This is a genomic window from Mariniluteicoccus flavus, assembly GCF_054776655.1.
Genome location: NZ_BAAHBN010000004.1, coordinates 170,928 through 284,243, shown reverse-complemented (window position 1 = coordinate 284,243; position 113,316 = coordinate 170,928). Strand labels below are relative to the sequence as shown.

Here is a 113,316-nt window from a genome sequence, read left to right as displayed (position 1 = left end):
CGAGGGCGTCGAGCGGCGAGGGGGTGCCGCTGGCCCAGCCCATGCGGAGCAGGGCGCCTGCGAGGAGCTCGGAGACGCCGATCGTCACTGCGCCGGCGGCGAGGCCGAGGCGCGCCGGAGTGGCTGTGGGGGTTGTGGTCCGGCGCGGGGCGTCCATGGGGAAACGGTACGCGGGGGCCCCTATTCGGTGTCGGGTTCGGTGAGGGCGCGGGCGTACGCGGCGACCGAGTGCTGGTAGCGGGGGAGGTGGGGGACGAGCGCCTCGATGCAGAGGCGGAGGGCCTCGTCGGGGCGACCTGCGTCACGCAGCGCGAGGGCGAGGAAGACGGCACGGGCGTCGCCGATCGAGGGGTCGGGCTCGGTCGCCTCGAGCATCGCGATGGCCTCGTCGAGGCGGCCGAGGTTGCGCAGGGTCGAGCCCTGCTGGATGTTCAGCTGGGCCAGGCGGGCGCCGGTCAGGCCGAGGGCGCGCGCGGCCGCGTACTCGGTCTGGGCATCGGTCTCGAACCCTGCGGAGTCGTACGCGCCGCCCAGCTCGAACCGCGCGTCGGCGTCGTGGGGGCCGCGCTCGGCGGCGAGGTCGCGCATGCGGGCGACGGCGCCCTCGCGGTCGTCGAAGTCGGCGGTGGCCCAGAAGTCGGCGACGCGGGACTCCCAGTCGGGATCGGGGGCGGTCATGGGCCCAGTATTCCGAGGGCTCGAAGTGACCGCCACAGAATTGTCGGAGGCCTCTGGCAGCCTTGGCGCATGACCGGTTCCCACCCCTTCTTTTCCGGCTCCCCCGACGACTTCTCCTATCGCCCCGACGAGGTCGCGCGCGTGGAAGAACAGTTGCGCCAACAGCAACTGGAGCGACTGAACAGGATCAAGGAGATCAACGCCCTCTATGCCGAAGCTGATCGCCGCACCGATCTGCCGCCCGGCTGGTTCATCCCGGCCCACAACCTGTCCCTGCGGCTTCCGGAGTGGGGACGCGCCGACGAGACCCTGGCCGGATTGTCGCGGCCCCTCCTGTCCTGGCCGCGGGAGATGCACGCGACCGTGCGATTCCCCGTCGAAGGGGTGACCGTGTGGTTCGACCATCCGGGCTACGGCGGCACCGTCCGGTGCTCGTGCGACCAGCCCGATTGTGCCCACGGGGCCGCCGCGCTGCGGGCGATCCTCACCGAGCAGTCCGCGCGCGACTGGCGCCCTGCGATGGACAGCCTCATGACCACCGGCAACGACCACATCGCCCCGCTCGGGCTGGTCTTCTCGGTCCACGTGCACGCGATGGGTGCGAGCGTGGTGCTCCGCCCCGGCCTGCGCACCAAGAAGGGTGGCTGGAACAAGACGGTCGCGTGGCGCGATGTCATGTCCGGTCATCGCGGCACCCGGTTCGATCCCGATCAGGTGAACCTCGTCCTGTCCCATCTGCCCCGGCTCCCGTTGTATGACCGGGTGCCCATCGACGCGCTGAACCCGCGCCTGTGGGACCTGATCCGGGCGGCCGGCGAGGCCGGCGTCGTCGTCGACACCGAGGACGAACGGGGCCGCATGGGTGTGGTCTCGATCCGTCCCGACGCAGGCCTCGCGATCGTCCCCACGTTGGTGCGCGACGGCGGTCTGGAGCTCCGCCCGGAGGTCGTCGCCCCCTGGCAACCCGACGACTATGCGTTCTTCGGCCAACCCCCTCACTCGGTCCTGGCCCAGGTCGAGGGCGGGCTCGTCCTCGCGCCGGTCGACTGCGACCCGGTCGCGGCGCGGCTGGTGGAGGACGGCCCCCTCGAGATTCCCGACAGCGAGGCCGACGTCTTCGTGCGCGACTTCCTGCCGGGCCTGCGGGAGCGGACGCGGATCGTCGTCCAGACCGCCGACGAGAGCGGCCCGGTGGTGCTGGTGGCGGTCTATGCCGGCCGGGGCGCCGAGGGTGCGGCCCTCACCTGGTGGTGGGACCGTGACGGCGAACGCCGCCCGTTCGGCGATGCCGCGCCGGGCCGCGACCCCCTGCGCGAGGAACTCCGCGCTCGGCTGCTCGACGACCACCCCGCGCTGGGCGGGTGGATCGCCCCCGGTGAGCGGGTGCTCGACCCGGTCGAGAGCTGCGTGTTCGGGCTCGAGGTCGCGCCGCTGCTCGAGGCCGACCCCGAGACCGTGCTCGAGGTCGTCGGGGACGCGCTGGCGTATGCACCGGCCGACGACACCCAGATCGTCTGGGACGTCGACGACACCGACGACCGCGACTGGTTCGACCTCGCCGTCGAGTTGAGCGTCGACGGCACCCCGGTGCCCATGGCCGTGCTGATCCGATCCCTCGCCACCGGCCAGGACCTGCTCGTGCTCGACGACGGGCGCTACGTCGACCTGCGCACCGACGAGATGGATCGCCTGCGCGACCTGCTGCGCGAGGCCGCGGCGTTCGAGGTCGACGAACGCGTACGCGTGGCCCGCCAGCGGCTCGACCTGTGGGAGCGGCTGCAGGAGCTGGGTGAATCGCGCCAGCAGGCGCCGGGGTGGACCGAGCGGGTGGGCGCGCTCACCGGCTCCGACCGGCGCGAACTGGAGGCGCCGGAGCCGATCCAGGCGATTCTGCGCGACTATCAGTTGGAGGGGTTCCGGTGGCTGACCGCGCGCTGGGACGCCGGCATGGGCGGCATCCTCGCCGACGACATGGGACTCGGGAAGACCCTCCAGGTGCTGAGCGCGATCGCGCGCCGTCGCGCCCACGGTGAGCCGCCGGTGCTGATCGTCGCGCCGCGCTCGGTGCTGCGCACGTGGGTCGACCAGGCGCGGGCGTTCGCGCCTTCCCTCACGGTGCACATGATCACCTCCAAGCTGGGCGACGCCAACCCGGTGGCCGGCGACCCCGACGTGGTGGTGACCTCCCATCACCTCCTGCGCCTCGACGCCGAGGCGTACGCGGCCCACCTCTGGTCGGGCGTCGTGATCGACGAGGCCCAGGCCGTGAAGAACCCCGCGACGCGGCTCCATCGCGCCATCCGTCGGCTGGACCGCTCGTTCACCGTGGCCGTCACCGGCACGCCGGTCGAGAACTCGCTGGTCGACGTGTGGTCGCTCATGGAACTCGTGGCGCCCGGCGCGCTCCCGCCGCTGAAGGAGTTCAACCAGACGATCCGCCGGCCGATCGAGACCGATCGTGACAGCGGTGCGCTGCAGGCCCTGCGCCGGCGATTGTCACCGTTCATCCTGCGGCGGACGAAGGATCAGGTGGCGACCGAGCTGCCGCCGAAGATCGAGCAGGTCGTGGCGATCGAGCTGGGCCGCGATGACGCGCTGCGTTATCGCAAGCTGCTCGACCGCGAGCGTCAGGTCGTGCTGGGGCTCCTCGCCGACGACGAGGGGCGCAACAAGGTGGAGATCCTCGCGAGCCTGATGCGGCTGCGGAAGCTGGCCGGCAACCTGGGCGAGCCCGACCGGCCGAGTGAGAAGGCGTCCTATCTGCTCGAACAACTCGGCGAACTGCGCGAGGAGGGCCACCGCGTGCTGGTCTTCAGCCAGTTCACCAGTCATCTCGCGGTGCTGCGGGAACAGCTGACCGCCGCAGGGTTGACCCACGACTACCTCGACGGCTCGACGCTGGGGCGTGACCAGGTGATCGACCGGTTCCGCGCGGGTGGATCCGACGTCTTCCTGATCAGCCTGAAGGCGGGTGGCGTCGGCATCACCCTGACCGAGGCCGACTATGTCTTCCTGCTCGACCCCTGGTGGAACCCTGCGGTCGAGAGCCAGGCGGTCGACCGCACCCATCGCATCGGCCAGACCAAGCCCGTCAACGTCTATCGCCTCGTCTCGGCCGACACGATCGAGGAGAAGGTCGTGCGGCTGCAGGACGGCAAGAAGGCGTTGGCCGACAACCTGCTCAGTGGCGAGGGAACGGCGATGCTCGACCCCGACGAGATCAGGAGACTGCTGGCGGAGGGGTGAGGCTCAGCCTGCGGCCTCGACCACCGCGTCGTCGTCAGCCAGTTCGATGTCGTGCTTCTTCGCCGCGGCGACGATCGCCTTCGCGGCCTTCTTCTTCGCGTCGGCCGACTCGAACTTCGTCTGGTTGAAGCGGGCGGCGGCGTTGCGCACGTGGGATTCGTCGTGGATCGGCAGGTGCTCCCCACCGTCGGAGTCGACGTAGGCGAAGTCGGACTTCTTCAGCTCGTCACGCTTCTTGTTGGACAGCTCGGCCACGGTGATCTCCTGTTCAGAGTGCTCGTCGCACGTCGGTGTGGATGAAGTCATTTCCTTTGTACAGCAGGGGTTCCTCGGTGGCGCGAGCCGCCGCGTACGCCAGGCAGTCTCCGAAGTTCAGCCGTGCGGGTGAGCCCGAACCGCGTCCGAAGTGGTGATGGGCGTGGCGGGCCCACCTGAGGTGCTCCGCGTCCACGGCGACGACCCGGACGCCCATCGCATGGAGGAAGTCATCGACCAGCGCAGGTCCGCTCGAGGTGGTGACGATCGCCAACTCGAGCACGGAGGCGGCAGACATCCGCACCACCGGGCTCGATTCGATGGCCGCGAGAAAGTCCGCGCTCTCCGGCTCGTCGCGGAGCATGGCCACCGCTGCGGATGTGTCGATGATCATCGTGGAAGTCCGTCGGTGTCGTAGAGGTCATCGTCGGTCAGCCACTGGTCGCTCGTGGATCGGGCGGAGTCCTGCAGCGCGCGGAGGGCCGAGGGACGGTCGATGTGACGGTGGCGCTCGTGGTCGAGAGCCTCCTCGAGCGCCGCGCGGACGGCAGCGGTGGCGCTGGAGCCGCGCAGGGTCGCGAGCTCATGGGCGAGCTCGTGGACCAGGGGATCCTTGATGTTCATGGTGGCCATGCAGCGATTCTACCTTGACGGTAGAACATCCCCTCGCCCGTCGGACTCCGCATCGTGGCGGGCGCGCATGCAGATCGCTGGGTGAGTATGACCGGCGATCCTCATGTTCGGCGGACGGGCGGCTGACACAGATGGCGATCGTCGGGTGAGTAGGCCCGGTGATCTGCACCCTTGAATCCGGAACAGAGAACCGCGGCCGACCTCGGGATTCCGAGATCGGCCGCAGTGTCGTTCATTGCGTCAGCGGGCGCAGGGCTCGGGGACGCGGTCGAGGATCTTCACGAACTTGGCGGAGACCCATCGGTCCTGGCCGTCGAACGGGACCAGCTTGAACCAGGTGGTCTCGCCCAGGACGTCAGTGCCCTCGCTCGAGCAGTCCAGGGACATCCGGACACCTTCGGGATAGTTGTCCACGGTCGCGCTCGTGCTGGCCGGGGTGGACCGGACGTTGAGCCCGTCCGAGCCTGTGCCGACCACGACGCCGGTCTCCGGGGTGACGGACGCCTGGGCGGTGCCCACGGCAGTGCCCGTCAGGGCGATGGCACCAGCGGCGGCCAGAGCGATCTTCGCGTGCGACTTCATCGTTCTCTCCTTCGTTTGTGGGTGCTTGTACAGGGTCAGATGCACCGGAGCGCCAGATGTTCCCGCTGATTGTGCATCGATGGCGGCGTCTGAGATCAGAGCGGGACGCCTATCGTGGCTCCATGGCTGACATTCCCGGGCTCGATGCCCTCCTCGATGCCCTGAACGCAGGCGAGACGATCCCCGGTGGATCGCCCCACCACGAGGCCATGCACGCGGCCAGCCAGGAGTCGATCCGGATCACCGCCGACCTCAACGGTCGCTATCTCTCACCCGACGAGGTGCGGGCGTTGATGAGCGAGCTGACCGGGCGCGAGGTGCCCGAATCCTTTCGGCTGTTCCCGCCGTTCACGGCCGACTTCGGCAAGAACATCACGTTCGGCGAGGACGTCTTCGTCAACAGCGGCTGCAGGTTCCAGGACCAGGGCGGCATCGAGATCGGCGACGGCTGCCTGATCGGCCACAACGCCGTGATCACGACGCTGAACCACGAGATGGCGCCCAGTCGCCGGGCCGACATGCACCCCGCTCGGGTCGTGATCGGGAAGGGCGTCTGGTTCGGCGCCAATGTCACCGTGATGCCGGGCGTGACGGTCGGGGACGGTGCGGTGGTCGGGGCCGGGGCGGTCGTCACGAAGGACGTTCCGGCGAGGACGATCGTGGTCGGCGTGCCGGCGAAGCAGGTGGGGAGGGTGCCCGAGGAGTGAGGGCGCATGCGCATCGTGGTTCAGTCAGGCGAGGCTGCGAGCGCCTGGATCCCTCACGCCTCCCGCTGCAGCGCCCGCAGCGTGTCGAGTTCGCGGTCGAGGTCGCGCCGCTTCGCCTCCAGCCGCTCGACCTCCTGCGCCAGCAGGCGTTCCATCACACCGGTCCGTTCCTCGGGCGGAGCCTCGAGGCACGGGAGTAGCTCCCCGATCGTCACGCCGCACAGGCCCGCGGCCAGCAGGTGCTGGATCATGATCACGCGCTCGACCGACGCCTCGTCGAAGTCGCGCCAGCCGCCGGCCGTGCGCGCTGCCCGGATCAGGCCCAGTTCCTCGTAGTAGCGCAGCGATCGCGCGCTCACGCCGCTCTCCTCCGCCAGTTCACCGATGCGCATGGCTCCATGCTTGCACTTCACACCGGTGTGAAGTTCCACCATGGTCGGGCCGCGCCCGTGGGGGGTGCCGGCTGAAAGGAATCACCATGAGTTGGCTCTTCCTCGGCATCGCCGTGATCTTCGAGATCGCGGTCGCCATCGCCGCCGGCAAGGCGCAGGGCTTCGCCCACCGCGGCTGGACCGCAGCCACGCTGGTGTCCGGCGCCATCGGCACCTATTTCCTCAGCCTGGCGCTGCTCACGTTCGACGTGGGCGTGGGCTATGCGATCTGGACGTCGGTCTCCGGCGTCGGGATCGTCGTGCTGGGCGCGCTGCTGTTCGGCCAGCGCATCGACTGGCGCAAGGCCGTCGGGATCGCGCTCGTCATCGGCGGCGTGGTCGGCCTGCAGTTGAGCGGTTCCGCATGAGCACGCGCCCGGAAAACCCTGTCTTGGAAGGAACTTCGATGTCCCCGTCTGTTCAGCCCGCCCCGTCCGCCGCGCGTTCGTGGACCGTGCTGCTGCTCGCCGGAGTCTTCGAGGTCGGCTATGCCCTGTCGGTCGGCGGAAGTCGCGGCTTTACCGTGCTCACCTGGTCGCTCGTGGCGATCGTGTTCTTCCTGTTGACGCTCTATTGCCTGAGTGTGGCCCTGAAGGGCATCGATGTCGGCATCGGCTATGCGGTGTGGGCCGGCATCGGCGCGGTCGGCGCGGCCGCACTGGGGCCGGTGTTCTTCGCGGAGACGATGACGCCGGCGAAGGGCCTGTGGCTCGCGGTGATCATCGGCGGTGTGGTGTGGCTGAAGTTGGCGGACCGGTCGGCGGAGTAGGACACGAACTACGATGACGCCCATGACCATCCCACTCGCTTCGCTCCGAGTGCGCGGATTCAGATCGATCCGCGACCTCGAGCTCCCCCTGACCAGCGAAGTGACCCTACTGGTGGGAGCAAACGGGTCGGGGAAGAGCAACCTCATCGCCGCGCTCGAAATTCTCGGGCGGATCGTAGACGGGACGCTCCAGGCGGAGATACTGAGGGGCGGCGGGTTGGCGGCGCAGTTGCACCGAGGGGTGCGTGGCGAGGATGCCGACACGATCATCCTGGACGTCTGGGGGGAGACGCAGGAGACGTTTACAGGACCAATCCGCAATGGGTATCGAGTAGCGCTGACGTCGGCCTCCGACGACACGGCCCTGCTTGACGAGACGACGCTCATGCATCAACTCGACAAGTATCCCCACCCCTATGATCGACCCCTCGGTCTGGGTCGGGAATCACGCCTCAAGGCGGCGGCTGGGGAGCATCCGGCCAATCAGTACGTGCTTGACGTGCTCTCAGACTGTCGGGTGTTCCACTTCGACGACACGAGTGCCGATGCCCCGCCTCTGCGCCGCGCCGCGCTTGCTGACGATGTGACTCTGCACGGGGATGCACGGAATCTTGCCGCGGTCCTGCTGTCCATGCGTACGCAACAGCCAGTGCGATACCAGCGCGTTGTGCGGTCTATCAGGGCTGTCGCGCCATTCTTTGACGATTTCGTCCTGGAGCCCCACGGGGAAAGCGTGTTACTGCGCTGGCGCGAGAAGGGTATGGACGTCACGTTCCCTGGATCGGCTCTGAGCTCGGGGAGCTTGCGCTTCATCTGCCTGGCCACGCTCCTCCAGCAGCCGAACGCCCCGGCCACTATTGTCCTCGACGAACCCGAACTGGGGCTCCATCCCTTCGCGATCCACCAACTCGCAGACCTCCTGCACGAGGCCGCACAGGGGCGCCGGATCGTGGCAGCAACCCAATCAGTCACCTTGCTGGGACAGTTCAGTGTCGACGAGGTGGCCATCGTGGCGCGGGATCTGGGGGCGACGACGGTTCGGCGTCCGGAGAGTGCCGAACTGGGGGCGTGGCTGGAGGACTACTCCCTCGGCGAGTTGTGGGAGATGAACCTGTTGGGCGGACGTCCGCAACCCCCGGGGTCGCCGGCGGTGCGGCGGTGACCCGCCACGTGGCCATCCTCGTGGAGGGCCAGACAGAGGAAGCATTTATCAGCCGGGTGCTTGCGCCCCATCTGGGGCAGGCAGTCTGGCTCACGCCGATCATCGTTCATACCAAGCGCACCGCGGGCGGTGCACATCGCGGTGGCGGCACATGGAGGGGGTACCGGGAGAAGCTGCAGAGGCTGTCCGCCGAGTCACATTGGGACATGGTCACCACCATGATCGACTTTTATGCGTATCCGTCTGACGCTCCGGCAGCGAAGTGCCATCCGCAGGGTGGTCACAGGGCCGCCAGTTGTGCCGACCTGCGTGAGCAGGGGATTCGAAGAGAGGTGTCGACCAAGGTCACCCCCTTCGTGATGGTGCACGAGTTTGAGACCCTCGTCATAGCGGCCGCGAGTCGTCAGGCTGACGTGTGGGGAGACTCTCGAGCTCCCGAAAGGTTCGCGCGCATATTCAGGAGGCCGGAAGCGCCGAAGCCGTGAATGACGGTCCGGAGTCCGCGCCCTCCAAGCGGGTGGCACAGGTGCTCCGGGGGTATCGCAAAGCGCAGGACGGTATTGACATCCTCGTCGGCCATGACCTCGACGATGTCCTCGAGATGTGTCCGCGCTTCCAGACCTGGTTCGCGATGTTATCGGGCGGCTGAACTGTCAGCCGGAGGTGAGATTGCTCAGCAGTGCGCTGTGAGCGCCCCGCAGATCGAGTCGTTCCTGCTCAAGCCGCAGGTCATGCTCGCGCAACAGCGACAGCGTGGCCGCTTCCTCGGCGGTCAGGCCCGCCACGGAGGCGCGATACGGGCTGGGCTCCGGGACGGTCAGGTCCGCGTGCTCGCGGAGCGTGGACCGATCCATCAACACCGACCGGGTCTGGGGAAGGACGTCACGACATCGTCCGAGGATGGCGAATCCGTGACTGTCGAGATCGCCCCAATAGGTGACGGGATTCTTTGCCACCCAGGAAATCCGGGCGAGCTGCGTCACCGCATATCCTCGTCCATGCACGGCGATGGTCCCGGCCATGGGTGGGAGGGACGCAAGGGACGCGAGGTTCTCGACGATCAACACACGGCGCGGACTGACGCCCCACCGGTCGAGCTCCTCAACCGTCGCCGTGAGGTCACGAAGCCCCCCGACTTCCGCGAGCGCATCGTCCAGCACACGGACGCGGAAGCGCTGTGCCTCCGAGATCAGGTCAGCTCCCGCGCTGCCGGAGATCGCCGCGACGAGCGAGTCCACCAGACGCCTATGGCGTTCCAACCACTTGGTGTCGACACCGGGGATGGGGAGCTCACGTGGGCGCAGGTGTGCGTGGGGATTGGACAGCAACCACCCGGTCACCGTGGTGAGTCGTTCGAGTTCCTTCGGTGACAGTTTCGCCAGTCTGCCCGCTGAGGCCCCGAGCCCGTCCGACAGGTACGCCGCGCCCGGCCAGTCCGCCCGCAGCGACCCCGCGTACGCCGTGAGGCGCGCCCACTCGTCGGCGCGGCCGGCGAGCGTGGCGACCGGGGGCACGCCGGCGACGCTCAGGCGGACGGGCACCGACTGGGGTCCGAGCGTCGCCCACCGCCGCCGTTCCCAGGTGACTGTCAGCCCCGATCGGCGTTCGACGCTCCGCCACGACGCCAGCCATCGCGATGCCCCGTCAGGATCGACGATGACCTCATGCTCGGTCGGGGGGTGCAGGGGGAGCGTCCACTCCTCGGAAGCGGGGTCGTCACTGGCCAGCCACTCCCCCTTCCGGCTGCGATAGCGCGAGGCCGCAAGCGCGCGTACGTCGTCGACCGTCCTCACAGCAGAGCGTCCTGGGCGCTGGACGGAGGAGGTGGCGGGAGTTCCTCCCCATCGCCGTCGTCGAAGGTCAGCACCGACAGCCGCGAGTGGTGGTCGGCGTCCATCGAGACGACCGCCGCCCCGCCGACGTGGTCCTCCAGCGTCTGCAGCATCTTCATTGGGGTGGCGAGCAGCAGTTGGAATCCGAACTCGCGGAAGACCTCCAGCCCGGCGCGCGTGAAGCTCGGGTCGGTCTTGTCGAAGGCCTCGTCGAGCACGACCAACGCGTACTCCGGCCACGGCGCGCCGTTTCGCGCGAGCTGGTAGCGCAGCGCAGCGACCAGGCAGAAGGTCACCAGCTTCTGACGCTCTCCTCCCGACAGACCGCCGGAATCGGTGAACACGTCCGTCTCCACGCCGTCGGCGTCCACGACCCGCGCCACGAACTCGACGTGTTGACGGGTGTCGAGAACCTGCCGTCGCCACACGACATCGGCGGATTCCTGGGAGGCCAGACGATCGAGGAGGGCCTTCATGCGATCGAAGCGCACCTCTGCGGCGCGCCGGCCCTCGGCCTCGTCGGGCAAGGACTGGACGTCCTCGAGGGAGTCGGTGGTGATGGCTGTGAGTTCGGCCAGGAAGTCAGCGACGGCCGGCAGGATGCGATCCACCACCTTCACCTGGAGGAAGCGGCCGGGAGCGAACTGACTGCGCAGCAGCGATTCGTTGATGGGATCGATGCGGGTGCGAATCTCGCGCCGCGCCGTACGCAGTTGACGGGCCAGCTGGCCGACGTTGTTGCGGGACTGCGACTGGAGCATGTCGAAGAAGCGTTCCTCGAACGCAGGGAGGCCGTCCTCCTCGAGTTCGCGCAGGCGGGCGAGGAACTCGTCGGCGTACGCCATCTCGGGCGCCAGGTCTGCTGAACGCTCGGCCCAGCCGAAACGATAGGCCTGCATGACGCGGCCGGCGCGGTTCTCGGCGCCGGACCTGCGGTTCTGCTCCGCGAGTCGTCGCTCGCCGATGCCTCGTCCCGCTCGCGCGACGGCGTCGTCGAACTCCGACGCTGATTCCGTGAGTCCCCAGTCGGCGGCCAGCGTCTCAGCCACGGCATCGGGCACGGGCTCTCGGTGGCCGAGGTCGTCACGCCACCCCGCGAGTTGCTTCTCACCCTCGGCGACCCGCTGCTCCGCATTGGTCTGTTCGGTGTGACAGCGACGGGTCGCCGCCTGGGCCGAAGCGAGCAGCGCGACGGCGCGTTCGAGCTCGGCGGTCGCGTGGGACAGTTCGGTGCTGGCACGACGCCGATCGGCGACGACTGCCCGAGCCTGGTCGAGCGCTGCCTCTGCACTCGTCAGATCCACAGACGGCCATGACACCTCAAGGAGCTCGTCGATGATGCCGGCCAGATCGCGCTGGTGATCGCGTGCGTTCTGGGCCCGGGCGAGCTCAGCGTCGGCAGCGGTCAGATCGGCCTGGGTGTCGGCGAGAGCTGCCTCGAGGGCCTCCCTCTTCGCGGTCGTGGTCGACCCGAGGATCCAACGCGTGCGGTCGTCGATGCGATGACGGTCATCCTTCTCGTAGCGATTGGTTGCATGCTTGACCTGCCCGGCCGCGGTGACCGCCTTCGTGGAATAGGCGAAGGCGTCGACCGTGTCGACACAGTCATAGTCGTACGCCTCGCACAGCCGGTGCCACAGCCACGCGTGTTGCTCGCCCTCCGCCACGCTGATGCGATTCAGCAGCGAGGCGTCCGAGCGCTCCGGGCGCCCCCGGTCGTCGCCACGGGGCTCGATCAGCCTCGCGTACACGAGGCGGGTCTTCAGCCAGGTCGCATCGACTTCCGCGGCGAGCCCGCGATAGAGGTCGTCGGGGACAAGGAGGGTCTGGGCCAGCGGGCGCAGAACCCGTTCGATGGCGCCCTGCCAGCCGGCGTACTCTTCGGCGACGTCGATGAGTTCGCCGGCGAACCGGAGCCGCCCGGTGTCCACGCCGAGGGCCCGGCAGAGGTGGCTGCGGACGTCGAGCAGGCTCGATCCGAGGTTCGACTGCTGCTGGCCAAGGACACGCAGCTCGCGCTGCAGCTCCCGCTCCCGCGTGGCGAGATCGTTGCGGCGGGAGACGACGAGGCCCAGCTCGCGGTTCGCCTCGGCGACGTCGATTCCGCTGCGGAGGGTGATGAGTTCGTCCTGCCACTGGGCGAACGAGCTCGCGGAGTCGGGCAGGGTGAGTCGCGCCCGGGACGCCGTACGCCCCACCCGGTCTCGCTCACGAGTCACCGCGTCCACCGCCGCTGCCCTCGCATGGACGACCTGCTCCAGTGCGGGCAGGTCGCCGGCGATCCCCGCAACCGTGGTCGCGCAGGTGTCACGGAACTCCTGGGCGAGGCTGGCCTTGTTGTTCGCCTGCGCGGTTTCCTGTGCGGCCGCGCGGGCGCGGGCGCGGCGCGTTTCGAGGTCGCGGACGAGCAGGCGGGTACGTACTTGGAGGACGTGGGTGTCCAGGTGGAGGGCCTGCCGATCCAGCCGGTCCAACGCTTCCAGAGCCGCCGCATGGGTCGCCACGTGGTCGCGCAGGGGAAGCAGACAGGCCACCTGGTCCCGCGCGTCGATGACCGAAGCGTGGGCCTGGGACAGCTCGACGAACTGGTCCACAGCGTCGGCGGCCTGCTTGAACGTGGCCGGCTCGTCGAGCATGAAGTCGCGCAACAGCTGGTTGAGGTTGTCGAGGTTCTTGGCCGACTGGGTCTTGTGCAGCAGGCGGAGGGCCTGTTCGCCGCCAAGCCCGAGCCGGCGCTGCATGCGACTGGAGAAGACCGAGTAGGTGGCGGTGTGATGCCAGTCGGGATGGGCGGCGGAGACGCGGCGGGGCGCGAGGCCGTTCTCGGCGTACGCGCGCAGCTGGTCGAGGTCGACCGATTCCTCGCACAGGAGCAGCAGCCGACTGACATCGGTCGCCTGATTCTTGTGGCGCGCCAGGTGGAACAGCTGGACCAGGGTGGTCACGCGGCCATCGGTGTGGGTGTAGGTGAGGGCGACCCCGCTCCACGTGGCCTCGGTGGCACGCAGGTGGTTGACCGTGACCTGACCGGTGGCCTCGTCCATGCCACGCCCATGCGCCCCGCGGACGTAGGTCGCCAGGGTGCGCGACCGGTCGCCCGAGCCTCCCTGGTTGGCGGCCGCGTTGAAGGCGCTCCAGCGGGGCGGCACGAGGAGCGTGGCCATGGCGTCCAGGAGCGTCGACTTGCCGGTGCCGGAGTCTCCTGTGATCAGTAGGCCGCGGGCGGGGACGGGCAGGTCGTGGTAGCCGTGGAACGTGCCCCAGTTGGCGAGCTGGATGCGGCTCAAGCGGTGTTGGGGAGGCTGCATCAGACGTCCTCGGTGTCATCGGCGGCCCGACGCGCCCCGGTGGTGGTGGACTCGTCGGGGTCGACCTCGTCGTCGAGCATGTCCTCATCGGGCGCGGCGCGCAGCGCCCGGGTCGTGGCCTGGACGAGGGAGTGGATCTCCTCGGTGACGGCCTGAACCTGCTCGGCGTCGAAGACCAGGGCGAGGACCGGTGAGATCTCGAACCGCTCGTCCTCAGCGGTGCCCAGCAGCACCGAGGCCTTCTTCATCTTCTCCACCGAGGCGTTGATGCGTTTGGCGAACGTGCTCGCATCGGTGTTGGTCGCAGGCCGATAGGGCGACAGTTCGTCATCGATCTCGTCGCGACCGATGAAGACGCGGCCCGTCGGGCCGGCGTCGCGGAGGAGGCGTACGCGGAGCAGCAGCACCAGGGCGGTGTCGATGAGGGTCAGCGGGGTTCTGCGGACGACCTTGGGGGTGGACAACTCCGCGAGCTCGGCGTTCGCGACGAAGGCGAGACCGCGCTCGCGGTCGAGGCTGAGCTGGAGATAGAGGTTGCCGAGCAGTTCGCGGATCGCCTGTTCGTCGCGGACGATCGCCCGCCACAGGCTCGCGTGGCGCTCGTGGTGCACATAGGGGCCGCGGAGCAACTGGACCAGCGCGCGACGGCTGTCGTCGGGCAGCCGTCCATGGTCGTCCCGCGTCAACTGGTGGGGCGCCAGCGCCTCGGTCGAATCCGGCGTCTCCCCGGCCGTGTGTTCGGTCATCGATCCCATTCTGCTGGCGGTGTGGTGAAGAGGTGCCGCGGGGCCCGGGCCGTGCGGTCGGCGCCACCTGCGCTGCGCCAGCTCACAGGCTCGTCGCCGCCGGTGGACAGGCCGTGGCGCTCGGCCAGCGACAGGAGACCGATCACCGAGGCCAGTCCCTGGGTGGCCGGGTGCTCGGTGAGGACGTCCCCCACGGTCGCCGTTGGCCGAGATTCCAGGGTCGCGCCCACGTGGTCGATCAGTTCGGCGAAGTCGATCTCGCTCTCGCGTACGCGGTGTCGCAACTCCGCAAGGTCGACGGTTCCTGCGGGAACCGTGACCAGAGGTGCGGTGGAGCGTACGTCCCCCGGGTTGTGCAGCGCCCACGAGCCGATCGAGGCGAGCGGGATGGAGGTGGTGGTGAGCTCGTGGCGGGCGCTGGTCAGGGGACTGAGAGCCAACAGGGCGTCGAGGACGGCGCGTTGGGCTGCAGTGATCGTGTCCTCGAGTCGACGATGCTCCTGCCAGGCACGCGTCTGGACGAACTGACGCAGGCTCCGCGACAGCCCGGTCATCGTTGAGCGGACCGTTCCCGCGTCCTGCTGCAGGTTGGTGAGCAGCTCGCGGAGCACGAAGCGTTGCTGTGGAGCGACGTCGTGGGTGAAGGGCCGGTCGAGGATGTCGGCGACCGCCGCGTCGAACGTCTCGGCGCGCTCGGGATCGACGACGACGGCGTGGAAGGCGCGGAACGTGCGTCCGGCGGGTGATTCCTCGATGAGGTCGACCCCGGCGAAGACGCCCTCCAGCACCTCGGCCCGGCTGGCGGTCGACCGGATGATGCGGTCCTTCAGATCCCGATTGAGGGACTCCAGGTCGGCGCTGACCCGGGAGAAATCCGTGGAGATCTCATTCGCGAGCGCCAGGATGTCGGTCAGTCGCTCGTGGGCCGCGGCCGGAGGGAGCGGCTCCGACTCGCCGCGTTCCACGCGAGCGATCTCGGCGTCCAGCCGCTCACGTTCGGCCTGCAGCGCGGCCAGTCGGGTGGTCGCGTCGGGATCGGTGTCGCGGGCGAGCTTCGACAGCAGGTCGGCGACGTTGGCGAAGCGCGACGACGTCACCGCTGCCCGGGGTGCCTCGAGCGACTCGAGGAAGGACAGGGCCGCCGCCGCGCCCGCAGACAGTTCGACGGTCTCCTCCCGCCCCTCGCCGGGGCGGCGGATGAGGTGGCCACGGCGTACCCACTCGTTGACGTAGTCCTGGGCGGTCTGCGGCAGGGGGAACCCGCTGTCGCGCAGGAGCGACAGGTCGGCGTCGACGCCGGCGACGAAATCGGCCGCGGGCAACACGCGGTGGGGCCCGCCGAAGTGGGACGCGAGGATCGCCGCGGCCGGGGCGAGGTTGTCGGAGTTGAGCAGATTGAGCGCAGACCCGTCGCGCAGGCGGGCGTACGCGTGGGCGGTCGCGGGGACGGAGGTGGTCATGGGCGTCATGATGGCGGCGGCGAGACGTGAGCCCGTGACGTCGCGCGGAGTTCCGTGGGCGAGCCCCAGATGGTCGGCCCGGTCAGCTGCACTGGCGGATCCGGAGGACCGGATGCTCGTATGGCTGACCGTCGGATCGACGTGCTCCGACAGCGGTCCCCGCGTCATCGACTCCGATCACCAGGTGGAGGGGCTCCCCCTGTTCCAACAACGTGGCGAGACTCATGTCGCCCATGTTTGCATAAGGCGCTTCCTCGACCGGGAGGGGGTGACGAGCCTTCCCGCGGTCCTCGACCAGCTTGGCGGCACGCCCTCGTGACGGCACGTCATCCACGGCTCGCCTTCCAGCGACTGAGTCAGGCTGCACCCGACGGTTCCGCGTGCGCGTTCACCGATCGCAGCACCTCCACGAGACCATTGAACTCGTCGGGGAAGATCACGTCCACATGCCCGTGGTCGACGTAGGGGGCCTCGTACAGCCTGGTGGGATCCATGACGCCGTTGGTGGTCAACTCATCGACGATCATGGAGACGAACCGGATCTGCGTGGCCGAGAACCGCGACTCGTCGAGGTAGTCGCTGAACGCCTCGCGCACGGCGTCACGGTCGAGCCCCACCAGTGAGCGCACGAACGGCCCCAGTGAACCTGCACGCTCGGTCACCCACGACAGATCAATGCGGTCGTCCTGCCCGGAGCGCACGAGCATGTCGCCCAGCGCGGTGAGGTCGTCGTCGGTGAGCTGCTTGTTGCGACGCAGCCGCTGCAGGGCGATGTGCTCCTCGTGCTCACGCAGGTAGGCCTCGGCCTTGGCGCGGAAGCGTTCCCAGTTCAACCCCGGCGTCACCCGGGCGAGCTCGACCGACTGCGGGGCTTCGAGCGTGTCGGCGAAGTCGGTGTAGACCGGGTTGTGACGGGTCTGGTCGATGAAACGGACCAGTCCGCGGACGCGGCGACGCATCACGTCCAGCATGGGCAGCGTCACGTCGACCCACCATGCGTCACCGGCCACGTCCTCCAGCAGGGCCATCTGCTCGGCGACGGTGGGGATGGCGGCCTTGGACAGCAGAGCTGTGGCGATCGCTTGGACGGTTTCTCGAATTCGCTCGGCAGTGACGAAGTCGCCATCGAGTTGGGCGAGCTGGCGGCGCAGCACGAGCAGGTCGAAGCGCTTGGCCTGTTCATCGGCGTCCAGGAGGGTCGAAGGCAGGCCGGCGAGGTGCTCGAGCACCGAGTTGGCGTCGTCGATGGAGAGCTCGTCCCACCGCGTACGCGTGCCCCACGTCTCCACCTGTCGACGATGGGCGCGGACGAGCACATTGTCGAGGTTCATTCCCGCGACGACCTCGTGCAGCCAGTCGGCGGCGGAGCTGCGCAGGTCGGGATCCTCGCCGGTTCGGTCGAGGGCCGTCACCAGCCCCAGCCTGGACTCGAACAGCCGTTGGGTGAGCGACTTCTGCTGTGAGCCCTCCGAGCCGGGGAGGTTCTGGCCGAAATATTCGAGGTTGCCGCAGAAGTCGAAGACGAAGAAGTTCTTCTTGTCGTTTCCCGGGCCGAACAGGTCGGGGCACAGCCGGGTGCCGCGGCCGATCATCTGCCAGAACTTCGACTTCGACCGCACGACTTTGAAGAAGACGAGGTTGACGACCTCGGGCACGTCGATGCCGGTGTCGAGCATGTCGACGCTGATCGCGATGTGCGGGGCACGGTCGGGCTCGACGAACGATTCCAACACCGACTGGGCGTAGGGGTTGCGGTGGGTGATGACGCGGGCGAACTCGCCTCCGAACTCGGGGTAGGCAGCGTTGAAGCGCCGCTCGATGAACTCGGCGTGGTCCTGGTTGTTGGCGAAGATGATGGCCTTGCCGAGGCGATCGCCGCCGGCAACCCTGTGCCCCTTGGTCATCAGAGTGGCCAGCACCTTGTCGACGGTGTCGGCGTTGAACAGGAAGCGGTTGATCTCGTCGGCGTCGACGGAATCGGGCGGCCCGTCCTCGCCCCAGTCGAGGGCGTCCCATGCGTCCTTCTCGTCCTCGGTGAGGTCGTCGTAGCGGATGCCGCCGCGCAGGAAGCCTGTCCCGACGGCGACACCGGCGGGGGGCACCAGATAGCCGTCGTTGACGGCTTCGTCGAGCCCGTACGCGTCGGTGGGCACGCCGTCCTCGAGGTTGAACAGCCGGTAGGTGTTGTGGTCGACGTCGTCCTTGGGGGTGGCGGTGAGGCCGACGAGAAGCGAGTCGAACCACGCGAAGATGGCGCCGTACTTCTGGTAGACCGACCGGTGTGCCTCGTCGATGATGACGAGGTCGAAGAAGCCGGGCCCGAAGCGGCGGCCCGTGGCGTCGACCTCGTTGATGAGGTTCAACATGGTCGGGTAGGTCGACACATAGACTCGGCCGTCGGCGGAGCGGTCCTGAAGCAGGTTCACCGTTGTGCAGTCGGGCAGGTGGGCCTGGAACGCCCGGGCGGCCTGGTTGACGAGGGCCTGCCGGTCGGCGAGGAAGAGCACCCGCTTGACCCAGTTCGCCTTCATGAGCTGGTCGACCAGAGCGATGGCCGTGCGCGTCTTTCCCGAGCCGGTGGCCATGACGAGCAGCGCTTCGCGACCACGGCGTTCGAAGGTCTTGCCGATCTCACGGATGGCGCGGGCCTGATAGTAGCGGCCGGCGATGCCGGTGTTGATGGCGCACTCGGCCAGCGGCCGTCGGGCAGTGCGGCGCTGGATGAGGCGCTCGAGCTCGTCGCGGGTGTAGAACCCTTGGATCTCGCGCGGCGCGTATCCGCTGTCGGCGTACGCGGCGTCGTCCCAGATCCAATGCTCGTAGCCGTTGGTGCAGAAGATGAGCGGACGCCGCCCGAACTGTTGTCCGAGACAGTCGGCGTACAGCTTGGCCTGCTGCTGGCCGCGCTGCGCGCTGGCTGTGGTGCGCTTGGCCTCGACGACGGCGAGCGGGAGCCCGTCGGCGCCCCATAGGACGTAGTCGACGTAGCCGTCGCCGCTCGTGTTCGGCATGCCAGTGACGGGATATTCCCGGTCCCGGTCCTGGTCGAGGGACCATCCCGCTTCGGCGAGCAAGGTGTCGATGAGGAGGACGCGCGTGTCCGCCTCGGAGTAGTCGTGGTCGTCGGGCCGGGTGTGGGCGGCCTGGGCGGCGGCGATCTGGGCGCGGAGCTCTGCGATCTCGGCGTCCTTGGCAGCGGCCATGTCGTCGCGTTCGGCGAGGGCTTCGGCGTACGCGGCGTCCTGGGCTCGGAGCCTGTCCGCCTGCTGGGTGAGTTCGGCGCGGGGCAGGGGAGCTAGGCGCGCGGCGAGGGCGGGGTCGAACTGAGTACCGGTGGGCACGCCGGCAGGGTCAGGGGAGTGGTGGTAAGCGGCGTACACGACGACGTGGAACAACTCGCGCAGGACGTGCAGGGCCGTGTGGTGCTGGAGGGGGCGGCTGTCGTGGGCCGCGGTGTTGCCGATCTTGCGGATGAGGTTGAGCTTGGCGGTGATGCCGGTGCCGACGGCGGCCTTGAACGCGGTGTCGTTGATGCGGGCGGAGAGGTCGTCCTTGTAGGGCCGGCGCAGGCCGAGGACGTCGTAGAGGTGGCCGACGAGCCGCTCGATCGCGCGCCGGCTGTAGAAGCAGGCGGCGGCCGGATCGCTGGACACGTAGGACTCCGCACGGACGCAGTCGGGATGTACGCCGGGGAGCGCGGTCCGGGCGAAGTCGAAGTTGCTCATGGGGCTCCTCGTGTGTGGCGCGATCTCACGCCCTTGTTTCGGGCGTAATCATCCACTGCTTTGCGCGAACTGCGCCAGACCCCGTCGGCACCCTGCACCGCGTCGAGCCTGCCGCGCTGTGCTGCCTGTCGGAGGGCGGATTGGCTGAACCGCTCGTCGGCCAGCGCCACGAGCGGCACGAGGCGCGCGGGCCCGGCCACACCCGGCACGATGAAGCGGTTGAGGTTGTCGTACATGGCCCGGGCGAGGATCTCGCCCAGAGGTCCCTGGTCACCGTCATCGCTTTTCTGAAGCGCCGCCAGGTAGGCGGGGCGTTGGGCCTTGAGCACGACGACGGGCGGTAGTCCCAGACGGACCAGGATCAGGTTCAGCACGAGTCGACCAGTGCGCCCATTTCCATCGATGAAGGGGTGTACCTGCTCGAATCCACCGTGCAGTTGCGCCAGTTGTTCGGTGAGTGGGGTGTCGGACGTTCTTGGTGCCTTCAACGTGGGCGCCAGATGGGCGACGTGATCCGCCCAGTCGCGAAGCCGAGCGGGCACGAGGGCCCAGCTCGGGGGTGTCATTCCTCCGGGGAACGGCCTGATGTCATGTTCCCTGAACTGTCCGGGCGCCTCGCGTTCGGTGGCTTCGGGATGGGGCGCCACCTGCCAGACGGGGGCCATGGCGCGCTCGTGGATCCGGCGAATCTCCGTCACAGAGATGAGCTCGGTCGACTCCCACTCGGGTTCGAGAGCGTGGGCATACACCCAGCGGGCGGCGTCGGCATATCCCTGGACCTCCATGTATTCCTTCAGCGGCTTCGCGCCGACCGCACGCCCCTTGTCGAGGAGTGCCTCCACTTCGCGCAACACGAGGGTGTTTCCCTCGAGTGCCGTGGAATGGTGGGCTTCCAGGTGCCAGATGTCGGCCCAGATGAACTCTGACTCCTTCGGGGAAGGCAGCCCACCCAAGCGGCTCTCGAGTTCGTTGATCGCCGCATCGAGGCGTGCGTATACGGTGGCCCGGCTCGGTCGTCCACGCGGCATGTCTCCCCCGTCGTTGGTGCACCCAGGTGATGTGAGTGGATCAGGTCAAAGGCACATGTTGATAACCCAAACTGCTACGCAAATGATCTTATCAACTTCTCATCGCACAGTCGGGCGGGTTCGACCCGCCTACTCGAAGAAGTCCTCGTCGACCTCTACGACGTGGAATGTGTGCCTGAGCTGCACGCCGACCCCGTAGCGGATCATCAGTCTGGCGAGCCGCTGGCCGTCGATGAGCACGATCCGCGTGGGGACGGAATCGGCGAAGGTGCGGGCCTCGTGGCTGAACCGACTCGTGGTGATGAACACGCCCTGGTTGGCCTGGTTGCCGGCGAGTGCGCCCACGAACCCCTGGATCGCGGGTCGGCCGACGATGTTGTCGGGGGCGTATCGCTTGGCCTGGACGTAGATGCGCGACAACCCGAGCGCGTCCTGGTCGACGATGCCGTCGATGCCGCCGTCGGCAGACAATCGGGTACGCGTTGCCGAGCCCTCAGCGCCGCCGTAGCCCATCGCCATCAGCAGATCCAGCACGGCCTGCTCGAAGAAGACCGGCTCCTGAGCGTGGATGCGGGTGAGGAGTTCGGCGGCGACGTCGGCGTGGATGCGCTCGACGCCGGCCTCGATCTGCTCCTGCGGGTCGAGGGAGGTCTCGGACTCGGGAGTTTGCTCGATCGGCGTCGCGGACGTCGTGGGGGTCTTCCCCGTATAGGGGGACGTATAGCCGGGCACCGCGCGAAGATCCTTCTCGGTGATCTCCTCGGGGTGGTCGTCGAGGAGCTTCCGGCCGGTGTCGGTGATCCGGTAGTGCGCACGGGCGGGGCGTTCGATTGCGCCGGCCCGGGTCAGGTAGGACAGCGCCCAGTTGCCGCGGTTCGTCCACTGGGCCTGTCCCGAGGGGATCATGATCAGGCGCTGTTCGGCGGTGAGTCCGAGGAGGTCACCGGCGGCTGCCACGACGTCACGGCCGCGCCGGGTCTGGCCATCAAGGAGTACGCGGAGCGTTGGCGCCATGTAGTGCTCCCACGTCGGGGCGGGCATCAGAGTTCTCCTTGGAAGGCGCGGGACTGGAGGGAGGCGAAGAGATGGGCATCTATCTCAGCCGCCTGCTCGTGCTGGCCGCGAGCTCGTTGGACGGCTTCGGCGCGTCGGGAGAACTGCCGCTGTTCTGACAAGGGGACCCGGGGGATGAGGAGTTGCTCCAGTTTGGCCTTGGGGATGTTCTTCATCGAGCCGCCGGTGCCGCTTGCTAGGCGGCCGATGCGACGCCGCATGGTGGGGGTGTTCAGCAGGGCGTGGAAGAAGCGCGAGTCGGCCTCCTGCTTCCATGAGAAACGCCAGATCTTGTCGGGTAGCGCCAGGTTGGCTGGTGGCTCCTGCACGACGTGGGCAACGGCCCCCACGAGTTCAGAAGTGTTAGCTCGGCTCATGAGTAGGTCACCTCGACGAACGAGGTGGTGTTCAGGTGGCGCGTAATCGGAGGGAAGGGGCTTCGACTCAGTCGCCTTGAACACACCAGTGGTTACGGCGCTGATCCTCAGTACGCGGTACGGAACATGTTGCGTCAGGTCTGTGGCCACGAGGTTCCGGCCGCCGACGAGACCTGTCACCTCACCCAGAGGTTGCACGGCGAAGGCGTCGTCGGGGCTGCCGAACATCTCTTGGAAGATCGATTGGGTCAGGGCGTCGAGGCGGGCGAGCACCTGGCGACGCTTGGTGCGGAGGGCATCGGCATGGTCGAGGATCGCAGCGATGCGGCGCTGCTCGGGGAGTGGAGGGAGAGGGACTTCCAAGGCCTGGAAGAAGCTGCCGGGAACGCGGCGTTGGCCTCCACTGCCGGTCATGCGGAGCGCTCCTGTTGCTCGAACATGGTCTTGACGAAGGAAGTGGATCAGGTAGCGGTCGTGAACGACATCCTTGGGTCGGATGACATGGAACTCCGTCGAGCCAACGCCGAGCCTGTGCCCGAGCTTGGCTTGACCCACTTTGCCGTTCTCCCAGCAAGGAGTGATTTTCGCGGCAAGAATGTCGCCGTCATGGAAGATGGTATATCCCGTCGAAACCTCGCCGAAGGACCGTGACGTACCCCTCGACGTGCGCGCTGTGGCGGCATCCAAATCAGCCATGCCCACAAAGGAGATGGTTTCGCCGGACCGGATATTCTCTCCCCGAGGATTGATCATCGCGATCTCGGAGAGCGGCACCAGCTTCATTGCAGCATCGCCCTCAGCTCAGCCAGCCCCTGAGCGATCTCGCCCTCCAATTGCTCGATGTCGGCGATGATCTCCAGCGGCGGGCGGTGCTCGGCCTCCGCGTACTCGATCTCCTTGTAGCGGTTCAACGACAGGTCATAGCCCTGCTCGACGATCTCGGACTTCGGCACCAGGAATGACGTGTCGGTGCGGGCGCGGTCCTTCTCGGATTGCCGATTCTGCCAGCGTTCCAGCACGTCAGGCAGGTCATTCGCCTCGATCGGGTTGCGCTTGTCGTCCAGCGAGAACCCGTCCGCGCGGACGTCATAGAACCACACGTCCTCGGTGCCGCCCGAGTCGGTCTTCGTGAACAGCAGGATCGCAGTCGAGACCCCGGCGTACGGCTTGAAGACACCCGACGGGAGCTTCACGACGGCATCGAGACGCTGCTCCTCGATGAGGATGCGACGCAGCTCCTTGTGGGCCCGCGACGAACCGAACAGGACTCCGTCGGGGACGATCACCGCAGCCCGGCCGCCCGACTTCAACAGCTTCAGGAACAACGCCAGGAACAACAGCTCGGTCTTCTTCGTCTTGACCACCCGCTGCAGCGCCGTCGACGTCGACTCCGCATCGAGCGACCCCGCGAACGGCGGGTTGGCCAGGATCAGCGTGTATCGCTCCGTGTCATGGCTCGCCCCCGCCGACAGGGAATCGCGATAGCGGATGTCCGGCGCCTCGATGCCGTGCAGCAGCATGTTCATCGACCCGATCCGCAGCATCACACTGTCGAAGTCATAGCCATGGAACATCGACCGGTGGAAGTGACGGCGCTGGGCCGGATCGGTCAGCGCCGACGGATGGTGGCGGCGTACGTGTTCGCTCGCGGCGACCAGGAAGCCCGCCGTGCCACACGCCGGATCGCAGATCTCATCAGTCGGCGTCGGCGCCATCATGGCGACCATCAACTCGATGATGTGCCGCGGCGTACGGAACTGGCCGTTCGTACCTGCCGACGCGATCTTCGACAACATGTACTCATACAGGTCGCCGTTGGTGTCGCGGTCCTGCATGGGGATTGCGTCGAGGAGGTCGACGACGCGCGACAACAGGGCGGGGGCCGGGATCGTGAACCTGGCGTCGCGCATGTGGTCGGAATAGGTCGAATCGTCGCCGCCGACCTGCTGGCCATAGCCGCGGAGGAACGGGAACACCTCGCCGGACATCGTCGCGAACATCGTTGTCGCGTCGAGGTCGCGCAGCCGGCTCCACCGCAGGTGCTCCTGTCCGGGCAGGAACATGGGGTCCTGGACGGGGCCACCGGTCAGGCGAGCCTTCTTCTCCGCGAGCGTCTGCAGATCGTCCAGGCGACGCAGGAACAGCAGATAGGTGATCTGCTCGATCACCTCGAGTGGGTTGGAGATGCCACCCGACCAGAAGGCGTCCCAGACGCGGTCGATTCTGCTGCGGAGGTCTCCGGTGATCACGCGGCGATCTTATAGCGCTGGCGGGAAGCCATTCCCGTCGCAGGGGACCGTCAGGATGCGCTGAAGTCGCACCGACCAGACTCTTGGCCGCAGCTTTGCAGACCGCCATCGAAGCTCAGCCCAGATGCCCACTCACGCTGGCGTGGCCCTTGAGCAGGTTGCGCGAGATCGTGCGGCGCTGGATCTCGTCGGTGCCCGTTCGAGGACCCGATCGAATGCTTGAGCGAACGTGCTGGCGAGGTCGTCGTTGATCTGGGAGTAGCGGTCATGCGCACTCCGAAGGTCGGAAACCGCTTCGGGTGAAAGGAAAACCTCTACCGGCCGCCCCACAGCTCCGCTCGCACCTCGCTCCACGGGCGGGCGGCGTGTACGCGCGCCGCGTCCCCGTCGACGGCTGTCTGGAGAAGGCGCCGTTCCTCTTCCGAGGGGCGATAGGTGGCCTCACCGAAGTGAGTCCGGATTGCCTCCTGGATCATCTCCGAGCGCGACCGGTGTTCAACCTTGCGGGCCCGCTCGACCATGTCGTAGAGCTCCTCGGGCAGAGTCACTGCCACTTTGCGTACAGCCATGGGTGCACCTCCTTGGTATGACTTCAGCATACCGGGGCTCCGCGGTGGCACTCCCAGGGCTACCCATGCCGGGGCTCTGGCTCCCGTGTCCGCCACGCCGCAGGCTCGTCCTGTGTCCAAGACCTCGAGCCCAGCCCCCGTCGTGGCCCCGTCGGCCAGTCGAGCACCCTGCCCAACCTACCTCCAGGACCAGGAGCCGGCTGCGCCGGCCGTGCCGCTGGCGGCGGACGATCTGGGCGGGCTGCCTGCGACGTTCATCGCCACGGCGGAGTACGACGTTCTCCGCGACGAGGCGGCGGAGTTCGCCCGGCGGCTGGAGGCCTCGGGCGTACGGGTCACCCTGCGCGACTATGAGGGGATGATCCATGGCTTCTGTTGGATGGATGGGGTGCTCGACGCCGCCGGGGATCTGCAGCGTGATGGGCGGCGTGGTTGCGGGAGGTTCCGGAGTGAGGCCGAGAGAGCTTAGCGCTGCGCACCGCTCACGCGGATTCAGTCCGTGGCACTGGCCTGACGGGAATCCACAGCCTGTCGATGGGCATGACGTGGAGGCGGTCGTCGTAAGTGTATGAACGCATCCCCGTGGTGAGAATGATCCCGGCCCGGAATCGTGGGCCAAGAACGTCGCGGAGCTGTGCCAGACCGCGGAAGTCGGAGCCGCGGGCTCGTTCGCTTGCCTTGGCCTCGAAGGCGAGGACGGTGCCGTCGTCGTGCTCGATAACCAGATCGACTTCGGCGCCGTCACTTGTGCGCCAGTGGCCCAGATTGACCGGTTCGTCGAGCCACGATGCCTGCTTGCGAATCTCTCCGACGACGAAGGTCTCCAGCAGGTGACCGAAGTCGGTCAGGGCCGCCGGGTCGAACCCGGCGAGCTTGTCTGGTGTGAGGCGTAGCAGCCGGGCGGCCAGCCCGGAGTCGACGACGTGCACCTTGGGCTTGGCGCTGACCCGGGAGCGCAGCGTCTTGCCCCACGCCGGGAGGCGTACCACGAGGAAGAGGTCCTCGAGTAGTCGCAGGTGGCTTTCTGCGGTGGCACGGCTCACGCCGAGCTTTTCCGCTGTCGAGGTGATGTTCATCAGCTGGCCGGTCTGGGCAGCGACCAGACCCAGGAGGTCGGTCATGGCCTGCCGTTCCCGTATCCGGCTGAGCTCCAGAGCGTCTCGTTCGACCGAGGCCCGGACGAAGTCGTCGAACCAGCGAGCTCGGGCTGGGCCGGTACGTCGCAGAGCCATGGGTAGGCCGCCGGCACAGACCCGGTCTGCATAGTCTTGGCGCGAGGTCGTGGAAGTCGGAAGCTGGCTGGCCACGCCATGGGGGTCAGCATGAAGCCCCTCCAGCAACGTCCTCCCGGACCCCGGCGATCTCCCCCTGGGACAACGGCCAGATGGTCAGCGCGTGCAGCCTTCCCGTCAGCGCTTGGGCAGACTTGGGCAAGGCATCCTGCCGCGTTGAACCCGTGATGATGGCAGTCCCGGGGCGGCTGCCTTCGCGGTTCAATCGAGCCTTCAGGGCGTCCAGGATTTCGGGGACCCGCTGATACTCGTCGACGCATAGCGGTGCCGGGCCGCCAGCGAGCGACGCGAGGTTCCCGGTGACGGCTTCACGCACTTCCACGTCGTCGAGGTCAAGGACCGAACCACCAGCGTCGACGGCGAACCTGCGCAGGACAGTCGACTTCCCCACCGACCTTGGCCCGTGCAGGGCGATCACAGGTTCCACCAAGACGAGATCCGTGAGTAGCTCACTGACCCGGCGTGGCACCAACGAGTCAAGGACCATGACCTCAACCTAGCAGACGTGAGCCCGGGGAATGTGCAAACGTGAGCGCACCAATTGTGCAAACGTGAAGGGAGGCTCAGTGCTGCATGTCCACGAACCGCGAGTAGTGGCCTTGAAAAGCCGTCACGACCGTACGCGTGGGCCCGTTGCGGTTCTTCGCCACGATGAAGTCGGCCTCGCCCAATCGCGGGGATTCCTTGTCATACACGTCTTCGCGGTGGAGGAGCAAGACGATATCCGCATCTTGTTCAAGTGACCCACTTTCGCGAAGGTCAGAAACCATCGGCTTCTTGTCCGTGCGCTGCTCCGGGCCACGGTTGAGCTGCGACATCGCGACGACCGGCACGCTGAGTTCCTTGGCCAGCAGCTTGATCTGACGCGAGAACTCCGAGACCTCGAGCTGGCGCGACTCGACCTTCTTGCCGGACGACATGAGCTGGAGATAGTCGATCACGATCAGCTTCAGGTCGTGACGCTGCTTCAGCCGCCGGGCCTTGGCCCGGATCTCCATCATCGTCAGGTTCGGCGAGTCGTCGATGAACAGGGGGGCGGAGCTGATGTCGGCCATCTTGTTGGCCAGGCGCTGCCAGTCGTCCTCGCCCATCGTGCCCTTGCGGATGTGGTTGAGCGGGATCTGGGCCTCGGCCGAGAGGAGGCGCATCACGATCTCGACCTTGCTCATCTCGAGGCTGAAGATGGCGGAACACATGCCGTGCTTGATGGAGCAGGAGCGGGCGAAGTCGAGGCCCAGCGTCGAGTTGTGGGTCGGGATCATCGAACGGCTCGCAAGGTAGAGGTGATCTGCGTTGTCCACCTCGACGCATCTGACGGGCACAGGTGCGACGGGACGAATCGACCGGATATAGCGATGGTCGAGGGTCTTTCGTGATCGACGTCGTGCAACGTGTGCCACGCTCTTGCGATCGAGACCGAAGACCTCGATGTCGGTGGAGAAGTTCAGCACGAAGCAGATGGAACTCTCGGGGGTGCGGCCGCGTACGGCCTTCTCCGCAACCTGGCAGCGAATCCCGAGACTCGTCACCAGTTCGCGCGCATCCGTGGCCAACCTGCGGTTCGTCAGGGCCAACTGCACACTGCCGGCATTCGTCACCGTGCCGTCGGTATCCAAGAGGCCACGAAGAAGGGCCAGTCTCTGCGACCGTGAGGCACGGAGATACTCGATGGGGATGTGCTTGTTGCCCAGGAGGCCGATCTGTCGGAGCGTGGACTGAAAGTTGCGGCCCTCGGCCTGACCCAACCCGTAGTTGAGAGATGACTGGACTTTGACTGTGACACCGCTCTCTTCCACGAGTTCGGCTACCTGCGGGTCAGCAGACGTGAAACGCGCCCCGGCAGAATGCCCATCTCCCAGCCACACGCCGAGTGCATAGGGGGGAAGCGGCAACTCAGCTGTGGGTAGGTCGAGCGCGGCCGCCACGGGGACAGCCCAGTTGGCGCGACCGTCGGCCAGGACGACGCTCGTTGACATCTCTTGCGTTGTCACTACCCGCTCATGAATGGCGGCGTGGGCTGCGCCACGAGGTCGCGACACTCGATCGGCAAGAGCAGTCGCAAGGCCGCGTCGTTCGTACACGGGCGCCTGCCACACGTAGCTGCGTTTGGCTCCGTGCGTGACGCGTGGGGCTCGTCCAGCTGTCCCTACCTCGTGAGCGATCGTATGAAGGACGCTGGTGAACTCTTCCCCGACCTCAACGGCGAACTCGGGAAGCGTGACCAACCGCGAGTCGGGTTCGGCCGTCACCGTTGCCAACGACCTCACACGATCCACGCTCGCCTCGGGATAGTGATAGGTCGGTACACATCTTTCGGCACGCGCGCGTCGACCAGCTCGGCTCGTGGCCACCCACTGGTGTTCCGCGTCCGCCACGATCGTCGTCCCGTCTGAGAATGTGATCTCGAAACAGGGGCGGTCTTCCATCACGTCGGTCGCCGCGACCACGCGCGTCGGGCGGCCCTCGGCGTCCAGCAGCTCGTCGCCGACCTGCACCTCGGCCATCGTGGTCCAGCCCGTCGGCGTCGGCAGGGGAGTGTCGAGCGCGAGCGCTTTGCCCATCGCCGGTCGCGCAGCCAGGATCACCATCTGGCCGCCGTGCAGACCGTTCGTCAGCTCGTCCAGCTCGATGAACCCCGTCGGCACGCCCGCCATCTCGCCCGACCGCGACCCGATCGCCTCGATCTCGTCGAGCGTCTCCTCCATGATGTCGGCCAGCGGCGCGTAGTCCTCGGACGCCTTGCCGTCGGTCACGCCATAGACCTCGGCCTGGGCCGCGTCGACGATCTGGGTCACGTCGCCCTCGCCCGCGTACCCCATCTGGGCGATCTTGATCGACGCCTCGACCAGGCGTCGCAGGATCGCCTTCTCCTTCACGATCTGGGCGTAGTAGCCCGCGTTCGCCGCGATCGACACCGACGCGATCAGGTCGTGGAGATAGGGGTGACCGCCGACCCTGGGCAGTTGGCCGCTGCGGGACAGTTCGCCCGCGACCGTGATGGCGTCGGCGGGCTCGCCCCGGCCATAGAGGTCGAGGATCGCGTCGAAGATGAACTCGTGGGCCGGCTTGTAGAAGTCGATGCCCTTGATCTGCTCGAGGACGTCGGCGATCGCGTCCTTCGACAGCAGCATGGCGCCCAGCACCGACTGTTCGGCGTTGATGTCCTGCGGGGGCGTACGGTCTCCGCCGGAAGGCCGCTGGTTGCCGCCCCCGTGGCGCTGCTCGTCATCGCGTGGCTGCTCGCTCACGGCCCCTCCTCAGATCGCTCGTCCCCCACGCTAGGCGCCACCTCCGACAATTTCGTCGAGAGCCGCCGGGACCTCGGGACCCCGTCACCGTACGCGGGTTTGAGCCCCCTGAAAAGCGGAGTTGTCCACAGCCCCTGTGGATGGACGGTGGATATCCCCGGTGGACGTGTGGGCAACCTGGGGACGGAGCTGGGGATAACTCATGAGTCACATGAGTAACAGCCTTCTGACAAGCAGAAACGCCGAAATCGAGCGGTGGACAAGTGGGGTTGGAAAGAACGATTTCACGCCTCGGGGACGCCTTGGCGCCGCCTTGACATGGGTGCTTCGCGTGTGTGATGGAGCCCACCTGTGGACAACTTGACCACGTCTGTGGAAACCGTTGTGTCGACTTCGATCATGGCGATTCCGGGATCAGCGGACTTGCATCTACTACCCCCGGGGGGTATGTTGAAGGCATGGATCAGACGCACGGCTACACCGCCACCAAGGACGCCCACCTCAAGCGCCTGCGGCGCATCGAGGGGCAGGTGCGCGGACTCCAGCGCATGGTCGAGGAAGACAAATACTGCATCGACATCCTCACCCAGGTCGCCGCCGCGACCAGCGCGCTCGAGTCCGTCGCCCTGGGGCTGCTCGACGAGCACCTGCACCACTGCGTCGCCCACGCCGTCGAGAACGGCGGCGAGGAGGGGCAGGCGAAGCTCACCGAGGCCAGTCAGGCCATCGCCCGCCTCGTCCGCTCCTGATCAAGAACCTGCGCACGCCAACCCGAGAGGAATCACCATGACGACCACCGACTACACGATCCAGGGCATGACCTGCGAGCACTGCGCCAAGGCCATCACCAGCGAGGTCTCCGACATCGACGGCGTCAACGACGTCGACGTGCGCCTCGAGGGCGGCCGCATGACGGTCACCTCCGACGGCCCCGTGTCGCTCGACAAGATCACCGAGGCCGTCGAAGAGGCCGGCGACTACATCGTGGCGCTGGGCTGAACCAGGCCTCGTCGCCATCACCGATCGCGCGTCGGCTCCTCGTCTCGCTGGCGCTCGCTCGGAGAACGTAAGAACACAGAAGGGCTGAACCATGATCACGCAGCAGACCATCGAGCTCGACATCCAGGGGATGACGTGCGCGTCGTGTGCTGCGCGCATCGAGAAAAAGCTCAACAAGGTCGACGGCGTGCGGGCCACGGTGAACTACGCGACCGAGAAGGCGCGCGTGGAGTCGACCGGGCCCGACGCCGAGACCCTGATCGAGGTCGTCCGGAAGACGGGCTATGGCGCCACGCTGCCGGCTCCCGTCCAGGAAGATCGCCCCGATCCCGCCGATGAGCTCCGCCAGACCTTGATCATCTGCGCGGTCCTGTCGATCCCCGTGATCGCGATGGCCATGATCCCGGCCCTGCAGGTCAACGGCTGGCAGTGGATGAGCCTCGGCCTGGCCACCCCCGTCGTCCTCTACGGCGGCTGGCGGTTCCACCGCTCGGCGCTGGTCAACCTGCGTCACGGCGCCACGACCATGGACACGCTGATCTCGGTCGGGTCACTGGCCGCGTACGCCTGGTCGCTCTATGCCCTCTTCCTCGGCACCGCCGGCCACGAGCACATGACCCACGAGTTCGAGTGGCGACTCACGCGCTCCGACGGCGCCGGCAACATCTATCTCGAGGCCGCCTGCGGCATCATCACCTTCATCCTTGCCGGCCGCTGGTTCGAGGCCCGGTCGCGCCGCCGTGCGGGGGCGGCGATGCAGGCGCTGCTGACGTTGGGAGCCTCCGAGGTCGCGATCCTGCGCGACGGTGAGGAGGTGCGCGAGCCCGTGGACCGCTTGGCTGTCGGCGACCTGTTCGTCGTCCGCCCCGGCGAGAAGGTCGCCACCGACGGCGAGGTCGTCGAGGGCGCCTCGGCGCTGGATGCGGCCATGGTCACCGGCGAGTCCGTGCCCGTCGAGGTCGGGCCCGGCGACTCCGTGGTTGGCGGCACCCTGAACACCGACGGCCGCCTGGTCGTCCGCGCCACGCGCGTGGGCGCCGACACCCAGCTCGCCCGCATCGCCCGCATGGTCGAGGACGCCCAGACCGGCAAGGCCCAGGCCCAGCGACTCGCCGACAAGATCTCCGGCGTCTTCGTCCCGATCGTGATCACGCTGTCGCTGGTCACGCTGGGGGTGTGGCTCGCCCTGGGGGCCGGGGCATCCTTCGCCTTCACGGCCGCCGTCGCGGTGTTGATCATCGCCTGCCCCTGCGCGTTGGGCCTCGCGACCCCGACCGCGCTCATGGTCGGCACCGGCCGCGGCGCCCAGCTCGGCATCGTGATCAAGGGCCCCGAGGCCCTCGAGCGCACCCATGACATCGACACCGCCGTGATCGACAAGACCGGCACGATCACCTCGGGCCGGATGGAGGTGGTCGGCGCGACCGACGACGAGATCCTGGCGTACGCGGCCGCGGCCGAACGCGGGTCGGAGCACCCGATCGGGCGGGCGATCGCCTCCTCGCCTCGGACGCGGGAGGCCTCGCTCGGAGAACGTGAGCGGGCCCTGGTCGCGAGCGACTTCCGCAACCTGCCCGGCCTCGGCGTCGAGGCCACCGTCGACGGCCGTCTCGTGCTCGTCGGCCGCCCCTCCCTGCTCGCCGAGCGCGGCATCGCGCTTCCGGCCGAGCTGGCCGACGCCGTCACGCGAGGGCAGGAGGCCGGGCGTACGCCGGTTGCGGTCGCAGTCGACGGCGTCGCCCGCGGCGTGGTCGAGGTGGCCGACGCGATCAAGGAGACATCGACCGACGCGGTCGCCCGGCTTCGGGAACTGGGCCTGCGGCCGGTGCTGCTCACCGGCGACAACGCGCGTACGGCTCGCGCCGTCGCCGCCGAGGTCGGCATCGACGAGGTCATCGCCGACGTGCTGCCGGACGACAAGGTCGACGTCGTACGCCGGCTCCAGTCCGAGGGCCGCCGTGTCGCGATGATCGGCGACGGGGTGAACGACGCCGCGGCGCTGGCCGCCAGCGACCTCGGCATCGCGCTCGGCACCGGCACCGACGCCGCGATGGAGGCGGCCGACCTCACCCTGGTGCGCGGGGACCTGCGGCTGGCGGCCGACGCCGTACGCCTGTCCCGAGCCACGTTGCGGACGATCAAGGTCAACCTGTTCTGGGCGTTCGCCTACAACGTGGCGGCGATCCCCTTGGCGGCGCTCGGCTTCCTCAACCCGATGCTGGCGGGCGCGGCGATGGCGCTGAGCTCGGTGTTCGTGGTGTCGAACAGCCTGCGGTTGCGGGGATTCCGGGCTGGGTGAGTTGTGAAAAGTGCGCAGGTGTGCGCAAAGGGTCGCTTGGAGGGGGTTTCGGGCCGTGATTTGGGCGCAGGTGTGCTCAAAGCGCAGCGGTGAGGTCGCCCTGGGGGCCGGAAAGTGCGCGGGTGTGCGCAAAACGTCGTCTGGAGGAGGCTCCGGGCCGCGATCTGCGCGCGGGTGTGCGCAAAGCGTCGCCTGGAGGAGGCTCTGGGCCGCGGTTTGGGCGCGGGTGTGCGCAAAGCGTCGTCTGGAGGAGGCTCCGGGCCGCGATCTGCGCGCGGGTGTGCGCAAAGCGTCGCCTGGAGGAGGCCCCGGGCCGCGATCTGCGCGCAGGTGTGCGCAAAGCACCGCGCACCGGCCGCCTCAGGCCGCAACCTCAGCGCACCTGTGCACTTTTCACACCCCAGCCGACCACACCACCCCCGGGCACACCCTTCTCAGGAATTTTTTGGGAAGACACGCCGCCGGGGTTACCATTCCGTGACGAATGTCGCTGATTGGAGTCGTTTTGCGCAAGGCAGTCCCCCTCGCCGTCGCCGGTGGTGTCCTCATCGCCTCGGGCGGTGTCTTCGGCACCGCGAGCGCCCTCGCCAAGGACATCCAACTCACCGTCGACAGCCAGCCTGTGGACGTCCGCACCTGGTCCGGCACTGTCGACGAGGTCCTCCAGGCCCACGGCATCCAGGTCGGCGAGCGCGACATGGTCGCCCCCGCCCGCACTGAGGCGATCAAGAAGGGCGACATCATCAGCGTGCGGTACGCGCGCCCGCTCAACCTCACCATCGACGGCCGCGCCGAGAAGCTCTGGACCCAGGCGCTCACGGTCAACGAGGCCGTCGGTGCCCTCGGCCTCCGCGACGAGAGCGCCCTGTCGGTGCCCCGTGACACCGCGATCCCGCGCTCCGGGCTGGACCTGGCCATCGATGTCGCCCGCGAGGTCACCATCGTCCAGGGCGGCCAGTCCCGCACGCTCGTGACGACCCGGGACACAGTCAAGGACGCGCTCGCCGAGGCCGGCGTGACCCCCGATCCCAAGGACGTCATCACCCCGGCGGCCGACACCCCGCTGACCGACGGCCTGGAGATCTCGGTCTCCAACCAGGACGTGAAGCTCACGACCAAGACGATCGACGTCCCCTTCAAGGAAGTACGCAAGGACGACAACACCCTCCCCAAGGGCACCGAGAAGGTCGACATCGAGGGCGTCACCGGCAAGGTCGTCGAGACGTGGGAGGAGAAGTTCGTCAACGGCCAGTCGGTCGAGAAGCGCATGACCTCGACCCGCGAGCAGATCAAGCCCGTCGACAAGGTCATCCTCGTCGGCACCAACGAGAAGGCCACCGCCTCGGCCACGCCGTCCGCCAGCGCCTCCGCCACGCCGTCGGCCAAGCCCGGCGAGAAGCCCTCCCCGTCCGCCTCGCCCTCGAAGGGCGTCAAGCTGGACACCTCGCCCGCGAAGGGCCAGACCTGCACCGCGTCGATGTATGACGAGCCCCAGATGACCGCCACCGGCGAGCGCTTCAACCCGCAGGCGATGACCGCGGCCCACAAGACCGCCCCCCTGAACTCCTTCATGAAGGTCACCAACCCGAAGAACGGCAAGACCATCACGGTGCGCATCAACGACCGCGGCCCCTACATCGGCGGCCGCTGCATCGACCTGTCCGCCGCCTCGTTCGCTGCGATCGGCAACCCGGGTGACGGCCTGATGTCGGTGACGATCCAGCAGCTGTGACTCCTCGTCTCGCTGGCGCTCGCTCGGAGAACGTAACAACAGCCGCTGGCGCTCGCTCGGAGAACGTAACAACAGCCGCTGGCGCTCGCTCGGAGGACGTAACAACAGCCAGCGTCAGTCCCTGACCATCCGGAACATCGGCCGGTTGAACCACAGGTCGCCGCAGTCGACCACATAGCCGTCCGCCGCGAACCCGTTGCGCTCATAGAAGCGTTGCGCGCGCGGGTTGTCCGCCAGGATCCAGAGGTACGCGGCCTCGCCCGCCGGCATCGCCGCGTCGAACAGCGCCTGGCCGATCCCGTGCCCGTGGGCGCGGGGGAGCGCGTACAGCTTCTCCAGGTTGTACGCCACCGGCGCAGGCTCGTAGTCCGCCTCCCAGTCGCACGGGCCGAACCCCGCCGCGGCGACCGCAAGCACCTCGCCGTCGGTCGCCTCCGCCAGCCACCACCGCCGGAACGGTTCGCCGCCGGCGGCCTCGACCTCGGTGTCGCGCGCCAACTGCTCGCGCCGCCGACGCGCCACCGCGCCGATCTCCACGATCCGGTCGATCGCGAACTGCACCGGCATGATCGCCGCATAGGTGTAGGCCTGCGCCACGTGCAGCGTGCGGACCATCGCCTCTGCGTCGTCAGCAGTGCCCCGGCGTACGCGGAACGTCGTCACCGGCGGTCGAGGGCCTCTTCGAGGCGCTCCAGCTTGCCGGTCAACTCCCCGGTGTGACCCGGCCTGATGTCGGCCTTGAGCACCAGCGAGACCCGCGAGCCGAACGCGCCGCAGGCCTCGGTGGCGCGCTTGACCACGTCCATGCACTCGTCCCACTCACCCTCGATGGTGGTGAACATGGCGTCGGTGCGGTTGGGCAGGCCGGAGGCGCGCACCACCTCGACGGCGGCGGCGACGGCATCGTGGACTGATTCGGAGCCCGCGGGGGCGACGGAGAAGGCGACGAGCATGAGGTGAGCGTACGCCCCGCCCCCGGCGGGTCAGCCGCGGCCCGCGAGATCCTTCGCCCGCTCGAGCGCCACGCGCTCGGCCCGGGACATCTCGTGGGCGCGCTGCTGCTGGAGCTTCTTCGTGGCCTCGGCCAGCTCGGCGACCTCCGACTCGCGGACGCCGGCCCGCTGGGCGGCCGCCTTCGCCTCGCGGCTCTGGAGGTCGGGGATGCGGGGCGTCCCGCGCCTGGTGTCCGACGACGTCGTTCCGCCGGTGCGGACGGTGGTCGCGCTGCGGTACGCGTACCCGCTGTCCAGGCGCGAGCCGATCGCCGTCGCGTACGCCCGGTGGCCGTCGGCCTTCGGGTGGAACGAGTCCTGCAGCCGCATCGAGGCGTTGTGGATCCACTCGGGGTTGTCGCACACGGCGTGGCCGATGAACGGCTGGGTCACGTCGACGAACTGGAAACCGGCGGCGGTGGCCTCGCGCCGGATGGTGGCGTTCAGCAGGTCGGCCGCAGCGTTCATGCGCGTCATCTCGTCGCCGGAGAAGAAGGTGGCAATGGAGCAGTCGCGGCCGTTGAACATGCGCGGATAGCCCGTGACGACGACCTTGGCGTTGGGCGCCTTGGCCTTGAGCTGGCCATAGACCGTACGCAACCGCCCGGGCAGCACGTCGGTCGTCGTGGCGCGGGCGCGATCGACCGCCGCGTTGCAGTTGCCCCACCACGACGGCTTCGCGCACTCGGTGACCACCGGCGCGAAGCCGATGTCGTTGCCACCGACGCTGAGGGTGACGCGCCGCGTCGACGAGCTCACGGCGGCGAGCTGGCCGGGGACGTCGGCGGTCACGGCGCCCGAGCAGGCCTGCAGGTTCAGCGCATAGCCGCGCGAGTTGGCCAGCACGCCGGCGTACGATCCCAGCGAACGGCTGCAGTCGGTGCCGTCGTTCAGGTAATTGCCGGCGCCGACGCCGGCGGCGTACGAGTCACCGAGGGCGACGTAGTCCTCGCCGGCGGCGAAGGCGGGCAGGGTGACGGTGACAGCGACGGCGGCGAGTGCGCCGGCCACCGCGGTGCTGCGGATGATGCGTGTCCTGGTGGTGGCCATGGGACGACCTCTCGTGGGGCGGGTGGTGCTCGTGGCCTCACCCTCGCACGCTCGTCGGCCCGCGGGGAGGGGTCGCCCGCAGGAAGGTTCCTCCCCTCAGAGGAGCCGCAGCACCCGCGCCCGCTCGATGGCGTCGGCACGCGACGACACCGACAGCTTCTTGTAGATCCGCCTCAGATGGGTCTTCACCGTGTTCGGGGAGACGAACAGGCGCTCGGCCAGCTCGCCGATGCTCTCGGCCGCCCGCAGGTTGCGGAGGAGGTGCATCTCCGCCTCGGTGAACTGGACCCGGGCGCGTCGCTCGACCGTCCCCAGGTTCTGGCGGGCACGGGGGTCGTCCATGCCGAGGCGGGACGCGAGCTCGTCGGCTGCGGCGAAGGTCGCGACGGCCGTGCCGGGTCGTCCGGAGCGGTCGGCGGCGAGGGCGTACGCCATGAGCATCTGCAGCCACTCCTTCTCGATGACGACCTCGCCCGCCCGGACGAGGGGGTCGAGCAGGGCGAACGCCTCGTCGAACTGGTCGAGTCTCATGAGGTGATGGGCGTGGAAGTGTTCGACGCCGCCGAACTCGGGGCGGGCGATGTCGTCGATGTGGTCCAGCTCGACCGCGGCGGCGTCGCGGTCGTCGGCGATCAGGTGTGCGCCGAGCACCGTCCCGGTCAGGATGAAGTCCTCGGCCGGCAGAAGGTCGGCGATCGTCGTCCGGGCGCGGCGGATGATGCGTTCGGTCGCCCTCACGTCGTTCTTCATCAGGTGCAACAGGGCCTCGAGGTGGGCCGCCAGCACGGCGGTCTCGCGGCGGGGGCTGAGGCTGCAGCGGCGATAGCCGTCGAGGTGGTGTTCCGCCCGTTCGAAGTCGGCGAGGTCGATGTCGACGCAGGCGTGGGCGAGCCAGGCGAGCTCGGCGAGCGCGCAGGGTGCGCCCAGGCGCAGGCTCGAGACCTCCATGATCGCCTCGTCGGCGAGACGGCGCGTGGCGGTGACGCCTCCCCGGCGCGCGGCGATCCAGGCGCGTCCGGCGAGTGCCTGGATGGCCACGGGCTGCAGGTCGCTCAGGCGGGCGGTGGTGAGGCCCTCGACGAGCCACTGGTGGGCGGCCGTGAGGTCGCCCGTGTGGAGCAGGTGGAGTCCCCGCTCGACCTGCCAGAACGCGAGGTGCCCGAGTCCTTCGCGCGGCAGGGACGCGGCGTCGGCCGGGTCGATCGCCGCGATGGCCGCGGCCGCGTCGAAGCCGGCGTACGCCCGCTGGCGGGCGACGAACAGCTGAAAACTGGCCAGGCGCAGGCGGTCGAGCGGGGTGAGCCCGTCCGGAACCAGCGCCTCGACCGTGGCGAGTGCCAGGTGGCTCGCCACGGTTCCGCTCGCCGCCAGCAGGCACGCCTGCATCATGGCGGTCTCCCAGGGGGCGAGCTGGCCGGTCGCCCCGCAGGCGTCCACCAGGGGACGCAGGCGGTCGGCATCGGTGAACATGTGGTGGACGAAGTGGCGCCGCAGGAGGTCGCCGACGTCGTCGTTCTGGCCCGAGTCGAGTGCGAGCTGGACGGCGGCGAGGGGTTCGCCGCTGGCGACGAGCCAGTCGATGCCGCGGGCCGACAGCTGCGCGTGGTGGTCGGGGTCCGAGGCGACCAACTCCTCGAGGAGTTGCCGCCGGACAAGGGGGTGGAGCGTGAGGGTCGTGCCGTTGCGGGCCATGGGGAAGCCGCGCGCCACCAGCGATGTCAGCGTCTGGTGGGCCTCCCGATCCCCGGTGAAGGCGTGGGTGACCGTGGGGGTGACCGACGGCAGGATCGCCACCGCGCGCACCAGCGCGAGCTCGGCGGGGCTGAGGAGCGGGTGGACCTCCTCGGCGAAGAAGGCATAGAGGCGCTCGAGCTGGCTGGTCTCCCGATCCCACGACAGCTCCTGTTCCGCCAGGATGCGCACGGCCGCGGGCCAGCCCAACGAGGTGGACATGACCACGTCGAGGGCGTGGTCGGGCAGGGGCGCGGCGGTCTCCAGCAGCGCGCGGGCCTCGTCGCGGGTGAAGGCGATGTCCGGGGCGGTGAACTCCGTCACCTGGCCGCGCGCGGCCAGCCCGCCGACGGCGAGGTGGGGACGTGCGATCCCGCTCAGCACGAGCCTCACGTCGTGGTCCAGCAGGTCGAGCAGGGCGTCGAGGGTCTCGCTGCTCGCGAGGTGGGCGTCGTCGACGACGATCAGGGGTGCCAGCGCGTCCTTGCGTACGCCGACCGCGGCGCGCGCCTCCTGGGGCGTGAGCGCGGCGCCGTTGACCCGACGCACGCGCTCGCGGCGGCTGGCGGCCCACTGGTCGAGCAGGGTCCGCTTCCCGTAGCCGATGGGGGCGACGAGCAGGGTGACGGGTCGCTGGGTCGCCTCGTCGAGGCGCTTGAGCAGGCGGGGTCGCTGGACCATCCAGAGGCCGTTCGGGTCCTGCACGACGGGCGCGGAAGGGGTGGACGTGGCGTGCATGGTCCGATCTAACCAGTCAGGAGGTCATGTCACCCGAGCAATCACCCGACGGAGGAGACTGATCACCCGATCCCCGGTCGGAACCGGGGGCGAGATGTGAAACGCTGTTCTTGCGGCATTCTCCACCGCTCGGGGGGTGGATGAATCTCGTCTTGGCTGCGGCGCGATCGGGGGATTCGCGCCGCAGCCTTCAATTCTGCTGATGAATGGCGAGGTCGATCACCCGGTCACACCGGACCATCACCCGCGGGTCGTGGGTGATGACGAGCAGGGGGCTGTCGGCCGCTGCGGCGAACACGTCATCCATCAGGCGGCGGGCGGTCTCGTCATCGAGGTGTTCGGTCGGCTCGTCCAGGATCCAACTCTGGCGGCGCCCCACGAGCAGTCGAGCCAGAGCCACCCTCCTCGCCTCGCCCCCCGACACCCGCGACCCCTCCTCGCCGACGATGCGCTGTGGGTCGAGCGCGAGTCCGGCGCGGGCGAGCGCATCGTCGACCTCGGCGTCGGTCGCGTCCCTGGCCCCGATCCGGACGTTCTCGGCGACCGAGGTGTTGAACACGTGCGCATCCTGGGCGAGATAGCCGACGGTGCCGGTGCGCTCGACGGTCCCGGCCCCGGGCGGGATCAGGCCCATGAGGGTGGCGGCGATGGTGGTCTTGCCGATGCCGCTGCGGCCCACGAGGGCCACGCGGTCGCCCGGCTCCACGACCAGGTCGAGGCCGGTGACGACCGGGCGGTGACCGGGCCAGCCGCAGTCGACGCCGGTCAGGGCGAGGCGGGGACGGGCGGCCACCTCGGCGGCGGTCAGGTCGCCCGCGCCGACGGGCGGTTCGTCCATGATCGCCGTCACGCGGGCGAGCGAGGCGCCGGCGCGCGTCTGCGTCTGGGCGGCCTGCACGAGCGGCGCCAGCAGGTCGTGGAGCGCGAGCGGGGTGAGCACGAGGACCGCGAGCCAGACGCGGCCGAGCGTCCCGGCCTGGACGGCGTACGCTCCCGCGGCCAGCGCGACGACGACCGCGAGCCCGGCGGCCAGGACCTGGACGCCGGACGCGGCGCCGCGGACCAGGGCCGCCCGCTCCTCGGCGCGCCGCAGGCGGTCGTCGACCGCCAGTGCGCGGTCGATCAGGCGGGTGTCGCCGTAGGCCGCGAGGTCGGTCGCCGCGCGCCCGATCTGGCGTACGCCGTCGGCGAGCTCCCCGCGCGCGGGGGCGATCTCGCGGTCGGCCGCCCTCGACGCGCGGGCCGCCCACCACGGGACGAGCGCGCCCGCGACCACGGCCGAGGCCAGCAGGGCGAGTCCGGCGAGCGGGTGCAGCACGGTCATGGCGACCGACGTGGCGGCGGCGAGGATGCCGGCCGAGGCGAACGGCAGCACGACGCGCACGACGAGGTCCTGGATGGCGTCGACGTCGGAGACGATGCGGACGAGCAGGTCGCCACGGCGCCGCCCGAGCAGGGTGGTCGAGGCGAGCGCGCGGTAGGTGTGCAGCCGCAGGACGCCCTGCAGGCGCAGCGCGAGGTCGTGGCTGACGAGCCGCTCCGCATAGCGGAACGCGCCGCGGCCGAGGCCGCACGCGCGCACGATGACGATCGCGACCTGCAGGTGGAGCACGGGCGGCAGTTCGGCCGCGCGCGAGAGCAGCCAGCCCGACGAGCCCATCAGTGCGATGCCGCACAGGCCGGCCAGGAGGCTCAGGAGCAGGCTGCCGGCCAGGCGTACGCGGGCACCCGACACCTCGCCCAGCAGGCGGCGCAGAAGGGTGCTCACCGGGTGGCCTCGGGGGTCGGTGCCGGCGCGACCTCGACCACGTCGTCGGCGGCGGCGATGACCGCGGGCCGGTGGGTCACGACGAGCGCCGAGGCGCCGGTCGCCCGCACGGCCTCCAGCACGCGCGTCTCGGTGTCGGCGTCCAGCCCGGCGGTCGGCTCGTCGAGCACGAGGAGTCGTGCCCCGGCCTCGATGCGGAGAAGTGCCCGGGCTATCGCGACGCGCCGCCGCTCGCCGGCCGACAGCCCCTCGCCCTCGTCGCCGACCTCGCGGTCGGGGGCCAGGTCGGCGGCGCCGGCGCGCAGGAGGGCGGAGGCGACAGCGGCGTCATTCGCCCCCGGCGCGCCCAGGCGTACGTTGTCGGCGATCGTGCCCGTGACGATCCCCGGATCCTGCGCCACCCACGCCAGCTGCGTACGCCACCGGGCGAGGTCGCACGTGGTCAGGTCGACCCCGCCCACGGTGACCCGACCGGCGGTGGGCCGCAGGAATCCCATGACGAGCCCGAGCGCGGTCGACTTGCCGCCGCCCGAGGGGCCGACGAGGGCGACCACGCGGCCGGGGGCGACGGTGAGGTCGAACGGGTGGAGCGACGGGCGGTCGGCGCTGGCGTGGGTGAAGGTGGCGGCCTCGAGGCGCAGGGGATGGGCGGCGAGGTCGGGGGCCACCGCCGTGCCCTCCGCCCGGTCGGCCGCCTCGATGAGTGCGAAGGCCTCGTCGGCGGCGGCGATCCCGTCCACCGAGTCGTGGTAGTGGGTGCCGACCTGGCGCACGGGCAGATAGGCCTCCGGCACGAGGATCAGCACGAACAGCCCGGTCTCGAGCGAGAAGCCCCCCTCGACGAGCCGCAGGCCGATCGGCACGGCGACGAGGGCCACGGAATAGGTCGCCAGGAGCTCGAGCACGAAGCTCGACAGGAACGTCACCCGCAGGGTGGACATCGTCTCGACCCGGTGCTGGTCCTCGGTGGCGACCAGGCCGCGCTCCTGCGCGCGGGCGCGGCCGAACACCTGGAGCGTGGGGAGGCCGGCGACCAGGTCGCCGAAGTGGCCGGCGAGCCGCGAGTGCGTACGCCAGGACCGGTCGAGCTTCGCCTGGGTCGCCAGCCCGATCAGGATCATGAAGACGGGGATCAGGGGCAGCGTCAGCGCCACGATCACGGCGGAGGTGACGTCGGCGGTCAGGATGGTCACCCCGACGATCAGCGGGACCGTGAGCGCGAGGACGAGCTGGGGGAGATAGCGCGCGACATAGCCGTCGAGCGCGTCCAGTCCGCGCGTGACGAGCGTGATCAGCTGGCCGGTCGTCAGGGTCGACGACCCGGGCTCGCGCAGCCGCGCGGCGAGGATGTCGCGGCGCAGCTGGGACTTCACCGCCGCCGCCGAGCGGTGGGCCAGCCAGGTGTTGAGCCACGCCAGCAGGGCCCGTCCGGTGATCACCAGCGCAAGGAGGCCGAGCGCCGGGGCCAGGCCCCCGAACGGCGCCGCGTCGACGTTCCGCGCGTGGAACACCCGGGCCACCGTGGCCGCGAGCAGCCACGCCTGGGCGACCACGAGGAGGGCGGTGGCCGACCCGACGGCCACGCCGGCGACGAGATAGACCCGCGTCGCCCTCGCGCGCCGCAGCAGCCGCGGATCGACGGGGCCCCCGCGCCTCCCCTGGCGGGAGGGAGCGGGGGCCCCGAGGTGATCCGGCGTACCTGTCGGTCCGGTCGTCGTGCTGGAGGGGCTCATCGGCCCACAGCGTAGGCGATGGTCACGCGGTCGCGGGTTCGGTCGACCCCACCTCGGCGGGCAGGTTCTTCGTCGAGATCCGCTTGCGGAAGACCCAGAACGTCCACGACTGGTAGGCCAGCACGATCGGCACGCCGATCGCCGCGGCGATCGTCATGATCTTCAGCGTGTAGGGCGACGATGTCGCACCGGTCAGCGGCATGTCGTTGCCGGGGATCGACGACGTGATCGCGTTGGGGAACATCGAGATGAACATGCCGGCGATCAGCGCGAGGATCGCGATGCAGTTGAGCAGGAACGCCCAGCCCTCACGCGTCCGGCCGTTCATGAACCAGGCGCCGGCGACGGCGCCGATCGCCACGACCGTCGTGAGCCAGTTGATCGGCTTGCCGTACGCGACGGCCTGCCACACGGTGAACACGGCCATCAGGCCGGCGGCCGCGAGGCCCACCTTCGCGGCGAAGTCGCGGGCGCGTACGCGGATGTCGCCCTTGGTCTTGAGCGAGATGTAGACCGCGCCGTGGAACAGGAACAGCGCGACGAACAGCAGTCCGCCGATGAGGGCGAACGGCATGAACAGGCCGAAGAAGTTGCCGACCGAGGTCTCCATCACCCAGCGGCGACCAGGCAGGGCCTTGATCGGCAGGCCGCTGACGAAGTTCGCGAAGCCGACGCCGAAGACCAGCGCGGGGACGAACGAGCCGATGAAGATGCACCAGTCCCAGCCGTTGCGCCACTTCGCGCCCTCGCGCTTGTGGCGATATTCGAAGGCCACGCCGCGGATGATCAGTGCGATCAGGATGAGGAACAGGGGGAGGTAGAGACCGGAGAACAAGGTGGCGTACCACTCGGGGAACGCGGCGAACGTCGCGCCGCCGGCGGTCAGCAGCCAGACCTCGTTGCCGTCCCAGACCGGGCCGATGGTGTTGATCATCACGCGGCGGTCCTCCTCCTTCTTGCCGAGGATGCGATTGAGCATCCCGACGCCGAAGTCGAAGCCCTCCAGGACGAAGAAGCCGATCCACAGGACCGCGATGAGCAGGAACCAGATGTTGGTGAGCATGTCTGTCTTCCTTTACTCAGTACGCGAAGGAGAGGGGGGCGTCCTCGTGTTCGAGGATCCTGGGTTCGGTGACCTCGGGGAGGTCGGCCTTGATGTATTTCAGGAACAGGCCCACCTCGACGACCGCGAGCGCGCCGTAGACGAGGGTGAACATGACCAGCGAGAACAGGACCATTCCGGGCGAGACGCCGGGGGAGACGCCGGCCGAGGTCGGCATCACGCCGAAGACGACCCAGGGCTGGCGGCCCATCTCGGTGAAGATCCAGCCGAACGAGTTCGCGAACAGCGGGAAGAACGGGAACGTGATCATCGCCCACTTCCACAGCCCGCTGCGGGGGAGTCGGTCGCCGCGGGTGGCGAACAGCGCCCAGGCGGCGATGGCCATGGCCACGAAGCCGAGGCCCATCATCAACCGGAACGTCCAGTAGGTGACGGGGATGTTCGGCGCGTACGTCGTCATGCGCGTCGAGATCTCCTTGCCGTACAGCTGTTCCAGCTTCGGCTGGAACTGGGCCTGGTAGCGCTGGTTGAGCGGGTTGATGCCCTCGACCTCGCCGGTGAAGTTCGAGTGGGCGAGGAACGACAGGAGCGCCGGGACCTTGACGGAGAAGACCTCCTCCTTGCCGTCGAGCGTGCCGATGGTGAACAGCGAGAAGTCGGCCGGCTGCTCGGTCTCATAGAGGGCCTCGGCGGCGGCCATCTTCATGGGCTGCACGTCGGTCATGATCTTGCCCTGGATGTCACCGGACACGAGGATGCCGAGCGATCCGACCAGCATCGTGATGGCGCCGAGCTTCAGCGCGAAGCGGTGGGCGCCCTCGTTGCGGTGGTTGCGCTCCTCGCCCGCGCGGTCCTTCTTGGCCAGCCGGTGCAGGTGCCACCCGGCGATGCCGGCCATCAGCGCGCCGGCGGTCATCCACGCGGCGGTGATCTGGTGGGGGAACGTCACGAGGAACACCGGGTTGAACAGCACGGCCCCGAAGTCGGTGAGCTCGGCGCGGTTGGTGGCGGCGTTGTAGGTCCAGCCCACGGGGTTCTGCATCCACGAGTTCGCCGCGAGGATGAAGATCGCGGAGATGTTGGTGCCGATCGCGGCGAGCCAGATCGTGGCGAGGTGGACCTTCTTGTTCAGGCGGTCCCAGCCGAAGATCCACAGGCCGAGGAAGGTGGACTCGAGGAAGAACGCCAGCAGGGCCTCGAGCGCGAGGGGCGCGCCGAAGATGTCGCCGACGAAGCGGGAATAGTCCGACCAGTTCATGCCGAACTGGAACTCCTGGACGATGCCCGTCACGACGCCCATGGCGAAGTTGATCAGGAACAGCTTTCCGTAGAACTTGGTCAGGCGCAGGAACTTCTCGTCCCCCGTACGCACCCACATGGTCTGCAGGATGGCGACGAGGAACGACATCGCGAGCGTGATCGGCACGAACAGGAAGTGATAGACCGTCGTGATGCCGAATTGCCAGCGGGCAAGGGTCTCCGAACTCATGGCAGCAAGTTACTACGGAGTGTCGTAGAACGCGGGGTCCAAACGGGCCGATGTGACCACTCCCACATCTACGCAACGCGTAGTAGGAGCGCTAGTCTGCTCCCATGGCCATCTTGGGCGAACTGGAGCAGAAGGTGATGGACGTGCTCTGGCACGCCGCCGGCGCCCAGTCCGTACGCGAGGTCCACGGCGTGCTGACCGGCACGCGCGACCTGGCGTACACGACGGTGATGACGGTGCTGGACCGCCTTGCCCGCAAGGGATTGGTCGAACGCGAGCGCGACGGTCGCCAGTGGATCTATGTCCCCGCCCAGTCGCGCGAGACGCTCGTGGCCGACGAGGTGCTGGAACTGCTCGGCGACGACACCGACGAGCGACGCGCGGTGCTGGCCGAGCTCGTCCGGCGACTCGATCCCGCCGACCGCCAGTGGCTGCGGGAGACGCCCCGCGTACGCTGAGGCGATGGACCCGCAGCGCAGCCCCCGGCCCACCGATTCCCCCGTTCGCCCGAAGGATCCCGGCGACATCGACGCCCTGCTGGGTGAGCTGAGCCTGGAGGAGAAGGCCGCGCTGACGTGCGGCTCCGACATGTGGCACACCGCCCCGGTCGCGCGGCTCGACATCCCCGCCGTCCTGGTCTCGGACGGGCCGCACGGCCTGCGTACGCAGCTGGGCGAGGTGCACGACCTCGGCGGCGCCGAGCCCGCGACGTGCTTCCCGACCGCGGTCACGCTCGCCGCTTCGTGGGACCCCGACCTCGTGCGCGAGGTGGGCGCGGCGATCGGCGACGAGGCGCGCGACCTGGGCGTCGGCGTCGTGCTTGGGCCGGGCGTGAACATCAAGCGGTCGCCCCTGTGCGGGCGCAACTTCGAATATTTCTCCGAGGACCCGCTGGTCGCGGGCGAGCTCGGCCTGGCGCTCGTGGACGGCATTCAGTCGCGCGGCGTCGGCACCTCGCTCAAGCACTTCGCGGCCAACAACCAGGAGACCGACCGGGCCCGCGTCTCGGCCGACGTGAGCGAGCGCGCGCTGCGCGAGATCTATCTCCCGGCGTTCGAGCGCATCGTGACCGGCGGCCAGCCGTGGACCGTGATGTGCGCCTACAACCAGGTCAACGGGGTGCCGGCGTCGCGCAACCGCTGGCTCCTCACCGAGGTGCTGCGCGACGAGTGGGGCTTCGAGGGCCTCGTGGTGTCCGACTGGGGCGCGGTGGACGGACGCGTCCCGGCGCTGGCGGCCGGGCTCGACCTGGAGATGCCGCCGGACCTCGAGCGCTCGCCGGCCGCGGTCGTCGCGGCCGTCCGCGCGGGCGAGCTGGACGAGGCGGTGCTGGACACGGCCGTACGCCGGGTGCTGGAGCTGGTGCTGAAAGCGACCGGCGCTGAACGTTCTCCGAGCGAGCGCCAGCGAGTCGAGGAGCCGGGTGGCGCAGAACGTTCTCCGAGCGAGCGCCAGAGAGACGAGGAGCCCCTCCTCGCCCACCGACCCCTCGCCCGCCGCGCCGCCGCCGAATCGCTGGTCCTATTGGAGAACGACGGGCTCCTCCCCATCGACCCGGGTCAGAGCGTCGCCGTCGTCGGGCGCTTCGCCGAGCACCCCCGCTTCCAGGGCGACGGCAGCTCGCGCGTCAACCCCGCCCACCAGACCTCCCTGCTGGAGGCCTTCGCCGAGGCGCGGCTCGACATCACGTACGCGCCGGGGTTCGGCCGCGGTGATGAGGACCTCGGCGACGCCGACGCCGAGCGCGTACGCCTCCGCGACGAAGCCGCCTCGGTCGCCTGCGGGGCCGACGTGGTCGTGATGATGTTGGGGCTCACCGAGGCCGAGGAGTCGGAGGGCTTCGACCGCACCCACCTCGACCTGCCGCCCGAGCAGCTCGCGTGCCTGCAGGCGGTGGTGGAGGCCAACGCCAACGTCGTGGTGGTGCTGAGCCACGGCGGCGTGGTGCGCATGCCGTGGCGCCGCTCGGTCAAGGCGATCCTCGACTGCGGGCTGGCCGGGCAGGAGTCGGGCGGTGCGGTTGCCGATGTCCTGACCGGCGCGGTGAACCCGTCGGGCCGGCTCGCCGAGACCGTGCCGGTCGAGCTCGAACACGTGCCCTCGTTCCTCCACTTCCCGGGGCAGGCGGGCCACGTGGCGTACGCCGAGGACGTGTTCGTGGGCTATCGCGGCTATGAGGCGACCGGACGCGAGGTCGCGTACCCGTTCGGGCACGGGCTGTCCTACACGCAGTTCGCGAACGGTGACCCGCGGCTGACGGTCACCGGGTCGGTGGAGGGCGGCGACCTGCGCGTCGACGTCGAGGTCGAGGTCACGAACACCGGCCACCGCGCGGGGCGCCACGTCGTCCAGCTCTTCGTCGCGCCCCCGGCGTCGCGCGAGGTGAAGCGCCCGAAGCGGGAGCTGCGGGCCTTCGCGAAGGTGTCACTCGAGCCGGGGGAGACGGTCACGGCGCGGCTGGCCCTGGACGCGCGCGCGTTCGCGTACTGGTCGGAGGTGCACGGGCGGTTCGCCGTCGAGTCGGGCACCTACGCGATCAAGGTGGGCGTGCGCACGACGCGCTTCGACCTCGACGCGCCGTCTCCCGTGGCGGAGCTGCACGCCGACTCCTCGGTGAAGGAATGGATGGCCCACCCCGAGGGCAGCGCGGCTCTGCGGCGCGAGATCGGCATCGGCGACGACGACCCGTGGCCCGGGATGCTCGGCAGCGCGGAGATGATCATGCTGATGGGCGACTTCCCCCTGCGGCGCATCGCGACCCAGCCGTACGCGCCCATCGGCCCCGAGGGGGTCGAGCGGACGCTGAGGTCACTGGGTCGCGGCTGAGCCCCCCGCGACGACGGCCGCGGGGTCGGACTCCGCCGGCCCCGCAAACTGCGACTGGTGGAGCCGCCAGAAGGCTCCCTTCGCCTCGAGGAGTTCCTCGTGGGATCCCTGCTCGACGATGCTTCCGGCCTCCATCACGAGGATGACGTCGGCGTCGCGGATCGTCGACAGGCGGTGGGCGATGACGAAGCTGGTGCGCTCATGGCGCAGCGCGACCATCGCCTGCTGCACGAGGGCCTCGGTGCGGGTGTCGACCGAGCTCGTCGCCTCGTCGAGGATCAGCAGTGCGGGATCGGACACGAACGCGCGCGCGATCGTGATGAGCTGCTTCTCGCCCGCCGAGACGTTGGTCCCCTCCTCGTCGATGACCGTGTCATAGCCGTCGGGAAGCGTGTGCACGAAGCGATCCACGAAGGCCGCGCGGGCCGCGTCGAGCACCTCGGCCTCGCCGGCATCGGGGCGCCCGTACGCGATGTTGTCGCGGATCGTGCCGTGGAACAGCCAGGTGTCCTGCAACACCATGCCGATGCGCGAGCGCAGCTCGGCCCGGGGCACGTCGGCGATGTCGACGCCGTCGAGGGTGATGCGGCCGGAATCGACGTCATAGAAGCGCATCAGGAGGTTCACCAGCGTCGTTTTGCCCGCACCCGTCGGCCCGACGATGGCCACGGTCTGGCCCGGGCGCACCTCGAGGTCGAGGCCGGTGATCAGCGGAATCTCCTTGCGATAGGAGAAATCCACGTCCTCGAACCGTACGCCGCCCCGTGTGGCCGGGAGGCTCGCGGTGCCGTCAGGGGTCTCGTCGGGCTCGTCGAGCACGGCGAACACGCGCTCGGCCGACGCGACGCCCGACTGCAGCAGGTTCGCCATCGAGGCGACCTGGGTCAGGGGCTGGGTGAACTGCCGCGAATACTGGATGAAGGCCTGCACGTCACCGACGCTCATCGCGCCGCTGGCCACCCGCAGCCCGCCGACGACCGCGATGACCACGTAGTTGAGGTTCCCGATGAACATCATGGCCGGCATGATGATCCCGGAGATGAACTGCGAGCCGTAGGAGGCCCGGAACAGCTCGTCGTTGCGATCGGCGAACACCTTCTCGACCTCGGGCTGGCGGCCGAAGACCTTGACCAGGCCGTGGCCGGAATAGGCCTCCTCGATGTGGGCGTTCAGCTCGCCGGTCGACTTCCAGGTCTGCACGAACAGCGCCTGCGAGCGCTTCCCGATGGCCACCGTCACGAGCATCGACACCGGGATCGTCACCAGGGCGATGATCGCGAGCAGGGGCGACACCCAGAACATCATCACCAGGACGCCGATGACGGTGAGCACGGCGTTGAGCAGCTGGCTCATGGTCTGCTGCATCGTCTGGGCGATGTTGTCGATGTCGTTGGTCACGCGGGACAACAGTTCGCCGCGCGGCTGGGCGTCGACGCGCCGCAGCGGCAGGCGGTTGAGCTTGTCCTCGACCTGGGCGCGGAGGCGCTGGATCGTCCGTTGGACGACGCCGTTGAGCAGGTATCCCTGCAGCCACAGCAGGATGGCCGACACGACATAGAACGCCAGGGCCATCAGGAGGACGCGGCCGAGGTCGTCGAACTGGATGCCGCGGCCCGGCACGACGTCCATCGCCTGCACCATGTCGGCGAACGTGCCCTGGCCCTGGGCGCGGAGCAGCTCGACGACCTGCTCCTTGCTCGTGCCGGGCGGCACGCGGCCGCCGAGCGAGGCGCCGATGACGCCGGTGAAGATGATGTCGGTCGCCCAGCCGAGGATCCGGGGCCCGACGACGCTCAGGGCCACGCCGACGACGGCGAGGGCGAGGACCGTCATGGTGACGACCCGCTCCGGGCGCAGGTGCCCGATGAGACGCCTCAGTGAGGGGCCGAACGCGAGGGCCTTCTCGACCGGGCGCGGGCCGTGGGGGCCGCCGGTGCCGGGTTCCGGGGCGTGCTTGGGGCGCTCGGGGGCCTGGACCTCCCCGGGCGCGGTGTCCACAGAAGCGTTGCCGGCCACGGGACCCGGCGTACCGGTGGTGGTGTTCTCGCTCATGCGGCGGCCTCCTCGGCGCTGATCTGGGAATCGACGATCTCGCGATAGGTCGGACACTCCGCGAGGAGCGCCTCGTGGGTGCCGCGCCCGACGACCACACCGTCGTCGAGCACGATGATCTGGTCGGCGCCGCGGATGGTCGAGACGCGCTGCGCGACGACGATGAGGGTGGCGTCACCGACCTCGCGCAGGAGCGACTGCCGCAGCCTTGCGTCGGTCGCGACGTCGAGCGCCGAGAACGAGTCGTCGAACAGATAGATCTCGGGCTTCGCCACGAGGGCGCGCGCGATCGACAGGCGCTGGCGCTGGCCGCCCGACACGTTGGCGCCGCCCTGCGTGATGGCGCCGGCGAGGCCGCCCTCCATCTCGGCGACGAAGTCGTCGGCCTGCGCGATGCGGAGCGCCGCCCAGAGGTCGTCGTCGGTGGCGTCGGGGTTGCCGTAGCGAAGGTTCGACGCCACGGTTCCCGAGAACAGGAAGGGCTTCTGGGGCACCACGGCGATGCGCGACCACAGTGCCTGGGGGTCGAGCTCCCGCACGTCGACGCCATCGACCATGACCGCACCACCGGTGGCGTCGAACAGGCGCGGCACCAGGTTGACCAGGGTCGACTTGCCGGAGCCGGTCGACCCGATGATGGCGGTCATCGTGCCCGGCCCGGCGACGAGGTCAATGTCGTGCAACACCGGGGATTCCGCCCCGGGGTAGGAGAACTCGACGCCGCGCAGCTCGACGAGACCGCGGGACGGGAGCTCGCGTACGCCGTCGGTCGGCGGCACCACCGACGACGACGTGTCGAGGACTTCGACGATGCGCTCGGCGCAGACGGCGGCGCGCGGGAGGAAGACCATGATGAAGCTCGCCATCATCACGGCCATCAGGATCTGCATCAGGTAGGTGAGGAACGCCGTCAGCTGGCCGACCTGCAGCTGGCCCGACGCGATGCGCTGGGCGCCGAACCAGAGCACGGCGACCGACGACGCGTTGAGGATGAACATGACCAGCGGGAACATCGTCGCCATCAGGCGACCGACCGACGTCGCGGTCGCGGTCAGGTCGGCGTTGGCGTGGGCGAACCGGCGTACCTCCTCGGGCTCGCGGACGAACGCGCGCACCACGCGGATGCCGGTGATCTGCTCGCGCAGGATGCGGTTCACCGCGTCGATGCGGGTCTGCATGGCACGGAACAGTGGGCCCATGCGGCTCAGCAACAGGCCCATCGCGAGACCCAGCACGGGCACCACGACCACGAGGAGCAGCGAGAGGCCGGGATCCTCGCGGACGGCCATGATCACGCCGCCGACCATGGTGATGGGGGCGGTGACGATCATGGTGCAGGTCACGACGACGAGCATCTGGACCTGCTGGACGTCGTTGGTGTTGCGCGTGATCAGCGACGGGGCGCCGAACTGGTTGACCTCGCGTGCCGAGAACGACAGCACGCGGGCGAACAGGGCCTGACGCACGTCGCGGCCGAACGACATGGCGGCCCTGGCGCCGAAGCGCACGGCGAGGATCGCGCAGGCGCCCTGCACGAGGCTGACGGCGAGCATGATCGCGCCGGTGCGCCAGATGAAGCCGGTGTCGCCCCGCGCGACGCCGCGGTCGATGATCGCGGCGTTCAGGGACGGCAGCCACAGCGAGGCGAGGGTGCCGACGAGCTGGAGGGCGACGACCGCGGCCAGGAGGCCGCGATAGGGAGACAGGTGCGTACGCAGGAGTCGGTTCAGCATGGGCGGTCTCCGTCGGTGGTGACGCCGTGGAGGAGGAGGTCCACGAGGGCGTCGGTGGGCAGCGGGTCGGCGTCGCCCATCATGGGGTGGCGGGCTGCGAAGATCGCCGACCGGATGAAGCTGGCGGCCGCCGCGGGCGAGACGCGCAGCGCGTCCGCGTCATCGGCCAGCAGGGCCTCCACCGCGGCGTTCAGGCGCCTGACCTGATCGCGGTGGCGCTCGATGTCGGAGGCGTCCGGGTGCTGGGTCGAGCGGCCGGCTTGGCTCATGTGCACGGCGGCCATGAGGACGCTGACGTCGGCGATGCGCGCCTCCCAGTGCTCGATGACCAGGCGTACGCGGGTCTCCACCGGCAGTGAGCGGTCGATGCGCTCGAGGTGGTCGATGTCGGGAGCCGGGTCGGTGGCCTGCCGGACGACCTCCCGGAGGAGTTCCGCCTTGGTGGGGAAGGCCCGGAACAGCGTTCCCTCGGCGATGCCCGCGGCGCGCGCGACCTCGGCGGTGGAGACGTCGAAACCGCGCTCGCGCACCATCGGCAGCGCGGCGTCGATGATGGCGCGGCGCCGCTCGTCGGGGGGCATCGGGGTGGCGCGGGGAGTCATGGACCCAGCGTACTGAGTGAGTGCTCACTCATTCAAGGGGTTTGTCGTGCCGATGGCAGAATGGCCGTGCCCCCGACGAAAGGACCCCCATGACCTCCGGTGCGACCGACCTCGGCACCCTGTCCGGCGCCATCTTCGACGCGGTGATCTTCGACATGGACGGCACGCTGCTCGACTCGACGCCGGCGGTGGTGCGGAGCTGGACGCAGTGGGCCGTCGAACACGACCTCACGGCCGAGCAGATGGCGGGCTATCACGGGGTGCCGGCGGCCAGCATCGTCGCCGACCTCATCGACGAGCCACGCCGGGCCGCGGCCGTCGAGCGCATCCACGCCCTCGAACTCGCCGACGTGGCCGACGTGGTTCCGCTTCCGGGCTCGGTGGAGGCCGTGGCCGCGCTGCCGGCCGATCGGGTGGCGATCGCGACCTCGTGCACGCGCCCCCTCGCGCTGGCCCGGCTCGAGGCCAGTGGGTTCGCCGCCCCCGGCGTCGTGGTCACTGTCGACGACGTCGAGCGTGGCAAGCCCGCGCCCGACCCCTTCCTGCTGGCCGCCGAGCGGCTGGGCCACGACCCGGCGCGGTGCCTCGTGGTCGAGGACGCCCCCAAGGGGATCGAGGGCGCGAAGGCCGCCGGGTGCGCGACGTTGGCGGTGACGACCACGACGCCGACCGACCAGCTCGACGCCGACGCGGTCGTCGGCGACCTGTCCGACGTGCGCTTCGAGGCGGCGGACGGAGGCGTACGCGTGGTTCGCGCCTGATCGGTGTGCGCGGTGCGGTGAGGACGCGGCACCGTGCCACACCATCGGCGGCGACGCGACGCGGCCCCCGTCCCGAGGTGGGACGGGGGCCGCGCTGCGGTGTGGCTCAGTTGTTGCTGGAGAACGGCCAGCCCTGGCCGCCCGACTGCTGGCCACCCTGGCCCGACTGGGGCTGCTGGCCCTGCTGGGGCTGGCCACCGGGCTGCGGCTGCTGGCCATAGCCCGGCTGCTGCCCGTACGGGTTCGGCTGGCCGTAGCCACCCTGGCCCGGCTGGCCCTGGCCCGGCTGCTGGCCGTACGGGTTCTGCTGGCCGCCGTAGCCGCCCTGACCGGGCTGGGACGGCTGCGACCCGTAGGACGACGCGCCCGAGCCATACGTCGGCTGGCCGCCCTGGCCCGGCTGACCCGGCTGGCCCGCCTGCGGGCGCGGGGCGAGACGCGTGGTGTCGTCGGTCTCGTCCTCGTCGGACTCGGGCTTCGACGGGGCGTCTGCGCCGGAGTCGCGGCCGGCGTCGGTGGAGGAATCGCTGGACGTGCTGGTGTCGGAGTCGGATCCGAAGGTGCCGGCGGAGCGCGACGGCGCCTCGTCGTCGAGCGGGGACTCGTCACCGGTGGAGGTCGAGTAGGCCGACGCGGACGTGCCCGCCGTGGCCGACTCCGACGCGTACGTCGTGCCCCGGTCGCCCGTGGAGTCGGCGTCCGCATCGTCGTCCTCGATCTCGGCGTCGCCACCGAGCGAGAGGTCGTCCTCGAGGAGCACCGCCGTTCCGTAGGCCACGATCTCGTCGGCCGACGAGTCGAACCGCAGCCCGATGACGGCGTCGGCGTCGGCCTCCTCGGCCATCTCGGCCATGCGGCTCACGGCCTCCTGGCGGGCGCGGGTCAGGGCGGCGACATCGTTCGACTTCGGGCGAAGCGCCACGCCGATGACCTCGCCGAGGGCCTGCGACACGAACTCCTCGGGGTCGTCGAGGAGGGTGTGGACGCGGACGGCGTGCTTCGCCATCGCGACCTTCTCGCCCTGGGGAGCCGCCGCGGCCGCCTGGCCGGCGTACGACTGCTGGCCCGGCTGTCCGCCCTGGCCCTGCTGCTGGGGCTGGCCATAGCCACCCTGCTGACCGGGCTGGCCATAGCCGGGCTGACCCGGCTGACCGTAGCCACCGGGCTGCTGGGGCTGGCCGTAGCCACCCTGCTGGGGCTGCCCGTAGCCACCCTGCTGGGGCTGGCCGTAGCCGCCCGGCTGCTGACCGCCCCCGTACGGTCGCTGCCCGTAGGGCTGCTGACCGGGCTGACCGCCGTAGGGGTTCTGACCGTATGGATTCTGCCCGTAGCTCATGCGGGCCAGAGTATCGACACCGCCGGGTCACCACCAGAGGTGCCCCGCGGCTGCGGTCGGTCAGGGACATGCCTCCGGGCGGGCGGTTTCGCTAGGCTTGGCGGGTGACCGACCAGCCCACCAGCGCCCAGCCCGACCACGACCTCGCCGCCGACCTGCCGGAGCAGATGAAGGTGCGCCGCGAGAAGCGCGACCGGCTGCTCGCGTCGGGGCGCGAGGCCTATCCCGTGAAGGTCGACCGCACGCATGCGCTGCGCGAGGTCCGCGAGCGCTGGGGCCATCTCGAGACCGGGGACGAGACACAGGACGTCGTGGGGGTCACGGGCCGCGTCGTCTTCATCCGCAACACGGGCAAGCTCGCCTTCGCGACACTGCAGGACGGCTTCACCGTCGACAGCCCGGGCGAGCGCCTCCAGGTGATGTTGTCGCTCGCCGAGGTGGGCGAGGAGGCGCTGGCGGCCTGGAAGTCCGACGTCGACCTCGGCGACCACGTGTTCGTCCGCGGTCGCGTCATCGTGTCGCGCCGCGGCGAGCTGTCGGTCATGGCCACCGAGTGGCAGATGGCGTCGAAGGCGCTGCGCCCCATGCCGAACCTCCACTCGGAGATGAGCGAGGAGGCGCGCGTACGCCAGCGGTATGCGGACATGACGGTGCGCCAGGACGCGCGCGACATGGTCCGTACGCGGGCGGCCGTCACGCGGTCGATCCGCGAGACCCTCCATCGGGAGGGCTATCTCGAGGTCGAGACGCCGACGCTGCAGCTGATCCACGGCGGTGCGGCCGCGCGGCCGTTCCACACCCACCTGAACGCGTTCGACCTGCCGATGACGCTGCGCATCGCGCTGGAGCTGTTCCTCAAGCGCGCCATGGTCGGCGGCGCCGACCGCGTCTATGAGATGGGCCGCATCTTCCGCAACGAAGGTATCGACTCGTCCCACGCGCCCGAGTTCACGATGCTGGAGGCCTATCAGTCGTGGGGCGACCAGCGCTCGATCGCCGCCCTGATCCAGCAGATCGTCGTGGACGCGGCCGACGCCCTGGGGCCCCGCACGGTGACGGTGGGCGACCACGAGATCGACCTCGACGGCGAGTGGCGGTGGCTTTCGGTCTATCCGGGGCTGTCGGAGAAGCTGGGCGAGGAGATCACCCTCGACACCCCCGTGGAGCGCCTGCGCGAGATCGCCGACGCCCACGAGGTCGAGCACGACCCGAAGTGGGGCGACCAGAAGCTCGTCATGGAACTGTTCGGCGAGCTCGTCGAGCCCGACCTGATCCAGCCCACGTTCGTGTGTGACTACCCGGCGCTCGCCCAGCCGCTCGCCCGCCGCCAGAACGACGAGCCCCGCCTCATCGAGGCGTGGGACCTCATCATCGGCGGCATGGAGCGCGGCACCGGATTCTCCGAGCTCATCGACCCGGTGATCCAGCGCGAGGTGCTCGTGCAGCAGTCACTGGCGGCGGCCGCCGGTGACCCCGAGGCCATGCAGCTCGACGAGGACTTCCTCGCCGCGCTGGAGTTCGGCGCCCCGCCCATGGGCGGCCTCGGACTCGGCATCGACCGACTGGTGATGCTGTTCACCGGTGTCGGCATCCGCGAGTCGATCCTGTTCCCGCTGCTCAAGCCGCTCGCCTGACCGCCGTTCTCGCCCGACCGAAGGAGTGACGGTGGCCAGCTGGGTGCTCGGCGTCGACCTCGGCACGACCTCGACGCTGGCCGCGGTCTGGATCGACGGAGAACCGGAGCCGCGACTGGTCGGCCTGGGCGAGGACGGCCCCGCCATGTCGTCGGCCGTCGTGGTCGAGGAGGCCGGTGACGGCGTCAGGATCCATGTCGGTGACGTGGCCGCCCGCTGCTCGCGCCGGGCGTCCGACCACCTGCTGGCCAACCCGCGGACCCACCTCGGCGACGATGCCTTGCATATCGGCGAGCGATCCGTCGCCATCGTCGACCTCATCTCCGCCCAACTGCGTCACGTGATCGCGCGGGCGACGGCGGCAACGGGCGGCGACGCCCCACGCTCGGTGGTGCTGACCCATCCGTTCGGCTGGGACGACCTTCGGCGGGAGCGGCTCGAGGCGGCAGCGAGGCAGGCGTACGCGGGTCCCGTGGTCTTCGTGGCTGAACCGGTGGCGGCGGCCACGGCGTACGCGGGACCGGCACGCACCCTCTGCGTGGTCGACGTCGGCGCGGGATCGACCGACGTGGCGCTCGTGGACCGCGGCGCCGGCGCACCCCGCGTGCTGGCCGCCGGTGCGACGGCGTCGGGCGGCAACCGCGTGGACGCGGCGCTGATCCGCCACATGCTGGATGAACTGCGGGCAGGCGGTCGCGCCGACCTGGCCGACGACCTGGTCGCCGAGCGCAGCGGCCCGGCGATGTTGGGGCTGCGGGAGGGCGTACGCCAGGCCCGCCTCGCGCTCGCGGCGGGCGGTCCCACGGTCGTGCCCGTGACGGTGGACGGCGACGACGGTTCGGCCACGGTGGAGATCGGTGCGGAACGGGTGGAGCGGTTGGCCGGCGCACTGGCCGATCTGGCGGCGCACGAGGTGCGCTCGGTGACCGAGCGGTCCGGCCTGTCCCTCGCGGAGGTCGGGGCCGTCGTGGCGGTCGGTGGAGCGTCCCGCCTGCCGGGTCTGCGGGACCGGCTCAGCGCCGCCCTCGGACGCGACGTGGACACCCTGCCGGAGCCGGCCACCGCCGTGGTCTTCGGTGCGCTGGCCCACGCCGCGGCCCACGGCGGTGACGCGGCCACGCCGCCCGCCTCGCCTCCGATGGAGCCGGCGGAGTCTGCGCAACCGGTGGAGTCGGAGGCCGTGAGCGCGGATGCCCACCCGACGGGCGGTCGCCGCCGGTCGCACACGGTCCCGCTGGTCGCGGCAGCGCTGGCGCTCGTCGCGGTCGCGGTCCTCGCCCTGATGCGGCCGTGGGAACGCCCCAACGCCCCGTCGGCCCGCCCGCCGGCCGCGGGCAGCGTCACGCCGATGCCGGCAGACACCCCCGACCCGCCCACGGCCCAGGAGCTGGCCGACCGCGCCCGCCTCTCGGCCCTGGTGTCGCGCGACGAGAAGGACTGCGAGTTCGACGACCAGCCGGGCCCGGGCGGCGAGCTGGTCCAGATGACGTGCCCGAATGCGGTGCAGTTGGGCGACGGATCGGGCTGGGTGACCTACACGCTGTTCGCCGACGAGGCCCAGGCCGCGGCGCAACTGCTCGACCTCGGCGTCGACGACTCGCGCCAGTGCCCGTCCCCGGGCGTGGGCCCCTATGACATCGAGGGCCGCCGGGGCCGCGTGGCGTGCACGGCGAACAACTCGGCGGTGTTCTGGACCGAGGCGGGCACGCCTGTGGTGGCGGGCTATGCGGCGCCGGGGGTTTCGCTGGGGGATCTGTACTCGTTCTGGGTGGGGCACAACCGGCTTTAGGTTGGGTGTGCGCGTGGCGGTGGCTGCGAGCTCCGCTTGCGGCTGGGACGCCGAGCCGTGCGCTCTCTGGTCACGTTGGGTTCGCGGCGTCTTTACGCCGCTTCACAGAGCTCCCAGCCACCGCCCCGCCCACGCACCTGAAGCGGACTGGCCCCGCGCCAGCGAGAACCGACCCCGGCGAAACCCCGGCCCACCAACCCTCACCACGTCGTGGAACCCGCATGCCGACGAGGGGTGGGCGTGACAGATCGCTCATCAGTGCCGATCTCGAGGCGATTTCAGGGCCCGAGATCGCCACTGTCGAGCGAAAAGTCGCGCGCACGGCGAACCCAGCCCCTCCCAAGTGAGGGAGGTGACGCCGGAAGGGTTCGCAGACGTGGGGCGGGGGTGATCTGGTTCAAGCGGTGGGGTCGGGGACTGCGGTGAAGCGGCGTAAAGACGCCGCGAGCCCAACGGAACCAGAGAACGCACGGCTCGGCGTCCCAGCCGCAAACCGCAGTCCCCGACCCCACCGCGGCAGCCCAACCAGACCACACACACCACGACGAAGAGCAGAACCTACTTCCAGAGCGTCGCGATCCCGAACGACGACGCCATGAGGCCCATTCCGATCAGGATGTTCCAGTCGCCCAGCTTGTTCATGAACGGAACGTCGCGACCGGCGATGTAGTAGACCACCAGCCAGATCACGCCCAGCAGGCCGACGGTGATGAACGTGGGGGGCACCCAGCGGCGCGACCCCGGGGCCACGACCTTGGACTTCTCCCGACGGGTGTCCACCTCGTCGTTGTGCCGCTGGACCTTTTTCTTGTCCTCTGCGGTCTTGCGTACCTTTGACTCGGGCAACGCTCCTCCTCTGGTTCGCCGCTAGCGTAGTCAATCCGGGGGCAGAAGGCACACGGCGACGATCTGGAGGGAGACCGATGGCCGACGGACTGGTCGCTCGCGCCGTCGCTGCGGTGCGGCGCGCGCGCGAGTTCCGGCGCGTCCGTGACGCGGGTCGGACGCCGGGGGCGCGTGTGGTGACGGCGCTGGTGTGCGTCGCGATCGGCCTGATGATCACGGTCTCGAGCCTGAGCGCCCGGGGCACCGACCTGCGGCCCGGACGCAACACCGACCTCATCGACCTCGTGCGGTCACGCAGCCGCGCCAATGCCGACCTGTCAGCCCGGGCAGCCGCGCTCCGCGAGGAGGTCGACCGGCTCGCGGCGGCCCAGAACGCCGAGCCCGACCTCTCCGAGCGCGTGGGCTCGGCGGCGGCGCTGGCCGGCCTCACCCCCGTACGCGGCCCCGCGGTCACGGTGACCCTGAGCGATGCGCCGAGTTCGGTGACCGCGCCGGGTGTCGACCAGGACCTGCTCGTGGTCCATCAGCAGGACATCCAGGCCATCGTGAACGTGATGTGGGGGAGTGGGGCGGAGGCCATGACGATCCAGGGCCAGCGGGTCACGTCGACCACCGGCATCAAGTGTGTGGGCAACACCGTGGTCCTCCACGGAACCCCGTACGCCCCGCCCTACGTGATCACCGCCATCGGCGACCCGGGGCGGCTCGAGCGCGGGCTGGGCCGGTCGGAGTTCGTGCGGGTCTACAAGCAGTATGTCGACACCTATCACCTCGGCTACGCGCAGCGCACCGACGGCGAGGTCACGCTGCCGGGCTATCTCGGACCGGTGCGCCTGGAGCACGCCCGCCCACTCGGCTGACGCCGTCCGGCCCCGCGGTCAGCGAGCGGCCTGGGCCGTGCGCTCCCCGACGACCGCGAACGGTACGGGCGGCAGGTCCGCCAGGTGGTCGGCCGCGTCCAGGGCCCCGCAGGCGGTCAGCCAGTTCGCGAGCATGCGGTGACCGCCCTCGGTCAGCACCGATTCGGGGTGGAACTGGACGGCCTCCACGGGGAGGTCGCGGTGGCGTACGGCCATGATCACGCCCGACTCCGTGCGCGCCGACACCTCCAGCGCGTCCGGCAGCGTGGTGATGGCCAGCGAGTGATAGCGCGTCGCCGTGAACGGGTTGGGCAGGTCGGCCAGCGCCCCGCGGCCGTCGTGCTGCACCGGTGAGGTCTTGCCGTGCAGCAGCTCCGGGGCGCGGCCCACGACCCCGCCGTACGCGACCGCGATCGCCTGGAGCCCGAGGCACACCCCGAAGATCGGTACGCGGCCGCCGAGCGTCCGGATCAGTTCGATGCAGACCCCCGCATCCTCCGGCGTGCCGGGTCCTGGGGACAGGAGCACCCCGTCGAATGCGGCGGGAACGGACTCGAGCGGCCCGACCTCGTCGTTGCGCCTCACCTCGACCTCGGCCCCCAGCTGGGCGAGGTAGTGGACGAGGTTGAACACGAACGAGTCGTAGTTGTCGACGACCAGGATCCGGGTCATGGCTCAGCCCCCCGGGGTCGGGGCGATCGTCGTGGGGATGGTCGGCGTGGGGACCCGCGACGGGGTCGGCGTCGGCGTGGGGGTCGGCGTCGGCGTCGGCGTCGGGGTGGGCGTCGGGGTGGACTTGAGCTTGCCGAGGTAGACGACGATCCGCGACCCGCGGTCGACGGTCGTGCCGGCGGTCGGCTTCGAGCCCACCACCAGGCCGGCCTTGCTCGAGTCGGTCACTTCGGCGTCCTCGAACGCGATGTTGGTGAAGCCGCGCGCCCTGGCCTCGCGCTCCACGCCGGCGCGGTTGAGGCCGGTCCAGTCGGGGACGGTCGATCGTCCGGTGGCGTGGGTGACGGTGATCCGGGCCGAGGTCGGGACCGACTGGCCCTCCGCCGGGTCGATCGCGGTGACCTGGTCGGCCTTCGCCCCCGCGGGGTCGCTCTGGGCCGCGGCGAACTCGATCGACGTGAATCCGGCCTGCTCGAGGGCCTGCCGCACCTCGTCCTTGTCCTTCCCGATCAGCCCGCCCGGGATCTGGGCCTTCCGGGGTCCGACGTTGACGGTCATCCGCACCTCGGATCCGGGGTCGACCAGCCGTCCGCCCTCGGGGGACTGCTGGGTGACGGTGCCGATCGTCGGGTCGTCGGCCCCCTGCTCCTCGGTGACGACGGGTTTGAGCTGGGCGTCACGGACGGCGTTCTCGGCGGCCACGCGGCTGGTGCCCTGGACGCGGGGCACCGACACCTGTGCCGGCCTCACCGGGACGTCGGGCGCGGCGGGCCGGGAGTTGAACCACCACACGAGCCCGCCGACGACCAGCAGCGCCGCCAACAACAGGCCCACGATCCACGGCCACGCCTTCTTCCTGGGCTCATCCTCGTCGTCGACCTCGTCCTCGTGGACGATCGGCGCGGGCGCGGGCGAGATCGCCCGTGTCTCGCCGGTCGGCTCGCCGAAGGTGGCGACGCCCGGCACGGCGGCCGGCAGCGAGGCCGTGATCTCCTGTCCGGCGAGCAGGCGGGCGATGTCGTCGCGCATGTCGCGCGCGGTCTGATAGCGCTCGGCAGGATCCTTGGCCAGCGACTTCAGCACGATGGCGTCGATCTCGGGCGTGATCATCTCGTCGAGCTGGCTGGGCGGGACCGGCAGTTCGCGGACGTGCTGGTAGGCCACCGACACGGGGGAGTCGCCGATGAAGGGCGGGCGACCGACGAGCAGCTCATAGAGGAGGCAGCCCGCCGAATAGATGTCGGAACGGTTGTCGACGGTCTCGCCGCGCGCCTGCTCGGGCGACAGGTATTGCGCCGTCCCGATCACCGCCGCCGTCTGGGTCATCGAGGTCGAGGTGTCGGCCACCGCGCGGGCGATGCCGAAGTCCATCACCTTCACGTGGCCCTGCGGCGTCAACATCACGTTGGCGGGCTTGATGTCGCGGTGGACGATGCCGGCGCGGTGGGAATAGCTCAGCGCGTCCAGCACGCCCTGGGCCAGCTCGAGGGCGCGCTCCGGCAGGATCTTGCGGCCGTCGCGCAGCACGTCGCGCAGCGTGTGGCCCTCGACGAGTTCCATGACGATGTAGGGCACGCCCAGACCCGACCGCTCGTCGGTCTCCTCGCCCGTGTCATAGACCGCGACGATGTTCGGGTGGTTCAGCCCGGCCGCCGACTGGGCCTCGCGACGGAACCGGGCCTGGAACGTGGGGTCGCTGGCCAGGTCGACGCGCAGCTCCTTGACCGCGACCTGGCGGCCCAGCCGGGTGTCGTACGCCCGGCGCACCTCCGCCATGCCGCCGCGGCCGATGACCTCGCCGAGCTCATAGCGGTGGCCCAGCAGGCGCCCGGCGGGGCTGCCGGAGATCGGGGCGGTCGGCTGCTCGTCCATCGGGACGCCCCTTCGCGGTCGGCTCTCATCAGCGGGGAACGCGTCGGTGCGCGCGTCCTCGCCCTCGAACTCGTGGCGCCCTCGCGTGTCGTCGGGTCCGTGGGAATCCATTACAGCACCGCCTCCATGACCTTCTTGGCGATCGGGGCGGCGAGACGCCCACCCGCGATGTCGTTGCGTTCGATGTCGGCCTCCTCGATGAACACGGCGACGGCGATGGTCGGCTGCCCCGAGGCGTCCTTGGCGAACGCGGTGAACCACGCGTACGGCGGTTTGGACAGGTCCCGCTGGGCCGTGCCGGTCTTGCCGCCGACCGACTTGCCCTGGATGCGGGCACTGGCGCCGGTGCCGTCCTCGACGACGTGGACCATCATCTCGGCGAGCTGGCCCGCGGCCTCGCGCGTCATCGGACGACTCTGCGAGTGGGGCCGATGGCTGTCGATGACCGCGAGGTTCGCCGCGCGTACGGACTGGACGATGTAGGGCTCCATCAGCTCACCGCCGTTCGCGATCGCCGCCGAGACCATGGCCATCTGCAGCGGGGTGGCCGCGACGTCGTGCTGGCCGATCGCCGTCAGCGCGGTCTCGGGTGCGTTGGGCCTGTCGGGATAGACGCTGGCCACCGCGTTGAGGTCGGCCAGGGGGCGCGTGCCGAAGCCGAACGCCTCCGCCTTCTTGCGCAGCGCGTCGGCGCCGAGTTCGATGCCGAGATTGGCGAACGCCGTGTTGCAGGACACCTTCAACGCCTGGTCGATCGTGACGTTCTCGCCGCCGCAGTTCGAGTCGTTGCCGAGGTAGGTGTTCGTCTGGGGCAGCTTCAGCCGCTCGGGCGAGGCGACCTGGGTGTCGGGGCGCTTGCCGGCCTCGAGCGCCGCCGCAGCCGTGACCAGCTTGAACACCGAGCCGGGTGGGTAGCGTTCGCGGGTGCCACGGTTGGTCAGCGGCTTCCCGGGATCCTTCGCGAGCGCCTGGTAGGCCTTGTTCGACTCGGCCACGTCGTGGACGGCCAGCTTGTTGGGGTCATAGCTGGGCGTCGACACCATCGCCAGCACCGCGCCGGTGCGCGGATCGAGCGCCACGACGGCGCCCTTGCGGTCGCCGAGAGCCTCGTACGCGGCCCTCTGGGCCTTCGGGTTGATCGTGGTCTCGATGGTGGCGCCCGTCGGCTTCTCGCCGGTCGTGAGGTCGATGATGCGGCGGATCAGCTGGGAGTCGTCGGAGCCGGCGAGCACGCGGGTCTTCGACTGCTCGAGCCCGCTCGGCGCGGGGTGTTCGTAGGCGTAGAAGCCGGTCACCGGGGCGTACGCGAACGGCTCGGGATAGGTGCGCTGGAACCGGAACCGGTCCTTCGACGCCACGGTCTTCGCGATCTGCGTCGAGCCCGCCAGGATCGGGCCGCGGTCCTGGCCGAAGTCGGCGTCGCGCTGGCGCTTGTTGCGCGGGTGTTCGAGCAGGGAGTTCTGGCGCACGATCATCGTGTAGGTGCCGTTGGCCAGCAACATGGTGAACATGAGCATCGCGACGATGGCGACGCGGCGGATCGGACGGTTCATGCGCGTCCCCCGATGACCTGGGTGGTGTCGGCGTCGGAGGCCGACATGGGCATGCCGCGTTCACTGGTGACCGACGCGACGGGCTTGCGGGCCTGGTGGGAGATCACGAGCATCAGCCCGGCGATCACCCAGTTGGCGACGAGCGACGAGCCGCCCTGCGACATGAACGGCGTGGTGAGGCCGGTCAGCGGCAGCAGGCGGGTGACGCCGCCGATGATGGCGAAGACCTGCAGCGCGAAGGTGAACGAGAGGCCGCAGGCGAGCAGCTTGCCGAACGGCTCCTTGGCCGCCAGCGCGGCGCGCAGGCCGCGGGCGACGATGAGGCCGTAGACCATGATCACGGCCATGAGGCCCGCCATGCCGACCTCCTCGCCGATCGCGGCGGCGATGAAGTCGCTCTTCGCGAACGTCGTGAGGCCGGGACGGCCGAGGCCCCAGCCGGTGCCGAGCATGCCGCCGTACGCGAACCCGAACTGCGCGTTGATGACCTGCTGGTTCTGGTCGTAGTTCGAGAACGGGTCGAGCCACGCGCTGACGCGGACCAGCAGGTGGCCGAAGCTGCCGGTCGCCTTCGCCAGCAGATAGACCGAGTAGGCGCCCGCGGCGAACAGGAGCGTGCCGAGGATCGCCCAGCTGGGGCGCTCGGTGGCGACATAGAGCATCATCACGAACAGGCCGAAGAACAGCAGCGAGGTGCCGAGGTCGCGCTGGAACACCAGGACGGCGAGCGAGGCGACCCACATCATCAGGATGGGACCGAGGTCGCGGGGCCGGGGGAGGTCGATGCCGAGGAAGCGGGCGCCGGCGAGCGCCAGCACCTCGCGCTTCTCGACGAGATAGCTCGCGAACGCGATGGCCAGCACGACCTTGGCGACCTCGGCGGGCTGGAAGGAGTAGGGGCCGATCCTGATCCAGATGCGGCTGCCGTAGACCTCGTGGCCGATCACCGGCAGCAGCGGCATCAGCAGGAGCACCAGGCCGGCGACGAACAGCGTGTAGGTGTAGCCCTGCAGCGGCCGGTGGTCGCGGACGACCACCACGACCACGGCGAACAGCACGACGCCGATCGCGGTCCACATCAACTGGGTGGTCGCGTCATGACGGATCGGCTCGGGGATCTTGTCGATGCGATGGATCATGGCCAGACCGAGGCCGTTGAGGAGCAGCACGCAGGGAAGGATGAGGGGGTCGGCGTACGGCGTCCGCCAGCGCACCACGGCGTGGGCCGCCAGCCCGATCGCCGCCCACAGGCCGGCCACGATCGGCCACTGGGGCGCGAGGGCGCCGAACAGGTTCAGCTCGGTCAGGGCGTACGCCGCGAACCCGATGGCGAGCGCGAACACCACCATCGCGAGCTCGACATTGCGGCGCCGCCGGTAGACGACGACGTGCTCGGCCATCAGCAGTCTCCGCCCGGATCCGGTGTGGCGACGGGGGAGGGGGTGGGGGTCGGGGCCGGCGTGGCGTTCGGGTCGGCCGGGGGCGCCGTGGGCGGCGCGGTGGGCGGCTGGTCGCGGGACTGGCGTACGCGGATGCACCGGTCGGCCGCCGACCTCAGCTCACCGGCGACGCGGTGGGCGTCCTCGAGCGTCGTGGCCGTGATGGTGCGCTCGACGCGCTGGCGCAGATAGGGCGGCAGGTCGTCCAGGCGCGTGGGCTCGACCTCGACGACCTCGCCGAGGGGCTGCCCGAGCACCTGCTGCGCGATGCCGCGATGGATGGCGACGTTGCCCTGGGAGGCGCCCACATAGAACTGCGTACGCGACCACGACCACCCGGCGAACAGGGCGCCGGCGACGAGTGCCATGCAGGCCAGGGCGACGAGCAGGCCACGCCACAGCTGGCGGCGGGGCGCGAGGCGGGGGGCATAGCGGGCGCCCTCCTCCTCGTCGTTGACCGCCGAGACGGGGGAGGCGGCGGCGCGTTGGGTGGGGCCGGGCGCGTCGGGAACGGGGGCGTCGTCGGTCGAGGCGGGCGAGGGGCGCAGGGCGTCCTCGTCGCGGCGGCCGACCGCGGGGATCGCGCGATCCTCGGCGGCGCCGAGGACGCGGGCGCCCGTGGTGGACGCGGCGTCGTCGTCCACCACGTCGGCCAGCACGATGGTGATGTTGTCGATGCCGCCCTCGTGGTGGGCCTCCTCGACGAGCTCGCGCATGACCTCGTCGAGTTCGGTGTGGCGCAGCATGATGTCGCGGATCAGCCCGTCCTCGACCAGACCGCACAGGCCATCGGAGCACAGCAGCAGGCGGTCGCCGGCCCGCACGTCGACCAGACCGGTGTCGGGGTCGTTGGCCGCGTGGCCGTTGAGCACCTTGAGCAGGAGGCTGCGGTGGGGGTGATAGGCCGCCTCCTCCTCGGAGATCTTGCCCTCGTCGACCAGCGACTGCACCCAGGAGTGGTCGTGGGTGAGGCGGGTCAGCTCGCGGTCGCGCAGGACGTAGGCGCGGGAGTCTCCGATGTGGACCAGGCCGAGCTGGTGGCCGTCGAACAGGGCGCCGGTGAACGTCGTGCCCATGCCGTCGAGCATCGGGTCGTCGGCGACGAGGTCGGCGATCTTGTCGTTGGCCTGGTCGAGCACGCCGGCGAGCAGCTCGAGCATCTCGTCGCCGGTGACCGGCTCGTCGCGGTCGGCCCGGCGGACCATCTGGATGGCCACGGCCGACGCGAGGTCACCCGCGGCGGCGCCGCCCATGCCGTCGGCGACGGCGAGGAGGTGCGGGGACGCGTACCCCGAGTCCTGGTTGTTCTTGCGGACCAGGCCGATCTCGGAGTGGGTGGCGTACGCGAGGTGGAGGGCGGGGCCGGCCTCGGGGGTCTCTGCGTCGCGGTGTTCGGTGTCGAACTCGTCGCTCATCAGGCCTCCAGCTTCAACTGGGTGCGGCCGATGCGGACGGCGTCCTCGAGGGTGACGGTCGTGGGCGCGGTGATGCGCTGGCCGTTGACGTAGGTGCCGTTGGTCGAGCCCAGGTCCTCGATGAACCAGCCGCCGCGGTTGTCGACCTGCAGGCGGGCGTGGCGCGTGGAGACGTAGTCGTCGTCGAGGATGATCTGGCAGTCGGCGCTGCGCCCGATCTGCACCACGCCGTCGGACAGGTCGGCGCTGATGCCGGCCTGGTCGCCCGAGACGATGGCGAACGTGCGCGGGGCGCCCTTCTTGATGCGGCGGCGGCGCTGTTTGCGGGAGTCGAGGTCGCGGGGGAGCTCGGAACTCGGGACGCTGCGCCCGAACAGGTCGGTCTTGATGATGCCGGCCGCCGACATGATGAACAGCCAGAGCAGGGCCAGGAACAGGACCTTGAGGAGGGTGACGGCGATCGCGGACATCAGCGTCCCGACGGCGCGTGGACGAGCATGCGCGTGTTGCCGATCTCGATGCGCGAGCCCGAGTTCAGCAGCGCCTGGCGCACCTTCTGGCCGTCGACCGTGATGCCGTTGGTCGAGCCGAGGTCGACGATCTCGTAGGTCAGGTTGGGCGCCGAGCCGCTGACGCGGATCTCGGCGTGGCGCCGCGAGATGCCGGGGTCGTTGACGCGCAGGTCGGCCTCGGAACCGCGACCGATGACCACACCCGGCGGCACCAGCGGGTGGCGCATGCCGTTGACCTCGACGACCATCTGGGCCCGATGGGCGGTCGTGCGGGTGGCGGGCTCGTTGGCCTCGACGCCCGCGACGGCCTCGGAGTCGACCGTGAACCGGCCGGTGGGCAACTCGGCGTTCAGCTCGAAGTGGAGCATGATCGGGCCGTTGAAGACGTACCCCATCGATGTCGCGTGCTGGCGGAGCTCGGGGATGATCTCGCCGGACAGCGTCTTGCCGTAGGGGGTGAGCCGGTCATAGTCGGTCTGGCTCAGGCCGATCACGAACTCGTTCGGCACGAGCTTGCGGTCGCGGCTCATCAGCTTGGCCTCGGAGTCGAGCTCCTTCTGCAGCCGGGCCGCGATCTCGACGGGCTGAACGTCGCCCTTGAACGCGCGCGCGAAGACGCCGTTGACCGCGCCCTCCAGGCCGCGTTCGAAGCGGTCGAGAAAGCCCATGGGTCGCCTCCCTCACGTCTGTTGGGGCACGCCGTTCATGGCGCACCGCGCTCTACCTTATTCATTCTGGTTCCGCGGGCGCACGTTCCGGTCTCGAGGAGAGGTCGAGGAGGCATTCGCGGAGACCTGATCCTAGGTGGAGTGATCAAGGGGTGGGTGTCACGAAATGGCCAGTCGATCGCCCCAGTCGGCGTTCAGGGACGATCTGGGTGATCGAGTGGCCGATTCGTGACAGGGGCCGTCAGCGACCCTCCCTCAGGATCGTGCCGATCGCGGGATCGGCGGAGGTGAGAGCGGCGCGGTCCGCCCCCATCAGCACCAGCAGCCGCGTCGTGTCGACGTGGCGGCCGCGGACGGCCTCGGCCAGAGCGGCCGGGCTCGGCGCGGCGCCGTGGCGCAGCGCGACCGCGGCCCGGGTCGCGTCGCCGGCGCGGGCGGCCTCCACGAGCTCGGCCGCGGGGTCGGCGGGCCTCGGCAGCCTCAGTGCGGCCTCGAGGATGCCCCTGGGGAGGCGGTAGTTGCGCTGGTTCGCCATCTCCAGCGGGGCCAGGCCCTCCTGACCCGAGCGGCGGTCGAGCTGGACGCCGCCGGCGATCAGGGCGCGGACGGTGTCGGCGTACTCCCGGGTGTCCTCGCCCAACCAGGTCGACTCGTGGATCGCCTGATAGCCGATGCGGTTGACGTGGTCGCGGTCGATCCCGGCGCGCAACAGGCGGGCGACCGTCGAGTAGTGGCCGCGCTCGGCCGCGCGGATCAGGCCGGTGCCGTTCCACGAGTCCTTGTCGTCGACCTCGGCCCCGGCGGCGAGCGTGGCCTCGAGGACGCCGTCGTAGCCCTCGCTGGTCGAGATGAGGTAGGCCGACTGGACGGTCGCGTCCTTGGCATTGACGTCGGCACCCTGCGCGATGAGGGCGCGTACGCCGGCCACGTCGTTGGCCCAGGCGGCCTTGCGGAGGCGGTCGTCGAGGAGGGCCTGCTGTCCGGGATCGCGGGGCGGCGGCGGAGGTGTGGTGGGCGGCGGGGGTGTGGTCGGAGTCGGGGTCACGGTGGCCTCCGGAGTGGGGGTCGGGGCCGGTGTGCTGGCGGCCGACGAGGGGGTGGCGGTCGCGGGCGCGGGCGCCGGGGTCCCGCCGGGGGTGGGCGCACCGCAGGCGGTGAGGGTGAGGGCGGTGGCGAGGCCGACCCAGCGTGCGGCGGAGGAACGTTCTCCGAGCGAGCGCAGCCCCAAGGAACGTTCTTCGAGCGAGCGCAGCCCCAAGGAACGTTCTCCGAGCGAGCGCAGCCCCAAGGAACGTTCTTCGAGCGAGCGCAGCCCCAAGGAACGTTCTCCGAGCGAGCGCCAGCGAGACGAGGAGGTAGTCACGTTTTCAACTATATGGGTCGTGTCCAGCCCCGCCCGGGCGCGGAAACGCGTTTTGGGCCTCCCGTCCCTGCGTGCTAATGTTTCACGGCTGATGGACGTGAGTCCGTCGAGCGCGAGTGGCGGAACGGCAGACGCGCTGGCTTCAGGTGCCAGTGTCCTTAGGGACGTGGAGGTTCAAATCCTCTCTCGCGCACAACCACCTGGAACGAGGCCCCGACAGATGTCGGGGCCTTCGTGCTTCCTCGGCTCCCAGAACTCACCCCGTGTTCACCCTCCCGACACTGGCTTCTGACCTCTGGTCGGGGTCTGATGGACCCATGACTTGGCAAACCGGGGGAATGATCGTCGGCGCCATCGCCGTCGTCTATGGCCTGTTCGTGGCGTTCGGCACGGCGTCGATGCCGGAGCGCACCAAGAGCCGCGTCGTGACGGTGGGCGCCTTCGTGGTGCTCGCCGGCGCGATCGGCCTGTTCCTGCTGCCGCTATTGCGGGTCTACTGACATGACCGAGACACACGCCACCACCAACGCCGCGGCCACCCGGCCCGGCTTCCTCGCCGCCTGGGCGCGCCACCCGCTGACGATCCTGACCGGCGTCCTCGCCCTCGTCTACGGCATCGGCTTCGCGATCGGGTGGGACGACACGATGGGCTGGTGGGCCCCCGTCGGAGCCGCGATCGTCGGCCTGGTCTTCGCGGCCTCACTGGTCGCAGCGGCACTGCGGACGCGTACGCGCTGACCCGTGCGTACGCGCGTCTCGTGTGCACGAGTTGCGTCGACACGCCGTCGCGCCCACCCAACTCGTGCATGCGTGTGCGCAAGTTGGGCAAAAGGGGGGGGCGGGGCCTCAGTACGTCCGCCAGCCCCGCCGGTGGTATTCGATGACCACCGGCTTCAGCAGCGTCGACGGCTCGACCTCGCGCCACGCCACGTCCGGTGCGAACGCCGTCGCGCCCGCCGCGACCGGCGGGGTGAGATAGCGCAGCCCGGTCACCCCCGGGGCGACTCCCACGGCCGGCCCGCCGCCCGCGTCGGGCCGCGCCTGCTCCCCGCGGACGCCGACGAAGAACCCCCAGTCGCCGAAGCTCGGCACGTCGCCGTGGTAGGGCGTGACCGCGAATCCGGCGTCGGTGAGGGTGCGGCCGATGCACCAGTACGCGTCGCCGGCGAAGAACGGTGAGCCCGACTGCACCACGACGCGGCCGCCGGGGGAGAGGAGGCGCCCGACCATGCCGAACATCTCGTGGGAATAGAGCTTCGCGGTCGCCTCGCCGTCGGGGTCGGGCAGGTCCTGCACCACCACGTCGAAGCGCTCCGCCCCGTGGTCGCGCAACCACGAGAACGCGTCGTCGGCCACCAGGCGTACGCGGGGGTCGTCCAGCGCGCCGCGGTTGGCGGCCAGCAGGTGGGGCTCGGTGCGGGCGAGCCGTGTCATGGCCGGGTCGAGGTCGACGAGCACGACCTCGCGTACGCCGGGGTGCTTGAGGATCTCGCGGACCGCCATGCCGTCGCCGCCGCCCAGCACGAGCACCCGCGCATGGGCCCCGCCGCTCATCGCGGGGTGGACGAGAAGCTCGTGATAGCGGTGCTCGTCGCTCGTCGACACCTGCAGGTTGCCGTTGAGGAACAGCCGCACGTCGTCGCGCTGCTTGGTCAGCACGATCTCCTGGTAGGGCGTGCGCTCGGCGAGCACGATCGGGGCCGCGTACAGCCGCTGGCGTGCCGTCACCTCGAAGTCGTCGGCGAACCACCAGGCGGTGGACAGCACGACCAGCACGACCGCGACGCCGGCCGCGATCAGCCGCCGCGTACGCCGGGCCAGGTCGTCACGGAACACCCACAGGACCACCGCGGCGCCGATCAGGGCGTTGAGCGCGCCGACGAGCAGGGTGCCCTCGAGCAGCCCCAGCGCCGGCAGCAGCACGAACGGGAACGCCAGCCCGCCGACCAGCCCGCCGACATAGTCGGCCGCGAACATGTTGGCGACCTCGTCGGTCGCGCGGCGCCGGCGCAGGCGGCCGAGCAGTTCGAGCAGCAGCGGGATCTCGGCGCCGATCAGCGCGCCGATCACGAACGCGAGGATGACCAGCGGCGACGTGTACGCCTTCGCCCACGCGAATGCCGCATAGAGCGCGACCACGCTCAAGCCCCCGACCAGCCCCAGCAGCAGCTCGATCACCGCGAACGCGAGCGCGGCGTGCGGCACCAGACGTTTGGACGCCAGGGCGCCGATGCCCATCGCGAACACCATGACCGCGAGCACCACCGATGCCTGGACGATGGCGTTGCCCAGGAGGTAGGAGCCGAGCGCGATCAGCGCCAGCTCATAGACCATGCCGCAGGCGGCGCAGGCCAGCACCGCCGCGAAGACCGCGACCGACCGCCGCCGCGACAGCGCGGTGACGGAGTCGCTCACGACAGGCGCACAGTCACGAGATCGACGCGGCCACGATGAGGCCGACGGCGATGTGGGAGACCGCCGAGATCGCCATGGCCGGGTGGACGCCGCCGTCGGCGACGACCATCTCCCCGAGCTTGCCGGGCGTGACGACGTCGATGAGCCAGAACGCGATGCCCATGAGGACCAGGCCCACGAACCCGTACGCGAAGGCCGATCCCAGGCCCACCAGGAGCGGCCCGTCCTCCGAGGAGATGATCGCCTGCCGCACGATGAGCGCGACGGCGGCGAGCGAGGCCGCGACGTGGATGGCGGGGGCGAGGCGACGCTCGGCCCAGATCTGCTGGACGAGCTTGCCGGGGGTGAGCAGGTCGGTGAACCAGAACCCGATCACCATGAGGGCGATGGCCACGACGCCGTACGCCAGGCAGGCGAGCGCCTCCATCCCGATGGTCTGCAACATGGGGTCACTCACTTCCCTGAACTCGTGCCGCCACCGCGCCGGCTGCCGCGGGAGCCGGTGCCGTAGACGGTGCTGGTGCGTCGGCGGTTGGTGGTCGAGCAGGCGTCGCGCACCTGCTGTTCGGTGGGGGGCACGCCGTGCTTGGCGCGATAGTTCTCGCGATAGTCCTCGGCACACTCGGAATAGGTCTGCGAGCACCCGGTGAGGGCGGCGGCCGACCCGCCGAGGATCAGCAGCCCGAAGGCGCGGCGGTTCATGCGTGTCCTCCTGCGGTGACGGTCGTCCGGGAGCGTACCGCCTCGCGGTGTTGCGGATAGACGTGCCACGTCTCCCACTCCCACCCGAGATCCGTACGCCGGGCCCCGAGCGCGGTGAGCGCGTGCGGGTCGCCGGCGAAGCGTACGCAGAGGTGGTCGGCGTACGCCTCGGTCGAAACCCTCGCCCGCTCGGCGAGCTCGGCGCCGGCCCCGGCCACCCGCTCGGCCTCCATCGCGTAAGCGACGGCCCGCCCGCCCACGGACAGCCGGTCGTCGCGCCGGTGCGGCAGCGGTACGCGCGGCAACCCCTCGGCACACGCGAGCGTCTCGGTCAGACCGCCGGGCAACACGACCTGGTGGGAGGCGCCGAGCACGCGAAGCACGATCCCGTCGACCTCGAGCTCGGCAAGTGCCGCCAACTCCGGCCCGTCGCCCACGGAGAACCCCAGATCGCCTACGCAGGCATCAACAAAGGGAACGCCAGCAGTCAGTTCCATGCCCATCCCCCTTGGTCTCGCCCTCTGGTCTCGGTGATCGACCCATTGTCACCCACGACAGGTCCGCCTTAGTGACCAACGGGTGCCCCCACGCGACGAGCCCCGGCGCGCGGTGGCTTTTCTGGTTCAGCAGACGTGACACCAGCAAGCGGGTGGGTCCGTGCGGTCGTCGAAGCGACGTAAAGACGCCGCCAGCGATCTGGGCCAACGAGCACACGGCTCGGCGTCCCAGTCGCAAGACGACCGCACGGACCCACCCGCGCAGCCAGGCTCACCCAATCAGCAAAGTAAAAGCCTCAGCGCGCCGGGAATTCCTTCTTCGCGTGGTCACCGATCCGCTTCATCATCCATCCGTCCAGCGCCCCGCCGATCACGCCACCGGCCAGCGGGATCGCCTTGCCGAAGCGCGTCAGCGCCTTCTCGCCCACCGTGCGCGCGAGGCGGAAGCCGACGGCCTTGTTGATCACCATGAGCGCCGACTTCGGCAGCCCGCCGAGCGCCATGCCGAGCACGCGGCCGCCGCCGATCGACCCCATGGGTACACCGGCCTTGGCCAGCACGTCCTCCGCCTTCGACCCCACCAGGGTCAGCAGCACGGCCGAGCGGATCTGGTCGGCGTCGACGTCATAGCCGCGCAGGTGGGCGATGGCGCCGACCATGCGGGTGGCCTGGACGTAGAACTCGAACACGTTGGCGGGGATCGCGACCGGCATCGTCACGAAGCCGCCAAGGCTCGTCACGAACCCGCCGGCCGCGCCGGAGCGGATGTGCTGGTTGATGATGGCGTCGATCGCCTTCTCCGTGTCGCCCTTGGTCGACGCCTTCTGGGCGATCTTGACCGAGCCGGCGAACGGGCCGCGGCCGTCGATGCCGACGTCGAGGATGTTCTCGATGAGCTTCGTGATCGCGTTGCGCTCGCCACCGCCGGCCGAGGCCTCCTCAAGCGCCGAACGGGTGGTGGTCACGTCCTGCTTCTTGGGCTTGAAGATGTCGAGCAGTCCCATGGTGCCTCCTGGTTCTCGCGGACGCCGGTGTGGCGTGCTTCACCTCCAAAGTCTGGCAGATGTCGACAAAGCCTCCGACCGTGGGGAGTGGGTGCCGGCGGACGCGAAGTCTGAGACAAGCCCTTCCCTTCACAAGTTACTCACGGTTAATGTGGCCGTATGACCCACATCACACCTCAACGCCGAGGTCTCCTGCGGGGTGCGTCGCTGATCGCCGCCACCGCTCTTGCCGCGTCGTCGTTCGTCGCCACATCCCCCGTGGCGCACGCCGTCGACCTGCCCGCCGTCCGCACCGGCCAGACCGTCGTCTCCTTCGACGGCACCCGGATCAACACCAACTTCTTCGCCGCCGAGGGCCTCCAGCCCGGCCAGAAGGCCCCGACCGTCCTCCTCGGCCCGGGTTGGCCCCTGCCGGGCTCGACCAATCCTGACGGCGGCACCATCACCCGATCGGCCTGATCGGCGTCGGCCCGCTGCGCAAGGCCGGCTACAACGTCGTCACCTGGGACCCGCGCGGCTACGGCAAGTTGTCGGGCGAGGTCTACGTCGACAACCCCGAGAAGGAGGGCGCGACGTCATCAAGGTCATCGACTGGACCGCCGCCCAGCCCGAGGTGAAGCTCGACGCCCCCGGTGACCCCCGCATGGGCATGGCCGGGGCTCCTACGGCGGCGGCATCCAGTTCGTCACTGCAGCCCAGGACTCCCGCGTCGACGCGCTCGCGCCCGCCGTCGCCTGGAACTCGCTGACGAGCTCGCTCTACAAGAACGGCTCGTTCAAGGCGGGCTGGGGTGCGGTCCTCTGCGGCACCGGTGCCGTCTTCGGCTCGCTGCCGCCGCTCGGCACCGACTACGGTGCGCTCTCGGCGCCGGTCCAGAAGGCCTGTGACGAGGGCCTGCGTACGGGGCGCATCTCGGCCGAATCCGAGGCCTACTTCAGTTCGGTCGGACCCCACGACCTCCTCTCGCGCGTGAAGGTGCCCACGCTGCTGCTCCAGGGCACGGTCGACACCCTGTTCACGCTCGACGAGTCGGCGCGCAACTTCCGCGCGCTGCAGGCCGCCGGCACCGAGACCAAGCTCGTGTGGTTCTGCGGCGGCCACGGCCTGTGCAGCGCCGGCTATGGCAAGGACGTCATCGAGTCCGAGACGATCCAGTGGTTCGCCAAGCACGTGAAGCGGGAGAAGAACGTCGACACCGGCAAGGCCTTCAGCTGGGTCGACCAGTTCGGCGTACGCCGGGACCGCGCCGACCTGCCGGCCCCGTCGTCGCAGCTGACCGGCCGCACCGAGAAGGGCGCGATGTTCCTCTCGCCGGTCGCCGTCTCCGGCATGGCCATCGCCGCCGCCTGGGCGCCCGTCGCGGTGAACGTCGACCTCCCCGTGCAGACCACCGAGAAGCACCTCGTCGGCAAACCGAAGGTGTCGTTCACCTACCGCGGCAACGCGCTGATCAACAAGGACACCCACGTCTACGTCCAGATCATCGACGTCGACAACGCGTCGCTCGTGCTCGGCAACCACGCCACCCCGATCGCGGTGAAGCTCGACGGCCAGACCCGCACGGCCACGGTCGACCTCGAGCAGGTCGCCCACACCCTGCGCCCCGGCGCCCGGATCCGCGTGCAGATCACGCCGGCCTCCATGCTGTACGCGCCCCAGCCGAACTCGACCCACGTCGACTTCGCCGACGTCCGGGCGAGCGTGCCGGTCGTCAACTGACCCTGTCCAACCAACCCCGTCCATCACCCCGAGGGGGCGTACGCGAGCGATCGCGTACGCCCCCTCGGTGTTGGCGGATGTTCCCGCCGATGGACTTTCGTCGCTGGGCGGATCGACCTTCGTCGCGCAGGCCTACCGGTGAGTACGCCCGGCTCCTAGCGTTCGGACGGCCGGGCACTCCGCCCGGGCCCGCACTCCAGGAGGTCCCATGAACACCCTCGCTCGTCGCCTGCCGCTGGCGCTGGCCGGTGCCGCCGCCCTCGTGGCCACCGTCGCCGTCCCCGCCCACGCCGACACGGTGACCGACTCGTGGCCGAACGTCCCCGAGACGAACCCGAAGCTCCCGATCGTCCACACCACCCACGGCTCGGCGAAGCTCAAGCCCAACGTGTTCAACCCGCGTCCGGTCTGCAACGCCTTCGAGGACCACCGCACCGTGGTCCATGAGGTCAAGGAGAAGTTCACGCCGATCGGCACGATCGACACCCACAACAGCACCGACAAGCCGCTGCCGGGCCAGACGATCACCCTCAAGATCGAGGGTGACATCGGCGGCGAGTTCTCGGGCGTCAAGGCCAGCATCAAGCCGGGCATCAGCTACAGCCTGACGTGGAGCGCCGGCCAGACCATCGGCCCCTACAACGTTCCGCCGGGCCACACCGCGAAGGCGACCTACGGCTTCCGCACGGTCGCGTTCGAGGGCACCCAGCAGCGCTGCCACATCGACGGCACCTGGTCGACGCCGTGGCGCTTCCGCGGCGACGCCCCGCTGGCCAATGCCGTGCAGGTCCAGACCTATCGCGACCCGGCCCAGACGGCCCCGGGCGCCTGATCCCCTGATCCCCACTGATTCCCCTGATCCCCCGAAAGGACATCCCATGACCACCACCACCGCTCGACGCGCCGGTGTCGCCCTCGGCTCGGCGCTCCTGCTCTCCACGGGCCTGGCCACCCAGGCCCACGCGGCCGAGAAACCGAAGCTCGACCTCGCCGTCTCCTACCAGGTCTCGGCGATGAAGGCCCCGGGCGCCGCGGGCCTCGTGGCCATCAAGCTCAAGAATGTCGGGTCGGAGCGCTATTTCGGCGAATATCCCCTGACGAAGTTCGAGGTCTCGGTCGAGACCGTGCAGGGTCCGCGCGGCGTCGACCGCGTCATCACCCCGTCGTCGTTCAACGGCGCCCACGTGCGTGACCTCGGGTTCGACCCGAAGGCGTCGACGCGGAAGTTCGAGGTCAGCCTCGCCAACGCGATCAACGCCAACGAGGAGGTGCTGGTCGCCAACCTGTCCTTCGGCGAACGGTCTCACCCGCGAGGGCCGCCGGGTCCAGCGACTCGTGACGAGCCAGACCGGCCGCCTCGACGGCGATGTCGCGAACGCGAATGACCAGAAGGTCGGCTCGGTGGGCGCCACGAAGAGCGACTTCGGCGTCGCGAAGGTGTCGGGCCTGTTCTCAGTTCTCGCGCACGGGGATGCGTACCTCCACCAGCCACGTGTCGCACCGCGGCCCCGCCGTCATCGTCCCGCCGAGCAGGCGTACGCGTTCGGCGAGCCCGGTCAGGCCCAGGGACGTCGACGGGACGGCCGGAAGGGGGCGGGTCGCCAGCGGGCTCTCCGCCGCGATGACCAGGTCGCCGCCGTCGAGGTCGGCCGAGAGCCACCACTCGCCCGGCGCGGCGTGCTTCAGCGTGTTCGCCACGCACTCGCGCACGATGCGGTCACCGGCCAGGGCGACGCCGGGCGGCAGGGCGCCCGGCCCGAGTTCCACCGCCGCCACCATCGGGTGGCCCAGGCGTTCGCACTCGTCGGCCTGCTCCGCGATCAGTGCGGCGAGGTCGTGGACCCCCTCGGCCGTCCCCTCCGGCTCGGCCACCGCATCGGAGCTCCTCAGCACGCCGAGCAGCGTGTGCAGCTCGCCCAGTGCCGAGCGGGCCGTCGACTCGATGGTGGCCCCGGCGCGGTCGCGGCGTTCCGCGTCGTCGGTCGCCGCCATCACCCCCGCCTGCAGGGTGATCAGCGTCAGCCCGTGGGCCACGACGTCGTGCAGTTCCCTGGCGAGCAGGCGCCGCTCGGCCCGCCGCGCCTCGTCCGCGGCCGCCGCCAGGTCGGACGCCCGCCGCTCGGCGGCCAGGCGGCGCGCACGTGAACGACCCAGCAGCCACGCCGTCGCCACCAGGACGATGAGCGAGGGCGTCGCCTGCCAGAGCAGGACGGTCCGGGTCGCGGGCAGCGCGTACGCCGTGGCCGCCAGCCAGGCCGCCCCGGCCGCCCCGGCGACGGCGAGCGCCCGGCTCTGGTGGCGCAGGGCGTACGCGAAGCCCGCGACGGCCAGCGACGCGAGCCCGGGCACGGGGGAGCGCCCGGCCAGGGCAGCGAGCAGGGCGACGCCGAGCAGCGCCGCGCCGACCCCCGTACGGCGCAGCGCCAGGGCCACCAGGCACCCCACCGCCGCGAACTGCGCCACCGCCTGCGCCGGCCGCAGCGGGTCGGGGGCGCCGTCGGCCCACAGGATGACCTGGTCGTCGACGAGCGACAGGCCGAGCAGGCAGGCGCCGGCGACCACGAGCCAGCGGGGGAGGTCCCGCAGGTCGACGGAGTCGCGGGCGAGTCGGCGGGCGACGGAGTCGCGGGTCAGCCGGTGTGCCACGGTGCGGGCGTCACGCGGGGCAGAGCGTGGGCCACACCTGGCACACGGAGTCGAAGAACCCCCGCGTGGTGACGGTGTCATCGGCCGGGGCCACGGTCAGCGACGTGGTGCAGGCGAGCGCTGCGGCGAACGCGGCGAGTCGGGTACGCATGGCTACTCCTCAGTTGGACGAGTGACTAAAATGAAGGATAGGCAAGACGAGGAGTTCTCATGCCCCCGTGGACCGTCGTGGTCGCCGACGACGAGACCCTGATGCGCGAGGCGCTCGCCCTCTTCCTCGACTCCAGCGGCGAGTTCGAGGTGATCGGCCAGGCGTCTGACGGCGCCGAGGCCACGACCCTGGCCCTGCGGCTGCGCCCCGACGTCGTGCTGATGGGCCTGCGCATGCCGGGCACCAGCGGGCTCGAGGGCATCGCGCGCCTGGCCGCCGCCTGGCCCGAGGCCCGCATCGTCGCGGTCACCACGATCACCACCGCCGACGCCGTCGTCGCGGCCCTGCGCGCCGGGGCCCAGGGCTATGTGCTGAAGGACAGTTCCCGCGCCGACCTCGTCGCCGGCGTCCGCGCGGTCGCCGAGGGGCGGGCCGCCCTGTCGGGAGACGTGGTCGCGTCCGTGATCGACGAGGTACGCCGCGGCGCGGGCCCCGATCGAGGGTTGCGCCGCGAGGCCGCGGTCAAGGCCCGCTGCGGGCGTCTGATGGGCAAGCTCGGGGTGGTCAGCCGCGTGCAGGTCGTCGTGCGCGCGTGCGAACTGGGGCTGGTGGAGCCGCGGCTGCGCTGACCTCGGGGGACCGTTCTCCGAGCGAGCGCCAGCGCGTCGAGGAGCGCCGACCGGAGCGCGACTCACGCAGCCGGCTGCAACCCGCGTACGCCGTTCTCCAGCCGGAAGGTCTTCGCTTCTGGTCGGTAGCCATCCCAGCGGTCGAAGGTGAGATCGCGTTGAACGGGGGGTGAAGGCTGCGTGAGTCCTTCGCCGGGCTCACAGCGCGTGGATCGCCATCCCGATCGCGTGGATGACGAGCCCGGCCAGGGCGCCGACGATCGTGCCGTTGATGCGGATGAACTGCAGGTCGCGGCCCACGAACAGCTCGATGCGGTCGGCGGCCTCGTCGGCGTCCCAGCGTTCGACGGTGTGGGAGATGACGGTCGCGAGCTCCGACCCATAGGTCGTCACCACGAACGCCACGATGTCCTCCACGCGGCGTTCCAGGCCCTCGCGGAGGGCGTCGTCGGTCGCGAGGTTGGCGCCGAACTCGGCCAGCCACGCGTCGCCGCGCGACCACAGCGAGGAGTCGCGGGTGTCGATCGCGCCCTCGAGGGAGGCCTTCACCGACGCCCACAGCGAGGCGACGGTGTCGCCCACCTGGTCGTGGTCGAGGATGCGCTCCTTCAGCGCCTCGCCGCGGGCGCGTACGCCGGCGTCGTGCTGGAGGTCGCCCGCCAGCGTGGTCAACATGTCGTCGAGCGCGACCCGCGCCGGGTGCTCGGGCTGATCGCGGATGGCGATCGCCCACTCGAGCGCCTGCCTGTAGGACCAGTCGACGACCCGGCGGTCGATCCACGACGGGCTCCACGCGGGCGCGCGCTCGCCGATCACGGCCTGGAACCGCTCGGGATGGCGCTGCAGCCAGGAGACGAGCTCGCCGGTGGCGAGGTCGACCAGGCCGCGGTGGGACCTGTCCTCGACGATGCCCTCGAGGAACGCACCGGCGATCGGGGACAGCGGCTCGCGCTTCAGCCGCGGCAGGATCGACTCGGTCACCACGGCCCGGATGTCGTCGTCGGAGACCCGGTCGAGGCCCAGCCGGGCGACGCGGGTCAGCTCCTCCAGCACGCGGGTGCGGTGGGCCGGGTCGTCGAGCCAGCCGGCCAGCCGTGTGCCGAGCCGGGCCGAGCGGAAGCGGTCGCGGAAGATCTCCTCGGTGAGGAAGTTGGCGGTGACGAACTGCTGCAGCGACCGCCCCAGCTCGTCCTTGCGGCGCTTGACCAGCGCGGTGTGGGGGATCGGCAGGCCGAGCGGGTGGCGGAACAGCGCGGTGACGGCGAACCAGTCGGCGAGCGCGCCGACCATCGCGGCCCCGGCGGCGGCGCTGACGAACCCCAGCGCCGAATAGGTGTCGAACCGCAGCGTCACCGCCCAGATCAGCGCCGCCCCCACCAACAGCGAGGTCGCCACCATCCGCATCTGTCGCAGGCCCCTGCGGCGCTCGGCGTCCCCCGGCGCGTCCATCATGCTCACGCCTCGAGTGTGCCAGCCCGTGCCACGCCACCAGATTGAACTCTGTCTATGGCCGCCGATCCGGCCCCTTCGCGCCGCGTCCGGTCCGAAGGGGCCAGATCGCGCGCCGAGTTTGGCACGCGATCCGGGGTGGCAGGCCCGGGTTGCCCCCGGCCGGCCCCGGGGATCGCCGGGAGCCGGTTGCGTACGCCCCGCTGGCCCCGTGGACTGTCCGCGTGCCCGGCCTTCTCGTCCCCGTCCGCCCGTTTGTGACTAACCAGTTAGTCGCCTACGCTTCGTCCGTGCCCACCGCCCCCACCGCAAGCCGCAGGCGCGACGCCGAGCGCACCACGGCCGACCTCCTCGACGCCGCCGAGCACGAGTTCGCCGAGCACGGTTTCGCCGGTGCCCGCGTCGACCGCCTGGCCGCCCGCGCCGGCTGCAACAAGGCCCTGATCTTCCAGCGCTTCGGCGACAAGGAGGGCATCTACACCGCCGTCTTCGCCGCGGTCCAGCAGCGCTGGACGCCGACCGACGACGAGCTGCGCGCCCTGCTGAACGCCGACACCCGCGACGCCTTCGTCGCCTCCATCGAGCGCATCGTCGACTGGACCATCCGCTTCCTCGTCGCCGAGCCGCGCGCCGCCCGCATCATGTTGTGGGAGGTCGCCTCGGGCTGGGCCATCCTCGGCCACCCCGACTCACCGGAACACCAGGCCCACCAGGCCCACCGTCACGCCACCAACCAGGGTCCCCAGCTCGCCCCCATCCGCGAGTTCCTCGACGCCGCCGACCGGTCCGGCTGGCTGCGTCCCGACCTGACCTCCGAGGTGCAGCTCAGCCTCGTCACCCAGATCCCCATGGTGCTGAGCGCCATGCGTTTCGACATCGCCGAGCCGAGCTTCAAGGCGTTCGTCACCGACTTCATCGTCGCGGGCCTCGTGGTCCCGGCGAACTGAGAACCAGAGAAACGAAGGAATCCACCGTGGTCCAGCTCACCCGGCTCTCCATGGCCAACCGGGCGCTCGTGTCGCTGATCTGCCTCGCGATCGTCGGCTTCGGCCTCGTGTCGACGACCTCGCTGAAGCAGGAGCTCGTGCCGTCGCTCACGCTGCCCGGCGCCTCGGTCGTCACCTCGTACGCAGGCGCGACCCCCCAGACCATCGAGCGCGACGTCACCAAGCCGATCGAGGACGCGGTCAAGGGCGTCGCGGGCGTCACCAAGGTGACCTCCGTGTCGGCGGCGAACGTCTCGCAGGTCCAGGTCGAGTGGAACTACGGCGAGGACACCTCCCAGATGGAGGCCAAGGTCCGCAGCCAGATCGAGCAGATGAAGTCGACGCTGCCCGAGAACACCACGCCCCGCGTCGTCGTCGGCTCGTTCGACGACCTGCCGATCATCATGCTGGCCGTCACGTCGACGAAGGATCCGAGCCAGCTCGCGTCCGACCTCCGCGACATCGCGATCCCGCGCCTGTCGGCGCTCAAGGGCGTACGCGCGGCCAACGTGACCGGCGAGCAGGCCCGCCAGGTCACCATCACCGCGCGCCAGGCCGACCTCGACCGCCTCGGCGTCGACCTGTCGCAGCTCACGCAGATCCTTCCGGCCTACAAGATGCAGGTCCCTGCCGGCGAGATCTCCAACGAGGGCCGCACCATCAACATCCAGGTCGGCCAGACCCTCACCAGCGTCGATGCCGTCGCCGACCTTCGCCTGCAGGGCAAGGACAACCCCGTGGCCCTGCGCGACGTCGCCGACGTGGCCGAGGTGCCGGTCGACACCACCTCGATCAGCCGCGTCAACGGCAAGCCCGCGCTCTCGCTGATGGTGACCAAGACGTCCGACGCCAACACCGTGACCGTCGCCCACGCCGTGAAGGACGCCCTCCCCGCGGTGCAGCGGCAGATCGGCGGCAGCACCAACTTCCGCACGATCTTCGACCAGGCGCCGTTCATCGAGCAGTCGATCCACGACCTCGCCGTCGAGGGCGGCCTCGGCCTCGTGATGGCCGTGCTCGTGATCCTTGCCTTCCTCTGGTCGGTGCGCGCGACGATCATCACCGCCATCTCGATCCCGCTGTCGCTGCTGATCGCCATGATCGGCCTCTATTCCGGCGGTTTCACGCTCAACCTGTTGACCCTGTCGGCGCTCACGATCGCCGTCGGCCGCGTCGTCGACGACTCCATCGTCGTCATCGAGAACATCGAGCGCCACAAGGAGCTCGGCGGCGAGTTCGGCGTACCCACCATCATCACGTCCGTACGCGAGGTCGCGGGCGCCATCACCGCCTCGACCATCACGACCGTCGCCGTGTTCGCGCCGATCGCGCTGGTCGGCGGCCAGACCGGCGAGCTGTTCCGGCCGTTCGCGCTGACGGTGACCATGGCGTTGCTGGCGTCGCTGGTCGTGGCGCTCACGATCGTGCCGGTCCTCGCTTACTGGTTCATGAAGCCCGGCCGCCGCGCCCGCGAGGCGAAGGCCGCAGCCGCGCCCGAGACCGACGATCTCCGAGCGAGCGAAGCGAGTCGAGGAGCCGCCGCGCGCGAACAGAAACTCGAGTCCCACGAGTCGCGCGAGACGTGGCTGCAGAAGGCCTACCTGCCTTTCCTGCGTGCCTCGCTGAAACACCCGATCGTGACGCTGCTCGTGGCCGTGCTGGTGTTCGGCGCGACCATGGCGGGCGCGACCACCCTGAAGACCGACTTCATCGGCTCGATGGGCCAGAACACCCTCCAGCTCAGCCAGAAGCTGCCGGCCGGCACGAGCCTCGCCGAGACCGACCGCGCCGCCCAGAAGGTGGAGGCCGTCCTCGCGGCGAATCCGGCGGTCGAGACCTACCAGTCGTCGATCGGCGGCGGCGGCATCCGCGAGTCGTTCGGCGGCGGCACGTCGGGCGCCAACGAGGCCAGCTATTCGGTCACGCTCAAGGACGGCTCCGAGACGACTGCGGTGCAGGACCAGCTGAAGGCCGAGTTCGCGAAGCTGACCGACGCCGGCAAGGTCGACTTCTCCTCCGGCGGCGGCGTGGGCGGCTCGTCGACGCTCGACGTCACCATCCAGGGCCAGGACGAGGGTGACCTCGCGAAGGCCGCCGAGGAGGTGATCGGCCTGATGAACCGCACGCCGGGCCTCACCGGCGCCAAGTCCAACCTGTCGGAGCAGCAGTCGGTGCTGCAGGTCAACGTGCGCCCGGCCGACGCCGCCCGCCTCGGCATGAACCAGGGCACCATCGGCCAGGCCGCGACCCAGGCCATCAAGGGCCAGAAGCTCGGCACGGTCACGATCGACCGGCGTACGCAGGACCTCGTCCTGCGGTCGCGTTCGGCGAAGACGAAGGCCGAGCTCGAGAACCTGCCGCTGCCGGTGTCGCAGAAGCAGGACGCGGACGCGAAGAAGGCCATCTCCGACGAGCTGCAGGCCGACCAGGACCGGAAGACCGACGAGCAGCTGGAGAAGGCCACCGAGCAGATCGACGAGCAGGAGGAGAAGACCCAGAAGTCCCGCGACGACCTCCGCACCCAGCTCGACAAGCTCGACGAGCAGATCGCTCAGGCCGATTCGGCGGCCGCCGCGCCCGCGCCCACGATGCCGGCGAACCCGGTCGAGGCGCAGCGTGCCCAGGTCGCGGCGGCCCAGGCCCAGGCCGCGGCCCAGGCGGCGGCGAAGAAGGCGCAGGCCGAGCAGCTCCGCGAACAGCGCACCAAGCTCAGCGAGCAGATCACCGAGATCGACAAGTCGCTCGACAAGATCGCCGAGCAGCGTGCCGACCAGGCGAAGAGCCGCCGCGAGGCCGCGGAGGCCAAGGCCAAGTCGGAGGCGGCCAAGAACGCGAAGGGCCGGCCGGTCGCCCTGAAGGACGTCGCCGACGTCGTCGAGGTCCAGACCCCGTCGTCGGTCCGGCGCACCGACGGCGTACGCACCGTCACGGTCAGCGCCGTGCCCGATCCCGGCGCCCTCGGCACCGTGACGGAGTCCCTGACCACGGGACTCGACAGGCTGACGCTTCCGTCCGGCACCGTCGCCCTCATCGGCGGCGTCTCGGCCGACCAGCAGGAGGCGTTCGCCCAGCTGGGGCTGGCGATGCTGGTGGCGATCGCGATCGTCTACATGGTCATGGTGGCCCAGTTCAAGAGCCTCGTGCAGCCGCTGATCCTGCTGGTGTCGGTGCCGTTCGCGGCCACCGGCGCGGTCGGCGCGCTGCTGCTCACCGACACCGCGCTCGGCATCCCCTCGATGATCGGCCTGTTGATGTTGATCGGCATCGTGGTGACCAACGCCATCGTGCTCATCGACCTCGTGAACAAATACCGCAACGAGGGGGCGAGCATCGACGACGCGCTGATCCACGGTGCGCGCCTGCGCCTGCGGCCGATCGTGATGACGGCCCTGGCGACGGTCATGGCGCTGGTGCCGATGGCGCTGGGCCTCACCGGGGGCGGTGTGTTCATCTCCCAGTCGCTGGCGATCGTGGTGATCGGCGGCCTGCTGAGCTCCACGCTGCTGACACTGATCCTCGTGCCGGTGCTCTATCGCCTGATCGAGAAGGTGCGCGAGCGGGCCGGCACCCGTCCGGCGCCGCGCGCCGGCGAGGGCGACGGCGACGACGCCGGGCTCGCCGTGCTGGGGGGCTGAGCGGCTGACCGGGAGGCAGGTCATCATGGCGGGTGAACTGGGCGCCGACAACGGGGCCCGCAGCCCGGGCCGGAGGAGGAGCGCCATGCAGTCGACACCCTGGGTGGAGAACCACCTGCACCAGTGGCGCACCACGGGACGCGTCGTGCTGGCGGCCTCGCGTACGCGCCTCGGGATCGCCCTGGTGGCGTGCCTCGTGTTCACCGCCATCGGGGTCTGGGCCCTCACCGACGGGCGCTGGCTCCTCGCGGCGTTGGCGATCGGCTTCTTCGGGGTGGTCTGCCTCCCCGCCATCGCGTGGCAGTTCGCGAGGCCACCGCGCATGGTGGTCGACCGGCGCGGCCTCACCCTCGAAGGCCGCCGGCCGCAGGTGTTCGCGTGGCACGACGTGGTGGGCTTCGGACTCACCCAGGCCTCGCGTACCCAGCTGGTTGGGATGGCGCTGGAGCCGCGGGCCCACCGCGTCTGGCTCGACGGACTGCCGGCGGCGCGGCGTGCTGTGGAAGCGGCTGACTCGGCCCTGCTCGGGGTGCCGAGCGTGACCCTGCCCAACACGTTCGCGCCCCCCGGCGACCTCGTGGAACTCCTGGCCACGATCCATCTCGAGGTGACGGGAACGCGATGAGGACCCGATCGAGCCAGGATGCGGCCTGGGCTGCGGCCATGAGGGCTGTGCGCCGTCTCGTCCCGCTGCTGCTGGCGCTCTTCCTCGCGTGTGGTCTCGCCGCGGCGGCGACCCCGGCGTACGCGGCCGAGAGCGAGCGGATCGTCTCGCAGGACGTGACCTACACCCTGAACCGCGATGGCTCGATGCACGTGCACGAGACCATCGTGTGGCAGTTCGGCGAGGGCGAGCACCGCGGAATCATGCGGCGCATCCGGGTGACCCAGCCGTGGCCCGACGACCCGCGGAAGGAGCGCGTCTTCCGGGTGTCGCGCATCCGGGTGACCGACGAGGCCGGCGCCAACCAGACGTTCGCGACGCGGCAGACCGGCAACGCGGGACTGATCCGCATCGGCGACCCCGGCCGGGTGTTCCACGGGGCCCAGCGGCGCACCTACGTGCTCGACTACGACATGGCCGCGATGGTCAACCACCGCGGCGATTCCGCCCAGCTCGCCCTCGACGTGCGCCTCGAGGAACAGGTGCCGGCCGACCGCCTCCGCGTGACCGTGGTCGGGCCCGCGCCGGCCACCGCGGCCGAATGTCGGCAGGGCCCGGAGGGGGCCACCTTCCCCTGCCTGGCCGGGGCCGGCGAGCGGTCGACCTATGAGGCCACCGGTCTGGCCGCCGACGAGGGCATGACGATCGGGGCCACGTTCCCGCGGGGCGCCTTCGACCGGCTCGAGCCGAAGCTCGCCACGCGCGGCGAGGGCAGCGGACTGACCCAGGCGAGCGCCGTCAACGCCGATTCCCTTCCGCCGTGGGCGATCGCGGTCACCGCGGCGGCCGTCCTGATGTTCCTGGTCGTCGTGGCCACGAAGCTGATCGCCCGGTCCCGCGCCCCGAAGCCCGAGTTCTGGCCCGACCTGCCGCCCGGCGTACTCCCGGCGCGCGGCACCGAGCCGCGCGTCGCCCAGGGCCGGCGTACGGGTGAGGTTCCGGTGCGGTTCGAGCCGCCCGACGGGGTCGAGGCGTCGCGGCTGGCGGCGCTGCTGGGCGGGAAGGCCGTACGCCGCGGCCCCGTCGCGCTGCTGTTCGAACTGGCCGCGCGGGGCTATCTGACCATCGAACCGCGCGGCAGGCGGCTCCACCTGACCCTGACCGGCAAGGTGCCCGGACCTGACCTGCCGAAGAGGGGCGGCGCCCTCATCAGCGCCATCCAGAAGGACGAGGTCGAGCCAGGCCGCGGCATCGGGACCGACGCGAAGACGGTGAGGCGGGAACTCGCGACGATCTATCGCGACCTCGTGCGGCTGCCGAAACAGACCAAGTGGGCCCAGATCGTGAAGCCGGGGGAGCGCCGTCAGACGGTGCTGACCGCCCTGGTGTTCATCGCCTCGGTCTTCCTGCTGATCGGCTCGGTGATGGTGAGCGCGTTCATGCGGGGGTTCTATGCGCCGCTGCCCGTGGCGCCGTGGCAGGTCGTGGTGCCGCTGATCGTGCTGTCGTTCGGGCTGTGTTGGGTGCCGACGGCTCCGGCCTCCGTGCCGACGGCGAAGGGGACGGCGCTGACCGAGCAGGCCCAGGGCTATCGGCACTATCTGGAGACCGCGGAGGCGCGTCAGATCAGGTTCGAGGAGGCCGAGGACATCTTCTCGCGGAACCTGCCGTACGCGATCGCGTTCGGTCTGGCCGACCGCTGGGTGAGGGTCTTCGACGAGGTCCGCGCGCGGGCCGCCGGATCGGGGCACCAGATCGGCGCGCCGTTCTGGTTCGCGGCGGGCTCGTTCGACGGGCTCGACCGCGGGATCGGCGGCGCGGAGTCGTCGGTCAACACCGCGATGGGCCGCTCGGGCGGGGGCGGCGGCTGGGGTGGCTCGGGTGGCTCGGGTGGCGGGTCCTATTCCGGTGGGAGCTCCGGCGGCTCGTCGTCCAGCTCGGGCGGCGGCGACTCGGGGTTCAGCTCGTCGTCGTGGTGAGGCTCAGGACTCCCGCGTCCCCTGGTGGAACCGCTGGCGCCAGTTGCCGGAATCCCTGACCCACAACGACGTACGCAGGGTCGAGGCCTCGCCGCTGGTCGAGCGCCAGAGCAGCAGCATCTCGTCGGTGCCCAGCGGGGTGACGCGGAGGACGTCACAGGTGAGGGGGGTAGGCAGCGGCCCGATCTCGGCCAGCATCTCGGCGCGGGTCCACAGGCGTCCGGACGTGCCGACCTCATACCAGTCGTCGTGCAGCAGGGCCGCGACCTCGCCGCGGTCGGAGCGCACGGCGTCGGTCAGCAGGGAACGCTCGAGGGCGATCACCACGTCGCGGTCGGAGCCCGGGAACAGGTCGTCGTCGGCGGGGTCGGGCGTGGCCTCGCCGCCGAACAGCAGGGCCTGCTCCTCGGCGTCCTCGTCCTCGGGGTCATCGGTGAACAGGTCGGGGTCGCGCTGCATGGCCCCGACCGTGGCCACCGGGTGGTCGGTGACCGAGCCGTCGAAGCCCGGTCCGGGCTCGGGGTCGCGACCGGTCTGATAGGCCAGCGCGGCGTTGCGCGCACGCTTGTCGGCTGCTTCGTTGAGCTCGTGGCCGGCGTGGCCCTTGACCCACTCGAAGGTGACCTTCCGGCCCTGCATCGCGACGTCGAGCGCCTTCACCAACTCGACGTTGAGCACGGGTTTGCCGTCGGCCTTCTTCCAGCCCTTGCGCTTCCAGTTCGTGGTCCACTTCGAGATCACGTTGATCGCATACTGGCTGTCGCACAGCACGTGCAGCTCGTCGTCGAGGTGGGCGGTCTGCTGCAGCAGGTCGAGCACCGCCATCAGCTCGCCCATGTTGTTGGTGCCGTGCTTCCAGCCGCCCGAGGCCCAGCAGGTGTCATCGACATACCAGGCCCACCCCGCGGGTCCGGGGTTGCCGAGGGCCGATCCGTCTGCAGCTGCGGTGATCACGGGGCGATCCTGCCACAGGACCGGCGGCCCCACGTTCTCCGAGCGAGCGCCAGCGAGACGAGGAGTCCGAGCGAGCGCCAGCGAGACGAGGAGTCCGAGCGAGCGCCAGCGAGACGAGGAGTCGAGTCGGGTCAGGCGCGACGGCGCGTACGTCTTGGCCTCTCTGAGATCGGGCGCGCGATGAAGTTGCCCAGCGAGGTGCCGGCGGCCAGGCCCAGCCCGACGCCGGCGGCGCCGATGAGCATCATGCCGCCCATGACGGCGTCCGACGACGCCTTGGCCTCGGTCATCAGCAGCACACCGCGATAGACCGCCGAGCCCGGCATGAGCGGCACGATGGCGGCGGTGATCAGCGCGAGCGTCGGGATCTTCAGCCGCGGCGCCAGGAGGGTGGCGAGGACGGCCGCCACGAAGGCCCCGGCCGCGCTCGACCCGGCCGGCCCGAGGGTCAGCCTGGAGGCCGTCAGATAGACGATCCAGCCGATCAGGCCCATGAGCGCGCAGAGCACGACGGTGCGCGGGCCCGCCTGGCTGCCGATGGCGAACGATGCGGCGATGATCACCGCACCCACGAGCTGGTGGGGGACCGAGCCGAGGATCGGGGCGGCGACGCCGAGGAGCATCGAGATGCCGAGGCTGGTGCCGATGCGGATCACGAGCAGCAGGCCGGTCACGATGCCGAGGGTCAACATGACGACTTCGAACGCCCGCGCCGACGCGGTGACATAGAACCCGTCGATGCTGTCCTGGGCCGCGCCGACAGTGGACATGCCGGCCAGCAGCAGCACGATGCCGGCCGCCACCACGATCGTCGGTTGGATCTCGTCGAAGAGCGGGATGTCCTTCGCCTGCAGCCACGCGAACGCCAGCGTCGCGCTGGTGGGGATGGCCGCGCCGACGGCCTGGCAGAAGAAGGACGGCAGGTTCATCCGGCCGAGCCAGACCAGCGCCTGATGAACCAGGCAGGACACGAGGAACGAGACGACCATCACGATCGGCCGGGCGGCGAACAGCGTGCAGACGCCGACGGCGAGGGCGCCGCTCGACGCCGTGACCACCCAGGGTCGGTAGTAGGGCCGGACCCGGCGTACCGACCGCAGCTCCTTCTCGGCCTCGTCGAGGTCGAGGCGCCCGGTCTCGATGCCGCGGGCGAGGTCGAAGGCGCGCTGCAGGCGCGAATAGTCGGTCGCCCGCGTCCGGATCACCCGCATGGTCGTCAGGGGCTCGCGCTCGTGTCGGTGCCAGGACAAGGAGATGGAGGTGAACGTGACGTCGGCCTCGACGCCGCGCACCCCGTAGGCGCGGGACACCTTGCGGATCGTCAGGGTGACGTCGTTGGCCGAGGCGCCTGTCGACAGGAGGATGTCGGAGATCTCCATCGCGAGCTCGAGCACGCGCAGGGCGTGCTTGGTCTCGGTGTCCTCCTCCTGCTCCTCGGGCGGAGCGGCGGGTGCCGAGGGCACGACGAGCGTGCGCATCCGCTCCGCGGTGCGTCGCCAGCCGAACCCGGGGCGGGAGCCGGGGGTCCGAGCGTTGCGACGTGCCATGCGCTCACCGTGCCCGGTCGCGGCCGGGTTTTCAAACGCGTGACACGGGGGCCGACTCAGGTCACGCCCGGCGCTGGAACTCCAGCTTCCAGGCGTCGGGACCCTGCTGCAGATAGGAGCGCTCGAAGCTGTCGCCGAAGGTGTCGTCGATCTGCTTCAGCAGCGGGAGCGGGTCGTGGGGCGCGACGAGCACCATGCCGAACCCGGGCTGCACCTGCGAGAGCGCGCCGAGGATGGCGCCGTGGCGGACGGCATGGGGGATCTGGCGGGCGTCGAGCTCGGGCAGCGCGGCGGCCTGTTCGCCGCAGCCGCAGCGGTGGCCGATCTGGTGGACCTCGGTCATGGGGACCTCCTGGGGTCGAGTGGTGGAGCGGTGCGATTATTTATACACTAAAACCGTGGAAAAAAGTCGAGCCCGGTTCAGCGAGGATCCCCGCGTGCGCGGGCTCCTGATGCTGCCCGCCGGACTGTGCCTGCTGGCGGGCCTCGACGCCGCGCTCGTGCTCGCCGGGGTCTGGGCGCCGGTGCCGTCGGCGCGGCTCGCTGACGTGCACGGACCCGTGATGGTCCTCGGCTTCCTCGGCACGCTGATCGCCCTCGAGCGGGCGGTCGCGCTGCGCCACCCGCTGGCATTCGCGGCCCCCGTGTTGCTCGGCGCCGGTGGCCTGACGCTGGTGGCCGGGGCCCCGCGGACCCTCGGGTTTCTCCTGCTGGCGCAGGGATTGCTCGCGCTCGTCGTCGTCTATCTCGCGCTCCACCGCCGGTCGGGCGCCGTCGTCGTCGCGGTCGAGCTGACGGGCGCGGCGCTGGCCGCGTGCGCGGTGGTCGTGCTCCTGGTGGGCCCGGTGTCGCGCGCCCTGCCCGCGCTGATCGCCTTCATCGTCCTGACCATCGCGGCCGAGCGCGTCGAGCTGGCCCGCATCGCGATGCCGGCCTCCGGCGAGACCGTTCTCGGCGTCTTCGCCGCGGTCATCGCCCTGGCCACCGCGCTCGCGCTGGCCGCGCCGGGGGTGGGCGTACGCCTGCTCGCGGCGCTCCTGCTGGCGTTGGTGGCGTGGCTCTTGCGGCACGACGTGGCACGCCGGCTGATCCGCTCTCGGGGGCTGCCGCGGTTCAGTGCGGCCGCGCTGTTGGCGGCGTACGCGTGGCTCGCGTTCGCCGGCCTCGCGCTGCTCGGGTCGGGACCGGTCGACTCGGGTCCGGTCTATGACGCCGTCGTCCACGCGGTGTTCCTGGGTTTCGCGATGTCGATGGTGATGGCCCACGCGCCGGTGATCTTCCCCGCAGTGCTGCGCCGCCCGCTGCCCTATCGCCGCGCGCTCTGGCTGCCGCTCGTCGTTCTCCACGTGGGCCTGTGGGTGCGCGTGGTGCCGGGTGACATGGTGGGGGTGCGCGCGTTGTGGCGCGGGGGCGCGATCACCACGGTCGTCGCCCTGCTCGCCTTCGTCGCGGTCGCCGTCACCATCGGCGTCGCCGCCGGCGCACGCCGCGCGTCCCGGCGTACGGCTGGAACATCGGGACGTACGCCGGCCACCCCGTCGGCACTGGTGGAGGAGAAGGCATGAGTGAGCTGGAGCCGGGCCGAACCCGAACGGAGGGCGCCGCCCCGCCTGCTCGATCGAAGGGCGCTGCCGCGCGTGCTCGATCGGAGGGCGCTGCCGCGCGGGGCCGCTGGATCATGCGCGACCGGCCGTCGGTGGTCTGGCTCGTGCTGGCCGCCGTCGTCGCCCTGGTCCACCGCTTCGTGCCCGACGCGCGCTGGCTGATGGTCCACATGGTCGTGCTCGGCGCGCTCAGCCACAACGTCATGGTGTGGTCGGCCCACTTCACCCACACGCTGCTCAAGGTCGGCGGCGACGACCGCCGCGGCCAGAACTGGCGGCTCGGGCTGTTGCAGGCCGGCACGGTGCTGGTGCTGCTCGGCGTACCGCTGCACTGGTGGCCGCTCACCGCCGCGGGCGCCGCCGTCATCGCGGGATCCGTGCTGTGGCACGGAATCACGCTGGTCCGCCTGCTGCGGAAGGCCCTCCCGGCACGGTTCCGGGTGTCGGTGCACTACTACGTGGCGGCGGCCTGCTGGCTGCCCGTCGGCGCGACGCTCGGCGCGATCCTCGCCCGCGATCTCGGCGTCACCTGGCACGGCCGCCTGCTCGTCGCCCACACCCTGGCCAACCTGTTCGGCTGGATCGGCCTGACCGTGGTCGGCACGCTGCTGACGCTGTGGCCCACGATCCTGCGTACGCGCATGGACGACCGCGCCCTCGGCATCGTCCACCAGCTCCTCGCGCCCATGGTCGTGGCCGTCGGCGTGATCGTCGTCGGCGCGGCCATCGGGCAGCGACCGCTGGCGCTGGGCGGCGTACTCGTCTATCTCGTCTGCCTGCTGGCCGCCGCCTGGCCGATGGTCACGGTGGCGCGCACGAAGCCCCCGGTCACGTTCTCGGCCCTGTCGGTGGCGAGCGCGTACGCGTGGCTGCTCGTCGGTGTCGTGGTCCTCGCGGTCACGCTGGCGCGCAGTGGGACGTGGGGCGCGGTCGGCGACTCGTACGGCCCGGTGACCGCGATCATGGTGGGCGGGTTCGCGGTGCAGATCCTGTTGGGGGCGCTGACCTATCTCCTGCCGGTGGTGCTGGGTGGGGGACCGTCGGTGATCCGGGCGGCGGTGGGGCCGCTCGAGTCGCGCGGCGTGCTGCGGGTGACGCTCGTCAACGGCGGGCTGGCGCTGTGGCTGCTGCCGACACCGAGCCTGGTGAAGGTGCTGGCGACCGTGGCGGCGCTGGCCGGTCTGATCGCGTTCCTTCCGCTGATGGTGCAGGGATTGCGGGCCGGCGTACGCGCGAAGCTGGCGCGCGCCGAGGGGGTTCCCGCCGAGCGCGTGCTGGTGGAGCGGCCGAAGTTCGCGGTGGCGGAGATGCTGGCCGGGGTGCTGGTGCTGGCGGTCGTGACGACCATCGGGGTGGCGGTCGACCCGGGTGCCGCGGGGCTGCGCGGGACGTCGGCGGCGGTGACCGGGACGGGGCAGACGACGACGGTGAAGGTGGAGGCGAGGGGCATGCGGTTCGTGCCCGACCGCGTGGTGGTGCCGAAGGGCAACCGGTTGGTGATCGAGTTGGTGAACGCCGACCCGACGAACGTGCACGACCTGGTGCTGGCGTCGGGGGCGCACAGCGGGCGGCTGGAGCCGGGGAAGACCGCGACGGTGGACGTGGGCGTGGTGACGGCGTCGTCGGCGGGCTGGTGTTCGGTCGTCGGACACCGCCAGATGGGCATGGTGTTCGCGGTCGAGGTGGAGGGAGAGCCGGGTGCGGCGGCGGGTGCGCCGGCGGCGGGGTCGGGGGCGGATCATGGGTCGGAGCACGGGGGTGCACACGGCTCGGGGAGCGCCGCGGCGACCGGGGCAGCCGCCGATCTCGACTTCATGAAGAAGCCCGCCGATTCGTTCCAGGCGGTCGATCCGGTGCTGCCGGCGCTGACGCCGGAGAAGGTGCGGAAGGTGCGCATCGTCGCGAAGGAGCTCGAGCTCGAGGTCGCACCCGGGGTGAAGCAGCTGCGGTGGACGTTCAACGGTCAGGTGCCGGGGCCGACGCTGCACGGGCGGGTCGGGGACCGGTTCGAGGTGACGTTCGTCAACGAGGGCACGATGGGCCACTCGATCGACTTCCACGCGAGCGAGGTGGCGCCCGACCAGCCGATGCGGACGATCCCGCCGGGGCAGTCGCTGACCTATGACTTCACGGCCAACCGCGCCGGCATCTGGATGTATCACTGCTCGACCATGCCGATGTCGTCCCACATCGCGGCCGGCATGCACGGGGCGGTCGTCATCGAGCCCGAGGGCCTCGCGCCGGCGCCGTCGTTCGTGATGGTGCAGTCAGAGATCTATCTGGGGGAGCGCGGCGGGGCGGTCAACGCCGACAAGATCAAGGCCCAGGCCCCGGACGCGCTGGCGTTCAACGGGGTGGCGAGCCAATATGACCACCGGCCGCTGTCGGTGCGGGTTGGGGAGCGCGTGCGGTTCTGGGTTCTCGACGCGGGCCCGAACAAGCCGTCGGCGTTCCACATCGTCGGGACCCAGTTCGACACCGTGTATTCCGAGGGCGCCTACCAGCTCCGCCAGGGCCGCGACGCGTTCGGCCAGGGGGGCGGCGGCTCGCAGGCGCTGGGCCTGCAGGCCGCGCAGGGCGGCTTCGTGGAAACGGTGTTCGCGGAGCCCGGCCGCTATCCGATGGTGAGCCACATCATGAGCGACGCGGAAAAGGGCGCGCACGGTTTCGTGGTGGCGCGGTAGGAAGCCTCGCTCCGCTCGGGGACGCGCCTCGCTCCGCTCGGGGGACGCAACTTGTGCACACCGCTGCACGAGTTGGGTTCGGCGGCCGGCGTGTCGACGCAACCCGTGCACACGCGACGAGCCTTCGACCGGCCGGGACGAACCCCGACCGGCCCGTACGCCCGGCTCAGCCCCGTTCGACCAGCGCGTACGCCCGGCTCAGCCCCGTTCGACCAGCGCGAGTACGCGGGCCGGCGAGCCCGACCCGTCGACGATCGGCAGCGGCGTCGCGATGATCATCGCGCCCGTCGCCGGCAGGCGGTCGACGTTCTTCAACTGTGTGATGCCATATTTCCCGGCGCCGAGCATGAAGGCGTGGCACGGGAACGCCGGGTCGAACGAGTGGGCGATGCCGCCGTCGGTGCCCACGGTCTCGACCCCGATGCCCTGGATCGGCGTCTGCTCGGCCAGCCACTGCGCACACTCGGGCGTCATGCCGGGGGAGTGGGGCCCGGTCTCGCTGTTGCCGAGCGCCTCGTCCTGGTCATGGGTACGCGGGGCCCAGCCCGTGCGTACGATCAGCCATCCGCCCTCCGGCAGCGCCCCGTGCTCGGCCTCCCACGCCTTCACGTGGTCGACGGTCAACATGAAGTCGACGTCCTTCTCCACCTCGGCGGTCACGTCGATCACCGCGGCCGGGCGCAGGAACGCCCCCGGCGACACCGAGGCGATGTCCTCCTTGTCGCGCCCGGTCACCCAGTGGTTCGGCGCGTCGAAGTGGGTTCCGGTGTGCTCGCCGGTGCGGAAGTTGTTCCAATACCAGCCGGGTCCACGGTCGTCGCAGTCGCTGATCACCTCGAGCTGGAACGGCCACGTCTGGCCGAACTCCGGCGGCAGCTGGAGGATCGGGGTGGCAGAACTCAGCGGCGAGGTCAGGTCGATGACCTCGATCGAGCCCTGGTTCAGGGCCTCGGTGAGCTGGGACAGCACGGACATGGTCACTCCTCGATGATGGTGGTTTTCCTTGCGTGCAAGGGGTCGGGCCGGTCAGCCCGAGCTGGCGGCGCGCGCCAGTGTCTGGGAGGGCGACTCGCCGAAGCGGTCGCGATAGTGGACGGCGAACCGGCCGAGGTGCTGGATCCCCAGCCCGGTGGCGATTCCTGTCACCGTTGCCAGGTGGGCGTCGGCCGCGGCGAGTTGGTCGCGCGCCAGGTCGAGCCGCAGGTCGCGCAGCCACTCCATGGGCGTCGCGTCGACCTCGGCCCGAAATCCCTTCTGGAGCGCGCGTACGCCGACCCCCGTCGCCACCGCGACCTCCGGCAGGGTGACCGGGTCGGCGACGTGGGCCCGCATGTAGGCCATCGCGCGCCGGACCGACGACATCGGCGGTCCGGGTGAGGCCACCTTCGCGGAATGGTTGTGGGGTTGGGCCAGGAGCAGCGAGGTGATCAGCGAGGTCTCGTCGGGGGAGCCCGGCGTACGCGCGGCCCGGCGCAGCGAGGCCACCCAGGCGGCGGCCGTCGGCGCCGTGAGGTCCATCAGCGGAGCGAAGCGAACCCCGCGGAGCGCGTCCCCGGCCAGCCGGCTCGCGGCGGCGTCCACGGCGCTTCTTTCCAACCAGCACAGCAGTTGCGGATTCCGCTCGCCCCACACCATCGCCACCGGGTCGTCGGGGGACAGCACGGCCGCGATGCTCGGCGTCGAGGTGAACTCCTTGCCGCCGTGGGCGATGAGCGCACGTCCGGCGAGCGGCACCTGCACCAGATAGAACCGCTCGAGCTGCCCCGGATCGATGCGCACCGGGAAGCCGTAGTCGAGCTCGACGATGCCCACCGACTCGCCCCGTCGGGCGTTCAGCCGCAGGCGTACGCCCCGCGGGCCCGGTCGCAGGTGGTGGGGGCAGAACAGCCGCGCGACCTCGGTGCGGGCGAGGTCGACGTCGGCCGTGCGCAGGCTGCTGGTGACGACGGCCATGCCCACTCCCTTCGCGACGAGTCCGCGGCGGCTCGCGGTGATGCGTCGAACCGCGTCACGACGACGTGGCCCACGTCACACACTAGGCCGCGGATGTCGCGTTGTGGAGACTGCCGACAATTTTCCGCCACATCCGGGGCGGCCGGTGCGCAATTCGGATAGCACGACCCGCGAGACCGTCGAGGTCGACACCGTCGTCTGCGCCACCGGCTTCCGCCAGGAGGTGCCGTTCCTGTCCGACGAGCTGCAGCACCGCATCACCGACGAGCGCGGGAACTTCGAGCTCTATCGCCAGATCCTGCCCCACGATGTGCCCGGATTGACCTTCTGTGGCTACAACTCCTCGTTCTTCTCGCCGCTGTCGGCGGAGGTCGCGGCGATCTGGACCAGCGCGTACCTGCTCGGCGAACTCGAGCTGCCGCCGGTCGCCGAGCGGCGTGCCGCTGTGCAGGAACGCCTGCGCTGGATGGAGAAGCGCACCGAGAACCATCACGCGCGCGGCACGAACATCATCCCGTTCTCGATGCACAACATCGACGAGATGCTCGACGAGCTGGGCCTGAACGTGCCGAAGCCCCGTCGGGCTCAGCAGTGGTTGCTGCCCCCCGACGGTCGCGACTATTCCACGCTGCCCGAGCGCCTGATCGCGAAGCACGAGGCCCGCACCGGCGAGCGCATCGGACTCATCGAGCGCGAGAGGGGCCTGACCCCCACGACCTCCGCGCGGGGCGTGAAGGCATGACAGGTCAGGGAAAGGACGCCTATGACGTGGTCATCGTCGGCGCCGGCATCAACGGACTGGTCGCCGCCGCCGAGCTGTCGGGCGCGGGCATGAAGGTGGCGCTGGTCGACGAGCACGACCGGCCGGGCGGCTTCATCCGCTCCGACGAGCTCACCGAACCCGGGCACGTCCACGACACCTTCTCGTCCTGGCATCCCCTGTTCCACATCAGCCCCGCGTTCGGTGCTCTGATGCCGGAACTGGCCCGGCACGGGCTCGACTACTGCAACACCGACGGCGTCCTCACCGAGCGATCGGGCGCGACGGCGCGTACGCGGTGGCCCACCGGGACCCGAAGGTGACCGCGGAATCGCTGTCCCACAAGGGCGATACGGGGGCCTACCTCGCCGCCCTCGATCGGATGGGCGCCGACATCGACGCCATCGGTGCGCTGCTGGGCGTCGAGCTCCGCTCGACCGCGGCGGTGGGTCCGGTCTCGAAGCTGCTGCGACGCGGGGGCGTACGCCGGCTCGAGGCCTGGGGTCGCGACACCGCGGCGTCGGGCCGGTCGTGGGCCGACCGCCACTTCGCCGACCCCGAGGTCGACCAGCTGTGGGCGCCTTGGCTGCTCCACGCGGGACTGTCGCCCGACTCGGCCTCGGGTGGGCTGATGATGCCGCTGCTCGCGGCGACGATGCACGGGGCGGGACTGCCGGTGGTGAAGGGCGGGGCCGGCAACTTCGTCAGGGCCTTCGAGGGTCTCCTGGCCGAGCGCGGCGTCGAGCTCGTCCTCGGCCGTCGCGTCGACGAGATCGTCGTGGCCGGCGGACGTGCCCAGGGGGTGCGTACCGGCTCGGAACGCCTGGCCGCGTCCACAGCCGTCCTTGCCTCGGTCACCCCCGACGTCCTGTGGAACGGGCTGCTCGCCGGCGGCGGCCACCAGGCGGAGCGCCGCGAGGCGCGTGACTATCGGTTCGGCCGGGCGGCGATTCAGGTTCACGTCGCCCTGTCGTCGCCGCTGGAGTGGGCCGCGAGCGAGCTGAACGGCGCACCGCTGGTGCACCTGTCGGACGGCTCCGGCTCGACCGGCATCGCCTGCGCCGAGGCGTCGGTCGGGGTGCTGCCGCGCCGGCCCACGGTGGCGGTCGGCCAGCAGTTCCTGCTGGACCCGTCGCGCGTACCGGCCGGCGAGGGCCAGGTCTGGCTGCAGCTGCAGGAGGTCCCGTACGCCCCGGTGGCCGACGCCGCCGGCGAACTGGACGTCCGCGGCGGCTGGAGCGACGAGCTCGTCGACGGCTATGTCGACCGGGTGCTCGGCCTGGTCGAGGAGGCGGCGCCGGGTACGCGGGCGAAGGTGCGGTCGGTGAAGGCGTTCAGCCCCCGCGACCTGGAGGCGTACAACGCGAACGCGCACCGCGGCGACCCCTACAGCGGGTCGGCCGAGCTGGACCAGAACCTGATGTGGCGGCCGGGGCCCGTGACCGCCCGTCACCGCACGGCCGTCGACGGACTGTGGCACATCGGCGCCTCCACCCACCCGGGGCCCGGGCTCGGGGGAGGTTCGGGCCATCTCGTCGCCCAGGCGCTGATCGGGCGCGACCGTCCACGCGGTGAGCGGATCACCTCCCTGTTCCGCCGCTGAGCGCTAACCTGTCCCCTCGTGACCACCGCCCACGCGATCGACGAGCGCACCGAGACGCTGCCGCGCCACCAGCAGCTGATCGTGACGATCTTCGGGCTGTACGCGCGCCAGCACGGCGGCGTCGTCGCCGTCGCGGAGCTCATCACGCTGCTGGGTGACCTCGGGGCCGAGGGATCGGCCGTGCGGTCGTCGGTCTCGCGGCTCAAGAAGCGCGGCGCCCTCGAGAGCGTGCGCGTCGGGGGAGTGGCGGCGTACGCGCTCTCCGATGCGCTCAAGCGCGTGTTCGTCGAGGGCGACAGCCGCATCTTCTCGGCCGATCGCGCGACGCTCGACGACCCGTGGCTGCTGGCGGCGTTCACGGTTCCGGAGTCGCAGCGCCACCTGCGCCACAAGATCAGGTCGCTGTTCACGCGGCGCGGATTCGGCTCGGTCACGCCCGGGCTGTGGATCGCGCCCGGGCGGCTGCACGCGTCGATCAGCGCCGAGCTGGCGGAGGCCGGGCTGGCCGACTATGTGGACTTCTTCTCCGCCGACTTCCTCGGTGACGAGATCGCGGCGAAGGTCGACCAGTGGTGGGACCTCGAGGAGTTGGGCGCGCTCTATGGCGACTTCCTGGCCCGCACCGAGCCCGTCGCCGCGCGCTGGGCCGAGGCTGAGCCGACGCCGCGGGAGGCGTTCCGCGACTACATCCCGCTGGTGACGCAGTGGCGTCGACTGCCCTATCTCGACCCGGGCCTGCCGGTGGACGTGCTCCCGGACCCGTGGCCGGGACAGCACGCCGCCGACCTGTTCTTCGGCCTGCACAAGCGGCTGGCGCCGCTGGCGGCGGACCACGCGGAATCGGTGCTGCAGCTGCAGGTGTAGGGCCGCGGTCGCTCGTTCCTCGGGAACCCTGCCCCTCGTTCCTCGGGGACCCAACTTGTGCACACCGCTGCACGAGTTGGGTGCCGGGACCCGCGTGTGGACCCAACTCGTGCACACGCGACACGAGGTACGCGGGGCCGCCTACACACCCATCCGTACGCGGCCCCGCGTACCGGCCCATCCGTACGCGGCCCCGCGTACCGGCCCATCCGTACGCGGCCCCGCGTACGAACCGGCGCTCGTCCCCTCCCCAAGGACGATTCATCTCGCTCGTTGATCACACGGCCGGAAAGAGTGTCGAACGGCCGATCAAGCTGAATCGTCCACCAATGCTCACCCGCGGCGAGCGCGCGCGATCGCCAGAGTCCGGCGTACCCAGGTGGAGGGCCGCTGCGGTTGCCCTGGTGAGCACAGCCCGGGAGTCATACGCGTGCGCGGGCCAACGCCTCGGGGCTGGACGCGTCGCACGTCCGCAGATAGGTCCCGGGCAGTACGCGGGTCAGCGCGCCCTGGTCCACGAGCCGACTGACGCGCGATCGGAGGGGTGAGGATCGGGGCACGCGGAGCGCCGCGCACCGCGCGAGGATGTCATCGATGTCCATGGCCGCACCATGGCTGCCAATCGCGAGAACGGTTCACCAGGAACCGCCACCTGTGGACAGTGGTGCGGGGTGCCACGCGCCTGTGGACAATCCATCCCGATCTTGGGGCCCGAACTGCTGATCGACCCCGAACCCCGTCACGGCGATGAATCGTCCACACCTCCCGTACGCAGGGGGTGACCTCAGCCCCCGATCTGGTCCTTGCTCGTCGGCATCAGGTCCTTGCCCGCGGCCGGCCCCTCGAGGAACCGGTTGGGCTTCAGGAAGCAGCAGAACACGAGCGCGCCGTCGGGCGAGTGGGCACTGTGCTGGTTGCCCTTGGGGCGCCACGAGAAGTTGCCCTTCGTCGCCACGCCTTCAGCGTCGACGATCGAACCTTCGAGCACGAAGGTCTGCTCGATCTCCACGTGCTCGTGCTTGTAGAGCGTCGCGCCCGGCTGCCAGCGGAACAGCGCCGTGAGCAGGCCGGTCTCGGGCTCGGACAGGAGCACCTTCATCTCGATGCCCTCGGAGGCGGTCGGCTCCCACGGCAGCGACTCGACGTCGACATAGCGCGACGCGAGCGGCGGGAGCTCGTTGAGGTGGTCGGCGTTCGGAGTGATGGCGGGGCTCATGATGTCTCCTGGATGTCGTCCGTCGGCGCCGCGTTGCGCCCGGTGATCATGTATCGCTTATTTTGCGACCGTCATGTAGCGTCAACATAACACGGTGCAACCCCGCTGAGAAGACCCCTGGAGGCCATGCCATGCGCAAGGAGACCATCAATCCGGAGAGCCTGCCGAAGCCGTCCGGCTATGCCCACGGCACGAAGGTCGGCGACACCATCTGGCTCGGCGGCCAGACCGCGCTCGACAAGGACATGAACATCGTCCCGGGCGGCATCGTCGAGCAGTTCACGCAGGCCTTCTCCAACGTCCTGGCCACGCTCGAGGCCGCCGGCGGCCGCCCGGAAGACCTCGTGGAGGTGACGATCTATCTCACCGACGTCGACGACTACCTGGCCCACGGCCGCGAGATCGGCCGGATCTGGCGCGAGATGGCCGGGCGCGACTATCCGGCGATGGCCGGCATCGGCATCACCCGCCTGTGGCAGCCCGAGGCCATGATCGAGATCAAGGGCGTCGCGGTCATCGGCTCGGGCGCGGCGCGCCAGGGCTGAGTCGTACGCAACCCCGCGTACGCGCGGTTCGCGTTCCGGATAGCCCCGGCGTCCCACGGGCTGAAGGATGGTCTTTCGGTCGCGCGCCGCGAGGCGTAGCGTCGAACGTGTTCGTGACGATCGTCGTCAAACGGCAATGCTGCCGAGGAGAGGACCATCATGGCCGAGCGGTCATTCGCAGCCGAGGTGAAGCACCTGCGCAAGGGTGCGGGGGAGACCTTCGCGGGTGAGGGCATCCTCGCCGTCACCAAGGCGCTGCTCCAGTCGGGGGTGGCCTATGTGGGCGGCTATCAGGGCGCCCCCATCTCCCACCTGATGGACGTCTTCGGTGACGCCAACGACCTGCTCGCCGAGCTCGGCGTCCACTTCGAGAACTCGGCCTCCGAGGCGACCGCCGCGGCGATGCTGGCCGCCAGCGTGCACTATCCGTTGCGCGGGGCGATCACGTTCAAGTCCACCGTCGGCACCAATGTGGCCTCCGACGCCCTCGCCAACCTCGCCTCCGGCGGCGTGAAGGGCGGCGCCCTGATCATCGTGGGCGAGGACTATGGCGAGGGATCCTCGATCATGCAGGAACGCAGCCACGCGTTCGCCATGAAGTCGCAGATGTGGCTGCTCGACCCGCGCCCCAACATCGACGCGATCGTGTCGTCGGTCGAGCATGGCTTCGCGCTGTCGGAAGTGTCGAACACCCCGGTGATGCTGGAGTTGCGCCTGCGCTCGTGCCACCTCACGGGATCCTTCACCGCCAAGGACAATCGCCGCCCCCTCATGACGGTGAAGGAGGCCGCGGCGAACCCCCGGCAGGACGGCTCGCGCATCGTGCTGCCCCCGATGTCGTTCGCCCACGAGATCGAGAAGGTGGAGAAGCGCTGGCCGGCGGCGGTCGCGTACATCAAGGAGCACGGCCTGAACGAGGTCTTCGCCGACGGCGCCGCCGACGTCGGAATCCTTGTGCAGGGAGGGCTTTACAACACCATGAACCGCGGCCTCGAGCTCCTGGGCGCCTCCGATGCGTTCGGTGACACAACCGTGCCGACCTACGTCATGAACGTGACCTATCCCGTCGTCGACGACGAGGTCGTCGAGTTCTGCCGCGGCAAGAAGGCGGTCCTGCTGGTCGAGGAGGGCCAGCCGGACTATCTCGAGCAGAACGTCGCCACCGTTCTGCGCCGCGCCGGCGTCGACACCCCGCTGCACGGCAAGGACATGTTCGCCAAGGCGGGGGAATACACGCCCACGTTGATGACGCGGGGTCTGGCGAAGTTCCTCGACCGGTACGCGCCGCAGCTCGTCCTCGACCGGCCGAGCCTCCTGCTCGACGCCGATGACCCCGCCTCGCCCTTCGCGCGCCGCGTCGATGCGGCCGCGGTGCAGCCACGCCCGCCTGGCCTGTGCACCGGCTGCCCCGAGCGGCCGATCTTCTCGGCGCTGAAGCTTGCGGAGAAGGAGACCGGCAAGCATCACGTGTCGGCCGACATCGGTTGCCACCTGTTCGGCTCGGGCGCTCCGTTCAACCTCGGCGCGACGACGATGGGCTACGGACTCGGATCGGCGGGCGGCGCGGCCTTCGACTCGAAGGACGGCGGGCGCCGGTCGATCGCGATCATGGGCGACGGCGGCTTCTGGCACAACGGGCTCACCTCGGGCGTCGGCAACGCCGTCTTCAACCGGTCCGACCAGATGCTGGTGGTCGTCGACAACGCGTACGCGGCCGCGACCGGCGGCCAGGACATCCTGTCCAGCCAGGCGGAGAACCCGATCCGCTCGACGCAGCACTCGATCGAGCGGGCCGTACGCGGGGTCGGCGTGACCTGGGCGAAGACCGTGACCAACACGTTCAAGGTGCGCGAGCTCAAGGAGGTCTTCGTCGACGCACTCACGACCGACAAGCCGGGGCCCAAGGTCGTCGTGGCCCAGAGCGAGTGCCAACTCAATCGCCAGCGACGCGTGTCCAAGCAGGAGAAGCAGGAGTTGGCCGACGGGAAGCGCGTGGTGCGGCAGCGCTTCGGCGTCGACGCCGAGACGTGCACGGGTGACCATGCGTGCATCCGCATCTCGGGCTGTCCGTCGCTGACGATCGCGCCCAACCCCGACCCCATGCGCCAGGATCCCGTCGCGACGGTCATCGACTCGTGCGTGGGGTGCGGGGTCTGCGGCGCGAACGCCCACGCGGCCGCGCTCTGCCCGTCGTTCTATCGCACCGACGTGGTGCAGAACCCGACCCGGGTCGATGCCGCGCTCGGGAAGGTACGCAGGGCCTGGATCGGCCTGCTCAGCAAGGGGATCGAGGCGCGTGCCGCGCGGATCGAGGTGGACGCATGACCGCGACGAAGACCGAGGCCCCGAAGACGCCGGGCGCGACGAGCGCCTGGGGGCGGGGAGATCGGCCGCTCACGATCGCCGTGCTGGCGATGGGCGGCGAGGGCGGCGGCGTGCTGTCGAACTGGATCGCCGACACCGGCCGCGAGCAGGGCTGGATCGCCCAGAACACCTCGGTGGCGGGCGTGGCCCAGCGGACGGGGGCGACCGTCTACTACATCGAGATGTATCCGCCGACCGGTCGCCCCGACGGCTCGTTCCGTTCCGAGCCAGTGATGTCGACGATGCCGACGCCGGGCCAGGTCGACGTGGTCGTCGCCTCGGAGCTGATGGAGGCGGGTCGCGCGGTGCAGCGCGGGTTCGTCACGCCCGACCGCACCACGCTCATCGCGTCCACCAACCGCGTCTATTCGATCGACGAGAAGTCTCGGCTGGGCGACGGCCGCGTCGACTCCTCGGCGCTGCTGGCGGGTGCCGAGAACGCCGCGAAAGTGTTGGTGAGCAGTGATTTCATGAAGCTGGCGGTCGACGCGCGCTCGGTGATCTCCGCGTCGCTGTTCGGCGCGCTGGCCGGGTCGGGCGCGCTGCCCTTCACACGGGAGCAGTTCGAGCAGACGATCCGCGCGACCGGCAAGGGCGTCGAGCCCTCGCTGCGCGCGTTTGCGGCGGGCTTCGACGTGGCCCGCGAGGCGCGCGATCCCAAGCCCGCCACGGCCTCCGGGGGAGAGCCGGTGCTGGTGCAGATCGGCCGGCGCCCGCGTACGCCCGAGGAGGACCAGGCCGACCGCGACCGCGAACTGTCCGTGGTGGCTTCCCGTGATCCGCGGTCGCTGGTCGGCCCACTGTTGGCCCACCAGGCCGACCGCATCGGACTCTCGTTCCCGGCCGCGTCCCGATTGATGCTCCTGCGCGGCTGTGCGCGGACGGCGATGTATCAGGACGTCGCGTACGCGGACCGCTATCTGAACCGCGTCGCGCGCCTGCTGGGCTTCGAGAAGGAGGCCGACGGGGAAGCGCGGATGATGACCGAGGCGGCGCGCTGGATCGCGCTGTGGATGTGTTATCAGGACACGATCCACGTGGGGCTGCAGAAGTCGAGGCGCGCGCGCATCGCGGGCATCCGCGACGAGGCGAGGGCGGAGGACGAGCAGCCGGTGCAGGTGCGGGAATATCTCCACCCGCAGCTCGAGGAGATCACCGACACCCTGCCCGTGGGTCTGGGGGCCTATCTGCGGGAGAGCGCGGCCTTCGCGAAGCTCGTGCATCTCGTGGCCCACAAGGGGATCGTGGTGAACACCACCGGCATCCTGGGCTACACGACCATGTCGACGCTGGCGCGGTTGCGGCCGATCCGTCCGCGATCGCTGCGGTTCGGGGTCGAGCAGCGCAAGATCGACCTGTGGCTCGACCGGGTCGGCGTGATCGCCCAGCGCGACTACGACCTCGCGGTCGAGGTGGTCTGCTGCGCCCGCGTGCTCAAGGGCTATGGCGAGACCTGGGCGCGGGGCGAGAAGAGCTTCGACGCCCTGATGGTCGCCGCGGACGCCCTGGTCGGCCGCGGTGACGCCGCTGCGACCCTGAAGCGCCTCCGCGACGCGGCCCTCGTCGCGGAGGACGGGGGAGCGCTGGAGGCGGCGCTGGAGCGCGAGGGGCTGGCGTAGGGGGCGCCGGCGAGTCGAAGCCTCAGTCGGTCACGTTGGCTGAGCGAGCGCCAGCGAGTCGAAGCCTCAGGCCGATGGGTCCAGCAGCAGCGCCCTGATCCCGTCTGGCCAGCGCTCGGAGCGACCCTTCGGGTCGGGGCAGTACGCCACCACGTGGCGGCACTCGATCGCGAGGCGTTCCGGGCCCTCGGGGCCGGCCGGGTGGGTGACGGACGTGCCGAATGTCGCCGAGCTTCCGCCGACCCGGAGAATGCCCGTCGTGACGTTGATCGCGTCGCCGAAGAAGATGCGGTCGGAGAAGTCGATCTCGATGTGCACCCGGGGCACGCGAGGGACGACGTGCACCAGTCCCAGGTCGCGCCAGAGGTCGTGCTCGCCCTCCTCGAGCCAGCGGACGGCCGCGGAGAAGTGGTTGTGCCCGGCGGCGTCGGTCTCGGCCCACGTCAGGTGGCGCCGCAGCGTCCTCCGGGCGCCGATCATCTCGTCCACCACGCTCATGGAACTCCTTCTCCCGCGTCGAATCCGTGCCGTCACGGGGGTGTTCAAACCCCGCGTACGAGTGCTATGTTCAGCATGTGTGACGATCGTAACAACAACGACACACCCGTCTCGCGTCGTCCAGGAGCCACCGTATGCGCCTCGCCACCCTTCGCAGCGCCACGACCACCACCGCGGCCGTCAGTGATGACGCGGCGGGGGACACCTGGCGTGCCATCGATGCCCCCGACCTGAGCGTGCTGTTCGCGCGGCCCGATCGTCAGGCGCTGATCGAGGCGGGCGCCGCGTCGGGTCAGGTGGTCGAGCCGATCGCGTTCGAGACCCCCCTCCCGTCCCCGGCCAAGGTGATCTGTTGCGGACTGAACTATGGCGACCACATCGCGGAGGTCGGCCGCGAGAAGCCTGACTTCCCCACGTTGTTCGTGAAGTTCGCCGACTCGCTGAGGGCCGACGGGGCGGACATCGTCGTGCGCGACTCGACCATGGTCGACTGGGAGGCCGAACTCGCGGTGGTGGTGGGTGCCACGCTGACCCGCGCCGGTCGGGACGAGGCCGCCGCCGCCATCGCCGGCTGGACGGTCGCCAACGACATCTCCATGCGCGACTGGCAGAAGCGCACCCTGCAGTGGTTCCAGGGCAAGGCCTGGGACGGCTGCACCCCGGTGGGGCCTTGGGTGGTCACCCCGGACGCGTTCGATCCGGCCGCCGGCGTACGCGTCCGCTGCGAGATCAACGGCGAGGAGGTCCAGAACGGCGACCCCGGGACGCTGATCTTCGACGCGGCCGACCTGCTCTCCTACGTGTCCACGTTCACGACGCTCCGCGCCGGAGACCTCGTCCTGACCGGTACGCCGGGCGGGGTCGGTCTCGGCATGGAGCCGCAACGTTTCCTGTCCGACGGTGACGAGGTCGTCACCGAGGTCACCGGGCTCGGCCGACTCGTCAACCGCATTCGCTTCGCCTGAAGGGATTTCCTGTGCAGCCCACCGCCGAGACCATGCTCGCCGCACTCATGCTGACCGAGACGGCGCCGGAGCTCTTCGACCGAGCGTGGACGGCCTCGACGCAGTATTGCCCCTGGCCCAAGGCGTACGGGGGCGACATGGTCGCCCAGGCGGCCGCAGCCGCGATGCTGTCGGTCACCGACGACAAGGTCATGCACTCGATGCACTCCTACTTCATGCGGCCCGTCGACATCGGTGCGGAGGTGCGCTACGAGGTCGAGATCCTGCGTGACGGCCGTGGGTACGCGACCCGCCAGGCGCGGGCCCTGCAGAACGGCAAGGTGGTCTACGTGGCTCTGGCGTCGTTCACGACGGCCGATCCAGAACGTTCTCCGAGCGAGGGCCCTTCTCCGGAACGTTCTCCGAGCGAGGGCCCTTCTCCGGAACGTTCTCCGAGCGAGGGCCCTTCTCCGGAACGTTCTCCGAGCGAGGGCCCTTCTCCGGAACGTTCTCCGAGCGAGCGCCAGCGAGTCGAGGAGTACCACCAGTCCCTCCCCTCCGGCGTTCCCGACCCCGAGTCCCTGCCCTCCAGCGCCGAGGTGCTGGACGGCGTCGACGGCGACGCGGCCGCGTACTGGCGGGGTGGGCGCTCCTTCGACATGCGCCACGTCCCCGGGGCGATCTATTTCGAGGTCGACGGCGAGCCCGTGCCTCACGAAGGCGTGTGGGTGAAGGCCTTCTCGGCGTTGCCCGAGTCGCTCGGCCCCCTGTCGGGACCCGACCTCCAGCGGGCCGCCCTCGCGTACGTGTGTGATTACACGATCATCGAGCCCACCCTGCGACGGTTGGGGTACGCGTGGCAGGACGAGGGTCTGGTCACCGCGAGCCTCGACCACGCCATGTGGTTCCACCGCGACGCCCGCGTGGACGACTGGCTGTTCTATGCGCAGGAATCCGTGTCCGCACAGGCGCAGCGCGGCCTCGGCAGCGGACGCTTCTTCGACCGAGAAGGTCGCCTGATCGCGACGGTGCTGCAGGAGGCGATGATCCGCACACCCTGACCCCACGTTGGCTGAGCGAGCGCCAGCCCCACGTTGGCTGAGCGAGCGCCAGCCCCACGTTGGCTGAGCGAGCGCCAGCCCCACGTTGGCTGAGCGAGCGCCAGCGAGTCGAAGCCCCACCACCACACGAGATCAAGGACGATCCCATGCCACTGAGCCCCTCGGCCCACGTCGACACCTTCGCCCGTGACAACCTGCCGCCCGCCGACCGGTGGCCCGAGCTCGAGTTCACGTTGCCCGAACTGGACTATCCCGATCGTCTGAATGCCGCGTCGGCGCTGATCGACGCGGCCGTCGCCGAACACGGCCCCGACCGGCTGGCGCTGCTCACCCCCGAAGGTGTGCGGTGGACCTACGGAGACCTGCAGCGGAAGGCGAACCAGGTCGCCCAGGTGCTCGTCGAGGACTGCGGGCTCGTCCCGGGCAATCGCGTGATGCTGCGGTCTCCCAACAACCCGTGGCAGGTGGCGTGCTGGCTCGGCGTGCTGAAGGCGGGCGGTGTGGTCGTCACGACGATGCACGCCCTCCGCGCCGTCGAGGTCGAACCGCTCGTGCGGGTGACGAGGCCGACCGTGGCGATCGCCGACCACCGCTTCGTCGACGAGCTCCGCGACGCGGTGATCGGGTCCCACTTCGACGTGACCGTGTTGACCCACGGGGGTTCCGACGCCCGCGATCTCGTGCAGCGGTGCGAATCCAAGAGCGGCGAGTTCACGGCGGTCGAGACCGCGGCCGACGACGTCGCGCTCTTCGGCCCGACGTCCGGCACCACGGGCGTGTCCAAGGTCACGATGCACTTCCACCGCGACATCATGGCCAACGCCGACACCTTCTCGGCGCACGTCCTCAGGCCGACCAAGGATGACATCTTCGCCTGCTCGGCCCCCTTCGCGTTCACCTTCGGGCTGGGCGCACTCGTGGTGTTCCCCCTGCGGGTGGGCGCCGCGTCGCTGCTCACCGAGGGAGCGACGCCCCTGCAGCTGGCCCAGCTGGTGAAGGACGTCGGCGTGACGTGCCTGTTCACCGCACCCACCGCCTACCGCCAGATCCTCAAGAACAACAGCGAAAGCCTGCTGACAGGCGTACGCCGGGCCGTGTCGGCGGGCGAACACCTGCCGGCGGATGTGTGGCAGGAGGTCTTCGACCGCACGGGTCTCAGGCTGATCGACGGCATCGGCGCGACCGAGCTGCTGCACATCTTCATCTCCGCGGCCGATGACGACATCCGGCCGGGGGCGACGGGGCGGCCGGTGCCGGGATTCCGCGCGAAGATCCTCGCCAAGGACGGGTCAGACGCACCCGTGGGTGAGCTGGGCCGGCTGGCCGTACGCGGGCCCATCGGCTGCCGCTATCTCGCCGACGACCGCCAGCTCGACTATGTGGTCGACGGGTGGAACGTCACCGGCGACACGTTCCGCATGGATGAGGACGGCTACTTCTGGTACAGCGCGCGCAGCGACAACATGATCGTCTCGTCGGGCTACAACATCGGCGGACCGGAGGTCGAGGCGGCCATCGATCAGCACCCCGACGTCCGCGAGACCGCGGTGGTGGGGCGGCCCGATCCTGATCGTGGCGCTGTCGTGTGCGCGTTCATCGTGCTGGCCGACGGTGTCGTCGGCGATGACGCGAAGCGCAAGGAGATCCAGGACTTCGTGAAGCAGCGGATCGCCCCCTACAAATACCCGCGGGACGTCCGGTTCGTGCCGGCGCTGCCCCGCAACCCCAGCGGCAAGCTGCAGCACTTCAAGCTGCGCGACCAGGTCAGGGCCGAGACCGTGACCTCCCGACCCGACGCCTCCCAACCGGGCGCCTCCCAACCCACCAAGGAGAAGTGAGTCCATGAAGATCGCGATCATCGGAGGCGGCCCCGGCGGCCTGTACTTCGCGGCGCTCATGAAGCAGCTCGACCCGGACCACGAGATCACCGTGTGGGAACGGAACGCGCCCGACGACACGTTCGGCTTCGGCGTGGTCTTCTCCGACGAGACGCTGGGCGGCATCGGCAACGCCGACGAGGCCATCGCCCACGCCATGTCGAACCGTTTCGCGCGGTGGACCGACATCGACATCCACGTGGGTGGGGAGACGTTCACCGTGGGTGGGCAGGGATTCGCCGCGATGAGCCGCAAGGAACTGCTGGAGCTGCTCCAGAAGCGGGTCGCCGACCTCGACATCGACGTCCGGTATCGCACGATGGCCCCGGATGTCGACGAGCTGTCGCGTACGCACGACCTCGTGCTCGCCGCCGACGGTCTCCGGTCGATCGTCCGCGACCGGTACGCGGACACCTTCGGGCCTTCGCTCGACCGGCGCATCTGCAAATACATGTGGCTGGGCACCGACCAGGTCTTCGAGGCCTTCAAGTTCTTCGTGAAGAAGACCGAGTGGGGCGTGATGCAGATCCACGGCTATCCCTATTCCGATGAGGGTTCGACGTTCATCGTCGAGATGCACGAGGACGTCTGGCGCCGCGCGGGGTTCGACCGCACCGAGGACCAGGAGTTCCCGCCGGGGGTGTCCGACGAGTTCGCGATCGAGCGGATCAAGGAGATCTTCGCCGACGAGCTCGCCGGCCACCGGGTGCTGGCGAACAACTCGAAGTGGCTGAACTTCCACACGGTGCGCAACAACACGTGGGTACACGAGAACGTCGTGCTGTTGGGCGACGCCGCTCACACGGCCCACTTCTCCATCGGGTCGGGCACGAAGCTGGCGATGGAGGACTCGCTCGCGCTGGCGGCCTGCCTGTATGAGAACGGATCCATCCCCGAGGCGTTGGCCGCGTACGAGGCCGAGCGGCGCCCCGTCGTGGAGTCGACCCAGCGCGCGGCGCAGGCGTCGATGGAGTGGTTCGAGGGCATCAACACCTACGCCGACCAGGATCCCGAGCAGTTCGCGTTCAACCTGCTCACGCGGTCGCGTCGCATCACGCTCGACAACCTGCAGGTGCGCGACCCCGAGTTCGCCCGGCGTACGGTCGCGGGATTCGCGCGACGCAACGGATCGAGCGATCAGGCCGTGCCCGCGATGTTCCAGCCGTTCCGGCTCGGGTCGCTCGAGCTGAGCAACCGCATCATCGTGTCTCCCATGGACATGTATTCGGCCGTCGACGGCGTCCCCGGCGACTTCCACCTCGTCCACCTCGGGTCGAAGGCCCAGGGCGGGGCGGGGCTGGTGATGACCGAGATGGTCTGCGTCTCCCCGAAAGGCCGCATCACCCCGGGCTGCACCGGGCTGTGGAACGACGAGCAGACCGCTTCATGGCGGCGGATCGTCGACTTCGTCCACGCGAACTCGAGCGCGAAGATCGGCTGCCAGATCGGCCACTCGGGCCGCAAGGGGTCCACGAAGCTCATGTGGGAGGGGATCGACGACCCGCTGGCCGAGGGTGGCTGGGACGTCATCGGCCCGTCGGCGGTGGCCTACGGCGATGGAGGGAACGTGCCGCGCGAGATGACCCGTGACGACATGGACTGGGTCAAGGGCGAGTTCGTTGCGGCGGCACAGCGTGCCGCGGAGGCGGGCTTCGACGTCCTGGAACTGCACTGCGCCCATGGCTATCTGCTGTCGAGCTTCCTGTCACCGATCGCGAACCACCGCAGCGACGAGTACGGCGGCTCGGCCGAGAACCGGTTGCGCTATCCGCTGGAGGTGTTCGATGCGGTGCGCGCGGCCTGGCCGGCCGACAAGCCCCTGACCGTACGCATCTCTGCGACGGACTGGATTCCCGACGGCAACACCGTCGAGGACGCGGTGATGATGGCGAAGGCGTTCGTGGAGCACGGTGCCGCCGGCATCGACGTGTCGTCGGGCCAGGTCGCGAAGATCGAGCAGCCGGCGTACGGGCGGTCGTACCAGACGCCGTTCGCCGACCGGATCCGCAACGAGGTGGCGGCTCCCGCGGGCGCCGCGGTCATCGCGGTGGGCGCGATCTCGTCGTATGACGACGTGAACTCGATCCTGCTCGCAGGCCGCGCCGACCTCTGCGCGCTGGGGCGTACGCACCTCTATGACCCGCAGTGGACGCTCCATGCCGCCGCGGAGCAGGACTATCAGGGCCCGGGCGCGGAATGGCCGGACCAATACCGTGCCGGCCGCCGCAAGCCCCCGACGTCGCGCACCGACGCGGTCCGCCCGCGTCTGGCGCTGATCCAGGAGAAGGAGACCGACGAGCTCCCGACCCACATGCGCTGGATCGGCGGCCGCACGGTCGACGCCGCCTCGGGCGAGGCGTACGCACCCCCGGCCCACGTGTAGGACCCCGGGGCTCCGGCCCGGACGCACCCCCACCCGGGGCTCCGCCCCGGACGCACCCCCCACCCCGGGGCTCCGCCCGGGCGCAACTTGTGCACACCGCTGCACGAGTTGGGTTGGCGCCCCGGCGTGTCGTCCCAACCCGCGCACACGCGACGACCTGCGTACGCAACAGGGGCCGCCCCGGCAATGGGGCGGCCCCTGGGTTGGGGTCTCAGACCTGTACGCGTTCCTCGTCCACCAGGTCATCGTCGGTGGGGAGGACGACCTCTGGAGGCTTGGACGGGATCATCAGCACGGCCACCGAGGCGATCGCGCCGATGATCGCGAAGATGATGAAGTTCCACTGGAAACCGAGCTTGGCGCCGGCGATCCAACCGCCGATGATCGGGCCTGAGATGGCGCCGATGCGCGCGAAGGACAGTGCCCAGCCGGTGGCGGCGGCTCGTGCGTACTTCGGGTAGTACTCGGCGACCCATCCGGTCAGCACCAGTGACGTCGAGATCGATCCGACGCCGGCAAGCGCGACGAAGCAATAGTTCACGAACAGCGAGTTCTTGAACATCAGCAGGAGAATGCCGACGGCACCGATGAAATAGAAGGCGACGAGCACGGGCTTCTTGCCCCACCGGTCGGCCATGTAGCCGAGCACCAGGCCGCCGATGGCCGAGGCGAGCGAGAACACCATGAGGAACATCAGCGACGAGCCGAGCGCATAGCCGGCCTTCTTCATGATCGACGGCAGCCACGTGTTCAGCCCATAGACGAGCAGCAGGCCGCAGAACAAGGAGATCCAGAAGCCCACGGTGCCGAGCGCGAGGCGCGGGGAGAAGATCGTGGCGAGCACGCCCTTGGCGTTGTTGCTCGGGGCCGCGGTGTTGGCCTCGCGTGCTGTCGACCAGTCGGACTCCCGGAAGGGCGTGATGCCCATTTTGGCCGCCCAATGCTTGGCCTCCTCGGTCTTTCCCTTGTGGACCAGGTATTCCAGAGATTCCGGCACCATCACGGCGAGGATCGGCAGGAGCACGATGGGGATGGCGCCGAAGCCCACGACCCAGCGCCAGCCCAGATCTTTGAGCGAGAAGTACGCGGCCAGGGCCGCGACGACGATGCCGAGCGAATAGCCTGAATACATGATCGCGTAGTTCATGGATCGCTTGGCCGGCGCGGAATATTCGATGGTGAGCGCCGCGGCGACCGGGATGATGCCGCCCATGCCGAGCCCGCCGAGCAGCCGGAACAGGCCGAAGATCTCCGGGGTGGGGGCGAGGGCGGCGCCCAGTTGGGTCAGCGTGAAGATGACCAGCGACAGCAGCAGCATCTTCTTGCGCCCGATGATGTCGGACAACGTGCCGATGGTCATGGCGCCGATCATCATGCCGATCAGGGCATAGGAGCCGAGGCCTCCGAGCTGCAGCGGCGAAAGGTTCCACTGCCGATATTCGGCGAGCGCCGGCAACACCGCGCCGAGAACGCCGACGTCATAACCCTCGGCGAGGATGGCCAGCCAGCAGCAGAAGAGGACCAGGGCGGTGGTGCGCGGGGGGACG

The 113,316-nt window shown here is 70.1% G+C and carries 99 protein-coding genes, 1 tRNA gene and 1 pseudogene (2 of these 101 running past the window's edge); 43 read left to right on the top strand and 58 right to left on the bottom strand.

The genetic code is table 11. The annotated features are described in order from the left end of the window. Positions 1-157, bottom strand: partial view of a molybdopterin-dependent oxidoreductase gene (locus ACYVAG_RS09455; protein WP_460769113.1) — the 5' end (the start) only. It extends 1,406 nt beyond the left edge of the window; the window shows 157 of its 1,563 coding nt (coding positions 1-157); it begins with the start codon at positions 155-157; its stop codon lies off the left edge, out of view. Between the two features lie 23 nt (positions 158-180). Continuing rightward, the gene (locus ACYVAG_RS09450; RefSeq protein ID WP_460769111.1) at positions 181-678 is read right to left on the bottom strand and encodes a tetratricopeptide repeat protein; all 498 of its coding nucleotides are present in this window, start codon (positions 676-678) and stop codon (positions 181-183) included. 69 nt (positions 679-747) lie between these two features. On the opposite strand from ACYVAG_RS09450, the gene ACYVAG_RS09445 reads away from it, so the two are divergent. After that, positions 748-3,924 carry a DEAD/DEAH box helicase gene (locus tag ACYVAG_RS09445; RefSeq protein ID WP_460769110.1) on the top strand — a complete coding sequence of 1,059 codons (3,177 nt, stop codon included), beginning with the start codon at positions 748-750 and terminating at the stop codon, positions 3,922-3,924. 3 nt (positions 3,925-3,927) lie between these two features. On the opposite strand, the gene ACYVAG_RS09440 is transcribed toward ACYVAG_RS09445, so the two are convergent. From ACYVAG_RS09440 to ACYVAG_RS09425, 4 genes are all read right to left on the bottom strand, one after another. Continuing rightward, positions 3,928-4,179, bottom strand: coding sequence for a DUF6582 domain-containing protein (locus ACYVAG_RS09440; protein WP_460769108.1), 252 nt, complete (start codon positions 4,177-4,179; stop codon positions 3,928-3,930). Positions 4,180-4,192: 13 nt separating this feature from the next. Then, positions 4,193-4,573 carry a type II toxin-antitoxin system VapC family toxin gene (locus tag ACYVAG_RS09435; protein ID WP_460769106.1) on the bottom strand — a complete coding sequence of 127 codons (381 nt, stop codon included), beginning with the start codon at positions 4,571-4,573 and terminating at the stop codon, positions 4,193-4,195. Beyond that, on the bottom strand, positions 4,570-4,812 hold the full coding sequence (locus ACYVAG_RS09430; RefSeq protein WP_460769104.1) for a type II toxin-antitoxin system VapB family antitoxin: 243 nt from the start codon (positions 4,810-4,812) through the stop codon (positions 4,570-4,572). Before ACYVAG_RS09430 ends, ACYVAG_RS09435 begins: the two co-directional genes overlap by 4 nt. 240 nt (positions 4,813-5,052) lie before the next feature. Continuing rightward, positions 5,053-5,394 carry an SH3 domain-containing protein gene (locus ACYVAG_RS09425; protein ID WP_460769102.1) on the bottom strand — a complete coding sequence of 114 codons (342 nt, stop codon included), beginning with the start codon at positions 5,392-5,394 and terminating at the stop codon, positions 5,053-5,055. Positions 5,395-5,516: 122 nt separating this feature from the next. On the opposite strand from ACYVAG_RS09425, the gene ACYVAG_RS09420 reads away from it, so the two are divergent. Continuing rightward, complete coding sequence (locus ACYVAG_RS09420; RefSeq protein WP_460769100.1) at positions 5,517-6,101, top strand: DapH/DapD/GlmU-related protein; 585 nt, start codon at positions 5,517-5,519, stop codon at positions 6,099-6,101. A 53-nt stretch (positions 6,102-6,154) separates the two neighbouring features. Here the strand turns inward: ACYVAG_RS09420 and ACYVAG_RS09415 are convergent, their stop codons facing one another. After that, on the bottom strand, positions 6,155-6,493 hold the full coding sequence (locus ACYVAG_RS09415) for a MerR family transcriptional regulator (protein ID WP_460769098.1): 339 nt from the start codon (positions 6,491-6,493) through the stop codon (positions 6,155-6,157). Positions 6,494-6,579: 86 nt separating this feature from the next. On the opposite strand from ACYVAG_RS09415, the gene ACYVAG_RS09410 reads away from it, so the two are divergent. The 5 genes from ACYVAG_RS09410 to ACYVAG_RS09390 are packed head-to-tail and all read left to right on the top strand — an operon-like array spanning position 6,580 to position 9,112. Then, positions 6,580-6,900, top strand: a complete 321-nt coding sequence (locus ACYVAG_RS09410; RefSeq protein ID WP_460769096.1) for a DMT family transporter — start codon at positions 6,580-6,582, stop codon at positions 6,898-6,900. 38 nt (positions 6,901-6,938) lie between these two features. Continuing rightward, a complete protein-coding gene (locus ACYVAG_RS09405) occupies positions 6,939-7,301 on the top strand; it encodes a DMT family transporter (RefSeq protein WP_460769094.1) in 363 nt (120 codons plus the stop codon). 22 nt (positions 7,302-7,323) lie between these two features. After that, positions 7,324-8,463, top strand: a complete 1,140-nt coding sequence (locus tag ACYVAG_RS09400) for an AAA family ATPase (protein ID WP_460769092.1) — start codon at positions 7,324-7,326, stop codon at positions 8,461-8,463. Next, positions 8,460-8,948: a DUF4276 family protein gene (locus ACYVAG_RS09395; protein WP_460769090.1), complete on the top strand. Its 489-nt coding sequence runs from the start codon at positions 8,460-8,462 to the stop codon at positions 8,946-8,948. The genes ACYVAG_RS09400 and ACYVAG_RS09395 overlap by 4 nt, the downstream gene beginning before the upstream one ends. Further along, positions 8,945-9,112, top strand: coding sequence for a DUF4276 family protein (locus ACYVAG_RS09390; protein ID WP_460769088.1), 168 nt, complete (start codon positions 8,945-8,947; stop codon positions 9,110-9,112). The genes ACYVAG_RS09395 and ACYVAG_RS09390 overlap by 4 nt, the downstream gene beginning before the upstream one ends. A 4-nt stretch (positions 9,113-9,116) precedes the next feature. On the opposite strand, the gene ACYVAG_RS09385 is transcribed toward ACYVAG_RS09390, so the two are convergent. From ACYVAG_RS09385 to ACYVAG_RS09340, 10 genes are all read right to left on the bottom strand, one after another. Next, on the bottom strand, positions 9,117-10,256 hold the full coding sequence (locus ACYVAG_RS09385) for a Wadjet anti-phage system protein JetD domain-containing protein (protein WP_460769086.1): 1,140 nt from the start codon (positions 10,254-10,256) through the stop codon (positions 9,117-9,119). Then, positions 10,253-13,603 (bottom strand): ATP-binding protein, encoded by a 3,351-nt coding sequence (locus tag ACYVAG_RS09380; RefSeq protein WP_460769084.1) that lies wholly within the window; start codon positions 13,601-13,603, stop codon positions 10,253-10,255. The genes ACYVAG_RS09385 and ACYVAG_RS09380 overlap by 4 nt, the downstream gene beginning before the upstream one ends. Further along, on the bottom strand, positions 13,603-14,349 hold the full coding sequence (locus tag ACYVAG_RS09375) for a DUF4194 domain-containing protein (protein WP_460769082.1): 747 nt from the start codon (positions 14,347-14,349) through the stop codon (positions 13,603-13,605). The genes ACYVAG_RS09380 and ACYVAG_RS09375 overlap by 1 nt, the downstream gene beginning before the upstream one ends. Next, positions 14,346-15,809, bottom strand: coding sequence for a DUF3375 domain-containing protein (locus tag ACYVAG_RS09370; RefSeq protein WP_460769080.1), 1,464 nt, complete (start codon positions 15,807-15,809; stop codon positions 14,346-14,348). Before ACYVAG_RS09370 ends, ACYVAG_RS09375 begins: the two co-directional genes overlap by 4 nt. Positions 15,810-16,165: 356 nt before the next feature. Continuing rightward, positions 16,166-19,534: a DEAD/DEAH box helicase family protein gene (locus ACYVAG_RS09365; protein ID WP_460769079.1), complete on the bottom strand. Its 3,369-nt coding sequence runs from the start codon at positions 19,532-19,534 to the stop codon at positions 16,166-16,168. Beyond that, positions 19,531-20,562, bottom strand: coding sequence for a Fic family protein (locus ACYVAG_RS09360; RefSeq protein WP_460769077.1), 1,032 nt, complete (start codon positions 20,560-20,562; stop codon positions 19,531-19,533). Before ACYVAG_RS09360 ends, ACYVAG_RS09365 begins: the two co-directional genes overlap by 4 nt. Positions 20,563-20,691: 129 nt before the next feature. Then, the gene (locus ACYVAG_RS09355) at positions 20,692-21,603 is read right to left on the bottom strand and encodes a restriction endonuclease (RefSeq protein WP_460769076.1); all 912 of its coding nucleotides are present in this window, start codon (positions 21,601-21,603) and stop codon (positions 20,692-20,694) included. Further along, positions 21,603-22,775, bottom strand: a complete 1,173-nt coding sequence (locus tag ACYVAG_RS09350) for a restriction endonuclease subunit S (RefSeq protein WP_460769074.1) — start codon at positions 22,773-22,775, stop codon at positions 21,603-21,605. The genes ACYVAG_RS09355 and ACYVAG_RS09350 overlap by 1 nt, the downstream gene beginning before the upstream one ends. Further along, positions 22,772-24,241, bottom strand: coding sequence for a class I SAM-dependent DNA methyltransferase (locus ACYVAG_RS09345; protein WP_460769072.1), 1,470 nt, complete (start codon positions 24,239-24,241; stop codon positions 22,772-22,774). The genes ACYVAG_RS09350 and ACYVAG_RS09345 overlap by 4 nt, the downstream gene beginning before the upstream one ends. A 314-nt stretch (positions 24,242-24,555) precedes the next feature. Next, on the bottom strand, positions 24,556-24,810 hold the full coding sequence (locus ACYVAG_RS09340; RefSeq protein WP_460769070.1) for a ribbon-helix-helix protein, CopG family: 255 nt from the start codon (positions 24,808-24,810) through the stop codon (positions 24,556-24,558). Between ACYVAG_RS09340 and ACYVAG_RS09335 the strand changes: the two genes are divergently transcribed. Then, positions 24,809-25,279, top strand: coding sequence for an alpha/beta hydrolase fold domain-containing protein (locus tag ACYVAG_RS09335; RefSeq protein ID WP_460769068.1), 471 nt, complete (start codon positions 24,809-24,811; stop codon positions 25,277-25,279). The two genes, ACYVAG_RS09340 and ACYVAG_RS09335, sit on opposite strands and share 2 nt — an antisense overlap. Before the next feature lie 13 nt (positions 25,280-25,292). Here the strand turns inward: ACYVAG_RS09335 and ACYVAG_RS09330 are convergent, their stop codons facing one another. The 3 genes from ACYVAG_RS09330 to dnaB all read right to left on the bottom strand — a co-directional run bounded on the left by ACYVAG_RS09330 (position 25,293) and on the right by dnaB (position 29,233). Continuing rightward, positions 25,293-25,931, bottom strand: a complete 639-nt coding sequence (locus ACYVAG_RS09330; protein ID WP_460769066.1) for an ATP-binding protein — start codon at positions 25,929-25,931, stop codon at positions 25,293-25,295. 196 nt (positions 25,932-26,127) lie between these two features. Then, complete coding sequence (locus ACYVAG_RS09325) at positions 26,128-26,589, bottom strand: AAA family ATPase (protein ID WP_460769064.1); 462 nt, start codon at positions 26,587-26,589, stop codon at positions 26,128-26,130. Positions 26,590-26,665: 76 nt separating this feature from the next. After that, positions 26,666-29,233 carry a replicative DNA helicase gene (gene dnaB, locus ACYVAG_RS09320; protein ID WP_460769195.1) on the bottom strand — a complete coding sequence of 856 codons (2,568 nt, stop codon included), beginning with the start codon at positions 29,231-29,233 and terminating at the stop codon, positions 26,666-26,668. Positions 29,234-29,808: 575 nt separating this feature from the next. Here dnaB and ACYVAG_RS09315 point away from each other — a divergent pair. The 4 genes from ACYVAG_RS09315 to ACYVAG_RS09300 all read left to right on the top strand — a co-directional run bounded on the left by ACYVAG_RS09315 (position 29,809) and on the right by ACYVAG_RS09300 (position 34,380). Next, on the top strand, positions 29,809-30,099 hold the full coding sequence (locus ACYVAG_RS09315) for a metal-sensitive transcriptional regulator (protein WP_460769063.1): 291 nt from the start codon (positions 29,809-29,811) through the stop codon (positions 30,097-30,099). 37 nt (positions 30,100-30,136) lie between these two features. Then, positions 30,137-30,349 (top strand): heavy-metal-associated domain-containing protein, encoded by a 213-nt coding sequence (locus ACYVAG_RS09310; RefSeq protein WP_460769061.1) that lies wholly within the window; start codon positions 30,137-30,139, stop codon positions 30,347-30,349. Between the two features lie 91 nt (positions 30,350-30,440). Beyond that, on the top strand, positions 30,441-32,648 hold the full coding sequence (locus ACYVAG_RS09305) for a heavy metal translocating P-type ATPase (RefSeq protein WP_460769060.1): 2,208 nt from the start codon (positions 30,441-30,443) through the stop codon (positions 32,646-32,648). Positions 32,649-33,153: 505 nt separating this feature from the next. After that, the gene (locus tag ACYVAG_RS09300) at positions 33,154-34,380 is read left to right on the top strand and encodes a septal ring lytic transglycosylase RlpA family protein (protein WP_460769059.1); all 1,227 of its coding nucleotides are present in this window, start codon (positions 33,154-33,156) and stop codon (positions 34,378-34,380) included. Positions 34,381-34,494: 114 nt separating this feature from the next. Here the strand turns inward: ACYVAG_RS09300 and ACYVAG_RS09295 are convergent, their stop codons facing one another. The 8 genes from ACYVAG_RS09295 to ACYVAG_RS09260 all read right to left on the bottom strand — a co-directional run bounded on the left by ACYVAG_RS09295 (position 34,495) and on the right by ACYVAG_RS09260 (position 44,944). Continuing rightward, positions 34,495-35,043, bottom strand: coding sequence for a GNAT family N-acetyltransferase (locus ACYVAG_RS09295; RefSeq protein WP_460769057.1), 549 nt, complete (start codon positions 35,041-35,043; stop codon positions 34,495-34,497). Further along, positions 35,040-35,333, bottom strand: coding sequence for a thiamine-binding protein (locus tag ACYVAG_RS09290; protein WP_460769056.1), 294 nt, complete (start codon positions 35,331-35,333; stop codon positions 35,040-35,042). The genes ACYVAG_RS09295 and ACYVAG_RS09290 overlap by 4 nt, the downstream gene beginning before the upstream one ends. A 30-nt stretch (positions 35,334-35,363) precedes the next feature. Beyond that, positions 35,364-36,422 (bottom strand): SGNH/GDSL hydrolase family protein, encoded by a 1,059-nt coding sequence (locus ACYVAG_RS09285; protein ID WP_460769054.1) that lies wholly within the window; start codon positions 36,420-36,422, stop codon positions 35,364-35,366. A gap of 96 nt (positions 36,423-36,518) precedes the next feature. After that, positions 36,519-38,891, bottom strand: a complete 2,373-nt coding sequence (locus ACYVAG_RS09280) for a LuxR C-terminal-related transcriptional regulator (RefSeq protein ID WP_460769052.1) — start codon at positions 38,889-38,891, stop codon at positions 36,519-36,521. 190 nt (positions 38,892-39,081) lie between these two features. Continuing rightward, positions 39,082-40,659 carry a thiol reductant ABC exporter subunit CydC gene (gene cydC, locus ACYVAG_RS09275; protein ID WP_460769050.1) on the bottom strand — a complete coding sequence of 526 codons (1,578 nt, stop codon included), beginning with the start codon at positions 40,657-40,659 and terminating at the stop codon, positions 39,082-39,084. Further along, a complete protein-coding gene (gene cydD / locus ACYVAG_RS09270) occupies positions 40,656-42,392 on the bottom strand; it encodes a thiol reductant ABC exporter subunit CydD (protein ID WP_460769049.1) in 1,737 nt (578 codons plus the stop codon). Before cydD ends, cydC begins: the two co-directional genes overlap by 4 nt. A 22-nt stretch (positions 42,393-42,414) precedes the next feature. Continuing rightward, positions 42,415-43,455 (bottom strand): cytochrome d ubiquinol oxidase subunit II, encoded by a 1,041-nt coding sequence (gene cydB, locus ACYVAG_RS09265; protein WP_460769047.1) that lies wholly within the window; start codon positions 43,453-43,455, stop codon positions 42,415-42,417. 16 nt (positions 43,456-43,471) lie between these two features. After that, entirely contained in the window at positions 43,472-44,944 is a 1,473-nt protein-coding gene (locus ACYVAG_RS09260; RefSeq protein WP_460769046.1) for a cytochrome ubiquinol oxidase subunit I, read from the bottom strand. A 104-nt stretch (positions 44,945-45,048) separates the two neighbouring features. On the opposite strand from ACYVAG_RS09260, the gene ACYVAG_RS09255 reads away from it, so the two are divergent. Next, on the top strand, positions 45,049-45,402 hold the full coding sequence (locus ACYVAG_RS09255; RefSeq protein ID WP_460769044.1) for a BlaI/MecI/CopY family transcriptional regulator: 354 nt from the start codon (positions 45,049-45,051) through the stop codon (positions 45,400-45,402). Positions 45,403-45,406: 4 nt separating this feature from the next. Next, positions 45,407-47,770 carry a glycoside hydrolase family 3 C-terminal domain-containing protein gene (locus tag ACYVAG_RS09250; RefSeq protein WP_460769043.1) on the top strand — a complete coding sequence of 788 codons (2,364 nt, stop codon included), beginning with the start codon at positions 45,407-45,409 and terminating at the stop codon, positions 47,768-47,770. Here ACYVAG_RS09250 and ACYVAG_RS09245 read toward each other — a convergent pair. From ACYVAG_RS09245 to ACYVAG_RS09235, 3 genes are read right to left on the bottom strand one after another with little or no spacing between them, the layout of a single operon-like run. After that, positions 47,753-49,822 carry an ABC transporter ATP-binding protein gene (locus tag ACYVAG_RS09245; RefSeq protein WP_460769041.1) on the bottom strand — a complete coding sequence of 690 codons (2,070 nt, stop codon included), beginning with the start codon at positions 49,820-49,822 and terminating at the stop codon, positions 47,753-47,755. The genes ACYVAG_RS09250 and ACYVAG_RS09245 overlap by 18 nt on opposite strands. Then, a complete protein-coding gene (locus tag ACYVAG_RS09240) occupies positions 49,819-51,555 on the bottom strand; it encodes an ABC transporter ATP-binding protein (protein ID WP_460769039.1) in 1,737 nt (578 codons plus the stop codon). The genes ACYVAG_RS09245 and ACYVAG_RS09240 overlap by 4 nt, the downstream gene beginning before the upstream one ends. Further along, positions 51,549-52,157 (bottom strand): TetR/AcrR family transcriptional regulator, encoded by a 609-nt coding sequence (locus tag ACYVAG_RS09235; protein WP_460769038.1) that lies wholly within the window; start codon positions 52,155-52,157, stop codon positions 51,549-51,551. The genes ACYVAG_RS09240 and ACYVAG_RS09235 overlap by 7 nt, the downstream gene beginning before the upstream one ends. Positions 52,158-52,246: 89 nt before the next feature. Between ACYVAG_RS09235 and ACYVAG_RS09230 the strand changes: the two genes are divergently transcribed. Continuing rightward, positions 52,247-52,918, top strand: coding sequence for an HAD family hydrolase (locus ACYVAG_RS09230; protein ID WP_460769037.1), 672 nt, complete (start codon positions 52,247-52,249; stop codon positions 52,916-52,918). A gap of 106 nt (positions 52,919-53,024) precedes the next feature. Here ACYVAG_RS09230 and ACYVAG_RS09225 read toward each other — a convergent pair whose 3' ends face one another. Next, the gene (locus ACYVAG_RS09225) at positions 53,025-54,254 is read right to left on the bottom strand and encodes a YbjQ family protein (RefSeq protein WP_460769035.1); all 1,230 of its coding nucleotides are present in this window, start codon (positions 54,252-54,254) and stop codon (positions 53,025-53,027) included. Positions 54,255-54,421: 167 nt separating this feature from the next. On the opposite strand from ACYVAG_RS09225, the gene lysS reads away from it, so the two are divergent. Together lysS and ACYVAG_RS09215 are read left to right on the top strand one after the other, a co-directional pair. Next, positions 54,422-55,888, top strand: coding sequence for a lysine--tRNA ligase (lysS, locus tag ACYVAG_RS09220; RefSeq protein WP_460769193.1), 1,467 nt, complete (start codon positions 54,422-54,424; stop codon positions 55,886-55,888). 31 nt (positions 55,889-55,919) lie between these two features. Continuing rightward, positions 55,920-57,677 carry an Hsp70 family protein gene (locus tag ACYVAG_RS09215; protein WP_460769033.1) on the top strand — a complete coding sequence of 586 codons (1,758 nt, stop codon included), beginning with the start codon at positions 55,920-55,922 and terminating at the stop codon, positions 57,675-57,677. Between the two features lie 558 nt (positions 57,678-58,235). Here the strand turns inward: ACYVAG_RS09215 and ACYVAG_RS09210 are convergent. Next, positions 58,236-58,523, bottom strand: coding sequence for a cell division protein CrgA (locus ACYVAG_RS09210; RefSeq protein ID WP_460769032.1), 288 nt, complete (start codon positions 58,521-58,523; stop codon positions 58,236-58,238). A gap of 77 nt (positions 58,524-58,600) precedes the next feature. Between ACYVAG_RS09210 and ACYVAG_RS09205 the strand changes: the two genes are divergently transcribed. After that, positions 58,601-59,383, top strand: a complete 783-nt coding sequence (locus tag ACYVAG_RS09205) for a DUF881 domain-containing protein (protein ID WP_460769030.1) — start codon at positions 58,601-58,603, stop codon at positions 59,381-59,383. Between the two features lie 18 nt (positions 59,384-59,401). Here the strand turns inward: ACYVAG_RS09205 and ACYVAG_RS09200 are convergent, their stop codons facing one another. From ACYVAG_RS09200 to ACYVAG_RS09165, 8 genes are all read right to left on the bottom strand, one after another. Continuing rightward, entirely contained in the window at positions 59,402-60,055 is a 654-nt protein-coding gene (locus ACYVAG_RS09200) for an aminodeoxychorismate/anthranilate synthase component II (RefSeq protein WP_460769029.1), read from the bottom strand. A 3-nt stretch (positions 60,056-60,058) separates the two neighbouring features. Next, entirely contained in the window at positions 60,059-61,927 is a 1,869-nt protein-coding gene (gene pknB / locus ACYVAG_RS09195; RefSeq protein ID WP_460769028.1) for a Stk1 family PASTA domain-containing Ser/Thr kinase, read from the bottom strand. Positions 61,928-62,037: 110 nt separating this feature from the next. Continuing rightward, positions 62,038-63,480 carry a peptidoglycan D,D-transpeptidase FtsI family protein gene (locus tag ACYVAG_RS09190; protein ID WP_460769026.1) on the bottom strand — a complete coding sequence of 481 codons (1,443 nt, stop codon included), beginning with the start codon at positions 63,478-63,480 and terminating at the stop codon, positions 62,038-62,040. Continuing rightward, complete coding sequence (locus ACYVAG_RS09185) at positions 63,477-64,880, bottom strand: FtsW/RodA/SpoVE family cell cycle protein (protein ID WP_460769025.1); 1,404 nt, start codon at positions 64,878-64,880, stop codon at positions 63,477-63,479. Before ACYVAG_RS09185 ends, ACYVAG_RS09190 begins: the two co-directional genes overlap by 4 nt. Then, a complete protein-coding gene (locus tag ACYVAG_RS09180) occupies positions 64,880-66,334 on the bottom strand; it encodes a PP2C family protein-serine/threonine phosphatase (protein ID WP_460769023.1) in 1,455 nt (484 codons plus the stop codon). Before ACYVAG_RS09180 ends, ACYVAG_RS09185 begins: the two co-directional genes overlap by 1 nt. Next, on the bottom strand, positions 66,334-66,804 hold the full coding sequence (locus ACYVAG_RS09175; protein WP_460769021.1) for an FHA domain-containing protein FhaB/FipA: 471 nt from the start codon (positions 66,802-66,804) through the stop codon (positions 66,334-66,336). The genes ACYVAG_RS09180 and ACYVAG_RS09175 overlap by 1 nt, the downstream gene beginning before the upstream one ends. Continuing rightward, entirely contained in the window at positions 66,804-67,514 is a 711-nt protein-coding gene (locus ACYVAG_RS09170) for an FhaA domain-containing protein (RefSeq protein WP_460769020.1), read from the bottom strand. The genes ACYVAG_RS09175 and ACYVAG_RS09170 overlap by 1 nt, the downstream gene beginning before the upstream one ends. Positions 67,515-67,755: 241 nt before the next feature. Further along, positions 67,756-68,877 (bottom strand): ankyrin repeat domain-containing protein, encoded by a 1,122-nt coding sequence (locus ACYVAG_RS09165; protein WP_460769018.1) that lies wholly within the window; start codon positions 68,875-68,877, stop codon positions 67,756-67,758. A gap of 110 nt (positions 68,878-68,987) precedes the next feature. On the opposite strand from ACYVAG_RS09165, the gene ACYVAG_RS09160 reads away from it, so the two are divergent. The 3 genes from ACYVAG_RS09160 (at position 68,988) to ACYVAG_RS09150 (ending at position 69,615) form a co-directional block, all read left to right on the top strand. Beyond that, a tRNA-Leu gene (locus ACYVAG_RS09160) sits at positions 68,988-69,070 on the top strand. Positions 69,071-69,194: 124 nt separating this feature from the next. Continuing rightward, positions 69,195-69,377, top strand: coding sequence for a hypothetical protein (locus ACYVAG_RS09155; protein ID WP_460769017.1), 183 nt, complete (start codon positions 69,195-69,197; stop codon positions 69,375-69,377). 1 nt (position 69,378) lies between these two features. Then, positions 69,379-69,615 carry a hypothetical protein gene (locus ACYVAG_RS09150; protein WP_460769016.1) on the top strand — a complete coding sequence of 79 codons (237 nt, stop codon included), beginning with the start codon at positions 69,379-69,381 and terminating at the stop codon, positions 69,613-69,615. A 108-nt stretch (positions 69,616-69,723) separates the two neighbouring features. On the opposite strand, the gene ACYVAG_RS09145 is transcribed toward ACYVAG_RS09150, so the two are convergent. From ACYVAG_RS09145 to ACYVAG_RS09125, 5 genes are all read right to left on the bottom strand, one after another. Then, complete coding sequence (locus ACYVAG_RS09145) at positions 69,724-71,292, bottom strand: polyamine aminopropyltransferase (RefSeq protein ID WP_460769015.1); 1,569 nt, start codon at positions 71,290-71,292, stop codon at positions 69,724-69,726. Between the two features lie 13 nt (positions 71,293-71,305). Further along, positions 71,306-71,737 (bottom strand): DUF350 domain-containing protein, encoded by a 432-nt coding sequence (locus tag ACYVAG_RS09140; protein ID WP_460769013.1) that lies wholly within the window; start codon positions 71,735-71,737, stop codon positions 71,306-71,308. An 8-nt stretch (positions 71,738-71,745) separates the two neighbouring features. Further along, positions 71,746-71,994 (bottom strand): hypothetical protein, encoded by a 249-nt coding sequence (locus tag ACYVAG_RS09135; RefSeq protein ID WP_460769012.1) that lies wholly within the window; start codon positions 71,992-71,994, stop codon positions 71,746-71,748. Continuing rightward, complete coding sequence (locus ACYVAG_RS09130) at positions 71,991-72,491, bottom strand: DUF2617 family protein (protein WP_460769011.1); 501 nt, start codon at positions 72,489-72,491, stop codon at positions 71,991-71,993. Before ACYVAG_RS09130 ends, ACYVAG_RS09135 begins: the two co-directional genes overlap by 4 nt. Positions 72,492-72,787: 296 nt before the next feature. Then, positions 72,788-73,495 carry an EcsC family protein gene (locus ACYVAG_RS09125; protein ID WP_460769009.1) on the bottom strand — a complete coding sequence of 236 codons (708 nt, stop codon included), beginning with the start codon at positions 73,493-73,495 and terminating at the stop codon, positions 72,788-72,790. 159 nt (positions 73,496-73,654) lie between these two features. Between ACYVAG_RS09125 and ACYVAG_RS09120 the strand changes: the two genes are divergently transcribed. The 4 genes and pseudogenes from ACYVAG_RS09120 to ACYVAG_RS09105 all read left to right on the top strand — a co-directional run bounded on the left by ACYVAG_RS09120 (position 73,655) and on the right by ACYVAG_RS09105 (position 76,599). Further along, the gene (locus ACYVAG_RS09120; protein WP_460769008.1) at positions 73,655-73,954 is read left to right on the top strand and encodes a hypothetical protein; all 300 of its coding nucleotides are present in this window, start codon (positions 73,655-73,657) and stop codon (positions 73,952-73,954) included. Between the two features lie 213 nt (positions 73,955-74,167). Beyond that, positions 74,168-75,214 (top strand): annotated as a pseudogene (locus ACYVAG_RS09115) (CocE/NonD family hydrolase); the annotation flags it as partial. A gap of 208 nt (positions 75,215-75,422) precedes the next feature. Next, positions 75,423-76,046, top strand: coding sequence for a hypothetical protein (locus ACYVAG_RS09110; RefSeq protein WP_460769006.1), 624 nt, complete (start codon positions 75,423-75,425; stop codon positions 76,044-76,046). Between the two features lie 46 nt (positions 76,047-76,092). Then, complete coding sequence (locus ACYVAG_RS09105) at positions 76,093-76,599, top strand: hypothetical protein (protein WP_460769005.1); 507 nt, start codon at positions 76,093-76,095, stop codon at positions 76,597-76,599. Between the two features lie 67 nt (positions 76,600-76,666). Here ACYVAG_RS09105 and ACYVAG_RS09100 read toward each other — a convergent pair whose 3' ends face one another. Both ACYVAG_RS09100 and ACYVAG_RS09095 read right to left on the bottom strand, forming a co-directional pair. Then, positions 76,667-77,860: a sensor histidine kinase gene (locus ACYVAG_RS09100; RefSeq protein ID WP_460769004.1), complete on the bottom strand. Its 1,194-nt coding sequence runs from the start codon at positions 77,858-77,860 to the stop codon at positions 76,667-76,669. Between the two features lie 10 nt (positions 77,861-77,870). Beyond that, entirely contained in the window at positions 77,871-78,011 is a 141-nt protein-coding gene (locus tag ACYVAG_RS09095; protein ID WP_460769002.1) for a hypothetical protein, read from the bottom strand. 59 nt (positions 78,012-78,070) lie between these two features. On the opposite strand from ACYVAG_RS09095, the gene ACYVAG_RS09090 reads away from it, so the two are divergent. After that, positions 78,071-78,640, top strand: a complete 570-nt coding sequence (locus ACYVAG_RS09090; RefSeq protein ID WP_460769001.1) for a response regulator — start codon at positions 78,071-78,073, stop codon at positions 78,638-78,640. A 198-nt stretch (positions 78,641-78,838) separates the two neighbouring features. Here ACYVAG_RS09090 and ACYVAG_RS09085 read toward each other — a convergent pair whose 3' ends face one another. Then, positions 78,839-80,092, bottom strand: coding sequence for a DUF445 domain-containing protein (locus ACYVAG_RS09085; protein WP_460769192.1), 1,254 nt, complete (start codon positions 80,090-80,092; stop codon positions 78,839-78,841). 287 nt (positions 80,093-80,379) lie between these two features. On the opposite strand from ACYVAG_RS09085, the gene ACYVAG_RS09080 reads away from it, so the two are divergent. From ACYVAG_RS09080 to ACYVAG_RS09065, 4 genes are all read left to right on the top strand, one after another. After that, a complete protein-coding gene (locus tag ACYVAG_RS09080) occupies positions 80,380-81,036 on the top strand; it encodes a TetR/AcrR family transcriptional regulator (protein WP_460768999.1) in 657 nt (218 codons plus the stop codon). Positions 81,037-81,062: 26 nt separating this feature from the next. Then, positions 81,063-84,710, top strand: coding sequence for an efflux RND transporter permease subunit (locus tag ACYVAG_RS09075; protein ID WP_460768997.1), 3,648 nt, complete (start codon positions 81,063-81,065; stop codon positions 84,708-84,710). Positions 84,711-84,795: 85 nt separating this feature from the next. Continuing rightward, complete coding sequence (locus tag ACYVAG_RS09070) at positions 84,796-85,335, top strand: hypothetical protein (protein WP_460768996.1); 540 nt, start codon at positions 84,796-84,798, stop codon at positions 85,333-85,335. A 38-nt stretch (positions 85,336-85,373) separates the two neighbouring features. Further along, positions 85,374-87,293, top strand: coding sequence for a DUF2207 domain-containing protein (locus ACYVAG_RS09065; protein WP_460768994.1), 1,920 nt, complete (start codon positions 85,374-85,376; stop codon positions 87,291-87,293). Positions 87,294-87,296: 3 nt separating this feature from the next. Here the strand turns inward: ACYVAG_RS09065 and ACYVAG_RS09060 are convergent, their stop codons facing one another. The 3 genes from ACYVAG_RS09060 to ACYVAG_RS09050 all read right to left on the bottom strand — a co-directional run bounded on the left by ACYVAG_RS09060 (position 87,297) and on the right by ACYVAG_RS09050 (position 90,137). After that, the gene (locus ACYVAG_RS09060) at positions 87,297-88,247 is read right to left on the bottom strand and encodes an RNase H family protein (RefSeq protein WP_460768993.1); all 951 of its coding nucleotides are present in this window, start codon (positions 88,245-88,247) and stop codon (positions 87,297-87,299) included. A 131-nt stretch (positions 88,248-88,378) separates the two neighbouring features. Further along, positions 88,379-89,794, bottom strand: a complete 1,416-nt coding sequence (locus ACYVAG_RS09055; RefSeq protein WP_460768991.1) for a threonine/serine exporter family protein — start codon at positions 89,792-89,794, stop codon at positions 88,379-88,381. Positions 89,795-89,855: 61 nt separating this feature from the next. After that, on the bottom strand, positions 89,856-90,137 hold the full coding sequence (locus ACYVAG_RS09050; protein WP_460768989.1) for a DUF2249 domain-containing protein: 282 nt from the start codon (positions 90,135-90,137) through the stop codon (positions 89,856-89,858). A gap of 55 nt (positions 90,138-90,192) precedes the next feature. On the opposite strand from ACYVAG_RS09050, the gene ACYVAG_RS09045 reads away from it, so the two are divergent. Then, positions 90,193-91,359 carry a hypothetical protein gene (locus ACYVAG_RS09045; protein WP_460768987.1) on the top strand — a complete coding sequence of 389 codons (1,167 nt, stop codon included), beginning with the start codon at positions 90,193-90,195 and terminating at the stop codon, positions 91,357-91,359. Beyond that, on the top strand, positions 91,356-94,082 hold the full coding sequence (locus tag ACYVAG_RS09040) for a multicopper oxidase domain-containing protein (protein ID WP_460768986.1): 2,727 nt from the start codon (positions 91,356-91,358) through the stop codon (positions 94,080-94,082). The genes ACYVAG_RS09045 and ACYVAG_RS09040 overlap by 4 nt, the downstream gene beginning before the upstream one ends. A gap of 198 nt (positions 94,083-94,280) precedes the next feature. Here the strand turns inward: ACYVAG_RS09040 and ACYVAG_RS09035 are convergent, their stop codons facing one another. Next, on the bottom strand, positions 94,281-95,057 hold the full coding sequence (locus ACYVAG_RS09035) for a cyclase family protein (RefSeq protein ID WP_460768984.1): 777 nt from the start codon (positions 95,055-95,057) through the stop codon (positions 94,281-94,283). 51 nt (positions 95,058-95,108) lie between these two features. Further along, positions 95,109-96,035, bottom strand: coding sequence for an AraC family transcriptional regulator (locus ACYVAG_RS09030; RefSeq protein WP_460768982.1), 927 nt, complete (start codon positions 96,033-96,035; stop codon positions 95,109-95,111). Between the two features lie 145 nt (positions 96,036-96,180). Here ACYVAG_RS09030 and ACYVAG_RS09025 point away from each other — a divergent pair, with 145 nt between their 5' ends. The 4 genes from ACYVAG_RS09025 to ACYVAG_RS09010 are packed head-to-tail and all read left to right on the top strand — an operon-like array spanning position 96,181 to position 99,262. Then, a complete protein-coding gene (locus ACYVAG_RS09025) occupies positions 96,181-96,777 on the top strand; it encodes a hypothetical protein (protein ID WP_460768981.1) in 597 nt (198 codons plus the stop codon). After that, entirely contained in the window at positions 96,774-97,118 is a 345-nt protein-coding gene (locus ACYVAG_RS09020; RefSeq protein WP_460768979.1) for an FAD-dependent oxidoreductase, read from the top strand. Before ACYVAG_RS09025 ends, ACYVAG_RS09020 begins: the two co-directional genes overlap by 4 nt. Further along, positions 97,094-98,398, top strand: a complete 1,305-nt coding sequence (locus ACYVAG_RS09015) for a phytoene desaturase family protein (RefSeq protein ID WP_460768977.1) — start codon at positions 97,094-97,096, stop codon at positions 98,396-98,398. The genes ACYVAG_RS09020 and ACYVAG_RS09015 overlap by 25 nt, the downstream gene beginning before the upstream one ends. A gap of 18 nt (positions 98,399-98,416) precedes the next feature. Further along, complete coding sequence (locus ACYVAG_RS09010) at positions 98,417-99,262, top strand: PaaX family transcriptional regulator (RefSeq protein WP_460768976.1); 846 nt, start codon at positions 98,417-98,419, stop codon at positions 99,260-99,262. 422 nt (positions 99,263-99,684) lie between these two features. Here the strand turns inward: ACYVAG_RS09010 and ACYVAG_RS09005 are convergent, their stop codons facing one another. Further along, the gene (locus ACYVAG_RS09005; protein ID WP_460768974.1) at positions 99,685-99,864 is read right to left on the bottom strand and encodes a hypothetical protein; all 180 of its coding nucleotides are present in this window, start codon (positions 99,862-99,864) and stop codon (positions 99,685-99,687) included. Positions 99,865-100,046: 182 nt separating this feature from the next. Next, the gene (locus ACYVAG_RS09000; protein WP_460768972.1) at positions 100,047-100,478 is read right to left on the bottom strand and encodes a cupin domain-containing protein; all 432 of its coding nucleotides are present in this window, start codon (positions 100,476-100,478) and stop codon (positions 100,047-100,049) included. Positions 100,479-100,609: 131 nt separating this feature from the next. On the opposite strand from ACYVAG_RS09000, the gene ACYVAG_RS08995 reads away from it, so the two are divergent. From ACYVAG_RS08995 to ACYVAG_RS08985, 3 genes are all read left to right on the top strand, one after another. Further along, on the top strand, positions 100,610-101,023 hold the full coding sequence (locus tag ACYVAG_RS08995; protein ID WP_460768970.1) for a RidA family protein: 414 nt from the start codon (positions 100,610-100,612) through the stop codon (positions 101,021-101,023). A gap of 159 nt (positions 101,024-101,182) precedes the next feature. Then, positions 101,183-103,348, top strand: coding sequence for a thiamine pyrophosphate-dependent enzyme (locus ACYVAG_RS08990; RefSeq protein ID WP_460768968.1), 2,166 nt, complete (start codon positions 101,183-101,185; stop codon positions 103,346-103,348). Next, positions 103,345-105,006 carry an indolepyruvate oxidoreductase subunit beta family protein gene (locus ACYVAG_RS08985; RefSeq protein WP_460768966.1) on the top strand — a complete coding sequence of 554 codons (1,662 nt, stop codon included), beginning with the start codon at positions 103,345-103,347 and terminating at the stop codon, positions 105,004-105,006. The genes ACYVAG_RS08990 and ACYVAG_RS08985 overlap by 4 nt, the downstream gene beginning before the upstream one ends. Before the next feature lie 66 nt (positions 105,007-105,072). Here the strand turns inward: ACYVAG_RS08985 and ACYVAG_RS08980 are convergent, their stop codons facing one another. Continuing rightward, positions 105,073-105,504 carry an acyl-CoA thioesterase gene (locus ACYVAG_RS08980; RefSeq protein WP_460768964.1) on the bottom strand — a complete coding sequence of 144 codons (432 nt, stop codon included), beginning with the start codon at positions 105,502-105,504 and terminating at the stop codon, positions 105,073-105,075. A gap of 134 nt (positions 105,505-105,638) precedes the next feature. Between ACYVAG_RS08980 and ACYVAG_RS08975 the strand changes: the two genes are divergently transcribed. The 4 genes from ACYVAG_RS08975 to ACYVAG_RS08960 all read left to right on the top strand — a co-directional run bounded on the left by ACYVAG_RS08975 (position 105,639) and on the right by ACYVAG_RS08960 (position 111,769). Beyond that, on the top strand, positions 105,639-106,469 hold the full coding sequence (locus ACYVAG_RS08975; protein ID WP_460768962.1) for a fumarylacetoacetate hydrolase family protein: 831 nt from the start codon (positions 105,639-105,641) through the stop codon (positions 106,467-106,469). Between the two features lie 11 nt (positions 106,470-106,480). After that, positions 106,481-107,509 (top strand): acyl-CoA thioesterase, encoded by a 1,029-nt coding sequence (locus tag ACYVAG_RS08970; RefSeq protein ID WP_460768961.1) that lies wholly within the window; start codon positions 106,481-106,483, stop codon positions 107,507-107,509. A 146-nt stretch (positions 107,510-107,655) separates the two neighbouring features. Further along, on the top strand, positions 107,656-109,347 hold the full coding sequence (locus tag ACYVAG_RS08965) for an AMP-binding protein (RefSeq protein WP_460768959.1): 1,692 nt from the start codon (positions 107,656-107,658) through the stop codon (positions 109,345-109,347). Between the two features lie 4 nt (positions 109,348-109,351). Beyond that, positions 109,352-111,769 (top strand): bifunctional salicylyl-CoA 5-hydroxylase/oxidoreductase, encoded by a 2,418-nt coding sequence (locus tag ACYVAG_RS08960; protein WP_460768957.1) that lies wholly within the window; start codon positions 109,352-109,354, stop codon positions 111,767-111,769. 211 nt (positions 111,770-111,980) lie between these two features. On the opposite strand, the gene ACYVAG_RS08955 is transcribed toward ACYVAG_RS08960, so the two are convergent. Beyond that, positions 111,981-113,316 carry the 3' portion of an MFS transporter gene (locus ACYVAG_RS08955; RefSeq protein ID WP_460768955.1) on the bottom strand. 44 nt of this gene lie beyond the right edge of the window, so only the last 1,336 of its 1,380 coding nucleotides appear in the window; its start codon lies beyond the right edge, outside the window — the gene reads right to left on this strand; it ends in the stop codon at positions 111,981-111,983.

Coding starts and splice junctions, on each gene's coding strand:
- ACYVAG_RS09450 (WP_460769111.1), bottom strand. CDS start 678: ATGACCGCCCCCGATCCCGACTGGGAGTCCCGCGTCGCCGACTTCTGG.
- ACYVAG_RS09445 (WP_460769110.1), top strand. CDS start 748: ATGACCGGTTCCCACCCCTTCTTTTCCGGCTCCCCCGACGACTTCTCC.
- ACYVAG_RS09435 (WP_460769106.1), bottom strand. CDS start 4,573: ATGATCATCGACACATCCGCAGCGGTGGCCATGCTCCGCGACGAGCCG.
- ACYVAG_RS09430 (WP_460769104.1), bottom strand. CDS start 4,812: ATGGCCACCATGAACATCAAGGATCCCCTGGTCCACGAGCTCGCCCAT.
- ACYVAG_RS09425 (WP_460769102.1), bottom strand. CDS start 5,394: ATGAAGTCGCACGCGAAGATCGCTCTGGCCGCCGCTGGTGCCATCGCC.
- ACYVAG_RS09420 (WP_460769100.1), top strand. CDS start 5,517: ATGGCTGACATTCCCGGGCTCGATGCCCTCCTCGATGCCCTGAACGCA.
- ACYVAG_RS09415 (WP_460769098.1), bottom strand. CDS start 6,493: ATGCGCATCGGTGAACTGGCGGAGGAGAGCGGCGTGAGCGCGCGATCG.
- ACYVAG_RS09410 (WP_460769096.1), top strand. CDS start 6,580: ATGAGTTGGCTCTTCCTCGGCATCGCCGTGATCTTCGAGATCGCGGTC.
- ACYVAG_RS09405 (WP_460769094.1), top strand. CDS start 6,939: ATGTCCCCGTCTGTTCAGCCCGCCCCGTCCGCCGCGCGTTCGTGGACC.
- ACYVAG_RS09400 (WP_460769092.1), top strand. CDS start 7,324: ATGACCATCCCACTCGCTTCGCTCCGAGTGCGCGGATTCAGATCGATC.
- ACYVAG_RS09380 (WP_460769084.1), bottom strand. CDS start 13,603: ATGCAGCCTCCCCAACACCGCTTGAGCCGCATCCAGCTCGCCAACTGG.
- ACYVAG_RS09375 (WP_460769082.1), bottom strand. CDS start 14,349: ATGACCGAACACACGGCCGGGGAGACGCCGGATTCGACCGAGGCGCTG.
- ACYVAG_RS09370 (WP_460769080.1), bottom strand. CDS start 15,809: ATGACCACCTCCGTCCCCGCGACCGCCCACGCGTACGCCCGCCTGCGC.
- ACYVAG_RS09365 (WP_460769079.1), bottom strand. CDS start 19,534: ATGAGCAACTTCGACTTCGCCCGGACCGCGCTCCCCGGCGTACATCCC.
- ACYVAG_RS09360 (WP_460769077.1), bottom strand. CDS start 20,562: ATGCCGCGTGGACGACCGAGCCGGGCCACCGTATACGCACGCCTCGAT.
- ACYVAG_RS09355 (WP_460769076.1), bottom strand. CDS start 21,603: ATGCCCGCCCCGACGTGGGAGCACTACATGGCGCCAACGCTCCGCGTA.
- ACYVAG_RS09350 (WP_460769074.1), bottom strand. CDS start 22,775: ATGAAGCTGGTGCCGCTCTCCGAGATCGCGATGATCAATCCTCGGGGA.
- ACYVAG_RS09335 (WP_460769068.1), top strand. CDS start 24,809: ATGGGTGCACCTCCTTGGTATGACTTCAGCATACCGGGGCTCCGCGGT.
- ACYVAG_RS09340 (WP_460769070.1), bottom strand. CDS start 24,810: ATGGCTGTACGCAAAGTGGCAGTGACTCTGCCCGAGGAGCTCTACGAC.
- ACYVAG_RS09330 (WP_460769066.1), bottom strand. CDS start 25,931: ATGACCGACCTCCTGGGTCTGGTCGCTGCCCAGACCGGCCAGCTGATG.
- ACYVAG_RS09325 (WP_460769064.1), bottom strand. CDS start 26,589: ATGGTCCTTGACTCGTTGGTGCCACGCCGGGTCAGTGAGCTACTCACG.
- dnaB (WP_460769195.1), bottom strand. CDS start 29,233: ATGCTGCTGTCGAAGGACGCGATCGCCGACGTCCTCGAGCAGATCAAG.
- ACYVAG_RS09315 (WP_460769063.1), top strand. CDS start 29,809: ATGGATCAGACGCACGGCTACACCGCCACCAAGGACGCCCACCTCAAG.
- ACYVAG_RS09310 (WP_460769061.1), top strand. CDS start 30,137: ATGACGACCACCGACTACACGATCCAGGGCATGACCTGCGAGCACTGC.
- ACYVAG_RS09305 (WP_460769060.1), top strand. CDS start 30,441: ATGATCACGCAGCAGACCATCGAGCTCGACATCCAGGGGATGACGTGC.
- ACYVAG_RS09290 (WP_460769056.1), bottom strand. CDS start 35,333: ATGCTCGTCGCCTTCTCCGTCGCCCCCGCGGGCTCCGAATCAGTCCAC.
- ACYVAG_RS09285 (WP_460769054.1), bottom strand. CDS start 36,422: ATGGCCACCACCAGGACACGCATCATCCGCAGCACCGCGGTGGCCGGC.
- ACYVAG_RS09280 (WP_460769052.1), bottom strand. CDS start 38,891: ATGCACGCCACGTCCACCCCTTCCGCGCCCGTCGTGCAGGACCCGAAC.
- cydD (WP_460769049.1), bottom strand. CDS start 42,392: ATGAGCCCCTCCAGCACGACGACCGGACCGACAGGTACGCCGGATCAC.
- cydB (WP_460769047.1), bottom strand. CDS start 43,455: ATGCTCACCAACATCTGGTTCCTGCTCATCGCGGTCCTGTGGATCGGC.
- ACYVAG_RS09260 (WP_460769046.1), bottom strand. CDS start 44,944: ATGAGTTCGGAGACCCTTGCCCGCTGGCAATTCGGCATCACGACGGTC.
- ACYVAG_RS09255 (WP_460769044.1), top strand. CDS start 45,049: ATGGCCATCTTGGGCGAACTGGAGCAGAAGGTGATGGACGTGCTCTGG.
- ACYVAG_RS09250 (WP_460769043.1), top strand. CDS start 45,407: ATGGACCCGCAGCGCAGCCCCCGGCCCACCGATTCCCCCGTTCGCCCG.
- ACYVAG_RS09245 (WP_460769041.1), bottom strand. CDS start 49,822: ATGAGCGAGAACACCACCACCGGTACGCCGGGTCCCGTGGCCGGCAAC.
- ACYVAG_RS09240 (WP_460769039.1), bottom strand. CDS start 51,555: ATGCTGAACCGACTCCTGCGTACGCACCTGTCTCCCTATCGCGGCCTC.
- ACYVAG_RS09235 (WP_460769038.1), bottom strand. CDS start 52,157: ATGACTCCCCGCGCCACCCCGATGCCCCCCGACGAGCGGCGCCGCGCC.
- ACYVAG_RS09230 (WP_460769037.1), top strand. CDS start 52,247: ATGACCTCCGGTGCGACCGACCTCGGCACCCTGTCCGGCGCCATCTTC.
- ACYVAG_RS09225 (WP_460769035.1), bottom strand. CDS start 54,254: ATGAGCTACGGGCAGAATCCATACGGTCAGAACCCCTACGGCGGTCAG.
- lysS (WP_460769193.1), top strand. CDS start 54,422: ATGAAGGTGCGCCGCGAGAAGCGCGACCGGCTGCTCGCGTCGGGGCGC.
- ACYVAG_RS09205 (WP_460769030.1), top strand. CDS start 58,601: ATGGCCGACGGACTGGTCGCTCGCGCCGTCGCTGCGGTGCGGCGCGCG.
- ACYVAG_RS09200 (WP_460769029.1), bottom strand. CDS start 60,055: ATGACCCGGATCCTGGTCGTCGACAACTACGACTCGTTCGTGTTCAAC.
- pknB (WP_460769028.1), bottom strand. CDS start 61,927: ATGGACGAGCAGCCGACCGCCCCGATCTCCGGCAGCCCCGCCGGGCGC.
- ACYVAG_RS09190 (WP_460769026.1), bottom strand. CDS start 63,480: ATGAACCGTCCGATCCGCCGCGTCGCCATCGTCGCGATGCTCATGTTC.
- ACYVAG_RS09185 (WP_460769025.1), bottom strand. CDS start 64,880: ATGGCCGAGCACGTCGTCGTCTACCGGCGGCGCCGCAATGTCGAGCTC.
- ACYVAG_RS09180 (WP_460769023.1), bottom strand. CDS start 66,334: ATGAGCGACGAGTTCGACACCGAACACCGCGACGCAGAGACCCCCGAG.
- ACYVAG_RS09175 (WP_460769021.1), bottom strand. CDS start 66,804: ATGTCCGCGATCGCCGTCACCCTCCTCAAGGTCCTGTTCCTGGCCCTG.
- ACYVAG_RS09170 (WP_460769020.1), bottom strand. CDS start 67,514: ATGGGCTTTCTCGACCGCTTCGAACGCGGCCTGGAGGGCGCGGTCAAC.
- ACYVAG_RS09155 (WP_460769017.1), top strand. CDS start 69,195: ATGACTTGGCAAACCGGGGGAATGATCGTCGGCGCCATCGCCGTCGTC.
- ACYVAG_RS09150 (WP_460769016.1), top strand. CDS start 69,379: ATGACCGAGACACACGCCACCACCAACGCCGCGGCCACCCGGCCCGGC.
- ACYVAG_RS09140 (WP_460769013.1), bottom strand. CDS start 71,737: ATGTTGCAGACCATCGGGATGGAGGCGCTCGCCTGCCTGGCGTACGGC.
- ACYVAG_RS09135 (WP_460769012.1), bottom strand. CDS start 71,994: ATGAACCGCCGCGCCTTCGGGCTGCTGATCCTCGGCGGGTCGGCCGCC.
- ACYVAG_RS09130 (WP_460769011.1), bottom strand. CDS start 72,491: ATGGAACTGACTGCTGGCGTTCCCTTTGTTGATGCCTGCGTAGGCGAT.
- ACYVAG_RS09125 (WP_460769009.1), bottom strand. CDS start 73,495: ATGGGACTGCTCGACATCTTCAAGCCCAAGAAGCAGGACGTGACCACC.
- ACYVAG_RS09120 (WP_460769008.1), top strand. CDS start 73,655: ATGACCCACATCACACCTCAACGCCGAGGTCTCCTGCGGGGTGCGTCG.
- ACYVAG_RS09110 (WP_460769006.1), top strand. CDS start 75,423: ATGAACACCCTCGCTCGTCGCCTGCCGCTGGCGCTGGCCGGTGCCGCC.
- ACYVAG_RS09105 (WP_460769005.1), top strand. CDS start 76,093: ATGACCACCACCACCGCTCGACGCGCCGGTGTCGCCCTCGGCTCGGCG.
- ACYVAG_RS09095 (WP_460769002.1), bottom strand. CDS start 78,011: ATGCGTACCCGACTCGCCGCGTTCGCCGCAGCGCTCGCCTGCACCACG.
- ACYVAG_RS09090 (WP_460769001.1), top strand. CDS start 78,071: ATGCCCCCGTGGACCGTCGTGGTCGCCGACGACGAGACCCTGATGCGC.
- ACYVAG_RS09085 (WP_460769192.1), bottom strand. CDS start 80,092: ATGATGGACGCGCCGGGGGACGCCGAGCGCCGCAGGGGCCTGCGACAG.
- ACYVAG_RS09070 (WP_460768996.1), top strand. CDS start 84,796: ATGCAGTCGACACCCTGGGTGGAGAACCACCTGCACCAGTGGCGCACC.
- ACYVAG_RS09065 (WP_460768994.1), top strand. CDS start 85,374: ATGAGGGCTGTGCGCCGTCTCGTCCCGCTGCTGCTGGCGCTCTTCCTC.
- ACYVAG_RS09055 (WP_460768991.1), bottom strand. CDS start 89,794: ATGGCACGTCGCAACGCTCGGACCCCCGGCTCCCGCCCCGGGTTCGGC.
- ACYVAG_RS09050 (WP_460768989.1), bottom strand. CDS start 90,137: ATGACCGAGGTCCACCAGATCGGCCACCGCTGCGGCTGCGGCGAACAG.
- ACYVAG_RS09040 (WP_460768986.1), top strand. CDS start 91,356: ATGAGTGAGCTGGAGCCGGGCCGAACCCGAACGGAGGGCGCCGCCCCG.
- ACYVAG_RS09035 (WP_460768984.1), bottom strand. CDS start 95,057: ATGTCCGTGCTGTCCCAGCTCACCGAGGCCCTGAACCAGGGCTCGATC.
- ACYVAG_RS09030 (WP_460768982.1), bottom strand. CDS start 96,035: ATGGCCGTCGTCACCAGCAGCCTGCGCACGGCCGACGTCGACCTCGCC.
- ACYVAG_RS09020 (WP_460768979.1), top strand. CDS start 96,774: ATGACAGGTCAGGGAAAGGACGCCTATGACGTGGTCATCGTCGGCGCC.
- ACYVAG_RS09005 (WP_460768974.1), bottom strand. CDS start 99,864: ATGGACATCGATGACATCCTCGCGCGGTGCGCGGCGCTCCGCGTGCCC.
- ACYVAG_RS09000 (WP_460768972.1), bottom strand. CDS start 100,478: ATGAGCCCCGCCATCACTCCGAACGCCGACCACCTCAACGAGCTCCCG.
- ACYVAG_RS08995 (WP_460768970.1), top strand. CDS start 100,610: ATGCGCAAGGAGACCATCAATCCGGAGAGCCTGCCGAAGCCGTCCGGC.
- ACYVAG_RS08990 (WP_460768968.1), top strand. CDS start 101,183: ATGGCCGAGCGGTCATTCGCAGCCGAGGTGAAGCACCTGCGCAAGGGT.
- ACYVAG_RS08985 (WP_460768966.1), top strand. CDS start 103,345: ATGACCGCGACGAAGACCGAGGCCCCGAAGACGCCGGGCGCGACGAGC.
- ACYVAG_RS08980 (WP_460768964.1), bottom strand. CDS start 105,504: ATGAGCGTGGTGGACGAGATGATCGGCGCCCGGAGGACGCTGCGGCGC.
- ACYVAG_RS08975 (WP_460768962.1), top strand. CDS start 105,639: ATGCGCCTCGCCACCCTTCGCAGCGCCACGACCACCACCGCGGCCGTC.
- ACYVAG_RS08965 (WP_460768959.1), top strand. CDS start 107,656: ATGCCACTGAGCCCCTCGGCCCACGTCGACACCTTCGCCCGTGACAAC.
- ACYVAG_RS08960 (WP_460768957.1), top strand. CDS start 109,352: ATGAAGATCGCGATCATCGGAGGCGGCCCCGGCGGCCTGTACTTCGCG.